A 112,782-nucleotide genomic window follows, 5' to 3' on the forward strand; every position below is an offset into this window, starting at 1 on the left:
TCGGGAGGGTGCAGTGTGGCATGCGTATCTTCGGGGCGCATGTGAACCGGGGGGTTTGAGCCAGTAGTTCAGCTATCCCCGTCGATCACCGCCCCGAGCGCGCCCTCATCGACGATTCAGCTACTGGGGGTAGCAGCTATATGACAAAGAAGACGCGGATCCGGGTCGCGCGGCTCGCGGCCGGCGCCGTGATCGCCGCGGGCGCCTCCCTGACCGTGGCGGGGGTCGCCTCGGCAACCGGCGGCGGCGACAGCAACCTCGTTTCCACGGCCGACGAGGCCGTGGCCGGCCAGCGGACGGACCCCGACCCGTGCGACCCGATCGGGGTCTGCACCACCACGGGCACCACGGGCACCACGGGTACCGACACCACGGGGACGACCGGCACCACCGGTACGGACACCACCGGCACGACCGGTACCACGGGCACGACCGGTACCACGGGCACGGACACCACGGGCACCACCGGTACCACCGGTACCACCGGTACGGACACCACGGGTACGACCGGCACGACCGGCACCACGGGTACGGACACCACGGGTACGACCGGTACGACCGGTACGACCGGTACCACGGGGACGACCGGTACGACCGGTACCACGGGGACCACCGGTACCACGGGCACGACCGGCACCACCGGCACGACGGGCACCACCGGCACGACGGGCACCACGGGTACGACCGGTTCGACCGGCACCACCGGTTCGACCGGCACCACCGGTTCGACCGGCACCACCGGTGACGAGTCCACCACCGGTGGTCCCTCCACCGACGGTGGCCCCGACACCGACGGCACCTCCACCCAGGAGGAGGGCACCTCCGCCCTGACCGACACCTCGGACAGCGCCTCCGACACCACCGCCCAGGGCGGCGGCGGGGAGCTCGCCGAGACCGGTGCCGGCCAGACCACCTTCCTGATCCTCGGCGCCGCCACCATGATCGCGGGCGGTGTCGCCTTCCGCGTCCTGCCGCGCGTGGTCGCGGGCCGCGGCGGTGCCGCTGCCTGACGGTAGCCGTACCCGCGCGTGACGTGAGGTGACGTACGCGGGAAGGGCCCGGAGCCGATCGGCTCCGGGCCCTTCCCGCGTCATGGGGTCGGCGCCGTGGTCAGCGGCTACGCGGTCTGGTGGGCCAGCAGCGCCACCGCCGCCACCAGTACCGCCAGCAGCGCGATCAGCGCCATGGGGTTCAGCCCCGAGAGGAAGTTCTCCTGCTGCAGCCGCTCGCGGTTCGCACGGCACACGGGGCACCGGCCCTCGCTCACGGGCGCCGCGCAGTTAGCGCACACCAGCCGGTCGTACGTCATGCGCCTCGCCCTCCTTGCACCGGTTCCACGGATCCCAACGCTCACGCAACCGAGAACGTTCCCCCTCCACTGTGCCAGGTTCCCGGCAGGGCCGCGCGGCCCTGCCGGAGAGGGGCCCGGACGAACTCCCCGACAAAGTCCCGTACAAAAACGCACAAGCCTGCCGCAACCCCTCCCGGCGACTGCGCCCGCGCGCCCTATTCGCGTATGGTCACGCTCATCTACCCCCGGCGACCCGTGGTGCACCCGTGATCCGATTCGACAACGTCTCCAAGGTCTACCCCAAGCAGACCCACCCCGCACTCAGGGATGTCTCCCTGGAAGTGGAGAAGGGCGAGTTCGTCTTCCTCGTGGGGTCCTCCGGCTCCGGAAAGTCCACCTTCCTGCGGCTGATCCTCCGCGAGGAGCGGTGCAGCCACGGCCAGGTGCACGTCCTCGGCAAGGACCTCGCGCGGCTCTCCAACTGGAAGGTGCCGCAGATGCGCCGCCAGCTGGGGACCGTCTTCCAGGACTTCCGGCTGCTGCCGAACAAGACGGTGGCGGAGAACGTCGCCTTCGCGCAGGAGGTCATCGGCAAGTCCAAGGGCGAGATCCGCAAGTCCGTGCCGCAGGTGCTCGACCTGGTCGGGCTCGGCGGCAAGGAGGACCGCAGGCCCGGTGAGCTCTCCGGTGGTGAGCAGCAGCGCGTCGCCATCGCGCGGGCCTTCGTCAACCGGCCCAAGCTGCTGATCGCCGACGAGCCGACCGGCAACCTCGACCCGCAGACCTCCGTCGGCATCATGAAGCTGCTCGACCGGATCAACCGGACCGGCACGACCGTCGTGATGGCCACGCACGACCAGAACATCGTGGACCAGATGCGCAAGCGCGTCATCGAGCTGGAGAAGGGCCGCCTCGTCCGTGACCAGGCGCGCGGCGTCTACGGCTACCAGCACTGACCGCCCCCGCAGACGTTCCCGGAAAGGCCTCAAGTACACGCCATGCGTGCCCAGTTCGTACTCTCCGAGATCGGCGTCGGTCTCCGTCGCAATCTGACGATGACCTTCGCCGTCATCGTGTCCGTGGCCCTGTCGCTCGCGCTGTTCGGCGGGTCGCTGCTGATGAGCGACCAGGTCAGCACCATGAAGGGCTACTGGTACGACAAGGTCAACGTCTCGATCTTCCTCTGCAACAAGAGCGACGCCGAGTCGGACCCCAACTGCGCCAAGGGCGCGGTGACCGACGACCAGAAGAAGCAGATCAAGACCGACCTCGGCAAGATGTCGGTGGTGGAGAAGGTGACGTACGAGTCGCAGGACGACGCGTACAAGCACTACAAGGAGCAGTTCGGCGACTCGCCGCTGGCCGCCTCCCTCACCCCGGACCAGATGCAGGAGTCGTACCGGATCAAGCTGAAGGACCCGGAGAAGTACCAGGTCATCGCGACCGCCTTCGACGGCCGGGACGGCGTGCAGTCGGTGCAGGACCAGAAGGGCATCCTGGACAACCTCTTCGGGCTCCTCAACGGCATGAACTGGGCCGCGCGCGCGGTGATGGCGCTGATGCTGGTGGTCGCGCTGATGCTGATCGTCAACACGGTGCGGGTCTCGGCGTTCAGCCGTCGCCGGGAGACCGGGATCATGCGCCTCGTCGGCGCCTCCGGCTTCTACATCCAGGCCCCGTTCATCGCCGAGGCCGCGGTCGCCGGGCTGATCGGCGGCACGGTCGCCTGCGGCTTCCTGGTGATCGCCCGGTACTTCATCATCGACCACGGCCTGGCCCTGTCCGAGAAGCTGAACCTGATCAACTTCATCGGCTGGGACGCGGTCCTGACGAAACTTCCGCTGATCCTCGCGACCAGCCTGCTGATGCCGGCGTTGGCGGCGTTCTTCGCGTTGCGCAAGTATCTGAAGGTGTGACGCACGCCCCGCGAGCCGTACGGTCAAGCGACCGTACGGCTCTTCGCGTTCCCCTAGACTCACCGCCATGTCAGGCCGCGACCTGTTCTGTCAGCCCCGCCGTTTCGGCCGCGGGGCCGCCCTGACATTGGTGTTCGCGAGCGTGCTCGTCGCCGGTGCCGCGACCGGGGCGCTGCCGGGCGACGGGCGGCGGAGCGCTTCGGGGCAGGCCCGGGAGGTGTCCACCGGGCGGGCCGAGGAGGTGACGCGCGCGGCCGAGGAGGCCGCGGCCGTCGGCAAGTCCCCCCTGGAGGCGGCGGAGCGCGCGGTCAGCCGCAGCGGCGACCGCTGGGCCGCCGTCTACTCCGCGGGCGAGTACGAGGAGTTCGAGGAGTCCCTCGACGGCCGCTACACGGGCGTCGGGCTGTGGGCGCGGCGCGACGCGCAGGGGCGGATCGAGGTCACCGAGGTGCGGCCCGGATCGCCCGCCGCCGGCGCCGGCATCCGCGCCGGGGACCGGCTGCGCAGCGTCGACGGACACGCGGTCGACGGCCGCCCGGTCACCGAGGTGGTCTCCTTACTGCGCGGTGACGCCACGGACGCGGCCGCCGGCACGACCGTCACCCTGGGCCTGCAGCGCGGTACGCGCGCGTGGCGCGAGACGCTGCGCCGGGCCCGGCTCTCGACGGACTCCGTCACCGTCCGCCACGCCACCGGCGGCGCCGTCGTCATCAGGATCTCCGCGTTCACCAAGGGCGTCGGCGACGCCGTCCGCTCGGCCGTCCGAGCCGCCCCGGCCGGCGCCGGGATCGTCCTGGACCTGCGCGGCAACTCCGGCGGGCTGGTCGCCGAGGCCACCGCCACCGCCTCCGTCTTCCTCGACGGCGGCCTCGTCGCCACCTACGACATGGACGGCGACCAGCGCGCCCTGCACGCCGATCCCGGCGGCGACACCGACCGGCCCCTCGTCGCCCTCGTCGACGGCGGCACCATGAGCGCGGCCGAACTGCTCACCGGCGCCCTCCAGGACCGCGGCCGCGCGGTCGTCGTGGGCTCGCGCACCTTCGGCAAGGGCTCGGTGCAGATGCCGAGCGAGCTGCCCGACGGCTCGGTCGCCGAGCTGACCGTGGGCCACTACCGCACCCCGTCCGGCCGCGCGGTCGACGGCACCGGCATCACCCCCGACCTGGAGGTCACCCACGGGGCCCTGGAGCGGGCCGAGACGGTCCTCGGCGGCCTCGGCGACGACCCCTCGTGAACGCCTGCGCGCCGCTCGCGTAATCGGCTTTCCCTCCGGCCCCCTCCGGGTGCGAAAATGGCGGCACTATGAGCAAGGGAATGTACGTACCGAAGGAGTCCCAGCCCAAGCAGGGCGGGGCGGCCGCCAAGGCCAAGGACGGCGAGAAGGGCGGCAAGCGCAAGATCGTCGCCCAGAACAAGAAGGCCCGCCACGACTACGCGATCATCGACACCTACGAGGCCGGGATCGTCCTGACCGGCACCGAGGTCAAGTCGCTGCGTCAGGGGCGGACCTCGCTGACCGACGGCTTCGTCCAGATCGACGGCGGCGAGGCGTGGCTGCACAACGCCCACATCCCCGAGTACAGCCAGGGCAGCTGGACCAACCACTCCGCGCGCCGCAAGCGCAAGCTGCTGCTGCACCGCGCGGAGATCGACAAGCTGGCGGTGACGTCCGAGGAGACCGGGCACACCATCGTGCCGCTCGCCCTGTACTTCAAGGACGGCCGGGCGAAGGCCGAGATCGCGCTGGCGCGCGGCAAGAAGGAGTACGACAAGCGGCAGACCCTGCGTGAGCAGCAGGACCGCCGGGAGACGGACCGCGCGATCGCGGCGGCAAAGCGGCGGCAGCGGGGCGTCTAGCCACCCGGAATGCAGTGGCATCCGCGGGCGTTGGTCACGTACGATGGCACCGCACCCCAACAGAGGGTGCACGCGTTGAAAACACAACATGGGGATGATCGGTTTCGACAGCGGCTGTCGAAGCAGGGGAAGCGTGTCGAGAAAGCGGCCATGATCTCGTAAACCACAGGCCGAAAAAAATAATCGCCAATTCCAAGAGCGATTCTCCCGAGCTCTACGCTCTCGCTGCCTGATCAGGTAGTGATCGTTTAGCTCCTTCATGGGAGTGTCAGCCCGGGCTCGTTCCCGACCCGGTTCCTGGCATCAGCTAGGGGACTAAACCTTGATCCCGGTCACGGGGTGAAGAGGGAAACCAAACAGTGACTGGGCCCGTCGGCGACTTGTTCGCGTGATCGCCGGGGCCGAGAAAATCGCAGCGAACTGCACACGGAGAAGCCCTGGTTCCGCACCGTTGGACGCGGGTTCGATTCCCGCCATCTCCACTCATCCCATGTGCAGAAGGCCCCGTCGCGTTGCGGCGGGGCCTTCGTGCTGCCCGGACGGACCTCGGCGGGCGCCCCACCGTCATCACGTTTCTCACAATTCTCTCAGAAACCCTTGTCCTGAACCCGTCACGTCTGCGTAAGGTGTTCGCCGCGCCCTGCGGAGCCGACCACCTCCGTCACCGTGCGCGACACAAGGCGACCGGGGGGATGTCCGTCGCCACGGGGAGAGACAGACCGTTGCGTCCTGCCGCGAGCCGGCTCTTCACGCATGCCCTGACGCGGGGCCGCCCCCCGGTGCGCCCACATGCGATGAAGGGATGCCTCTTGCGCCCCGTACGAGGGTTCATCAGGCCCGGATCACCACGGTCCGGGCCACTCACCACACTGCTGACGGCCACCGTCGCGGCCGCCGTCCTGGGCGGCCTCGCCGTCCAGCCGTCGCTGCTCGGCCGGTACGCCGCCGACGACATGGCGCCCGTGGCGGACAGCTACGACGGCTTCGACGCGAAGGCGGCCGAACAGCTCCGCCAGGACCAGTGCCTCATGACCGAGGTCCTGCGGATGGGCGGCCCGGCCATGTACGGCGTCGCCCAGACCGGACTGAACCAGCCACCGGACAAGCTGCACACGGCGGCGAACCGGGAGTACTGGAACACCACCCCGCTGAGCACCGCGTTCCAGAAGGACCGCGACGACATCGACAAGATCGACCTGTACGGGCGGCTCCAGGAATGGAAGAAGCCCCTGTCCACCCTGTCCTACCCGGGTGGCTTCAAGAGCGTCGCCGACTTCCAGGACCCGCCGGGTCTGCCCGGAGGCGGCAAGGACTACTTCGAGCAGGTCGGCATCAGCCCGTGGCTCGGCGCCCGGTGGTGGAAGCACGAGAGCGACTACTACGAGGACCCGACCCCGAAGGCCGACGACGCGACCGCGAAGGCCGTCACCGACCTCGGCACCCCGCTCTACGGCAAGGACCCGGACCCGAAGCTTCCGCGTGACGAGTGGAACCGGGCGCTGGCCGAGCAGCGGGCCTGGGAAGACCGCGTCTTCATGCACGAGCAGTGGGCCGACGACGCCCGCATCTTCCTCTCCTCCGGCGGCTTCCCGCGCACCGCGCCCGAGCCGGGCAGCGTCGAGCACCGCATCGCGGTCGAGGACCTGAAGTCCCGGTTCGCGTCCTGCGACTGGCACAGCCCCGCCGACCCGAACAAGGTCCTCGGCAAGCAGGTCGCGGACGCGTCCGCCGAGTGGCAGCAGGAGATCGCCGCCCAGGCGACCCAGCGCAACCAGATCCTGAACGCCAGCCGTGACGCCACCAAGGCCCTCGCCGACGGCTCCACCGCGCTGGGCGAGATGCTGGGCCAGTCCTGGATCGCCGACCATCTCGCCCGCTGGCAGGACTGGTGGTCGGCCGGCGGTCCCGGCTGGATCGGCGACAGCCCGTTCGTGATCCACGCGCACGGTGCCACGGACAAGTGCCTGGAGGTCGCGGGCGCCAAGAAGGACAACGGCACGCCGGTGCAGATCTACACCTGCAACGGCGGCGCCGGGCAGAAGTGGCAGATCGAGGGCGACCACCTGGTCAACGTGAACTCGGGCAAGTGCCTGACCGTCAAGGGCGGCACGAACGCGAACGGCACGGCCGTGCAGATCTCCACCTGCTCCAGCAGCACCGCGCAGAACTGGGAGTACGGCACGCACGGCACCACCCGCCTGTACAACCCGGCGACCGCGAACTGTCTCGACCTGGCCGACTACGCCAACAGCCGTGACGGGCGGATGTGGGACTGCACGGGCAAGGCTCCGCAGCAGTTCGACGTCGTGCCCTCCGGTCACAACGGCACGGACAAGCTGGACTATCCGACGAAGGCGCAGTTCGACAAGGCGAAGAAGGGTGTCACCGATGCCCAGGCCGCGTCGAAGAAGCAGCTCGATCTGCTGAAGGCGCAGGCCGCGGCGGCGAAGAAGGCCGCCACCGACACGGACACCGCGACTCAGGCGGCGTACGCGATCGCGGACAAGGCGGGTGCGCCGCGGGGGCGTGGTCTGCTCGTGGCGCAGCAGAAGGCGCAGGTGACCAAGGCGTCGGCGGCAGCGCTGGAGGCGTTGTCGAAGGCGGGGGAGACGGCGTATTCGGCGACGAAGGCCGCGGCCGGGGACAGTGAGACGATCGCGGCCCGTGCGCTGGCGCAGGCTGCGCAGTCGAAGGCGGCGTTCCGTACGGCGGCCGCGAACGAGGCGCGGGCGCAGGCGAAGGCCGCCGCCGATGCGGCTGCCGTGCAGGCGCAGGCCGCGAAGGCGGCGCGTGATCTGGCGAAGGCGAAGCTGGCCGTGACGCAGAAGGCGGAGGCCGATGCGAAGGCCGCGGCGGCCGATGCGCATGCCAAGCGGCTGGCGGCGGAGGCGGAGGAGGCCACGGCGAAGGCGGAGAAGGAGACCGCTGCCGCCAAGCAGGCCGAGGCCGCCCAGCACCGCCAGAACGCCGAGGGCTACGCGGCCACCGCGAATGAGGCCAAGGGCCGGGCGGAGAGCGCGGAGTCCACCGCCCGCGGCAAGCGTCAGGACGCGGAGGCGGCCCGTGACCGGGCCAAGGGCAAGCGTGACGACGCCTGGGACGCGGAGTCGAAGGCGAATGCGGCCCGGGCGAAGGCGGATGCGAAGGACGCCTACGCCGACGCGCATGACTCCGACGCCAGCGCCAAGGACTCGCGGGCCGCGGCCGATGCCGCCGATGCGGCGGCCGACGACGCGGAGTCCGCGGCGACTTCGGCCCGCGCGGAGGCGAACGCGGCGACCCAGGCCGCCGCCGACGCGGACGCCGCCGCCACCCGCGCGGAGGCCGCGGCGAAGCGGGCCCGTTCGGACGCGGACGCGGCCCAGGCGGCGAAGCTGCGGGCGGACGCCGCGGTCCGTACGGCGACCAGTGCCGCCGCGGACGCGATCAAGGCCTCGGAGACGGCCGCGTCGGCGGCCCGTACGGCGGTGAAGCTGGCGGACGAGGCGGACCAGCACGCGGCTGATGCGAAGGCGCAGGCCGACGCGGCGAAGGCGGAGTCGGTCAAGGCGCTCGCCTCGGCGGCGGATGCGGCCGGGCACGCGTACACCACCGCCCAGGCCGCCGCGGACGCCGGTGCTTCGGCGCAGCAGGTGGCGGCGCCGGCGAACGACGCGGTCCAGCTGGGTTCCCCTTACGTCGACACCGACGCCACGGCGGGGCTGGTGGTGCTGACGGGTCAGTCGTCGAAGACGATCGCCGAGCAGCAGAAGGCGGTCGCGGAGGCGCATGCCGCCAACGCGCAGAAGAACGCCGACCAGGCGGCGAGCCTGGCCGCGGCGGCGACGGGTGACGCGAAGGCGGCGTACACGCTGGCCGCCGAGGCCGCCGCCTTCGCCGCGACCGCCCGCAAGTCGGCGAAGGAGGCGCTGGGTTACGCGTCCGAGGCCGCGCAGTACGCGGCCGACGCGCAGGCCTCGCTGGCCCGCACCATCGAGTACGACCAGCAGGCCGGCGCCGACGCCGCGGCCGCCGACCAGGCCGCCGGGCGTGCCGAGGGCTACGCCACCGACGCCCGCGCGTCGGCCGACCAGGCCGCCCTGGACGCGGAGGCCGCCCGCACGGCGGCCGCGCAGGCCGAGCAGGCCGCCAAGGACGCCCGCGCGGCGGCCGACCGCGCCGACGCCGAGGCCACCCTCGCCGAGCAGGCCGCCAAGGACGCCCAGAAGTACGCCGACTCCGCCCAGCAGGCGGCGGACTCCGCCGAGCGCAAGGAGGCCAACGACCAGGTCCAGGCGGGCGCCGGTACCGGCGAGAACGGTGTCTTCTACGTCATCGAGAAGATGACCGACGCGGCCCCGGCCAAGCAGCTCAACAAGTGCGACTACACCCTCCAGGGCTGCACGGTGACGTACGAGCTGCACCTCGACCTCACGGTCAGCTACTACATGTGCATCAACCCGGACGTCCCGGCCACCGAGTCCGGCTGCCCGGCGGAGGACACCCTCTTCCTCAAGACGGTGGTCCTCAAGAACCAGCAGCAGGAGTGGACCCACCACTTCTCCGCCGGTGACATCACCCGCCTCGGCTGGCAGGCCCTCTTCGGCGACACCCTCGGCGCGGTCCTCTACGAGGTCGTCCTCGGCGACGCCGTCCGCTGCTACCACGGCGACAAGGCGGGCTGCGCCTGGTTCGCGTCCAACTTCATCCCGGGCAAGGCCTTCACCAAGGTCGCCGAGGCGATCCGCGCCCTCGACGCCGCACTGAAGACCGGCGTCGGAGTCGCGGACGCGTACAAGTCGCTGAAGGCCCTGGACCTGTCGGCCGAGACGCTCGCCGACCTGGAGCGGACGGTCAACGCGGCCGAGGACATTGCCGCCTCCTGCAAGATCAACAGTTTCCCCGGCGACACCGCGGTGCTCATGGCGGACGGCTCCCACAAGGCCATCCGTGACGTGCGGGTCGGCGACCTCGTGCGGGCCACCGATCCCGGCACCGACCGGAGCGGCGCGCAGCGGGTCACCGCCACCTACCGGCACGACGCGCCGCACCTGAACACCGTCGAGTTCACCGACGGCACCACGCTGACCAGCACCCCGGGACACCGGGTGTACACCGAGGACCGGGGTTGGACGTTCGTGTCCGCGCTGAGCCCGGGGGTCACGGTCCGGTCCGCCGACGGAGCCCCGCGCACCGTCGCCGGGCTGCGCGTCCAGGGCGGCCGGGAGCACACGGTGTACGACCTCACCGTCGGTGAGACGCACACGTTCTACGTGGGCACCCGGGGCGCAGGCGCCGGGGACCTGCTCGTCCACAACTGCTACAACCTGGCGGACGAGGGCAAGTACCCGGAGACGGGAGCCCACACGCGCCGCGACCACATCGGCAAGACGCGCGCCGAGGCGGAGCGGATCGCGGCTTCCAAGGAGAGCGGGACCAACACGGTCTGGACCGACGAGGACGTCGCGCAGCAGGCCATCGACCGGGTGGTGGCCGACTGGTTCTACCCGGGCGGCAAGCGCAACGCCAAGGAGTTCGAGAAGCTCACCAACTGGATCAACAAGAAGGGCAAGTGGCGGGACGAGCCCTACTTCAAGATCACGGGAAGCTGGGACAAGTACCCTTCGCTGGGCACGATGTACAAGGCGGACCGGTCGGCGCCCGTCGCCGTCGGGAACGACGTGATCATCCTTCTCAAGAGGAACCCGGGCAAGAGCGGACACGGGGGCTTCATCATCTACACGGCCTACCCGGTCTAGTCTCCTGACCCTTCGCATTCCCGCGGCCCGCTCCTCCCCCGACGGGGAGGGGCGGGCCGCTCCGATCGACGGACGGAACGAGAAAAGCAACCATGAGCCCACGACGTGACCGGTACATCGAGCTGTACGACGGCGACTTCGGCCTCAGCGGGGTCACCGAGAGCCTCGCCCGGCCGGGTGCGCCGTCCGTGCTCGACGTGGTGGCGGCGCGAGCGGAGGAGGCCGAGGGGGAGTACGCGCGGGACCTGGGCCGGGAGGTCCGGGCGCTGTGCGGTTCGCCCCTGTCCGACGACCGGATCCGCGCCGTGCTGCTGGCGGCGACCCGGCGGGTCCTCGACCCCGGGCCAGGGTCCGGCCCCCGTGACTGGCTGCGCGCTGTCGCGCAGGTCTGCGACGCGCGCACCCCGCGCGGGGGACGCCCGCAGGCCCGCACCGGCCTGCCCGGCGACTCCGCCACGGGCCCGCAGGACCTCCGGGGGGCGGTCCTGGCGGAGCTGCGGACGGCCTCCGGCGACCTGGAACGGACGCTGGAGACCAGCGGTGCCCCCGTGCCCGACGTGGTGCCCGCTCTGGAGCAGGTCGTCGCCGACGTCGACGCGGACCTCGGACTCAGGCTCCTGCTCAGGGTCCTCAAGGCGTACTCCGTCCCGGTCCCGCTGGGCGGGTACGACCGTCTGTGGGCGCTCGGCGAGGAACTTGGCTACAGCTGGCCGCTCGTCATCGACGGACTGAACGTCCTGTGGCCCCCCTTCGACGACCCGGCCGCCACCCGGCGGCGGTTCCCCGACGACTTCGGGCTCTCCGAGCTGACCGCCGCAGTGGAGCGCTCCTACCCGGAGGAGGAGACCCCCGCAGACGTCCTGCGGCGCGCCGTGGCGGCCGACCCGGACGTTCCGGGCGCCCAGGCCTTCCTGCTGCTCCAGGACGTCTCCCGGTTGCGGGACTCGACGCTCTCCCGTGAGGCGATCACCGCGCTGTGGCGGGCCGCGACCGGTCAGGACCTCGGCGTGGACGGCGTCGAAGGCCGTGACCTGCTGCGCCGGATCGAGGACGCCTGCGTCGAGCGGCTGCGCACCCTGCGGCCGGGCTTCGCACCGACCCCGCCCGGCACACCCCCGACCGCGGGCACGGAGGCGGTGCTGAGGGAGCTGCACGACCTCGCACCCGCACTGGACGCCGCACTGACGGGCCGTACGTCCCGTCCCGTGCAGGGCGCCGTCTCCGCCCTGGAGGAGGTGTGCGCCCGTGTCGATCCCGATCTCGGATTCCGGCTCCTGCTCAGGACCCTGACGGTCTCCTCGGTCTCCCTCACCGGGGCCCGGTACGCCCGGTTCACCGCTCTCGGTGAGCGGCTGGGCCTCGCCGCCGGCCTCGTCGCCGAGGCCGAGCACCTCGTGCGTCACGAGTGACCCGTGCCGGGCCCGACGGCCCGCGGCGCCGTGCTCGCCCGTCGGGTCAGGGTCGGCTGGAGGAGGATCGCCCCCACGTCCTGACCCGAACAGCTAGTCGGCGGCGGCGCGGGTGGTGGTGAAGAGGTCGGCGGCGGTGGTGGCGTGGACGGCGCGCCGGGACCAGGTGGTGAGCTGGTCGAGGTCGGTGCAGGCCTCGACGCGGTCGCGTACGTCGTCGGGGACGGCGATGTCGCGCCAGCGCAGGATGTTCAGGACCATCTCGGCCCGCTCCTGGATCCGACCCTCCTCCCGTCCTTCTTCCCGTCCTTCTTCCCGGCCTTCCTCGGCCCACGGGTGGCGCCAGAAGTACTGCATCGCCGTCATCATGTCCCTCCACATCTGCCGGGCCTGGGCGTCCGCCAGGCACGAGTCGACAAACTGCGCGAGCACCACGGCGGTGTCGCGGTCCAGGGTCCGCAGGGCGGCTTCCAGCGATTCCAGTATCGCCGGGGCGTGCCGTCCACGGCCGTGTGTCATGGCCGAGAGCACCGCAAGGGGTGGATCCTGTCTGGCCTCCTGCTCGGTGGTGATGAGCGGCACGTTCTCCGGTCCGAGGACGAACGGGCGGACCGTCAGCGAGGGCATGCCGTGCACGCCGAGGTGGATGGGCTCGGCCGCCCAGCGGGCGGTGGCCCTGCTCTGGGTGACGACGATGAGGACGGGTTCGCTGCGGTACTTCTCGTGGAGGTAGCTGAGGTAGTAGGGCCAGCTGCTGCGTTTGCGCTCGTCCGGCTTGCCCTGCGACTCGACGACGAGGAGGTAGGTGCCCTCGTCGGTCTCGGCCCGCAGCAGGGTGTCGACGCGGCGCTCGACGGGCTCGATCTCGGTGAGGTCGACGTTCATGCCGGCGAAGTCACGCGGTTCCGGGAAGGGGATGTGCAGCACTTGCTGGAGCGCGCGGGTCAGGAGCGCGGGGTCCTTCTGGAAGATCCGGTGCAGCGCCTCGTGGGACGAGCTGACCATCTACGCGGCCCCCAACTCGCACCACACCAGCTTGCCGGACAGTCCGAGGCGGGAGAGGGGCTGCCATCCCCACAGGTCGGCGCAGGCCCGCACGAGGGCAAAGCCGCGGCCGTTCTCGGCATCTGCGAGTTGGGTGAAGTCACCCGGCGGCTCGGGAGGTGCCGGGTCGGCGTCCCAGGCTCCGATCTGCAGGACACCATCGCGGTGGCGTACGCGCAGGCAAGCGGGGCCCTTGGTGTGCAGTACGGCGTTGGAGACCAGCTCGGAGGCGAGGAGCTCGGCGGTCTCGGTCAGGTGGGCCAGTCCGTGCAGGGCGAGGATCAGGCGGAGGGTGCGGCGGGAGACCGTAACCGATCTGGGGTCGGTGGGGATGTACAGGGTGTACTCCCAGAACTCGGGAGTGGGGGCGGTTTCGGACATGGGGCAGCTCCGTTCGGGTGAGGGGTGCGAGAGGCGGTGGCAGTGCCGCAGCCGTCATGGCGGGACGGGGCGGTGCGCTTCCGCTGCGTGAACCATGCGTCACAGAACGTAGGCGCCAAGCTTGGCCCCGTGCAACGGGTTGTCCTAATCTGGCCCCGAACGAGTGAAGGAGGGTTTCTTGGCCCGCAGAACCGAGGTGACGGCACGTCAGGCGCGGCTGGGCACCGAACTGCGGAAACTGCGCGAGGGGGCCGGGCTCATGGGTCGCGAGGCTGCCGCGCTGCTGGGGACCGACGCGGGGCGGCTGAGTCAGATGGAGTCCGGTGTCGTGGGCGTCAGTGAGGCCCGCGTGCGGGAGCTGGCCGCTCACTGCTCCTGCACGGATGCTGAGTTGATCGACGCGCTGGTTGCCATGGCGACTGACCGGACGCGCGGCTGGTGGGAGGAGTTCAGGGGGCTGCTGCCTCCGCCGTTCCTGGACCTGGCCGAGTTGGAGCACCACGCCCTGTACCGACTCGACGTGGAGTTCCTGAACGTCCCAGGCCTGCTGCAGACAGAGGACTACGCCCGCGGGCTGTTCTCGTACCGGGTACCGGAACTTCCCTGGCCGGCAACCGAGTTGCGCGTCAAGCACCGGATGCGACGGAAGGCCGTCATCGAGGGACCCGGCGCCGTCTCGTACAAGGCGGTGATCCACGAGGCAGCGCTGCGCATCAGGGTCGGCGACAGAACCGGGGCGCGCATCCAGCTCCTCCGCATCTTGGAGCTTTCGGAAGCGGACCACATCACCGTGCGCGTCATCCCCTTCGACGTGGACGGCTTCGGCGGAGCTTGGGCGACGATGATGTACACGGGCGGCCCAGTGCCCAAGCTGGACACCGTCGTCCGCGATGTCACCGCCAACGGCACAGCCTTCGTCGACTCCGAGGCCCAACTCGAAGCGTTTCGAACGCTCTTCCGTAAGGTGGAGGCTGCGTCACTTGAGCCCGAGCGCTCGCGTGACTTCATCCACAACCTTGCGAAGGAACTGTGAGGCGAGCCGTGACCACCCCCGACATCTGGCAGAAGTCATCCTTCTCCGGTGGCGGGGACGGCTCCAACTGCCTCGAACTCGCCTCCACCCCCACCACCCTCCACCTCCGCGAATCCGACACCCCCGCCACGATCCTCACCACCACCCCCACCGCCCTCGCGAATCTCCTGGCAGGGATACGCACCCTCAGGCAACTGGGCTGACCCCGCCCCGGTTTCGCGACCGCGCGGTGGCGACGGCGACGAGCAGGGCCGTCGTCGCCGCCGTGAGCGGGACCGTGAAGGCCGTCGCGGGGGAGGCGTGTTCGGTCAGCCAGCCGGCCGTCGCGCTGCCGCAGGCGATGCCGCCGAGCAGGCCGGTGACCGCGAGGGTCATGCCTTCGTTCAGGCGGGCCACCGGGGTGCGTTGCTGGACCAGGGCCATGGTGGTGACCATCGTGGGGGCCGTCGCCGTACCCGAGAGGAGCAGCGCCGCGGCCAGCAGGGGGAGCGAGTCGAGCACGGTCGCCGCCAGCGCGGGCAGGGTGAGGAGCGCGGCCATCGCCGCCACGCACCAGGGGTGTCGTCGGGCGGCGGGGGCGGCGGGGCGTATCGCCCCGTACACCAGACCGGCCGCGCAGGAGCCTGCCGCCTGCAGGGCGAGCGCGAGTCCCGCCGCCGTACGGTGGCCGTGCTCGTCGGCGAACGCGATCGTCGCCACCTCCGTCGCCCCGAACACCGCGCCGAGGGCGAGGCAGACGGCGAGGAGAGGGGGCAGGCCGGGGCTGCGCAGCGGGGATGCGGCCGTCGGGCGGGGATGCGGGGGCGGCTCGGTCGCGCGCTGGGCGGCGAACGTCAGGATGCCCGTGACCAGCAGCACCACCCCCACCAGCGTGCCCGCCTCCGGGAAGAACGTGCCGCACAGGAAGGCCGCGACCACCGGCCCCAGCATGAAGCACAGCTCGTCGACGGCCTGTTCGAAGGAGTTCGCGGTGTGCAGGGCGGCCGGGTCGCCGTCCAGGAGGTGGTTCCAGCGGGCGCGGGACATCCCGCCGGTGTTGGGGGTCGTCGCGGTGGCGGCGTACGCGGCGAACAGGGTCCAGTTGGGGGCGTCGTAGCGCACGCAGAGCAGCAGGGCCAGGCTGCCGAGTGCGGCGAAGAGCGTCGCCGGCACCGCGACCCCGGCCTGCCCGTACCGGTCGACCAGCCGGGCGATCCAGGGTGCGAGGAGTGCGGTGGCCGCGAGGCCGGTCGCGGTGACCGACCCGGCGAGGGCGTACGAGCCGCGCGCCCCGGCGATCATCATCACCGCGCTCACGCCGAACATGCCCATGGGCAGCCGGGCGAGCAGGGTCCCGACGGTGAAGGCGCGGGCTCCGGGGAGGGCGAGGAGACGGCGGTAGGAGTGGGGTGGAGGTTCGGGGAGACGGCGGTAGGAGTGCGGCGGGGGTTCGGGGGTACGGCGGTCGAGGTCGACGATCACCAAGGCGTCGGCGGTGACCGTGAAGAGGTGCCGCGGTGGCGGGGCGAGGTGCCGCGGTGGTGGATTGCGGTGGGGTGGCTGGCTGTCCGGCATGGGGAAACGGTCCCCCGGGGGTGATCAGGGGGTCCAACACCTCTTCGGCGCCGATTCACGCATCATCGTTGTAAGTTCGCCGGATGTCCGCATCCGGCCGTTCTCCCGTCGACCCCCGTCTGCTGCGCGCCTTCCTCGCCGTCGCCGAGGAGTTGCACTTCACCCGCGCCGCCGCCCGGCTGTACGTCGCCCAGCAGGCGCTCAGCCGGGACGTACGGCGGCTGGAGCGCGAGCTCGGGGCCGAGCTGTTCGTCCGGACCACAAGGCAGGTGACGCTGACGGCGGACGGGGAGCGGCTGGTGCCGTTCGCGCGCCGGGTGCTCCAGGCGCAGGACGATCTGGTCGCCGCGTTCGGGCAGGCCCGGCCGCTGCTGGTCGACCTGAACTCGCCGAACCTGGCCACCGGGCGGCGCGTCCTGCACCGGGCCCGGGAACTCGCCCCCGAGCTGGAGCTGATGGCCCGGTACGAGAGCGGGCTCACGGGCGCGGCGGCCGAGATCGTCGCGGGCCGGCTGGACGCGTCGTTCGGCCGGTACGCCGGGCTGGACCCGGTGCTGCGGGGGAGGCTGGAGCACCGGCTCGTGCGCTACGAGCCGATGGCGGTGGTGCTGCCCGAGGGGCACCGGCTGGCGGGGCTGGCCGAGGTGCCGCTGGCCGCGCTCGCCGGGGAGACGGTGTACGCCGGGGCCGGCAACCCCCGGACGCCGGAGTGGACCGATCTCGCGGAGCGGCTGTTCGAGGGGCGCGGCATCCGTCTCGCTCCGCCCGCGCCGCTCGCCGTCGGGGAGGAGGAGTTCCGGCGCATCACGACCACGGTGGGCAGACCCGTCCTGGCCGTGGTGGGCTTTCAGGCCATGGCGGGGACCGTCTCGCGGCCCTTGACCGACCCGGTCCCGTTGTCCCCCGTGTCACTGGTGTGGCGCAAGGGGCTGGTCCATCCCGGCCTCGACGCGCTGCGGCGGGCCGCGGCCGAGATCGCCGGAGCGGAAGGCTGGCTCCAGCGGCCCGCCGGCGGATGGATTCCCGCCGAGGACAGCGGCCCGCCGGTGGATGGATTCCCACCGAGGGCACGGGTATGACGTCCGCAGGCGCATGACATATCGCCCGGCGACTCGCGCGCCCGTGCCGCCGACCTCTCATCCGGCCGCCGCCGGAGGTGAGAGCAACGTTCCCTTCCGGTCACCGACAGCCACAGGACCGGAAACGCGCCCTCCCTACCTTCGGGACTCATCACCGCTCATCCCCCCGAACCGCCCGAGCCCGGAGCACGTGGAGGCGTCATGACAGCCCCGAGCACAGCCACCGCACCCCCGTCCCCCGCCGCGTCCCCCACCAGGAAGGGGAGCCGCTGGATCGAGGAGTGGGACCCGGAGAACGAGACCTTCTGGCACGACAAGGGCGAGAAGATCGCCCGCCGCAACCTCCTGTTCTCCGTCCTCTCCGAGCACATCGGCTTCTCGATCTGGACGATGTGGTCCGTGCTGGTGCTCTTCATGGGCCCGGAGTACGGCCTCACCCCGGCCGACAAGTTCCTGCTGACGTCCCTGGTGACGCTGGTCGGCGCGGTCGTCCGGGTGCCGTACACCTTCGCCGTCGCCCTCTTCGGCGGCCGCAACTGGACGATCATCTCCGCGGCGCTGCTGCTGATCCCGACCGTCGCCGCCTTCTCGGTGATGGAGCCGGGGACCTCCTTCTCCACCTTCCTGCTGGTCGGCCTGCTCGCGGGCATCGGCGGCGGCAACTTCGCCTCCTCCATGACCAACATCAACGCCTTCTTCCCGCTGCGGAAGAAGGGCTGGGCGCTCGGTCTGAACGCGGGCGGCGGCAACATCGGCGTGCCGGTCCTCCAGCTCGTCGGCCTCGCCGTGATCGGCGCGAGCGGCGGCCCGCGTGTGCTGCTCGGGATCTACATCCCGCTGATCCTGATCGCCGCGACCCTCGCCGCGCTCTACATGGACAACCTCGCGTCCGTGAAGAACGACACCGGCGCCGCGATCGACTCCGCGAAGGACGCCCACACCTGGATCATGTCCTTCCTGTACGTCGGCACCTTCGGCTCGTTCATCGGCTACTCCTTCGCCTTCGGCCAGGTGCTGACGAACCAGTTCGGCCGTACGCCGCTGCAGGCGGCCTACCTCACCTTCATCGGCCCGCTGCTCGGCTCCCTGATCCGTCCGCTGGGCGGCTGGCTCGCCGACAAGTACGGCGGCGCCCGCATCACCCTCTACAACTACGTCGGCATGGCCGCCGCCACCGCGGTCCTGGTCCTCGCCAGCATGCAGAAGTCGCTGCCGCTGTTCGTCTCCGTCTTCGTGGTGCTGTTCGTGCTCAGCGGCCTCGGCAACGGGTCGACGTACAAGATGATCCCCGGCATCTTCCAGGCGAAGGCCGTCGCCCGGGGGCTCGAGGGCGAGGAGGCCGCCGCGTACGGCCGACGGCTCTCCGGGGCCTCCATGGGACTCATCGGCGCGGTCGGCGCGCTCGGCGGCGTCGGCATCAACCTGGCCTTCCGCCAGTCCTTCCTCTCCTACGGCTCCGGCACCGGCGCGTTCGTCGCCTTCCTCGCCTTCTACGCGGCCTGCTTCGCGGTCACCTGGGCCGTATACCTTCGCCGACCGGCGGGGAGGATCACCGCCGCAAGCCCCTCCCCGGAGGCGAAGGCACAGCTCAGCTATGCCGAGGTGTGACGTAACACCGGTGACATGAAGCCGAACCGAGCCTGTCACGCGCCGTTGACAGGCTCGGCGGCACGGAGGCGCAGGGTGACTCGAGCGCGGGACGAGAGTGATGTACGTGGAACAGCAGCGACCGGACGCCACGACGCGGGAATCCGTCGAACACGGCCCCCTCGCGGGTTTCACCGTGGGCGTGACGGCCGCGCGCCGGGCCGAGGAGCTCGGCGCGCTGCTCCAGCGGCGCGGGGCGTCGGTGCTGCACGCGCCCGCGCTGCGGATCGTGCCGCTCGCCGACGACGGTGAACTCCTCGCCGCCACCGAGGACCTCATCGACCAGGCGCCCGACGTGGTCGTGGCGACCACCGCGATCGGCTTCCGGGGCTGGGTCGAGGCCGCCGAGGGCTGGGGGCTCGGCGAGCCGCTGCTCACCCGGCTCGGCCAGGTCGAACTCCTCGCCCGCGGCCCCAAGGTGAAGGGCGCGATCCGCGCCGCCGGGCTCACCGAGGAATGGTCGCCGTCGTCGGAGTCCATGGCCGAGGTGCTCGACCGGCTCCTGGAGGAGGGCGTCGAGGGCCGCCGGGTCGCCGTCCAGCTCCACGGGGAGCCGCTGCCCGGGTTCGTGGAGGCGCTGCGGGCCGCGGGCGCGGAGGTGGTGGGCGTCCCCGTGTACCGGTGGATGCCGCCCGAGGACATCGCACCGCTCGACCGGCTCCTGGACGCGGCCCTCTCGCGCGGCCTGGACGCGATCACCTTCACCAGCGCGCCGGCCGCCGTGTCCCTGTTCTCCCGCGCCGAGCAGCGCGGCCTGCTGTCCGAGCTGCTCGCCGCGCTCCACCACGACGTGCTGCCGGCCTGCGTCGGACCCGTCACCGCGCTGCCGCTCCAGGCGCGCGGCCTGGACACCGTGCAGCCCGAACGCTTCCGGCTCGGCCCGCTGGTGCAGCTGCTCTGCCAGGAACTCCCGGGCCGCGCGCGGGCGTTGCCGGTCGCCGGGCACCGGATGGAGATCCGCGGGCACGCGGTGCTGGTCGACGGCCTCCTGCGGCCCGTGCCGCCGGCCGGGATGTCCCTGCTGAGGGCGCTGTCGCGGCGGCCCGGCTGGGTCGTCCCGCGCGCCGACCTGCTGCGCGCGCTGCCCGGCGCCGGCCGCGACGAGCACGCCGTGGAGACGGCGATGGCCCGGCTGCGCACCGCCCTCGGCACGCCCAAGCTGATCCAGACGGTGGTCAAGCGCGGCTACCGGCTGGCCCTCGACCCCGCCGCCGACGCGAAGTACGCGGACGCGTGAGCCGCGCCTGACGGGCCGGACCGGTGGTACGGGGGTTCCGGCCGGGGCGGGACTCAGGGCACTGTGAGGGGAACGCCGGAACGCTCTTCCCCTTCCTCTCTCGTTCTGCTGTTTCCCGTTCTTCTGTCGGTGCAGGCGGTGGCGCATGACACTGGGCACGGCCACGGACCCCTACGAGCTGCGGTTTGACGCCGGACGCAGTTGTCTCGACCTCCTCGCGACCAGCCATCCCCGGGAACACCTCGACGGCGTCGGCCCGTTGTGCGCCTGGATCCGCGGCGCCGGACTCGTCCCGCCGGGCACCCCGCTCGCCCACGCCGACCCCTCCTGGCCCCCCGCCTTCCGCGAACTGCGCTCCGGCGTCGACCGGTTGGTGCGGGACTGGCTGGCCCGCACCCACCCCGGCCGCTACGACGTCGACCTCGGCCGCCTCAACGACGCCGCACGCGCGGCACCGCCGGTCCCCCGTGCCGTGCGCGACGAGGACGGGACCCTCGTACGGGAGTTGGACGGTCCGCCGGAGTGCGCCGCGCTGCTGGCCGCCGTCGCGCGGGACGCCGTCGAACTGCTCACGGATCCCGTGGCGCGGGCGGGGCTGCGGCAGTGCGCGGGGGACGGCTGCCCGATCGTCTACCTCGACACCTCCCGCGGCCGGCGCAGGCGTTGGTGTTCGAGCGAGGTCTGCGGCAACCGGGAGCGGGTCGCACGGCATCGACGGCGCGCCGCCTTGGCACGCGACCAACTGCCCGGTATACGCCTTCTCTGATGACCTGACAGCAATTGCACAGCGTCACACGACAGCCTGCCGAAAAATCGACGAAGTGATTTCGGCAACATCATGTTTGCCCACGTCTGGGTAAGGGCAACCCGCGTGATTCCGCCCGTGTGGCGAAAAGGTGAAGAAGAAGCGGTGGGAATGTGCCGCCATGTCCCCCTCGTCATGACACCCCGAAGAAAACTGTCGTCTCGGTTTGAACACGCTGAACACCCCTTCCGTACCTGTCACCGAGCGACCGACTGGGGGATCCCCCGGACACCGGAGGTGGGCGTGCGCAAGGATGCGGCCGTGGCCAATGAACATGGATCGAGGGCCCGACATCGCATGTCCCAGCCCTCGGAACCCGACGAGGAGCTGATGCGTGCTCTGTATCGGGAGCACGCCGGACCCCTGCTTGCGTATGTCCTGCGCCTGGTTGCCGGAGACCGCCAGCGTGCCGAGGACGTGGTGCAGGAAACACTCATCCGTGCCTGGAAGAACGCCGGCCAGCTCAATCGAGCGACCGGATCGGTACGCCCCTGGCTGGTGACGGTCGCTCGCCGCATCGTCATCGACGGCCACCGCAGCCGGCAGGCCCGGCCGCAGGAGGTCGACCCGTCGCCGCTGGAGGTCATCCCCGCGGAGGACGAGATCGACAAGGCGCTGTGGCTGATGACGCTGTCCGACGCGCTCGACGACCTGACCCCGGCCCACCGGGAGGTGCTCGTCGAGACGTACTTCAAGGGGCGTACCGTCAACGAGGCGGCCGAGACGCTGGGCATACCCAGCGGCACCGTCCGCTCCCGGGTGTTCTACGCACTGCGGTCGATGAAGCTGGCTCTGGAGGAGCGGGGGGTGACGGCGTGATGAGCATGTACGGGGGATTCGGATCAGGTGGTGCGGGTATGTCTGGCCCCATGCAGGGATCTGTAGGATCTCCGAGCCCGAGCGAACACGAGACCGTGGGCGCCTACGCACTCGGCATCCTCGACGACGCCGAGGCGACCGCCTTCGAAGCACACCTCGCCGGCTGCGAGTGGTGCGCCCAGCAGCTCGACGAGCTCGCCGGGATGGAACCGATGCTCGCCGCGCTCGCGGACCTGCCCGGCTCCGGCACCCCGGCCATCGGCGACTCCCTGTCCGCCCGGCCCAGCCCGCGCCTCGTGGAGAAGCTGGTCGACGAGGTCTCCGAACGGCGCGCCCAGAAGCGCCGGCGCGGCTTCTACCTCGTCGCGGCCGCCGCGGCGCTGATCATCGCGGGCCCGGTCGGCGTCATCGCCGCGACCGGCGGTGACGACGGCGGCAAGGCACCGGTGGCCAGCAGCACCACCAACCCCGCCAAGTCGACCTTCGACACGCTCTCCGACAAGGTCTCCGCGACCGACTCCGGCAGCAAGGTGACGGCGACCGTTGCCATGGGCGAGAAGGCCTGGGGCACCGAGGTCGGCGTCGAGCTGAAGAACGTCTCGGGCCCCGAGAAGTGCTCGCTGATCGCCGTCGGCAAGGACGGCAAGCGCGAGACCGTCTCCTCCTGGTCCGTCCCGGAGTGGGGCTACGGCCTCCCGGGCGCCAAGACCGAACAGGCCAAGAACCCGCTCTACGTCGTCGGCGGCGCGGCCTTCAAGCCGAACGAGATCGACCACTTCGAGGTCATGACCTTCGACGGCAAGAAGCTCGTCCAGGTCGACGCCTGACGAAGACGCCGGGCCCGCCTCCGGGCGGGCTCTCGCCTCCACCGGTCCCCTTCGCGTACGGTTGACGGCTGCCCAGCACGTCAGAAGGGGGCCCGGTGGCCGCACAGGCTCAGCAGGAAACCGCGGTCAGCGCCGCACCGGACACGGTCCGGGACCGCGAGATCGGCGTCGAACAGGAACACCTCGACCGGGTGTACCGGCGCCTCGAGGAGAAGATCCACGAGGCGGAGTTCCTCATGAACGACGCGGCGAAGCGCGGCCAGGTGGGAACACCCGGCGCCCTCGCCGAGCGTGACGCCCAGGTCTTCCGGGCCGGCGTCCACCTCAACCGGCTCAACAACGAGTTCGAGGACTTCCTCTTCGGCAGGATCGACCTCCTCCTCGGCAAGGACGGCAAGAAGGGCCCCGACGGCGCCTACACCGCCGTGGAACCCGCCGAGGGCGCCGTACGCCCCGACAACACCGCGGACATCGCCGAGACCCTCCACATCGGCCGCATCGGAGTCCTGGACTCCGAGTACGCGCCCCTGGTCATCGACTGGCGCGCCCCCGCCGCCGCCCCCTTCTACCGCTCCACCCCGGTCGACCCCGGCCGGGTGGTGCGCCGCCGCGTCATCCGCTCCAAGGGCCGCCGGGTCCTCGGTGTCGAGGACGACCTGATGCGCCCCGAGCTGACGGCCTTCCTCGACGGCGGTGAACTGCCCGTCATCGGCGACGGCGCCCTGATGGCCGCGCTCGGCCAGGCCCGCGGCCACACCATGCGCGACATCGTCGCCTCCATCCAGGCCGAGCAGGACCTGGTGATCCGCGCCCCCGCCGCCTCCGTGACCTACGTCGAGGGCGGCCCCGGCACCGGCAAGACCGCCGTCGCCCTGCACCGCGCCGCCTACCTCCTCTACCAGGACCGCCGCAGATACGCCGGCGGCATCCTCATCGTCTCGCCCACCCCGCTGCTGGTGGCCTACACCGAGGGCGTCCTGCCCTCCCTCGGCGAGGAGGGCCAGGTCGCCATCCGTGCCATCGGCTCCCTCGTGGACGGCGCCGAGGCCACCCTCTACGACGCCCCGGCCGTGGCCCGCGCCAAGGGCTCCTCCCGCATGCTCCGGGTGCTGCGCAAGGCGGCCCGCGGCGCACTGGAGCTGGGGGCGGGCGGAACCCGGGCGAGCGGCGACACCGACGGCGACGGCGACGGACAGCTCGCCTTCGACGACACCCCCTCCGGCACCCCGGCCGCCACCCCCACCCGGCTCAGGGTCGTCGTCTTCGGGCGGCGGCTGGAACTGGAGGGCGCCGACCTGGAACGGATCCGGCAGAGCGCCCTCGGCGGCACCGCCCCGGTCAACCTGTTGCGCCCCCGCGCCCGCAAGCTCCTCCTGGACGCCCTGTGGGAGCGCTCCGGCGCCGCCGGCCGGCACACCGACCCCGAGCTCGCCGCCGAACTCCGTTCCTCCTTCGACGAGGACGTGACCACCGAGGATTCGTTCCTCGCGTTCCTCGACGCCTGGTGGCCCGAGCTGACCCCGGCGGCCGTCCTCGCGGCGATGGCCGACGAGCGCCGGCTCGGCCGCTGGGCCCGCCGCATCCTCAACCCCGGCGAGGTCCGCCGGGTCGCCCGCTCGCTGCGGCGGGACGGCCTGTCCGTGCACGACATCGCGATGCTCGACGAGCTCCAGGCGATCCTCGGCACCCCGGCCCGCCCCCGCAAGAAGCGCGAGTACGACCCGCTGGACCAGCTCACCGGCCTGGAGGAGCTGATGCCGGTGCGCGAGGAGTCCCAGCGCGAGCGCGCCGAGCGGCTCGCCGCCGAACGCGTCGAGTACGCCCATGTCATCGTCGACGAGGCCCAGGACCTCACGCCCATGCAGTGGCGCATGGTCGGCCGCCGCGGCCGGCACGCCACCTGGACGGTCGTCGGCGACCCCGCCCAGTCCTCCTGGTCCGACCCCGACGAGGCCGCCGAGGCCCGTGACGAGGCCCTCGGCACCCGGCCCCGCCGCCGCTTCCAGCTGACCGTCAACTACCGCAACCCCGCCGAGATCGCCGAACTGGCCGCCAAGGTGCTGGCCCTCGCCATGCCCGGCGCCGAGTCCCCCTCGGCGGTCCGCTCCACCGGGGTCGTCCCCCGTTTCACGGCCGTGCGGGACACCCTCGGCGCCACCGTCCGCGCCGAGGCCGAACGCCTCCTCGGCCAGGTCGACGGCACCGTCGGCGTCGTCGTCGCCATGCAGCGCCGCGAGGAGGCCCGCCGCTGGCTCGCCGGGCTCGGCGACCGGGTCGTCGCCCTCGGCAGCCTGGAGGCCAAGGGCCTGGAGTACGACGCCACGGTCGTCGTCTCGCCCGCCGAGATCGCCGACGAGTCCCCGGCCGGCCTGCGGGTGCTGTACGTCGCCCTGACCCGGGCCACCCAGCAGCTCACGGTGGTGTCGGGGGAGCGGGACGACGCGGACGCGCGGGGGGTGCCCGACCTGCTCAGGGACTGACCCCGCCCGGGCCCGGACGAACGTTTTCCGCGAACCGCCCCGCACGGGAATGGTGTTCAGGGATCCGTTTGTTAGCCTGGGTGTGACACCGGCTCGATCCAAGCCCCCGGGCCCAACCTTCGTCGCCACGAGCGACCACTTGCCGCGAGGCGAGCATGGCGGGTCGGTGTCATGAACGGACGGAGAGGCCCACATCCGATGTGATGTGGGCCTCTTCGCGTGGCGTTCCTGCACGAACAAAACGACCGTAACTTGAGGCGACTTTCACGTACTCATCAGTAGGTGCGACGATCGGACGGCAATCCCGCGACCCACCCAGCAGTGCAGAGGAAGTCGGCCATGGCAACGGCGCCCAGCGTCTCCTACTCGATGACGGTCCGGCTGGAGGTGCCCGCGAGCGGAACCGCGGTCTCTCAGCTCACCACGGCCGTCGAGTCCCACGGAGGCTCGGTGACCGGCCTCGACGTCACCGCCTCCGGGCACGAGAAGCTCCGCATCGACGTCACCATCGCGGCCACCTCGACCGCGCACGCCGACGAGATCGTCGAACAGCTGCGCCACATCGAGGGTGTCACGCTCGGCAAGGTCTCCGACCGTACGTTCCTCATGCACCTCGGCGGCAAGATCGAGATGCAGTCCAAGCACCCCATCCGCAACCGTGACGACCTCTCCATGGTCTACACGCCCGGTGTGGCCCGGGTCTGCATGGCGATCGCCGAGAACCCCGAGGACGCCCGCCGCCTCACCATCAAGCGCAACTCCGTTGCTGTCGTGACCGACGGCTCCGCCGTGCTGGGCCTCGGCAACATCGGCCCCAAGGCCGCACTGCCCGTCATGGAGGGCAAGGCGGCCCTGTTCAAGCGGTTCGCCGGCATCGACGCCTGGCCGCTCTGCCTGGACACCCAGGACACCGACGCGATCGTCGAGATCGTCAAGGCCATCGCCCCGGGCTTCGCCGGCATCAACCTCGAGGACATCTCCGCCCCTCGCTGCTTCGAGATCGAGGCCCGGCTGCGCGAGGCCCTCGACATCCCCGTCTTCCACGACGACCAGCACGGCACCGCGATCGTCGTCCTCGCCGCGCTGACGAACGCCCTGCGTGTGGCGGCCAAGAGCATCGAGTCGATCCGCGTCGTGATGTCCGGCGCCGGCGCCGCCGGCACCGCCATCCTCAAGCTGCTGATCGCGGCCGGAGTGAAGAACGCGGTCGTCGCCGACATCCACGGCGTGGTGCACGCCGACCGCGAGGACCTCGTCGACGCCGCCCCCGGCTCGGCGCTGCGCTGGATCGCCGACAACACCAACCCCGAGGGCCTCACCGGCACCCTCAAGGAGGCCGTGCGCGGCGCCGACGTCTTCATCGGCGTCTCCGCCCCGAACGTCCTCGACGGCGACGACGTGGCCGCCATGGCCGAGGGCGCGATCGTGTTCGCGCTCGCGAACCCGGACCCGGAGGTCGACCCGGCGGTGGCCCGCCAGACGGCCGCCGTCGTGGCCACCGGCCGCTCCGACTTCCCCAACCAGATCAACAACGTGCTGGTCTTCCCGGGTGTCTTCCGCGGCCTGCTGGACGCGCAGTCCCGCACCGTCAACACCGAGATGATGCTCGCGGCCGCGAAGGCCCTCGCGGACGTCGTCAGCGATGACGAGCTGAACGCGAACTACATCATCCCGAGCGTCTTCAACGACAAGGTCGCGGGCGCGGTCGCGGGCGCCGTCCGGGACGCCGCGAAGGCGGCCGGGGCGTCGGCCTCGTAGCGCCCCGCCGGACGCACCGGAAACCGCCGCACGGACCGTCGCGGGGACTGTGAGGATCACCACGGCCCCCGCCTCCGGCGCGTCGGGGACCCGGTCCGCCGGGCTGTGTCTATCGTGGCCAGAGCCACAGGCGCGCTTCGGGTGACTCCCAAGGGTGTTCTCCCGACTCCTGCGGGTGCCGGATTGGCTTTCCCGCCGCAGGTAGGGGCAGGATGCGTCCCTGGGCGCGAGCACATCGCACTTCGCTGTGCCCGCTATGCGGCTCCGCCGCGTGGCACGCCGCAACGGCAAGAAGAACACGGGAGTAACAACATGAACCGCAGTGAGCTGGTGGCCGCGCTGGCCGACCGCGCCGAGGTGACCCGCAAGGACGCCGACGCCGTGCTGGCCGCGTTCGCCGAGGTCGTCGGCGACATCGTCTCCAAGGGCGACGAGAAGGTCACCATCCCCGGCTTCCTGACCTTCGAGCGCACCCACCGTGCCGCTCGTACCGCGCGCAACCCGCAGACCGGTGACCCGATCCAGATCCCGGCCGGCTACAGCGTGAAGGTCTCCGCGGGCTCGAAGCTCAAGGAAGCGGCCAAGGGCAAGTAAGCCTCAGTCGTACGCAAAGGGGTGCGTACGAGACTCGGCAACGCCAATGGGGCGGCACCCGGACCGGGTGCCGCCCCATCGCCGTACCGTCGGCTAGCCGAGCGCCTTGCCCGGCAGCTCCACCTTCGCACCGAGCTCCACGAGCTTCTCCATGAAGTTCTCGTAGCCGCGGTTGATCAGGTCGATGCCGTGGACGCGGGAGGTGCCCTGGGCCGCGAGGGCGGCGATCAGGTACGAGAAGCCGCCGCGCAGGTCGGGGATGACCAGGTCGGCGCCCTGGAGCTTGGTGGGGCCGGAGACGACCGCCGAGTGCAGGAAGTTGCGCTGGCCGAAGCGGCAGTCCGAGCCGCCCAGGCACTCGCGGTACAGCTGGATGTGGGCGCCCATCTGGTTCAGCGCCGAGGTGAAGCCGAGCCGGGACTCGTAGACCGTCTCGTGGACGATCGACAGACCCGTGGCCTGGGTCAGCGCGACCACCAGGGGCTGCTGCCAGTCGGTCTGGAAGCCCGGGTGCACGTCCGTCTCCAGCGCGATGGACTTCAGCTGGCCGCCGGGGTGCCAGAAGCGGATGCCCTCGTCGTCGATCTCGAAGGCACCGCCCACCTTCCGGTAGGTGTTCAGGAACGTCATCATCGAGCGCTGCTGCGCGCCGCGGACGTAGATGTTGCCCTCGGTCGCCAGCGCCGCCGACGCCCAGGACGCGGCCTCCAGGCGGTCCGACAGCGCGCGGTGGGTGTAGCCGCCGAGCTTGTCCACACCGGTGATGCGGATCGTGCGGTCGGTGTCGATCGCGATGATCGCGCCCATCTTCTGCAGGACGCAGATCAGGTCCTCGATCTCGGGCTCGACCGCCGCGTTGGACAGCTCGGTGACGCCCTCCGCGAGGACGGCCGTCAGCAGCACCTGCTCGGTCGCGCCCACCGACGGGTACGGCAGCCGGATCTTCGTGCCGCGCAGCCGCCGCGGGGCCTCCAGGTACTGTCCGTCCGCCCGCTTCTCGATCGTCGCGCCGAACTGCCGCAGCACCTCGAAGTGGAAGTCGATGGGCCGGCCGCCGATGTCGCACCCGCCGAGACCGGGGATGAAGGCGTGGCCGAGCCGGTGCAGCAGCGGCCCGCACAGCAGGATCGGAATACGGCTCGATCCGGCGTGGGCATCGATGTCGGCGACGTTCGCGCTCTCGACGTAGGTCGGGTCGAGCACCAGCTCGCCCGGCTCCTCACCCGGACGGACCGTCACCCCGTGCAGTTGCAGCAGACCGCGTACGACCCGCACGTCACGGATGTCCGGAACGTTGCGCAGCCGGCTCGGCTCACTGCCCAGCAGGGCGGCGACCATGGCCTTCGGGACGAGGTTCTTCGCACCGCGGACCCGGATCTCGCCCTCGAGCGGGGTTCCGCCGTGGACAAGCAGTACGTCGTCAGAGCCGTTGACGGTCATGTATCTCGCGTTCCATGGGTGGTGGACTGGGGCAGGGGCCGATGGATCGGGGCAAGGGCCAGAGGAGACAGGGTAATCGCCACCGGGGCCCCTCAAGTAAGCCCGAGGGCGACCCGGGATGGTCATAGCTGTGTCACAACACGAACCGTTCCGCGGCGGGTACGTGCGGTCACCGTGGAGGCCCGTTCCCGTTCGTGTGCCCGGACCGCGTCCGTGTGCCCGCCCGTCTCCCGCCCCTCCCCTCGACCGCGGCCCTGACGGGCGGCACCTGCTGATTCCGCCGCCCGTCGCCCAGGTGTCCGCATTGCCTCCCCACTTCGCGGGAAGATGCGGGATCATGTCTGGCATGACCGAGGTGTCCTCGCTCACAGGGCGGCTGCTCGTGGCCACGCCCGCCCTGGCGGACCCGAACTTCGACCGTGCGGTGGTGCTCCTTCTCGACCACGACGAGGAGGGTTCCCTCGGTGTCGTCCTCAACCGGCCGACGCCCGTCGGCGTGGGCGACATCCTGGAGGGCTGGGCCGACCTCGCCGGGGAACCGGGCGTGGTCTTCCAGGGCGGCCCGGTGTCCCTCGACTCCGCGCTGGGCGTCGCCGTGATCCCCGGCGACTCCTCGGGCGACCGCGGCCCGCTCGGCTGGCGCCGGGTGCACGGCGCGATCGGCCTCGTCGACCTGGAGGCCCCGCCGGAACTCCTCGCCTCGGCCCTCGGCTCCCTGCGGATCTTCGCCGGGTACGCCGGCTGGGGCCCCGGCCAGCTGGAGGACGAACTGGTCGAGGGCGCCTGGTACGTCGTCGAGTCCGAACCGGGCGACGTCTCCTCCCCGGCCCCGGAAAGACTCTGGCGCGAGGTCCTGCGCCGCCAGCGCAGCGAACTCGCGATGGTGGCGACCTACCCGGACGACCCTTCGCTCAACTGATCGCTGTGACCTTCAGTACCCTTGGCCGCATGAGCACTCTCGAGCCCGAGCGCGGTACTGGTACGGGGACCCTCGTCGAGCCGACACCGCAGGTGTCGCACGGCGACGGTGACCACGAGCGCTTCGCGCACTACGTCCAGAAGGACAAGATCATGGCGAGCGCCCTCGACGGTACGCCCGTCGTGGCGCTGTGCGGCAAGGTGTGGGTGCCCGGCCGCGACCCGAAGAAGTACCCCGTGTGCCCGATGTGCAAGGAGATCTTCGAGTCGATGGGCATCGGCGGCGGCGACGACAAGGGCGGCAAGGGCGGCGGCAAGTAGCCTCCCGGTCTTCTGCACCTCCGAGGCCTCCGGGCGCGTTCTGGCGCGCCCCGGGGGCCTTTGCCGTGTCACGGAGTGGTGGAGACCACGGGGGAATGTTCATTGCGCATGGTGCAACGCGACCCGCTGCAACGCCGCGGCGGAGGCATCCCTCATGAAGCATGTCCGGGTGGCGCGAATTCGGCCGCCGCTTCCCCGACGGCACCCTCGACGACTTCCTCGGCCACTTCTGCGGCGGTCGGCTGATCGCGTTTCCTGCCCCGGTCGCCGCGACCGCCGCGACCCGATTCCGGTTTCGCTTCCGGGCCGCCTTGCCGATCATGTTCCAGGGAGTCCGGACAGCGTCCCGGAACGAGCCGCACGCGCTTTCCGCGGTGGATTCCTCACGGCCCGGAAACGGCTTTCTCCGCGCCGAGCCGACCGCATCCGCGGCTCTTACCGGGTAAAGGACTGACGTGACCTCTCCGGCGGATCTCATTCCCGCGCCCCGCGCCGTGCAAGGGCCCCTGCGCGGCGGTGTCGAGCTCGACGGCGACACCACCCTGTGGGCCGGGCCCGGCACCGGGACCACCGAGCGCTGGCTGCGCTCCACCCTGGGCGCCGCCCTCGGGCTGGGCCTGCCGCCGGGCCCCCGGGACGCCCGCGACTGCGTGCGGCTGCTCGTGGACGACACGCTGGGACCGGAGGCGTACCGGCTGAGCGTCGTCGCGCACCGGGGCGTGGAGATCCGCGGCGGAGACCCGGCCGGTGTCTTCTGGGGCGCCCAGACCCTGCGTCAGCTCCTCGGCCCGCACGCCTTCCGGCGCGCGCCCGTGCGCCCCGGTGTCCGCCACGGAATCCCGCACCGGATCATCGAGGACGCCCCCCGCCTCCGCTGGCGCGGTCTCCTGCTCGACGTCGCCCGGCACTTCCAGCCCAAGGAAGCCGTCCTGCGCTACCTGGACCTGATGGCGGCACACAAACTGAACGTCTTCCACTTCCATCTGACGGACGACCAGGGCTGGCGGATCGAGATCAAGAGGTATCCCCGGCTGACCGAGGTCGGTTCCTGGCGGCCCCGCACGAAATTCGGCCATCGCGCCTCACCCCTGTGGGAGGAGAAGCCGCACGGTGGCTTCTACAGCCAGGACGACATCCGGGAGATCGTGGCGTACGCCGCCGAACGGCATATCGCCGTCGTCCCCGAAATCGACGTACCGGGCCACTCGCAGGCCGCGATCGCCGCGTATCCGGAACTCGGCAACACCGACGTCATCGACACCACCCGCCTTGCCGTCTGGGACACCTGGGGCATCAACCCCAACGTACTCGCTCCCACCGACACCACCCTGCGCTTCTACGAAGGGGTGTTCGAGGAGGTCCTGGAGCTGTTCCCGGCGGACGCCGCCCCGCACACGGGGTTCTCGCGGTTCGTCCACATCGGCGGCGACGAGTGCCCCAAGGACCAGTGGCGCCGGTCGCCCGCCGCGCAGGCCCGGAGGGAGGAACTCGGGCTCGCCGACGAGGACGCGCTGCAGTCCTGGTTCGTACGGCACTTCGACACCTGGCTCACCGCGCGCGGGCGCCGTCTGATCGGCTGGGACGAGATCCTTCAGGGCGGGCTCGCGCCCGGCGCCGCCGTGTCGTCCTGGCGCGGGTACGCGGGCGGGACCGCCGCCGTGCGCGCGGGACACGACGTGGTCATGTGCCCCGAGCAGCAGGTCTACCTCGACCACCGGCAGGACGGCGGCCCCGACGAGCCGGTGCCCATCGGGTACGTCCGCACCCTGGAGGACGTCTACCGGTTCGAGCCCGTGCCCGAGGAGTTCACGCCCGAGGAGAGGGCACACGTCCTCGGCACCCAGGCCAACCTGTGGACCGAGGTGACGGAGGACCAGGCGCGCGTGGACTACCAGGCGTTCCCCCGGCTCGCCGCGTTCGCCGAGGTGGCCTGGAGCGCCCTGCCCGCCCCTGCGGAACGGGACTTCGCCGACTTCGCGCGGCGGATGGAGGCCCACTACGGCCGCCTCGACGCCCTCGGGGTCGGCTACCGCCCGCCCGAGGGGCCCCGGCCCTGGCAGCGGCGCCCCGGCGTCCTGGGCCGCCCGATCGACGGCCCGCCGCCGCACCGGTAGCGGCCGTGGCGGTGCCCGCGTACGGCGTCACGGAAAAACCCGGCACTGTCACCGAAGAGTGGCAATTCACTCGCACCGGAGATGCCGTGCGAAAACGGACCATCTCCTGGATGAGGTGGGCGAATGCCTCCTAGCGGACCCCCGTCTTCGGGTGTGACGAACATGTGCCAGAGTTGCCACGTCCGCCCTGTCAGCACGTACCGTACGGCGCACAGGCGGGACCACGTGGGGCAGCGGGAAGGGGCAGCCGGTTTTGAGCACGCATGCACCGCAGGCGGCGCAGGCCGTCACGCTGCCGACGACGCTGGACGAGGCGGTGGCGGCCCTCGCGGCCATGCCCGCCGCCGTGCCCGTGGCCGGCGGCACCGACCTGATGGCCGCCGTCAACTCGGGGCAGCTCCGGCCCGCCGGGCTGGTCGGCCTCGGCCGGATCAGCGAGATCCGCGGCTGGCAGTACCAGGACGGCCACGCCCTGCTCGGCGCCGGGCTCACGCACGCGCGCATGGGCCGCCCCGACTTCGCCGCCCTGATCCCGGCGCTCGCCGCCGCCGCGCGCGCCGCGGGCCCGCCGCAGATCCGCAACGCGGGCACCCTGGGCGGCAACATCGCGAGCGCCGCCCCCACCGGCGACGCGCTGCCCGTGCTGGCCGCGCTGGAGGCGACGCTGATCATCGCGGGCCCGGGCGGAGCCCGCCGCGAGATCCCGGTGTCGCACCTGCTGGCCGGCGTGGACATGCTGCGCGGCGGCGAACTGATCGCCTACGTGCGCGTGCCGCTGCTGCACGCCCCGCAGGTCTTCCTGAAGGCGACCGGCCGCACCGGCCCCGGCCGCGCCGCCGCCTCCGTCGCGGTGGTCCTCGACCCCGCCCGGCGCGGCGTGCGCTGCGCGGTGGGCGCCATAGCTCCGATGCCGCTGCGGCCCCTGGACGCCGAGCAGTGGGTCGCCCGGCTCATCGACTGGGACAACAACCGCACGATCGTCCCGGAGGCGCTGACCGCGTTCGGCGAGTACGTCGCCGCCGCCTGCATCCCGGACCCGACCCCGGGCGTGGACGGCTCCGTACCGGAGCTGCCGCCCGCCGTACTGCACCTGCGGCGCACCGTCGCCGCGCTGGCCCGACGAGCACTGGGGAGGGCGCTGTCGTGACCGACGACCAGCACGGAGAGGGCGCGCAGCCCCGTAGCGGCGGCCGCTGGGACCCGCTGCCCCAGGGCGACTACGACGACGGGGCCACCGCGTTCGTCAAGCTCCCCGAGGGCGGCATCGACGCGCTCCTGGCCGCCGACAGCCCGCTCGCCGCGCCCGGTCACGGGTACGTGCCGCCGCAGATAGCGGCCGCGCCCCCCGCGACGGACGGCACCTGGGCGGCCCCGGCCGGCGGCACCGAGTGGCCCGCGCCGCAGCTGCCGCCGGAGACCTCCGGCGGCGACCGGTTCACGTACAACCCCGGCTCGACCGGCCAGTGGAGCTTCACCGACACCTCGGCCGGCCCGGCCGACCCCGCGGCACCGCACGCGCCCGGACACGACGTGACCGGCCAGTGGTCGATCCCGGTGGCCGGCGGCGACCTGCCGGACGAATCGGGCGAGTTCACTACGTCGGCCCTCGTCGAGCAGTGGGGCGGCACCCCGCCGGCCACCCTGCCGGGCGGCGCCGCCGCGCCCTGGGCGACCGGCTCGACCAACGGCGCGGGCCAGAACTGGGCCCAGCAGGCGCAGCAGGCCGGCCTGGCCGAGGCGGCGCACACCGGCCTCCAGGAGAGCGGCCGACCGGCCCAGGACACCGCCGGGTTCGGGCACGGGACGGAGCCTGACGCCGCGCACGACACGGGCCACGGAATCGCGTACGGGCTGCCGAACGGCACCGCGCACGACAGCGGCCACACGCCCGCGTACGGCACCACCCACACACCCGTGCACGACCCCCCGCACACCCCCGCGCACGGCATCGACCACACCCCCGCGCACGGCATCGAACACACCCCCGCGCACGGCATCGAACACCGGCCCGCGCACGGGGAGGACCACGCCCCGGCGCACACCGCCGACCAGGCCCCCGCGGACTCCGCGCCGCAGGACCCCCCGGCGGCCGGGCCGGAGCCCGAGGGGTCCGCCCCCGCCGAAGAGGCGCAGCGGGCCCGAGAGGCCCTGGAGGACACCTCCGACGCCGATGGGGCCCACGCCGGCGCCCGGGACGCCCACGAGCCCGCGGAGGCCGCTCAGCGCACCGCCGAGCCCCCCGCCGGACCCGACCCGCAAGGCGGCTCGGCCGACCCGGCCGCCCCCGCGCACGGGGACGCCGAAGCCGCCGCCGACGACCCCGACGAGGCGCCCGCGGAGCTGCCCCCGCCCCCGGCGGAGGAACACCCCCTCGCCTCCTACGTCCTGCGCGTCAACGGCTCCGACCGGCCCGTCACCGATGCCTGGATCGGCGAGTCGCTGCTCTACGTCCTGCGGGAGCGCCTCGGCCTCGCGGGCGCCAAGGACGGCTGCTCCCAGGGCGAGTGCGGTGCCTGCAACGTCCAGGTCGACGGACGTCTCGTCGCCTCCTGCCTCGTGCCCGCCGTCACCACCGCCGGCAGCGAGGTCCGCACCGTCGAGGGCCTCGCCGTCGACGGGCAGCCCTCCGACGTGCAGCGGGCGCTCGCCCGGTGCGGGGCCGTGCAGTGCGGCTTCTGCGTGCCCGGCATGGCGATGACCGTGCACGACCTGCTGGAGGGCAACCCCGCGCCCACCGAGCTGGAGACCCGCCAGGCCCTGTGCGGCAACCTGTGCCGCTGCTCCGGCTACAAGGGTGTCCTGCGGGCCGTCAAGGACGTCGTCGCCGAACGCGAGGCCCAGGCCGAGGCGGACGCGGACGGCGACGAGGCACGTATCCCGCACCAGGCGGGCCCGGGCGCCGGCGGCGTCCACCCGTCCGCGTTCGAGAACCCGGCACAGCCCCACCCGCACGACCCCGTGTACGGACAGGGCCAGGACGGAGGCCAGGCGTGAGCAACGAAGCAGCCACCGCGACGACCACCGCGGAGGCCGCCCCGGCCCCCGAGCCGATCCCGCACGGCCTCGGCGCCTCCCTGCAGCCCGCCGACGCGCGCGCCAAGACGGAGGGCACCTTCCCGTACGCGGCCGACCTGTGGGCCGAGGGCCTGCTGTGGGCGGCCGTGCTGCGCTCCCCGCACCCGCGCGCGCGGATCGTGTCGATCGACACCTCCCACGCGCGCGAGATGCCCGGCGTGCGGGCCGTCGTCACCCACGAGGACGTCCCCGGCAGCCCGGTGCACGGCCGCGGCAAGGCCGACCGGCCCGTGTTCGCCTCCGAGGTCGTACGCCATCACGGCGAGCCCATCGCGGCCGTCGCCGCCGACCACCCCGACACCGCGCGGATGGCCGCCGCGGCCGTCATCGTCGAGTACGAGGTGCTCGACCCGGTGACCGACCCGGAGCTGGCGTTCGAGGCCGACGCCCTGCACCCCGACGGCAACCTGATCCGGCACATCCCGCTGCACCACGGCGACCAGAGCGCGACCGGCGAGATCGTCGTCGAGGGCCAGTACCGCATCGGCCGCGCCGACCCCGCCCCGATCGGCGCCGAGGCCGGACTCGCCGTGCCCCGCCCCGACGGCGGCGTCGAGCTCTACCTCGCCTCCACCGACCCGCACACCGACCGCGACACCGCCGCGGCCGTCTACGGCCTGGCACCCGATCGGGTGAAGATCGTCGTCACCGGGGTGCCGGGCGCCACGGCCGACCGCGAGGACCAGGGCTTCCAGCTCCCGCTCGGCCTGCTGGCCCTGAAGACCGGCTGCCCGGTGAAGCTCACGGCGACCCGCGAGGAGTCCTTCCTCGGCCACGTCCACCGCCACCCGACGCTGCTGCGCTACCGCCACCACGCCGACGCCGAGGGCCGGCTGGTCAAGGTCGAGGCCCAGATCCTGCTGGACGCGGGCGCCTACGCCGACACCTCCGCCGAGGCGCTCGCCGCCGCCGTCTCCTTCGCCTGCGGCCCCTACGTCGTCCCGAACGCCTTCATCGAGGGCTGGGCCGTGCGCACCAACAACCCCCCGTCCGGCCATGTGCGCGGCGAGGGCGCCATGCAGGTGTGCGCCGCCTACGAGGCGCAGATGGACAAGCTGGCGAAGAGACTCGGGATCGACCCGGCCGAGCTGCGGATGCGCAACGTCATGGCGACCGGCGACATCCTGCCCACCGGCCAGACCGTGACCTGCCCGGCACCGGTCGCCGAACTCCTCCAGGCGGTCCGGGAGTACCCGCTGCCGCCGCTCCCCAAGGACACCCCCGAGGAGGAGTGGCTGCTGCCCGGCGGCCCCGAGGGCGCGGGCGAACCGGGCGCGGTGCGCCGGGGCGTGGGCTACGGCCTCGGCATGGTGCACATGCTCGGCGCGGAGGGCGCCGACGAGGTCTCCACGGCCACCGTGAAGGTCCAGGACGGCGTCGCGACGGTCCTGTGCGCCGCGGTGGAGACCGGCCAGGGCTTCACCACCCTGGCCCGCCAGATCGTCCAGGAGACCCTCGGCGTCGAAGAGGTGCACGTCGCACCCGTGGACACCGACCAGCCCCCGGCCGGCGCGGGCTGCCGGGGCCGGCACACGTGGGTCTCCGGCGGCGCGGTGGAACGCGCGGCCAGGATGGTCCGCACCCAGCTCCTCCAGCCCCTCGCGCACAAGTTCGGCATGTCCACCGAGCTGCTCCAGATCACCGACGGCAAGATCACCTCGTACGACGGTGTGCTGTCGACGACGGTCGCCGAGGAACTGGTCGGCAAGGAACTGTGGGCGACGGCCCAGTGCCGCCCGCACCCCACCGAACCGCTGGACGGCGCGGGCCAGGGCGACGCGTTCGTGGGCATGGCCTTCTGCGCGGTCCGCGCGGTCGTCGACGTCGACATCGAGATCGGTTCGGTGCGGGTCGTGGAACTCGCGGTCGCCCAGGACGTCGGCCGGATCCTCAACCCGGCGCAGCTCGCGGCGCGGATCGAGGCGGGCGTCACCCAGGGCGTGGGCATTGCCCTCACCGAGAACCTGCGCACCCCGCGCGGTCTGATCCGCCACCCCGACCTCACCGGCTACGCCCTGCCGACGGCGCTCGACGCCCCGGACATCCGGATCGTCAGACTCGTCGAGGAACGGGACGTGGTCGCCCCCTTCGGGGCCAAGGCGGCCAGCGCGGTCCCGGTGGTGACGTCCCCGGCGGCCATCGCCTCCGCCGTGCGCGCCGCGACGGGCCGCCCCGTCAACCGCCTCCCGATCCGCCCGCAGGCCGCGGTGGTGACGGGCCAGTGAGCGATCCGGAGCGCTACGAACCCCCGCCGAGCGTGGGCAAACTCCTGCTGTGGATCGTGGTGTTCGCGCTTGCGGCGCTGGCCGTGGTGCTGGGCGGCGTCTACTTCACCTGAGGTCTCGCGCGGCGGAGGCGACGGACGAGGTGATGGGGGCCCGAAGGGAACGCGCCGGGGCGGTTCGACGTCTCTTCAGTGGGGGCGGCTGCCGCCACCGGGGCGCCGTCGCAGGTCAGGGCCATTGTCAGTGGGCCCGCATAGGCTGCGGAGCAGTGGGACGGCGCACGCACCTTTCACGCACGGGGGACCGATGAGCACGACCAGGAGCACCACCACGATCGTTTTCACCGATGACGAGCTGAACCCGTACGTCACGCACGCCGCGACGCGCCGCTGGCTGACCGGCCCCGGACTGCCGGGCGAGGGCGGCCTGCTGACGTTCGAGGCGCTGCGCATTGACGGCCTGCGCACGGTCGCCGACTCCACCGGCGACCCCGAGGGCCGGCTGGCGGCGGAGCTGCGCGACCGCCTGGTGATCGGCGGCATCCTGGGCACCGACGGCCGCGAGCGGGAGTCCGTCCTGCTGGACGGCGCGACGGGCGAGATCTCCACGACGTACTTCCTGCACGACCGCCCCGACCTGATGGACACCCGCCCGCTGGCGCCCTCCCTGGAGAAGCTGCTGCGCTTCGCCACGGCGGTGGACGAACTCGCCGCCCTGCGCGGCCAGTTCGCCTCCTACGCGGGCCGGCTGGGCCCGCAGGCGGTCGCCGAGGCGAGCCGACAGCTCCTCGCCGTGTTCGAGGCGGGGGCGGCCGGTGACGGAACCGGTCTGTTCTGGAAGCTGGCCGCCGTGATCCGTCCGCTCGCTCTGGTGGCCGGCCCCGGCACCGCGTCCGGACTGGCCCTGGACCTGCCGCCCCGCCTCCTGGAGGACGAGTTCGGCAGCGGCGAGGTCGCCCGTTTCGAGGACGTCGACTGCCCCAAGGCCCTCACGCACGCCCCGACCCGCCGCTTCCTGTGCGAGGTGGGCCTGCCCGAGGAGGTCGTCTGGTTCTCCCTGGAGACGGACATGCCGCTGCAGACCCTCGCCGAGTACTGCGCCGACGCCTACGAGGGCGTCCTCACCGACGAGCGGCTCCCGCTCAACGCGGACCGGCTGATCCGCCTCGGCCACCTCCTGGAGGACACCAGCCTGGTCGTCGACGGCGACTCGGGCGCCGTGCTCAGCTGGAGCGAGCCCGACCTCGCCCTGCGCCCGCTCAACGCCGATGTCTCCACCCTGGCGTTCACCCTCTGGCTGATACGCCGCGAGAAGGCCCTCGACGCGGTCCACGAACTCACCGAGGCCTACGACCAGCTCGCCGAGACGATGTGCCGCACCCTGGCCGCCGTGGACCCGGTCGCCTGCGACCCGACCCCGAACACCCCCACCGACGACGGCTGGCGCTACTGGCCGGGGATGTTCGAGGACGAGCCGGGCGGAGGGCTGTACGCCTGACGCCACCGGCCGACGACGGCCGAGGCCGGCCGACGCACCGAAAGCCGTACGGCCGGCCACTGGTGAGCGGCCGGCCGTACGGCGGTGCGGGAGGCCATGGCGGGAATTGAACCCACGTACCTCGCTTTGCAGGTTTGTCCTGGCTGGTCAGGGAGCGATACGGGCTCGTTCGCCGCTGTTCAACCCAGTACGTCAGCAGTGGTCGTCAGAGTCGTATGAACAGCTCTGGATGGTCGCGAACGCCGGTGAACGAGACGGAAATTGAGACGGTAGGGGAGCGTTCCAGGGCCCCAATGATCTCCGGTGTCAACGTGGTCAGGGCAGGTAGTGGACATGCGGCCAAGACATGGTGTTGCGGATCACGGAGGCCGCTCTTGCTCTGGATTGCCAAGGGCCACCGATGCGCAGGACACACTCCCCGCGCATTCCCCCTGGGGGGAATGTAGACCAATCAATAATGCAATGTGCAACTTCTATTTCGGTTTGCGCACTCGCGGTTTTAGTGATAAGCCGGAACTGTGCACGTGGAGTTGCACGTGGCGGGCGATTGCTCGTATCGGATCAAAGCATCACTCTATGTTTGGCTAGGGGTGCGAGATGAATGAGAGTGCGAAGACCTGTTTTGTCATATCGCCTCTGGGTGAAGAAAAGTCTGACACGAGAATTGAAGCCGACAGGTTGTTTGAATTGGTCATAGAGCCTGCGCTGGAAGTGTTTGGGTTTCAGGTGGAGCGGTCTGACAAGATTGTCGGATCGGGACTCATAACTAGCGACATCGTTCGGATGGTGCAAAACTCGGAGCTTTGCATCATTGATCTCACCGAACACAATGCCAATGTGTTCTATGAATGTGGACGGCGACATGAGGCCGCGAAGCCGTTCATTCAGCTAATTCGGTCTGGTGAGACCCTTCCCTTTGATGTGGCGGGAATCAGAACAATTCAATATGACTTGAGCAGTCCTGAGTCGGTAAGGAAGGCGATAGAAGATATCAGAAAGCCGGTCAGGCAGTTTGAGGAAAACGGCTATGCGGTCACCTCGAGCGGAGCCTCTACGGCCACTCTTGCACAATCCTTGGAAAGAGTAGAAAGGAAGATTGATAGATTGGATTCGTATGCGTCGAAGCGAGTTCGCAAGCGGGCAAGTGCAGTAGGTCTGCCCGCAGATGGCGATGGGGTTGGCCTGCTCTCAAAGGTTGAAGGCGGGGCCGGCGGCTTCCTGAATAAACCGGATGAGCTATTTATGAAGGCGATCGCGATAGGCGACATGGAGGCCGCAGAGGTTGCGCTAGAAAGAATCCTCCAGGTTTCGGATGACCCGAAGAAGATAGTGTATTTCGCTTCCTACCTTGCCGATGCGGGGGACGAGGGTGGCGCCCAGGCGGTGAAGGAAGCTCTGGAAAATAATCCCGATCTCCCCATCAGTACGTTCATCACGGGAGCTAGCGCGTTGGCGCAGTATTACGTGGTCAGGGATCGAGAGTCTGAGGGCGTCGAGGAAGTGGAGAAGTTTATACTCCCAAGGCTTGAAGCGGAGGGAGTCGGTGATCGCGATAAGGCTCGTCTAAACAATCAACTCTCACGCATGTACTATGGGGCTAGCCGGTACGAGGATGCGCAAAGGGTCGGCATTCGCGCTGTTGACCTTGCGCCGGACGTGACGGCGTATAAGTTCAACCTGTCTTTGGTTTATGAAGCAAGAGATCTCTACGACCTGGCAGAGCAAGTCGTAGACGAGTACATGACGCAAAAATCTGATGAAACAGATTCCGACCACCTCGGTCAAGCGATAGACATCTATCTAAAACGCGATCGTCACGAAGACGTTCGGGCGGCATTTTCGAGATTGATGCAGGTTGATCCAGCTGCGGCAGCGTTGAAGACGATGCTCAATGATGAGCTTCGATCGCTTGTTCAATAGCCGGGCTATTCATTGGCGGGTCGGAAAGATTTAACTTCCGCTCACGATGTAGGGACCGCCGCATGCCATGGATGACTGCCCGTTTGAGGTTGCCGTCTCATGTTGCGACCACAGAGACCATCCGCGCTCGGTGTTCCGATTCTGCCAGGTGGTAGCAGTCCATGGCGTGGTCGTCGAACTTGGTTGCGTCCGCCGCGAGTTGGGTCCGATACGAAGTGGTGACCGAAGGTTTTCGGGACGCGGCGTACCTTCTGAGAGGTGATGGCCACGATCGAGGGCCAGGCCCCCTCTATCTGTCGGCGGTTGCTGACGCGGGCCCATGCTTTGGCTTCCTGTCGAGGACTCTGCGCTTTGAGGCACCATGGAGGGCTGGAGCGTGACGACGCGAGACGGATGAGGAGGGTGAGTGTCGCAGCTGGCGAGCCCGCGTGGGACCTTTCAGAGGATCGCTGATCAGCTCAAGGCGCAGATGGATCGCGACCCGGAGATGGTGGAGCTACCACCGATCGCAGAGATCATGCACGATCACCAGGTCTCGCGCGGTGTGGTGCTTCGGGCGTTTGCGGCGCTTCAAAGGGATGGCGCTGCGGGGCCGGTTCCGGGCGGACGCTGGCGAGTGGTCAGGGAGGGACAGCAGACCGACCGCCGGCCCCTCGCCGAGCGGCTCACGGACGTCTTCGCGGATGACGGCCTTGTAGTTGGGGCAGCGTTCCCGAGTGCTTCCGCGCTGTGCGAGAGGTTCGGTGTCTCGCGCCCGACGGTCACCAAGGCGTTGGGGAAGCTGGAAGCCGCAGGATGGCTGTCCGAAGGGGGACAGGGCAAGCTACGTACCGTGCGGGCCCTGCCGAATCGAGAGGAGAGTTCCTCACTGTGACGGGACTGACAGAGTGGGCGTACCCGCTCGCTGAATCGCTGCTTTCCGACCCACTGCCCCGCCGCTGGAAGCACTCGGTTGGAGTCGCCGAGCGCGCACGCACCATCGCGCCGATCCTCGGTGCGGACGCGGAGCTGTTGGAGGCGGCGGCGGTCCTGCACGACATCGGTTACGCGCCGGACCTCGCCAAGACGGGATTTCACCCGCTCGACGGGGCCCGCTACCTTCGCGACATCGCGCACGCCGACGAGCGGGTGGTGAACCTGGTGGCTCACCACTCCTGCTCATGGATGGAGGCAGATGCCCGGGGGCTGCGCGAGGAACTTGAGGGCGAGTTTCCACGCGAGCACGCGCACCTCAATGACGCGCTGTGCTACTGCGACATGAACACGACTCCGGACGGGGTGCCCACCAACCCAGTGGACCGGATCAACGAGATTGCCGGCCGGTACGGGCCGGACAGCCTGATCGGGACGTTCATCCGCCGGGCTGAACCGGAGATCCTCGCGAGCACTTCACGCGTGCTCGAACGCGTCGCCGCCGGGAAGCGTCAGCCGACGTAAGGGGCCGTGCGGGTCCGGTCCATCGCGTGCTCGATCCGGAGCCGCATGGTTGGGTGGACGTCTAGCTTTGTCAGGTCCGATGGGGTGACCCATCGGACCTGCGTCGTCTCATTGCTTGTTCGCACCTCGCCCCCGACCGGACGCGCGCGGAAACAGATGCTGAACTGCTGCCGGACCTCGCCGTCGTCGTACTGCATCACGTGGCCGGGGTCGGTATAGATCCCGGACATGTCGACGACTTCCGCCTTGATTCCGGTCTCCTCCCAGACCTCGCGGACCACGGTGTCACTGATGGACTCGCCGACGTCGTGGCCACCGCCGGGCAGTGCCCACCGGCCGTTGTCGGACCGCTGGATCATCAGCACCTGTCCCGCGTCGTTCTGTACGAACGCAACGACGGACGGCACCACCGAGTTGGCCGGCGGGGCATCGGGGTCATGCAGGTAGTCAATGCGTCCCATGGTCAGGCTCCTGTGATGCTTGCGATGTCTTGATCTGTGAGCGGCCGGGCGTTGTCCCAGGTGTGTTCGATGCTATTCGCGTACGTGTCGAACAGCCCGCCGCCGGGCAGACGGCGCAGATGTAGGACCGGGGCCATGTACGCGCCGATGCCGTAGACGTGGGGGTTCACGAGCATCTCGTCATCGGACCGGTAGATGGAGTTGTAGAGCGTGGAATCGTGCAGCCGGACCCCGATGTCGGGATGACTCCTCATGAGCGGGCGGTAGTGCAGTAGGGCGTTCCGAATCTTGCCGCCCATGATCCGATGTCCCTCGTCTATGCCGCGCTGCTCGACTGCCGCACAGTCGGGGTCCCCGAGCAGGATGCGCACCTGGGCGCCTGCCTCAACCTTCGCCTTGGCGAGGTCATGAAAGACGGGGTCCTCAGACAGGAAGAGCCCGGAGTAGACGAGCACGTCTACGTTCCGTTGGGCCCTCCCATAGATCTCTCGCCAGAGGCCGGACGGCACCGTGTGCCGATGCGGGTAGACCGTGACGATCTCAGCTTTCGTCAGGTCCGCCGCGCTCTCAACGGCCCGGTCGTCGTCCCACAGCGTTGTGACGTCGACCTTGAGCGCTGCGGCCGTCGCGTACTGGTGTCGCCGATACGGAACCTTCCCCTTCGTGATCCAGCGTTCGACGGTCTTCGGGTTGACATCGATCTCTTCGGCCAGTGCCTGAACCGTCATGCCGCTGGCCAACAAGGCAGACCGCAAGCGTTCGTTGGACATCTGTACCCCCGGTGGGACGTCTAGGGACCTCTTGAAGGTACTCAGACGTCCTTGAGGTGTCCACGTACGGGGTGACCAAGTCCCCTGACCTGGGGCGATTCTGATGGTGCGCCAAGAAGTCCCGGCGCAAAGCCAAGAGGTTCCGACGCTGTACTTGACGGAACCCCATGCAGTACCTGTAAAACAGGTACTGCAACGTCCGGAGGAAAGCCCGAGGGGGTGAGTACGAAGGCAGCGTTTGTTCCTTGAGAACTCAACAGAGTGCTTTGAATGATCGGCCCCGGCGTCCAGCCGTGAAGGGCGCGGGATCGAATCCCGCCCGGGGCACTGGCCTGCCGCTTCCTGCGGTGACGGCCCTCAATGACCGTGCGGCGTTCTCCCGGACAAGGACAACGCGCCGCCCGGTCTCCCTCCCGACGTAGCAAGAGGAGAGATCCATCATGCGTATGCGCATGTTCGTCGCTGGCCAGGAAGCGCACGGCGACTTGGAGTTCGCGGAACTGGCGCTCGGTATCGACGTCGACCTGTTCCGGGGCCCGCTGGAGTCCGAGACGGACGACGAGCGGGCCGCCCGTGAGGACGCGGCCCGTGACGTCCTCGCCGACCTGCGGGCGGAGGCGGATGCCGGTGACGAGATCGCCGGTTGGGACGCCCTGTATGCCGACGCGCTGACCCGCACGGTGCCGTTCCTGCGGTCCGTTCGCGGCCTGCGGGCGGGGGCGGGGGAAGCGGCGTGAACGAGACCCGCAAGCCTCTGACCGGGGTTCAGATCGGTGTGCTGTCGGCCGCGTTCGTGCCCATGCTGGCCACGGGCGTGGTCGGCGGTATCGGCACCTACAGCAACATCGGTCACGCCTACGGCTCCGGGACCGCGCTCGGTGCGCTCGGTGCCGGCGAGGGCGCGACGGCCGTGCTCGCGCTGGTCCTGTTGGGGCTGACCATGCTGGGCCAGTCCTCGCCCCTGGTCGTCCGGCTGGGACTGTGGGTGCTGCCGGCCGCCGCGTCCGTCATGGCGGCGATGGCCGCGCCGGACCCGGGTCGCACGGTGGTCTACGCGCTGACCCCGCTGGGCATGTCCGTCTCGGCGGAGGGGATGGCGTTCCTCGCCCGCCGGATCGTCGTGCACACCGACGGCCGAGACGCCGAGAACGAGCGGCGCACCGCCGACCTGGTGCAGGCGCTCGCCTACCACCGGGCCCGCGCCGCCCACCACCCGACCAGCCGGGTGCGCAAGCGCTCGGATCGGGCGTCGTGGCGCCTCGCCCGCAAAGTCGGGGTCGGAGACGTCGCCCTCGGATCGAGGCTGCTGGACGTCCAGCGCACCCGGATCACCGACGGTGCGGACGCTGCCCTCGCCTCGATGTTCGGCACACTGGCTCTCGATTCCTCCCCGGTCATAAATGCGGAGGAATCCACTGGAAGTAGTCGAGAACGGTCTACCTCTGACCTGCCCGTATCGACCCCGGCCACGGTCGTCCTGACGCGGCTTTCGGTGCCCGATCCGGCGCCGGTGGACCTGGGCAAGTCGGGCGGCGGTATGAAGCCGATGCCCGCCGTCGCCCCGATCGTGCAGCCGGTCCCGATCGCCCCGCCGCCCGCCCGTTCGGTGCCTGCCGCGTCGACCGGGCCGCGTCGTGCGACGGGCCGTGTCCCGGTCGCCGCCAAGTCGACCCGCACCCGCCGCACCCCCGACCAGCTCATGGCCGAAGCGCGCAAGGCCATGGCCGGTCTTCCGGACGCTCAGGTGACGGGGGAGGGTATCCGCCGGGCCCTGCGCACCTCGCCGGCGAACGCCCGCATGCTGCGTGACGCGCTGCTCGCCGAGCGCGCCACCACGGCGGTGACGCCGTGAGCACCCTCGCCGCGCTCTTACCGGCCGTGCCGCCCGTCATCGGGTGGGCGGTACACGCCCGGTGGCTGCACAGCCGACTGACCACGGCCCGCCGTGACCCGCTCACCGGATTGTGGACGCGGGACGCGTTCACCCGGCGGGCCCGCCGCCTGCTGCGCGACCCGCGCGCCGTGGTCGTGCTGGCGGACGTCGACCACTTCAAGCAGATCAACGACCGCTTCGGCCACGCTGCCGGTGACGTGCTGCTCGCCACGGTCGCCGCCCGCCTCGCCCACGGCACCACCCCCGGCGGGGTCACGGGACGGCTCGGCGGGGACGAGTTCGCCGCCGTCGTCGTCGACCGCGACGGCACAGCCGCAGACCGGTTGCACACCCTCGCCCGCGTCCTCGCCCGGCCGGTCGACACCGCCCCTGACGTGCACACCACGGTGTCGCTGGGGTGGGTACGGGCCGCCGACCACCCGGGCGAGGACCTGTCCACGCTGCTCCGCCGGGCTGATGAGGCCATGTACGCGGCCAAGCGGTCCGGTCGATCCGGTCCTCGCCGGGCTCGTCTCGGGCGGCTGCTCGGCTCGGTGGCCGGTCGGCGTCCCGGACGGCGCGGGGCGGCATGAGCGCGCTGCCGGTCTTCCGGTGGCGTCTCGCCCCGGACGGCTACGCCACCCGCCGCCAACTGAGGGCCCGCGACCTGCGCCCCGGCGGTCAGGATGTCGCCGCCCAGCTCGAACGCCCCCGGCGGCGGGGCCGCCCGCCCCTGGTCGCCTACCTGTACCGCGTCGACCTCGCGAAACCGGTCCGGCCGATGACACCGGGCCGTTGGCGGGCCCACGCCGCGATGATGCGCGCTCGCCGCACCTGTCCCGAGTGCCGCCGGGATGCCGGGTACGTCATCCCGCCCACGCTCGGAACCTGCGTGACCTGCGCATACCCCGAAGAACAGCGCACTGCCTGAATCGCACATCTGCACGGGGACCGGAATCCGGTCATCGGCTTCCCTCTGCCGCATCGACGATCGCAACCCGGGTCCGGCCGCCCGACCTTCCACAGCAAGCCGGCCGGACCCTTCGACTCCCGAAGGAGTAGGTACATCGTGACCGAGACGACGACGTTCACGCCCGCCGGGGACCCGGAGGGCACCGAGCGGCCGGCGGCCGACGTGCTGCCGTTCCCGCTGAAGAAGACCACCGCCCCCGCCGTGCTCGGTGAGGGCGAGGCCAAGCCGGGGGAGTGGGACGCTGAACTCCCCGACACCGACGACCCGGAGGCCGACGGCCTGAGCGAGGGCGCCCCGGTCGACCCGCCGCGCGAGGTCTACCCGCCGTCCGTGGCGGAGTGGATGGAGGCCAAGGACAAGGCCCGTCTGCCGGTCCTGCCGGACTGGGTGAAGCTGCCGGACCAGCGCGCGGCCGTCCGCAAGTGGGCCGTCCGGCACTACTCGGCTGTGGCGGGCTATCACGCGCTCCGTCTGCCGCTGGTCTATACGCCGAAGATCTGCATGTACTCCCCGCGGGGCGCGTGGCGGTGGTCGACGGCAATCGGCCGGTGGGTGTCCGACGCGGAGGGCAAGCCCTTGCGCCTGGCCGCCGTGGCGGAGGAGAACGCGGCGGACTACCTGAAGCTTTCCCGGCAGCGCAACGACCGCGTGAGGCTGCGGGGGATCGTCGCGACCGTGGGCGGGTTCGTCGGTCTCGCCGCCGCGCTGACCCTGTACGTCATGGCGCCGTCGTGGCTGCTCATGCTGGCCGTGGCCACCCTGACCACGACCCTCGGTGTGGTCGGGGCGCCGGCGGACCGGCCGCTGATCGACCTGGCCAAGGTGACGTTCCGCAAGCGCAAGCTGTCCTCGGACATCGTCATCCGCGCGCACGAGGTGGCCGGGCTGACCAGCAAGGACCAGACGATCGCGTTCCCGCGCCCGATCGGGCGGGACGGCGACGGGTGGCGGGTGGTCGTCGACCTGCCGTACGGCAAGACGTTCGAGGACGCGATGAAGGCTCACGCCCGCCTCGCGTCCGGAATGGACATCGCTCCTACTCAGCTCTTCCTGGACAAGGACGAGACGAGCGGGCGGCGGGTGTCGTACTGGATTGCCGACCGTGACCCGCTCGCCGTGCCGTCGGGCAAGTCGCCGCTGCTGGGGGCGACGCGGGTGGACTTCTGGAAGCCGTTCCCGTGGGGTGTCGACGAGCGCGGCAACCCGGTCATGGCAACCATGCTGTGGCTGTCGCTGCTGGTCGGCGCCGTGCCCCGGCAGGGCAAGACGTTCTCCGCCCGCACCATCGCGCTGGCCGCCGCGCTGGACCCGTACGTGCGCCTGTACGTGTTCGACGGCAAGGCGTCGCCGGACTGGCGCACGTTCGCCAAGGTGGCCCACCGCATCGGGTTCGGCATCGTGCCCAAGAACGGGGTCGACCCGGTTCAGCACCTGCTGACCTCGCTGCGGGAGCTGAAGGCGGACGTCGAGGACCGCTACCACCGGCTGTCCGAACTGCCCCTGCACGTCTGCCCGGAGGGCAAGCTGACCCCGGAGATCAGCCGGGACAAGAAGCTGAACATGCCGCTCACGCTGTTCGTGGTCGACGAGGTTCAGGAGTACCTGACCCACCCCGAGCACGGCAAAGAGATCCTGTCCCTGATGGTCTACCTCGCCCGCGTCGCCCCGGCTGTCGGCGTCTCGGTGATGACGGCGACGCAGAAGCCGGACGACAAGGCGTGCCCCTCTGAGCTGCGTGACCAGCATCAGGCCCGGTTCGCGCTGCGGGTCGGTGCCTACCAGGTGTCGGACACCATCCTCGGCGCCGGTTCCTACAGCGAGGGTCTGGACGCGTCCAAGCTGTTGAAGTCCCACAAGGGCGTCGGTCTGCTCAAGGGCATGTCCGACGGCTCCGGGATCGTGCGCACCTACCTCGCCGACGGCCGCGACGCCGACCGCATCCTGACCCGCGCCGCCGCCCTGCGCGAGGCCGAAGGGACTCTGTCCGGCGACGCGGTGGGCGAGGCCCCGGCCCCGGAGACGTCCACGACGATCCTGGACGACGTCGCGGCCGTGCTCGGCAAGGGCGAGGCCAAGGTGTGGTCCGAGACGATCGTGGACCGGCTTGCCGACCTGCGCCCGGACGTCTACGGCCCGTGGGCCGCACTGGACGCCAAGCCCAAGGCCGAAGCGCTCACGGCCGCGCTCAAGCCGTACGGCATCGGCACCGTGCAGATCAGCCGGCGCATCGACGGCGAGGGACAGGTCAACAAGCGCGGCATCAAGCGCGACGACATCGCCACCGCGATTACGCAGCGCAACAACAAGCGGGACGCCGAATAGGCCTCGCAGCCCGCTACCGGTAGCGCCGGACGTCGCTACCGGTAGCGACCCCGCTAGCGACCCAAACGGCACCTGATCAGGTTGCTAGCGGGTAGCGGCCGACCTGCGGAAACCCCTCGAAACCCCTCTGAGAGGCCCCTGATGAGCTTTGCTCTGCTTGCTTCCGCCTGCCTGTTGGTCATCACGCTTGGTTACGTCGTCAAGTGCTGGCTGAGCCCGTTCGGGGACTGCCGCAAGTGCGACGGCATGGGCCACGGCTTCAAGACCGACCGCAAGGGCAAGACCCGGCGCGGCAAGGACTGCCGCCGCTGCGACGCGACCGGGAAGCGCATACGCGTCGGCCGCTGGATCTACAACCGCGCCGCGCGCACCTACCGCGCCGGCACCCGCTGACCCTCCCGGGAGACAACCCGTGACCCTCACCATCCCGCTCGTGCTGCTGCTCGCCGTTGTCGTCGCGCTGCTGCTGCGCTCCAAGGCCGTCGGCGCCGGAACGGCCGTCGCCGTCGTGCTCTTCGGCTTCTACCTCGCCGACACCGGCGCGGCCGACACCGTCACCCAGATCGTCACCGCCCTCACCGACGCCCTCAACGACGCTGGCCGCTGAACCGAAGGGAGACCCCGCCATGAACGAACCCACCCCGTACGGCCGCACGACGGGACACCAGACGACGACGGCCGTGCACGTCCACACCCCCACCCCCCTCGCCCCCACGCACACCGCCCCGCTCGTGCCCGTGCAGCCGGGCACCATCCCGGCCGTGGCGAGCGTCGTCCTCCCCGATGGCCGGGTCGTCACCGGCTACGCGGTCGCCCCCGTGCAGCCGGAACCGGTGGTCGCCAAGCCGGTCGTCTCGCGGGCGGCGGTGAACGTCGCCCTCGGAGGCGTCGGGTTCCTCGCCGTGTGCGGCGGACTGCTGCTGCTGACCACGTTCATCACCGCCCTGACCGCGCTCGTCACGCAGCTCATCACCCTCGCCGCCGTCGTTTTCGGCGGATGGATCGCCGTGCAGATCTTCAGCGGACGCGGCCATGGCGAGGGCGGGACCACGGTCAACATCCGCAAGGCCGTCATCAAGCGCAACAAGTTCTACGGCTGACAGGAGACGAAAACCCATGCTCAGGCTGCGTATCCGGCTCACCGCGCTGCCCCGCAACGCGCTGATCCTGACCGACACGCCCCGTCCCAACTGCCGCACCTGTGAGGGCTTCGGTGGCATCGAGCACGACTACGGCGACTACGAGACCGGCGAGTGGGCCGGCACCGACATCGAGTTCTGCGGGTGCTGGACGCCGTGGGCCGTAACCCTGCTGCCGCTCCCGCGCCGCCTCCGGTGGCTGCGCCGCCGCCGTGACAGCGGCCGTGACCCGTGGGGCCCCGTCGGCTACAGCGACGAACCGCCCTTCTAGCTACGCCCGAGGGCGGCGACTCCCGGACAAGGACAACCGCCGCCCTCGGTCTCCGTATCCCGACGTTGCAGAACAGGAGACCTACAGCATGACCGAACTGCGCGTTTTCGGCGAGGGGCCCTCGGTCCCGGCCACCCGATCGGGGCGGACGCCCCGGCCGCGTCTGCTGGATCTGTTCTCGTGCGCCGGTGGGGCCGCCATGGGCTACCACCGGGCCGGGTTCGCGGTGGACGGTTGCGACATCGCCGACCGCTCGAACTACCCCTTCCCCTACCGCCGGGGTGACGCCCTGGCCTACCTCGCCCACCTGATCGCGTCGGGCGAGATCCGCCGGTACGCGTTCGTCCACGCGTCCCCGCCGTGCCAGCACGGATGCGCGCTGACGGTGGGCACCAACGCCTCGCAGGGGTGGGGCCGCACGCATGTCGACCTGGTCGCCCCCACCCGTGACCTCTTGGACAGGACCGGCCTGCCGTACGTGATGGAACAGCCCAACGGCCGCGCGGAGATCCGTAAGGACCTGACGCTGTGCGGAGAGATGTTCGGTCTCGGGGTCATCCGTCACCGCAACTTCGAGTTGGGCGACTGGACGGCTGCACAGCCGGCGCACATCCCGCACCGCGGGCGGGTGCGCGGCTACCGGCACGGCCGTTTCTACGACGGTCCCTATGTCGCCGCGTACGGCAACGGCGGCGGCAAGCCCACTGTCCCCGAACTCCAGACGGCCATGGGCATCACGTGGACCGACGTGCGCGAGGAACTGACGGAGGCGATCCCGCCCGCCTACACCGAGCACATCGGCCGCGCCTACCTCGCCGCCACGACGTCCCTGGGGGCGGCGGCATGAGCGCGATGCCCGAACCCCTGCGGGTCGCCCTCGCCCTCGCGGCGGCCGGCGTCCCGGTCCTGCCCCTGCGGGCGGGAAAGGTCCCGTTCGGCAACTGCCGCACCTGCACGGGCCGCCCGCCCCGGTGCGGCGGGCGGCCGAACATGAAGGCGGCGGGCCCCTGCCGGTGCCCCGCGCCGTGCCACGCGTGGGCCGCCGGGACCACCGACCCGCACGTTCTCACCTCGCCCGTGTGGGCGCCGGTGTGGCGTGAGGCCGTGTCGGTCGCCTACCACCCCGGAGGGGCTGGGCTGACGGTCGTCGACCTGGACAACGCTGCGGCCGTCGCATGGGCCCGCGCGACCCTGCCCGCCACCCGCACCGTGCCGTCGACGCGCGGTGAGCACTGGATCTATCGGGGCGCCATGCAGTCGTCGAACGCGGTTCGGCCGGGCGTCGACATCAAATCCACCATGCAGTACGCCCGTTGGCTCGGACCCGGGACCGGCTGTATGGCCGTTCTTCCGGCGGTCGTGCGCGCCCTGCTGGTGAAGGAAGACACCACCCCCGCGCCGGGGGAGGTGGCATCTTCTCTCCCCGCCCCGTGGGGCCGGTCGGTGGCCACCGGGTGCCGCCACACCGAGCGCTACGTCCGCACCGGCTTGGAACGCGGCCTCGCCCTCGTACGGGCCCGCACCGAATCCGGCGCCGGATCACAGGCGTTCGGCGTCGCCCGGTTCCTCGCCGCCCAGCACACCGCATGCCCCGGACCGTGCGGACTCACCGCGATCGGCGAGGAGATCGTGACCGCCGCCGTCTCGGTGGGCGTCCCGGAGGCCTACGCCCGCCGCGCGGTCGCCAACGGCCTTGAGGCGGCCGTGGAGCGCGCGGCATGAACAAAGCATCCCGAACCCCCACGAACGGCGCTCAGGGCGCCGTACAGGGCCCGCCACGGCCGCCGGTGGGCGAACCGAGGGGCGTCGCCCGCAAGGGCGTCCTTTCTGCTGTTGGTTCTGACCCGCACACGGTCACCGTCACCGGCGTCGCCCCGGGGCTGCAAATCCAGTGCGAGGGCGTACCCGTCGCGGACTGGCTGTGCTCGTGCGGGCAGCACGAACGTGCCCGGGGCCGCGCCGCCGTCATCGCGCTGCAAGGCCGCGTCGTCGTCGGCGTCTGCCAGCACACCACTACCGCCGAAGGGAGGACGGCCGCATGAACACACAGCCTGTGGACAACGATCTGTGGGCCGGACTGCCCACCCTGGACGAACCGCCGGGCGAGGACGACGCGGCACCGGACGTGTGGGAGGACCCCATTCCCCTCACCGGCCGCCGTGAGCGCCCCACATTCCCCGCCCACGTCCTGCCCACCTGGTTGGGGGAGTTCGTGGCGGCCGTCGCCGAGGAGACACAGACCCCGGTCGACCTCGCCGGGTCGGTCGCCCTCGCCGTGCTCGCCACGGCGGCCGGCGGCCGGTCGGTGGTCCACGTGCGCGGCAACTGGCGTGAGCCCACCAACCTCTACACCGTGGTGGCGCTCCCGCCCGCCAACCGCAAGTCCGCCGTCTTCGCCCTGCTCACCGACCCCCTCTATGAGGCTGAGAAACAGCTCAAGACCGCCATGCAGCCCGTCATCGTGGAGGCGGAGCTGACGGCGAGGCTGGCCAAGGAAGCGGCGGACAAGGCCGCCGCCAAAGCCGCGTCTGCCGACACGGACAAGCGGCAAGAGATGGTGGCGACCGCGGTCGGCCTCGCGCAGACCGCCGACACCCTCACCGTCCCGGCCGAACCGGTGCTGCTGGCGGACGACTCGACACCGGAGACGGTGACCTCGCTCATGGCGGAACAGGGCGGGCGGCTGTCGGTGATGAGCGCGGAGGGCGGCATCTTCGACATCATCGCTGGCCGCTACTCGGGCGCCCCCAACATGGAAGTCTTCCTCAAGGGGCATGCCGGGGACCGGCTGAGGGTGAACCGGCAGACCCGCCGCGAGTACATCGACCACCCTGCCTTGACCATCGGCCTCGCCGTGCAGCCGGACGTGCTGCGCGACATCGGGAAGGTGAAGGGGTTCGAGGGGCGCGGACTGCTCGCCCGCTTCCTGTACTCCCTGCCGGTGTCCACGGTCGGCGAACGCGAGGTCATCACCGACCCGGTCCCCGAGACGACGGCCACCACCTACACCGCCCGGGTCATCGACCTGACCCTGTCGCTGGCGGAGTGGACCGACCCGGCGGTCATCCAGCTCAGCCCGGAAGCGGACGCGGCACTGATCGCCTATCAGAAGCGCATCGAACCGCAGCTCAAGGCGCGCGGCGGCAAGCTGGGCCACATCTCCAACTGGGCCGGAAAGCTTGCCGGGGCGACCGCCCGCATGGCCGCGCTGCTGCACCTCGCCGAGCACGGCGGCAACGGCTACACCCGCGCGGTCACGGAAGACACCATGCGCTCTGCGATCGAGTTGGGGGAGTACTACACCGCTCACGCCCTCGCCGTGTTCGACGTCATGGGCGCCGACCCGGTCCTGTCCCGGGCCCGCAGCGTGCTGGAAGCGGTGAGGGACAACCGGTGGGAGGACGTCAGCCGGCGGGACGTGTTCACCGTTCTGTCCCGCAGCGAGGTGCCCACCGTCGCCGACCTGGAACCCGCCCTCGCGCTGCTGGAAGACCACGGATACCTGCGGTCCTACCAGCCCGAGCGCACCGGCAAGCGAGGACGCCCACCGGCGCCCCGCCTACTCGTCCACCCCGCACTGCGGTAGGGCGGCCGATGACCCCGGCCGCGCCCTGAACCCTTCCCGCACAAACCGCAAAATCGCAGAAAACCCCGGACACCCCCGCTGACCTGTGGCGGGACCCTCGCGCCACAGCGGCGAGGGGCCCGCCGCACAATCCCGCGATATTCCGCAAAAAACCGAGCACCACCCCGGCCGCCGGGACCGCCCACCGGCCGCCCCTGATTTTTGCGGAATATCGCGGATTTCTGCGGAGCACCACCCACAGCCCCCCGCACACCACATCACCGCAGGTCAGTGACCATCCCGGGCTTTTCTGCGGATTTTGCGGTTTGTGCGGCGGCACCACCCCTTGAACTCAGCCCCACGGAGTGAGCCTTGGACGAACACGCCACCCCCGCCGACGACGACCCGACCCTCGTTTTCCTCAAGGTCGAAGAGGCCGCCCGCCGACTCCGCATCGGCCGGACCACATGCTTCGCGCTCATCCGCACCGGCGAACTGGAGTCCGTCATGGTCGGCGGTCTCCGCAGGGTCCCGGTCGACGCGCCGGCCGCGTACGCGGCCCGTCTCCGCACCGCCCACCGCGCCGCTTGACGACGCCCGGGGCGGCGGCACTCCCGGACAAGACAACCCGCCGCCCCAGTCCCCATCCCGACATCGAGAATCAGGAGTCTGCCGGTGGCAGAGGAACAGAAGCGCACTCGACAGCCCAACGGTCGTAGCTCGATCTACCTGGGCAAGGACGGCAAGTGGCACGGCCGCGTCACGGTCGGCATCCGAGACGACGGCACGCCGGACCGCCGCCACGTCGAACGCAAGACCCGCGCCGAAGTGACGGCCGCTGTACGCGAGTTGGAGAAGCAGCGCGATGCCAAGACCGTGCGGAAGCCGGGCAAGGCTTGGACGGTCAAGACGTGGCTGACGCACTGGATCGAGAACGTTGCGCCCCTCGCGGTCAACGACAACACGATGGTGGGGTACAGCGTCGCCGTGCGGAAGCACCTGATCCCCGGCTTGGGAGCTCACCGTCTCGACAGGCTGAAGCCCGAGCACATTGAGGTGTTCTACGCGAACATGCAGGCCAAGGGCAGCAAGCCCGGCACCGCCCACCAGGTGCATCGCACCTTCCGTACCGCCCTCAACGAAGCCGTACGGCGAGGGCATCTCGGCAAGAACCCGGTTCAGTTGGCCAAGGCTCCGAAGACCGGTGAATACGAGGTGGAGCCCTACAACGTCCAAGAAGTACAGCGGTTGCTCAAGGTCGCTGATCGGCATCGCAACTCCGCGCGGTGGGCCGTCGCCCTCGCCCTCGGACTGCGCCAGGGTGAGGTGTTGGGGCTGAAGTGGGAGGACGTGGACCTTGAGGGTGGGTTCCTCGTTGTCCGCCGTAGTCGCCACCGGCCGCAGTACGCCCACGGGTGCGCGGAGTCCTGCGGACGCAAGGCGGCCGGGTACTGCCCGCAAAGGCGGCGAACCAACCCGGAGTTGTCCACCACCAAGTCCCGCGCCGGCCGTCGTGCGGTCGGTCTCCCCGAACAGCTTGTTGACCTACTCGGTGCGCACCTCAAGGCGCAGGAAGCGGAGCGGCGGGCGGCGGGGAAGCGATGGGAGGAGAACAGCTTGGTGTTCCCGGACGAGCACGGCCGTAGCCCGTCCCACCGCCGAGACTGGGCAGAGTGGAAGTCTCTTCTGGCAGAGGCGAAGGTCCGGGACGGACGTCTTCACGACGCTCGCCACACGGCCGCGACGGTCCTGCTCATCCTCGGCGTTCCCGAGCGTGCCGTCATGGGCCTCATGGGGTGGTCGACCACTGCCATGGCCGCTCGCTATCAGCACATGGTGGACGCCGTGCGGACGGACATTGCGAGGCAAGTGGACGGCCTGATTTGGAAGCCCGAGACGGACCGGCCGGACGATGACGGCGCGGCTGGAGTACTTATGCCAGCCGATTGACAGCAGGCGTCAATGGCCGCGCTCTTGCACCTGGTCATCCTCAGACTGCTGGGCGATCACTTGATCCAAGAGGTAGTCCCCGTCAAGAGGAACGCTCCTGCCGCTATACCTCCGGTGAGCGGCTTGACCTGAGACTCCCAGTGCTGCGCCGATATCTGCCCATGACACGCCCGAGTCTCTGCATCGGGCAATCTCCTTCAAGACGCGGAGTTCGGCAGCGGTTCGCAACTCACCTGCCAGCGACAGTCGCTCGGTGTGCGAGGTGGCGTTCCTCTCCTCACTGATCCTTCGTACGGCTACCTGCATGAGCCTATCCGGGAAGTCGTCCTGCGAGTCGAGGGCTCTCTCATGAGGGGGCACCATCAACACATGTTGACACGCGTGGAGTTCACACTCCGCCCGGTTCGGCATAGTCGCAGGTCAACGGCATTCGTCGCCGAAGTCGCGGCCGGCTAGTGTCAGTGGCGCGGCCTACAGAGTCTTCGTCGGATACGGCGACGGCCCCCTGGTCCTAAGCAGGAGGCCGCCATCACCGTCAGTAACGTCGACACGCGGAGGTCAACATTTCTAACAACGGGGAGTCTAAGCGGCGGGCTGGAAGCCGTCCGATCTCGAAGGCCATCTGCCGCATCAGCGCCCGTTGGCGCGCCCAGTTCGCGGAGCGCTCCGCACGACGCCACTTCGGTCGCCTTCTGCGCTCTGCTGGCGATGAGCTGGTCCGGGTGGCAGTCAAGGCGAGCCTGAGCGGTATCGGGACGCTCGCGCTCTACTGGTGGCACCACCACCGTTAGCAGGTGCTCGCGACGCGGTGACAGTCCGCCTGTGTCGCACAACTGAGACGCCAACTGAGACGGACGGCCGAAAGGGCGGCACCCCTTCGAGGGTGCCGCCCTTTCGTTTTGCCTGGTCACGCAGGTGGAGGCCGTGGCGGGAATCGAACCCACGTAACTCGCTTTGCAGGCGAGTCCCTAAGCCACTCGGGCACACGGCCGGGTCGGGGGCGGGGGGTTGGAGACCCGTTCCCTCTCGGTGAGATGACCGTACGGGCGGGACGGAGGGCGGCTCAAGGGCTCCGGGCGCGCTGCAACGAGGCTGCCATGCTGCGTTCATGAAGCGCGGGAGGCGTACGACCAAAGGGGGAGACCGAGGTCCGTCCTCTGACAGGGGTCAATGTCGGTGGTGGACCTTACGCTTGCGGGCATGACAGCCCTGGAACCCCGCGACGCCGAGGTCGCGGACGACGCGTGTGCGCGTGCCGAAGCCCCCGATGGGGAGCGGGTGCTCGGACGGGACCATCGGGCGCTCACCGTCGGGATCGTCTCCGTGGTGCTGCTCATCGCCTTCGAGGCGACGGCGGTGGGGACCGCCATGCCCGTCGCGGCCCGGGAGCTCGACGGGGTGCCGTTGTACGCCTTCGCGTTCTCCGGGTACTTCACCACCAGTCTGTTCGGGATGGTCCTCGCCGGGCAGTGGTCGGACCGGCGGGGCCCGCTGGGTGCGCTGGGGAGCGGGATCACCGCCTTCGGCGCCGGACTGGTGGTGGCGGGGACCGCGTCGGGCATGTGGGCGTTCATCCTCGGCCGGGCCGTGCAGGGCCTCGGCGGCGGGCTGGTCATCGTCGCCCTGTACGTGGTCGTCGGGCGGGCGTATCCGGAGCGGCTGCGGCCGGCCATCATGGCCGCCTTCGCCGCCTGCTGGGTCGTACCGTCCATCGTCGGTCCGCTCGCGGCGGGAGCCGTGACCGAGCAGCTCGGGTGGCGGTGGGTGTTCCTCGGGATACCCGTGCTCGTCCTGCCCCCGCTGGCGCTCGCGCTGCCGCAGATACGGCGGCGGGCCGGCGGAGCCGTGGGCGAGGGACCCGCGCCCGCCTTCGACCGGCGGCGGATCCGGCTCGCCCTGATGATCTCCGTGGGCGCCGGACTGCTCCAGTACGGCGCCCAGGAACTGCGGCCCCTCTCCCTCCTCCCCGTCGCGGCCGGGCTCGCGCTGCTCGTGCCCGCCGCGCTCGGGCTGCTGCCGCGCGGGACCTGGCGGGCGGCCCGCGGCCTGCCGTCCGTGGTGCTGCTGCGCGGGCTCGCCGCCGGCGCCTTCATCTCCGCCGAGGCCTTCGTCCCGCTCATGCTTGTCACCGAGCGCGGACTGAGCCCGACCCTCGCCGGGTTCTCGCTCGCCGCGGCCGGCGGGACGTGGGCGCTGGGCTCGTGGGTGCAGACCCGGGCCTGGGCCGAGCCGTACCGGGAGCGGCTGATGACGGCCGGGATGCTGCTGGTCGCCGCGACCATCGCCACCGTGCCCAGTGTGCTCGTGCACTCCGTGCCCGCCTGGACCGTGGCGGTCGCCTGGGGGATCGGGTGCTTCGGGATGGGGCTCGTGATCGCCTCCACCAGTGTGCTGCTGCTGAAGCTGTCGGCTCCAGAGGAGGCCGGTGCCAACTCCGCCGCGCTGCAGATCTCGGACGGCCTGTCCAACGTGCTGCTGCTCGCGGCCGGCGGCGCGGCCTTCGCGGCGCTCGGCGGCGGCAGCGTGGCGCACACGGCCGCCGCGGCCGGGGGTTCCGCGGCCGGGTCCTCGCATCCGGCCGCCTTCGCCGCCGTCTTCCTGCCGATGGCCGCGGTGGCGTTGCTCGGCGGATGGGTCACCACCCGCCTGCACGAACGGCACCCCACGGCGTCGCGGGCCTGAGCGCAGGGCGCGAGCGGGGGCACGGCCGGCCCGTGGCCGGTGCCCCGGGCCCGGAGTCCCTGGTCACTTGTCCGTCAGACAGGGGCGGTCGGCCGGCCCGCGCCGAAGACCGCCGCGAGCGCCCCGGCCTCCAGCGGGTCGCCTGCCACGGTGCCGGTCGGGGAGCGGCCCGGCGGGCCGGCGCCTCCAGCTGGGGCCCGCAGCTTCTGACCACCTGCCGCGCGCCGCTTGCCGCCCGGGGCTCGGAGGCCTCGGTCAGTTGTCCTCTCGGGGCCCGCAGGTTCTGACCACCCGCCACCCGCCACCTGCCGCCCGGAGCCCCTGGCCGGTCGTCCCCTGGGGCCCGCATCCCCTGACCACCCGCCGCCCGAATCCTCGCCCCCCGGACTGCTCGCCCCCCGGACTGCTCGCCCCCCGACCTCTCGCCCCCCGAATCCCCGCCCCTGGACTCCCCCCTGGACTCCCCGCGCCCCAACTCCCCGCCCCCCCAAATCCCCTCGCCCTCCGCCCCGCCCCTGCCTACCCTCACCCCATGCAGCCCCTCACCCCAGCCCCAGCCCCAGCGCCCACCTCCGCCTCCACCCCCACCCCCGTCCCCGCCCCGGCGCGCACCACCGTGCTCGAGGTCCCCCTCGGGCCCGGGCTCCATCGTGCTCTCCTGGATCTCGCGGATGCGACCGGGTGCCCGCCGGAGGACATCGTGCTGGACGCCGTACGCGCGCGGCTGGGTGCGGAGGAGGACAGGGTGCGGGAGGTCGCCGAAGGGCTCGCCGGGGCCCACGCCGAGTTGTTGCGGAGGCTCGGGGAATGACCGCAGGGCCCACCACCCCGGCCACGCGGCACCTCACCGTGGCCGAGGTCACCGACATCGCCCGGATCGCGTTCGGCGGACGGGTCCCCGAGGCCCGCGCGCCGGGGCTGCTCGCCTCCGCCGTGCACCGCCCGCGGGCCCGGATGTTCGGCACGCCCGCCTACGAGGACCTCCACGAGAAGGCGGCCGCGCTGCTGCACGCCCTCGCCACGAACCACCCCCTCGTGGACGGCAACAAACGCGCCGCCTGGCTCGCCGCCGCGACCTTTCTCGCCCTGCACGGTGTGGACCTCGTCGGCTGCGACCAGGAGGCGGCGTACGACCTGGTCATCGATGTCGCCTCCGGCGCGGAGGCCGAGATCGGGGTGATCGCGGAGCGGCTGCGGGCACTGTGACGTGAGTCCCACCGCGTGCCGCCCCGGCCCGGTTCGAGGGCTGTCGGTCCCGGGCCGCCGGTAGGGTGGCCCGGTTGTCGTACGCCGACCCCGAACCGGAGACCGTGAGTACTACCGCCGCCACCTCCGCCTCGCACTCCCACCACCTCTCTCCCGCCTTCCCGGGCCGCGCCCCCTGGGGTACCGCCAGCAAACTGCGGGCCTGGCAGCAGGGGGCGATGGAGAAGTACATCCAGGAGCAGCCGCGCGACTTCCTCGCCGTCGCCACCCCCGGCGCCGGCAAGACGACCTTCGCGCTGACCCTCGCCTCCTGGTTGCTGCACCACCATGTCGTGCAGCAGGTGACCGTGGTCGCGCCGACCGAGCATCTGAAGAAGCAGTGGGCGGAGGCGGCCGCGCGGATAGGGATCCGGCTCGACCCCGAGTACAGCGCCGGTCCGCTCAGCAAGGACTACCACGGTGTCGCGGTGACGTACGCGGGCGTCGGCGTACGGCCGATGCTGCACCGCAACCGCAGCGAGCAGCGCAAGACCCTCGTCATCCTCGACGAGATCCATCACGCCGGTGACTCCAAGTCCTGGGGCGAGGCGTGCCTGGAGGCGTTCGAGCCGGCCACCCGACGTCTGGCGCTCACCGGTACGCCGTTCCGGTCCGACACCAACCCCATCCCCTTCGTGACGTACGAGGAGGGCGCGGACGGGATCAGGCGGTCCTCCGCCGACTACACCTACGGCTACGGCTCCGCGCTCGCCGACCACGTCGTGCGGCCGGTCATCTTCCTCTCCTACAGCGGCAACATGCGCTGGCGGACCAAGGCCGGTGACGAGATCGCGGCGCGGCTCGGCGAGCCGATGACGAAGGACGCGATCAGCCAGGCGTGGCGCACGGCCCTGGACCCGCGCGGTGAGTGGATGCCGAGCGTGCTGCGCGCCGCCGACCAGCGGCTCACCGAGGTCAGGAAGTCCATCCCGGACGCGGGCGCCCTCGTCATCGCCTCCGACCAGGACTCGGCGCGGGCGTACGCCAAGCTGATCCGGGAGATCACCGGCAGCAAGGCGACCCTGGTGCTCTCCGACGACGCCGGCGCCTCCAGCCGGATCGACGACTTCAGCGGCAGCACCGACCGGTGGATGGTCGCGGTGCGGATGGTGTCCGAGGGCGTCGACGTGCCCCGGCTCGCGGTCGGGGTGTACGCCACCACCATCTCCACCCCGCTCTTCTTCGCCCAGGCCGTGGGGCGTTTCGTGCGGTCGCGGCGGCGCGGCGAGACGGCGTCCGTGTTCCTGCCGACCGTGCCCGACCTGCTGGGTTTCGCCAACGAGATGGAGCGCGAGCGCGACCACGCCCTCGACAAGCCCAAGAAGGAGGGTGAGGAGGACCCGTACGCCGAGGAGGAGAAGCTCCTCCAGGAGGCGGAGAAGCAGCAGGACGAGGACACCGGCGAGCAGGAGCAGTTCGCCTTCGAGGCGCTGGAGTCCGAGGCCGTCTTCGACCGGGTCATGTACAACGGCGCCGAGTTCGGCATGCAGGCCCACCCGGGGAGCGAGGAGGAGCAGGACTACCTCGGCATTCCGGGTCTCCTGGAGCCCGAGCAGGTGCAGTTGCTGCTGCAGAAGCGGCAGGCGAAGCAGATCGCGCACAGCAGGAAGAAGCCGGACACCGAGGCCGATCTGCTGGAGCTGCCGGCCGAACGGCGGCCGGTCGTCTCGCACAAGGAGCTGATGGAGCTGCGGCGGCAGCTCAACACGATGGTCGGCGCGTACGTCCACCAGAGCGGCAAGCCGCACGGGGTCGTCCACACCGAGCTGCGGCGGGTGTGCGGGGGGCCGGCGAGCGCGGAGGCGACGGCGGGACAGTTGCGACAGCGCATCGCCAAGGTCCAGGAGTGGGCCACCCGCATGAAATGAGGCCCGGTGGCCCTTCTGTGGCCTTTCTTCGGGCTTTCTGTGACCTTTCTGTGCTTTTCCTTTCGACTTTTCACGGTCCGACATATCACGGCAAAAGGGCGGCAAATGTCAGTAGTCCGTACCGGCCATTGACCGGATTCTGGACGTTCTCTTCCGCTCAGCGAACCTGCTTCGCTACTGTCCCGCTACGCACACGCCCCGTGGCAGCGCCGCCGCGGAGCGCAGCCGTGAAGCGACCGGGCCCGGACCTGCCGGGCCCCTCTGCCGATCGGCGGCCTCTCAAGCGCGTCGCCGACGGGACTCGGTGACGCATCCGCCGCGACGGGGACCGCCGACCTCACCACTGAAGGAGTGGGCGTCGTGACCGCGGAGACTTCCCAGACGCTCGACCGGGGACTGAAGGTCCTCAAGCTGCTGGCCGACACCGACCACGGGCTGACCGTCACCGAGCTGTCCCAGAAACTGGGCGTGAACCGGACGGTCGTCTACCGGCTGCTCGCCACGCTGGAGCAGCACGCCCTCGTACGGCGTGATCTGGGCGGGCGGGCCCGGGTGGGCCTCGGGGTGCTGAGGCTGGGCCGTCAGGTGCATCCGCTGGTCCGGGAGGCGGCGCTGCCCGCGCTGCGGTCGCTGGCCGAGGACATCGGCGCGACCGCCCACCTGACGCTGGTGGACGGGGCGGACGCGCTGGCCGTGGCCGTCGTCGAGCCGTCGTGGACGGACTATCACGTGGCGTACCGGGCCGGGTTCCGGCATCCGCTGGACCGCGGGGCCGCGGGGCGGGCGATTCTCGCGGCGCGGCAGAGGCCGGCGGGGGAGCCGGGGTACACGCTGACGCACGGGGAGCTGGAGGCGGGAGCGAGCGGGGCCGCGGCGCCGCTGCTCGGGGTGACCGGGGTCGAGGGCAGCGTGGGTGTGGTGATGCTGACGGACGCGGTGCCGGAGCGGGTGGGCCCGCGGGTGGTGGACGCGGCCCGGGAGGTGGCGGAGGCGCTGCGCTGAGGGATCACCGCGGGATCGCCGTACGATCGCCTCCCCATGTCTCCGGATCGGCCCGGATGACCTGCGGAGCCGGGTGCACACCCGCGCCGGTTACATTGACCTCGTGCTCTCTCGTCTCACGCGTCTCCAGGCCGTCGCCCTCTGCGCTCTGCCCCTCGTGGTGCTGCTCGCGACGGCGCTGTTCGCGCCGCTGCCGTTCTCGGTGGCGCAGCCCGGGATGACGGCCAATGTGCTGGGCGAGAACCAGGGCACCGAGGTGATCACGATCTCCGGGGCGCCCACCCGGGACACCTCCGGCCAACTGCGCATGACCACGATCGAGGCGACCGGCCCCGACGCCGACGTCCGGCTCGGCGATGTGATCGACGGCTGGTTCCGCACCGACCAGGCGATCATGCCGCGCGACTCGGTCTACCCGAGCGGCCAGTCCACCAAGGAGATCGAGCAGCACAACACCCAGCAGATGCAGGAGTCCCAGGACGCGGCCACGCAGGCCGCCCTGCGCTACCTCCACCGCACGGACGACGGCATCAAGGTCACGCTGAAACTGTCCGACGTCGGCGGCCCGAGCGCGGGCCTGCTGTTCTCGCTGGGCATCGTCGACAAGCTCGACGGCAACGGCACCGGCGGCGATCTCACCGGGGGCCGCACCATCGCCGGTACCGGCACCATCGACCCGGCCGGTACGGTCGGCGCGGTCGGAGGCGTCTCCCTGAAGACCCAGGCCGCACGCCGGGACGGGGCGACCGTCTTCCTCGTGCCGAAGGACGAGTGCAGCGACGCCAAGTCCGAGCTGCCCAAGGGGCTCCGGCTGATCCCGGTGACCACCCTCAAGGGCGCGGTGAACGCGCTCACCGCCCTGGAGAGTGGCAAGGGCACCGTGCCTAGCTGCTAGGCGCCGGCGCGGCCGGCCCCGGTGTGGCCAGCCGCAGCCCCACTTCCACGAGGGTCCAGCCGAGCCGGGTGCGCAGGGCGCGGGGGCGCCCCGCGGCAGAGGTGGCCAGACGGTGGGCGGCGGCTAAGGCGTGCAGTTCGGCGGCGCGGGTGTGGTGGAGGGCGAGGTGGGTCTCGGGGGCGATCATCGGGGCGTCTCCTGGTCCGTCGTGAGCGGGAAGGCATGCGTGTGCAGGCGGACCTGTGCGGTGTCGGCGGCGTCCGCGTCGGTGCAGCGGTCGCGGTACGTCGCGATCAGCTCGTGCATCTTCTGGGTGAGTTCACGGGTGAGCTGGGGTGTCAGCCGTAGCGTCGCGCTGCTCATGTCCCAGGAGCGGTTCCAGTCCTCAGGCCAGTCGGCCCGGGTGCCGAGCCAGGTCGACAGGTCGCGGGTCTGGGTGGTGGCGACCTCGTGCAGATACAGGTGCGCCGCTCCGCGTACGGCGGGGTCGGCGTCCACGAGCAGCGAGTCGTCGAACCCCAGGCCCCGGTGGGCGGCCTTCCACCACCGCTCCCGGCCCTTGCCCCGCTCGGGATCGTCCTCGATGAAGCCGTGGGCGGCGAGCTGACGCAGGTGGTAGCTGGTGGCTCCGCTGGACTCGCCCAGTTTCTCGGCGAGTTGGGAGGCGGTGGCGGGGCCGCCGAAGCGCAGGGCGTCGAGTAGTTGCATGCGCAGGGGGTGGGCCAGCCCGCGCAAGGAGCGCGCGTCGAGTTGGCGTACCTCTGTGTCTTGGGGCTCTGGCATGCGTACAAAACTATCCTTGCAAAGGACCCTTTGCAAGGATAGTTTTGCAAGTCACCGCTCCCGATCCTCCTCAGCCGCCTGCTCCACCAGCGGGATGATCCGCAACGGCACCGCGTTCTCCATCACGATCGCCGTCGACGCCCGGACGATCCCCTCGAAGCCGACGACCCGGTCGATCACCCGCTGGAGGTCCGCGTTGGAGCGGGCCACCAGCCGGCACAGCATGTCGCCGCTGCCCGTGGTGGTGTGCAGCTCCAGGACCTCGGGGACCGTCGCGAGGTGGGCCCGTACGTCGGGTCCCTGGCCCTGGCGGATCTGGAGGGTGGCGAAGGCCGTCACCGGATAGCCGATGGCCGCCGGGTCCACCTCCGGTCCGAAGCCCCGGATGACGCCGCTCGACTGGAGCCGGTCCAGCCGGGCCTGCACGGTCCCCCGGGCCACCCCCAGCCGCCGGGACATCTCCAGCACCCCGATCCTCGGCTCCCGTGCCAGCAGCACGATGATCCGGCCGTCCAGATGATCGATCGCCACGCCCGCCTCCCAGATGGTCACCCTGTACGGAAAGTCTGCCGAAACCGTCGTACCGCTGACCGGATTGCCCGGTGAAGAGGCGAACTGTTGCGCACCTTGCGCCCCGGAGTGAGGCTTTCGCTATGACGCAGATCACGCATCCCGCTCCCGGGGTCGCCCGGCAGGCCGATCCCTTCCCGGTCGGGGGAATGGACGCGGTCGTCTTCGCCGTGGGCAACGCCCAGCAGGCGGCGCACTACTACTCCACCGCCTTCGGCATGCGACTGGTCGCCTACGCGGGCCCGGAGACCGGCAGCCGGGAGACCGCGTCGTACGTGCTCACGGGCGGTTCCGCCCGGTTCGTCCTCACCTCCGTCGTCAAGCCGGCCACCACCTGGGGCCACTTCCTCGCCCGGCACGTGGCCGAGCACGGCGACGGTGTCATCGACCTCGCCCTCGAGGTCCCGGACGCGCGCGCGGCGTACGCCTACGCGGTCGAGCACGGCGCCCGGTCCGTCGCCGAGCCGTACGAGCTGCATGACGAGCACGGCACCGTCGTCCTCGCCGCGATCGCGACCTACGGCGAGACCCGCCACACCCTCGTCGACCGCTCCCGCTACGACGGCCCCTACCTCCCGGGCTTCGTCGCCGCCGACCCGATCGTCGAGCCGCCCGCCCAGCCCACCTTCCGGGCGATCGACCACTGCGTCGGCAACGTCGAACTCGGCCGGATGGACGAATGGGTCGGCTTCTACCAGAGGGTCATGGGCTTCACGAACATGAAGGAGTTCGTGGGCGACGACATCGCCACCGAGTACAGCGCGCTGATGTCGAAGGTCGTCGCCGACGGGACGCGGAAGGTCAAGTTCCCGATCAACGAGCCCGCGATCGCCAGGAAGAAGTCGCAGATCGACGAGTACCTGGAGTTCTACGGCGGCGCGGGCGTCCAGCACATCGCGCTCGACACCGACGACATCGTGCGGACGGTCCGCACCCTGCGCGCCGCCGGGGTCCGCTTCCTCGACACCCCGGACTCCTACTACGACACGCTCGGCGACTGGGTCGGCGACACCCGGGTGCCGCTGGAGACCCTGCGCGAGCTGAAGATCCTCGCCGACCGCGACGAGGACGGATATCTGCTCCAGGTCTTCACCAAGCCGGTGCAGGACCGCCCCACGGTGTTCTTCGAGATCATCGAGCGCCACGGATCGATGGGCTTCGGCAAGGGCAACTTCAAGGCGCTGTTCGAGGCGATCGAGCGGGAGCAGGCGAAGCGCGGCAACCTGTGACACCGACGGGCGCCGGGGCGTCAGGACTCCGGCAGCGGCTCGTCCGGCACCTCGCCCAGCCCCGCCAGCGCGGCCCGGGCCGTCCGGGCGTGCAGCGGGGAGAAGTACGGGTTCAGCCGCAGCGCCTCCGCGAGATGCCGGCGGGCGTTCGCCGTCCGCTCCAGCGCGCGTTCGATCATGCCGCGGTGGTAGGAGTACGACGCGCTGAGCACCGCCCCGCCGTGCACCCGGTCGGTGGCGGTCGTCGCGTACGTCAGCGCCTCCTCGTCCCGGCCCGCCCGGTGCAGCGCCCAGCCCAGGGCGTCCGCCACCGCGATGCCCGGCTGGCGCCGCCACTCGGCCCGCAGCCGCCGTACCGCCGACGCCGGATCCCCGTGATCCGCCTCGAACAGCCCGAGCACCAGCGCCCCGTCCACCCCGCCCGCCGCGTCCCGGCGCACCCGCTCCCGCAGCAGCGCGTACTGCTCGCGCGCCGCCCCGGTGCGCCCCGACGACTCGTACAGCTCGCCCAGTTCGAGCGCGTACTGCGGCAGCGGCTGCCCCGCCAGCGCCTCGCGGTACGCGGCGAGCGCCGGCCCGGTCCGGCCCAGCGCCGCCAGCGCCCGCCCCTGCCCGGCCCGCGCGGCCCACTGGTCCGGGTCCAGCCGCAGGGCCGCCTCGAAGTGCCGCAGCGCGCTCTCGCGCTCCCCGCGCTCGAACGCCAGCCGCCCGGCCCGCTCCAGCCACGCCGCCTCCTCGGCGGGGGAGGAGGCCCCGGCCGCCGCGTCCGCCAGCGCCGCCTGCGCGTCCTCCCGCAGCCCCTGCTCCCAGTACACGCCCGCCGCCCGCGCCAGGACCGCCGGGCCCGAGCGCAGCTTTTGCAGCCGCTCCAGCGCCGCACGGGCCTTCTTGTGGTCGCCGAGACCCGTGTACGCGTCGACGAGCTGCCCGTACGTCGTCCAGCGCGCCGCGGACACCCGCTGCGCGGCCCGCGCCCACGTGAGCGCCGCGGGGAAGTCCCGGCGCGCGTTGGCCAGCGCCGCCAGCCCGTCCAGCGCCTCGGCGTTGCCCCGCGGCCGCACCGTCAGCGAGGTCCGCAGCGCCCGCTCGGCCTTCGGATACAGGACGTCGGCCCCCGCGGTACGCCGCCCCTGCTCCAGGTACGCCGTCCCGAGCACCGCCCACGCCCCCGCGTCCCGGGGATGCTCGCGCACCCTGCTCTCCCGCGCGCCGATCAGCTCCGCCAGCCCGGGCAGCGCCGCGGGCACCCCCGCCCCCACCGCCGCGGCCGCCCGCGCCCCCGCGGCCGGCGCCACCGCCCCGCGCCGCGGCCCCTGGCCGGGCACCCACAGCAGCACCGCCCCACCGGCCAGCACCAGAGCCCCCACGAGCGGGCCGGCCACCGCCCGCCGCCGATACCAGGGCACCGCCCGCGCGGTGTGCTCTTCGTTTCGTACGACGTTGTCCGTGGCGTTCTCCATGGCGCTCACTGTGCGCCGGTCCACGGGACGCGCCCGGGCAGGTGACGGCCGCCGGGGACGGGGTTCACACCGATGGCCCCGGGTGCGAACCTTGTGATCATGAGCCGTATCGAAGCGCCACGCGACGAGGTCACGGGCAACCTCCTCGATCGTCTGCTCGCCGGCCTGCCCGCCGACGCCGTCCTCACCGACCCCGACGTCACCGCCGCGTACGCCCACGACATGGCGAGCTTCTGCCCGGCCGGCGCCCCGGCCGTCGTCGTGCTGCCCCGTACCGTCGAACAGGTCCAGCACGTCATGCGCACCGCCACCGAGCTGCGCCTGCCCGTCGTCCCGCAGGGTGCCCGCACCGGCCTGTCCGGCGCCGCCAACGCCACCGACGGCTGTGTGGTGCTCTCCCTGACCAGGATGGACCGCATCCTGGAGATCAGCCCGGTCGACCGGATCGCCGTCGTCGAACCGGGTGTCGTCAACGCCGCCCTCTCGCGCGCGGTGGACGACCTCGGCCTCTGCTACCCGCCCGACCCCTCCAGCTGGGAGATGTGCACGATCGGCGGGAACATCGGCACGGCCTCGGGCGGGCTGTGCTGTGTGAAGTACGGGGTCACGGCCGAGTACGTCCTCGGCCTCGACGTCGTCCTCGCCGACGGCCGGCTGATGTCCACCGGCCGGCGCACCGCCAAGGGGGTCGCCGGGTACGACCTGACCCGGCTGTTCGTGGGCTCGGAGGGCTCCCTCGGCATCGTCGTCCGCGCCGTCCTGGCCCTCAGGCCGAAGCCGCCGCGGCAGCTCGTGCTGGCGGCGGAGTTCGCGTCGGCGGCCGCCGCCTGCGACGCGGTCTGCCGGATCATGGCCGGCGGGCATGTGCCGTCCCTGCTGGAGCTGATGGACCGCACGACCGTCAAGGCGGTCAACGCCCTCACCCGGATGGGTCTGCCCGAGACGACCGAGGCCCTCCTGCTGGCGGCCTTCGACACCACCGACCCGGCCGCCGACCTCGCCGCCGTCGGCGCGTTGTGCGAGGAGGCGGGCGCCACCCAGGTCGTCCCCGCCGACGACGCCGCGGAGTCCGAACTGCTCCTGCAGGCACGGCGTTCGTCCCTCGTCGCGCTGGAGGCGGTCAAGGGCACCACGATGATCGACGACGTGTGCGTGCCCCGCTCCCGCCTCGGCGACCTGATCGAGGGCGTCGAGCGCATCGCCGACAAGCACCGTCTGACCATCGGCGTCGTCGCCCACGCCGGGGACGGCAACACCCACCCCACCGTCTGCTTCGACGCCCAGGACCCCGACGAGTGCCGGCGCGCCCGCGAGTCCTTCGACGAGATCATGGCGCTCGGCCTGGAACTCGGCGGCACCATCACCGGCGAGCACGGCGTGGGCGTCCTGAAGAAGGAGTGGCTGGCGCGCGAGATCGGCCCGGTGGGGCTGGAGATGCAACGGGCCGTCAAGCAGGTGTTCGACCCGCTGGGGATCCTCAACCCGGGCAAGTTGTTCTGACCTCCGCCGCGATCCGCGCGCGCCGCCCCGCTCACTGCGCGAGCAGCTCGGCCAGACCCTCGTCCAGACCGAGCTGCTCGCCCTCGGTGCCCGGCGGCACCGCCCGCAGCGTCCGCTCCAGCCACGCCGACACCTGCGCCGCGGGCGCCTCCAGCAGGGCGTCGCCGTCCGGCGAACTGAGCGCCATCAGCACGACACTGCGCCCCTGCGACTTCGTCGGCCACACCCGCACGTCGCCGTTGCCGCAGGGCCGGAACACGCCCTCCACCAGCAACTCCCGTGCGAACGTCCAGTGGACGGGCTGCTCCGAGTTGATGTGGAAGATGACGTGCACGGCGAACGGGTCGTCGCTGCGGTAGCCCAGTCGGGCCGGGACGGGGATGCTGTGCTCCGGCGACAGGATGAGCCGGAGCTCCAGTTCGCGCTCCACCACGGTGTGCTGCATGGTCGTTCTCCTCTCCGTACGGATGTGTACGGAGGGAGAGAGCGCAAGGGATGCGGAGCATTACGCGGGTTCGGAGAACTTTTTCTCCGCGGGAGAACTTTTCTCCACGCGTTCGGTCGGGGAGCCGCGGCGGACGGTCCGAACGTGTGAAGCGTGTGCACGGGGTTGCCCGGAAAGGGGCGGGTACGGCGGGACTGGCGGTGGTGGTTGCGTCCGTCTGATAGATGTGGATGCCCCCATCCGACCTCCGAGCAGATACGGGACGACGGACATGAGCGCCCCAACCCCGGCCCCCGGCGACGACAGGCCCCGCGAGGGGTATTACCCGGACCCGTCCATCCCCGGATACGTGCGGTACTGGAACGGCTCCGCCTGGGTACCGGGCACCAGCCGCCCGGCCCCGTCGGACGGTATGCCGCTCACTCCTTCGGCCTCACCCGTGGAGGAGACCGGCCCGCACTTCTTCGACGAGGACCCGCACCCGGCCGACCAGGTCGGCGGCGGCCGCCCCGAGCCCGCCTCGGCCTGGGGCGCGGACCGTGCCCACCAGTCCGGCTTCGGCGGCGACCAGGACCGCAGGGTGTCCTGGGGAGCGGCGCAGGGCGCCGACCCGAGGGCCCTGGCGCAGCCGGCGGTGCCGGCCCAGCAGGGCGGTCCGGGGTCCCCGGCGCAGCCCGACGGCTGGTCCGCGAGCACCGACGGGACGGCGACCATCCCGCCGGCCGAGCCGGAGACCGGTGACGTGGCGTCGGGCGGGACGTTCGTCTTCCGCCGTCCCGGTGCGCGGGACGCGGCCGGGGGCGGCGCGGCGGGCAACGCCAAGCCCGGCTTCGGCGCGGGCAAGGCGGCCGCCGAGCGGGCCGCCGCCGCGCAGGCGGCGCAGGCGCAGGGCGCCCCCGGCCTGCCGGGCCCGGCGGCCCGGATGCCGGCCCAGCAGGGCCCCGCGATCCAGCCTCCGGCCGCACAGTCTCCGGCCGCACAGTCCCCCGCCGTACAGCCTGCTGCCGTACAGCCTGCTGCCGTACGGCCTCCCGGTGGACAGCCCTCCGCAGCGCAGCCCCCCGCCCCGCAGCAGGGCCCGGCCGCCTTCCCGCCCGCCGCCGGGCAGACCGGCGGTCCCGGCCCGGCGCCGCAGCCCGCGCCGGGCGTCCCGCAGCAGTCCGCCCCCATGGCCGCCGGCCCCGGCGGGGGGCAGTCCTCGTGGGCGCAGCAGGTGCACCGGCTGGCGGGGGCCGACGAGCAGCCCCTGCCGTGGAAGCCGCCCGTCGAGGACATCTTCCAGGCCGCCGCCCGCAGACAGGCGGCGGCCCGGCCCGCCGGCCTCGGCAAGCGGTTCGCGGCCCGGCTGGTCGACACCCTCGTCCTCGCCGCGGTCACCTCGGCCGCCGCCGTACCGCTCGGCGTGAAGGCCCTGGACCACGTCCACGAGAAGATCGACGAGGCCGAGCTGACCGGACGGACCGTCACGGTCTGGCTGCTGGACGGCACGACCTCCGTCTACCTCGGCATCGTCCTCGGTGTCCTGCTGGTCTTCGGGATCGTCTACGAGGCCCTGCCGACCGCCAAGTGGGGGCGCACGCTGGGCAAGAAGCTGTTCGGTCTGCAGGTGCGCGACATCGAGGGGCACGAGCCCCCGGCCTTCGGCGCGGCCCTGCTGCGCTGGCTCGTCTACAGCCTGCCCGGGCTGCTGGTGATCGGGGCCGTGGGCGTGGTGTGGGGCGTGTTCGACCGGCCGTGGCGCCAGTGCTGGCACGACAAGGCCGCCCACACGTTCGTGGCCGGCTGACGCCCGCGTCCCCGGCCGGACCGACACCCGTACGGCCGCTCGCCGGATGCGGTGGTCCTGGCCGCGGGTTCCACTCGGGCCATGACCACCGAACCGCCCCCCGGCTCCGGCGGCCCGCCGGAGGACGACCCGTTTCGGAAACACCCCCCACAGGAGCCGCCGCAGGAGCCGCCGGGGGAGCCCTCCCGTGAGCCCCCGCGGGGCGGATCGCCGTACGACACCCCGTACGACGGCGAACCGCCCCCGCCGTACTCGGGCGGCGGCGGGCCACACGGTGGCGGCCCCTACGGCGGCGGCCCCTATGGCGGCCGGGGCGGTGACGCCTACGGCGGCTACCCGCCGGACCCGCTCGCCGGGATGCCCCCGCTCGCCGACAGCGGCAAGCGCACACTGGCCCGGATCATCGACATGGTCCTGGTGTACATCGTGGTGGCGCTGCTGGTGTGGGCCTTCCGGGTGGACCAGTACACGGTCGACGCCGACAAGATCTCCTTCGGTAAGACCCTCGGCCGTGAGATCGTCACCGCCGTCCTCTACGTGGCGTACGACACGGTCCTGATCGCGCGGACCGGCCAGACCCTCGGCAAGAAGTGGTTCGGCATGCGGGTCGCCACCCTGGACGACGGCTCCACGCCCTCCGTGCAGACCTCGCTGGTCCGCGCCCTGGTGCTGTGGATCCCGTTCGCGTTCTGCTGCGCCTGTGTGTGGACCGCGATCGCGGGCGGCTGGAGCTACTTCGACAAGCCCTACAAGCAGGGCCTGCACGACAAGGCGGCCAAGACGGTGGTGGTCGGCCTCGGTTGAGGCGCCGAGCACGAAGGAGGGCCCGAGCCGGCAGCGGGCTCGGGCCCTTCCCGTGCGCCGTTCGGTCAGGGGGCCGGTTCTCGGACGGGCTCGGGCGCCGCGGCCACGGAGGCGGGTACGGAGGCGGGTACGGGCACCGGCACCGGCTGGGGCGCCGCCTGCGCCGCCTGCTGTTCCGGCCGCGGCTGCGGCGCGGGGGCGGGCGACGGCGACGACCGCGTCACCGGCACCGTCAGCGCGACGAGCACGCCGAGCGCGAGCGCGGCGACGGCGACGACGGCGATCCCGGGTCCCGAACTCGTCTGTGACAGCAGCAGCATGGCGAGCGTCGAGACGATGACGGTGCAGGAACCGTACGTGAGCTGTGCGACAGTCGGACGAGGCATGGCAATCGTGTCCTCGGAAGCGGGGGAGATCTCGACTCTATGGGCCTGCATGCCCGAGTGGAACGAACGGTAAGCGTGACCTAACCCACGGTGCCGGTGCACAGGGGGCGCACGGAGTCATGGCGTCCAGCAAGTGGACGGTCCCGCGCGCCCGTTCTCGTTACGGTCATGTGTCCGCAATACGAACACCGGCTCTCAATAATGCACTTGATCTGTCCAAGTCAAGGTCTGTCTTTTCTCGTAAACCAGTAGTCAAATGGCGTCACTTGACTACACGCGTATAACAGCGCGCGGACCTTCCTTGACAGGGATCCCCCCTTTTCCGCGCGTACGGTCGCGTTAGGGGAGGACATCAAGTGACCAGCAGATCCTGGACGTTCAGAACGGCCGCGACGGTCGTCGCCCTTGCGGCGGCCACGACGACGTTCACCACGTTCGCCGTGGCACAGGCCGCGGAGCGTGGCACGGGCGCGGCGGTGGACCGGCGGGACCCGCAGCCGGCCAAGGCCAAGGAGCACGACTTCGACGGCCCGCTCAGCAAGACGCAGGAGGCCCAGCGCGAGGAGGCCCTCAAGCAGGTCATATCCGGCGAGGCCACCGTCAGTGACCGCAACGGTTCCAAGGTGGTCAAGCTCGCCAGCCGCAAGGGCGACAGCAAGTACGTCGAACTGGGCCGCGAGAAGACCGACAAGATCTTCACGATCCTGGTCGAGTTCGGCGACCAGGTCGACCCCCGCTACGGCGGCACCACCGGTCCGCTGCACAACCGGATCGCCGCGCCGGACCGCGCGAAGGACAACTCCACGGCCTGGCAGGCGGACTACAACCAGGCGCACTTCCAGGAGCTGTACTTCGGCACCGGCAAGAACACCGAGTCGCTGAAGAAGTACTACGAGAAGCAGTCCTCGGGCCGCTACTCCGTCGACGGCAAGGTCACGGACTGGGTCAAGGTGCCCTACAACGAGGCCCGTTACGGCTCCAACGACGCCCCGACCGGCGCCTGGTACGCGGTCCAGGACGGCGTCAACGCCTGGGTCGCCCAGCGCGAGGCCGCCGGTGCCACGGCCGCCCAGATCAAGGCGGAGCTGGCCGAGTTCGACCAGTGGGACCGCTACGACTACGACGGCGACGGCAACTTCAACGAGCCCGACGGCTACATCGACCACTTCCAGATCGTGCACGCCGGCGAGGACGAGTCCGCGGGCGGCGGCGCGCAGGGCAAGGACGCCATCTGGGCCCACCGCTGGTACGCCTTCGGCACCGACGCCGGCTCCACCGGCCCGGACACCAACAAGCTCGGCGGCGCCCAGATCGGCGACACCGGCATCTGGGTCGGCGACTACACCATCCAGCCGGAGAACGGCGGCCTGGGAGTCTACGCCCACGAGTACGGCCACGACCTCGGCCTGCCGGACGAGTACGACACCACCGGCGGCGGCGAGAACTCCACCGGCTTCTGGACCCTGATGTCCTCCGGCTCCTGGCTCGGCACCGGCAAGGAGTCCATCGGCGACCTGCCCGGCGACATGAACGCCTGGGACAAGCTCCAGCTGGGCTGGCTGGACTACGACGTCGCGTTCGCCGGCAAGAAGTCCCGCCACAAGCTGGGCGTCGCGGAGTACAACACCAAGAACGCCCAGGCGCTCGTGGTGCAGCTGCCCGAGAAGAAGGTCACCACCGACATCGTCACCCCCGCGCAGGGCTCCACCCAGTGGTGGAGCGGCAGCGGCAACGACCTGCGCAACACGCTGACCCGCACGGTCGACCTGACCGGCAAGACCTCCGCGTCCCTCACCCTGGACGCCTGGTGGGACATCGAGCAGAACTACGACTTCCTCTACGCCGAGGTCTCCACCGACGGCGGCGCCAGCTACACCCCGATCGACGGCACCCTGGCCGACGGCACCGCCATCCCGCGTGACGGCAGCGACAAGCCCGCCCTCACCGGCACCGCGGCCGCCTACCAGAAGCTGACGTTCCCGCTGGACGCCTACGCCGGCAAGCAGATCAGCCTGCGCTTCCGCTACGCCACCGACGGCGGTGTGGCCCAGAAGGGCTTCGCGGCCGACGAGATCAAGGTGACCGCCGACGGCGCGACCCTGTTCTCCGACAACGCGGAGGCGGCGGACGCCGCTTGGACCGCGAAGGGGTTCTCCCGCATCGGCTCGACCATCACGGACGACTACGCGCAGTACTACATCGCCGAGAACCGCCAGTACGTGTCGTACGACAAGACCCTCCAGGTCGGCCCGTACAACTTCGGCTTCTCGACGACCCGTCCGGCCTGGGTGGAGCACTACGCCTACCAGAACGGTCTGTTGATCTGGAAGTGGGACACCTCCCAGGCGGACGACAACACCAGCGCCCACCCCGGTGAGGGCCTGATCCTCCCGATCGACTCGCACCCCACCCCGCTGAAGTGGGCGAACGGCACCCTGATGCGCAACCGCGTCCAGGCCTTCGACTCCACCTTCAGCCTCTACCCGACGGACGCGATCACGCTGCACAACGCGGACGTCGCGACCACGATCCCGTCGCGTCCGGGCGTCCCGGTCTTCGACGACGGCAAGTCGACCTACTACGACGCCACGAACCCGCTCGCGGGTGTCAAGGTCACTGACACCAACACCTCCATCAAGATCGTCAGTGAGGCCAAGGACGGCTCGAAGATCACCGTGAAGGTCGGCCCCTCGGCCAAGTGATCTAAGAAACCGCAGGTCAGAAGCGTATCGGCGGCAACCCCTTGGCGGGTTGCCGCCGGTCGTGTTTAGGTGCCTCCTGTGACTCCGTTATTGACACCGACCTTGATACCGACTCGCACGGGGGTATGACCGCATGGCCGCAGGAGGCTTCTGCAAGCTGCCGAACGGCAGGGTGGTGGTGGCCCTGAACCTGCCCAGCCCGAGCGCCGCGGACCCGGACGCCGCCGTCCGCGTCCTCGTCCACGCCCAGAACCGGGCGAGGGCCCTGACCAGGCTCCGCAACCTCGGCCTGCGCGCCGTCTACCTCCGCGGCAACGCGGCCCCGCCGACCCCGGACGAGATCACCGCCGTACTCCACCACCCGGACGGCCTGATCTGGCGCACCACCCCCGACAACGCTGTCCCGGCGACCGTCCCGGAACTCTGGAGACCGATCAGAGCACTGCTCCGCGGAGCGGCCGCCTAGAAGATCTTCACCGATCTCCTGGCGCCGCTCAGCTGACGACCGGCTTGCCCGTCAGTTCCACGCCGGCCGCGCGCAGCTCCTCCAGCGCGCGCTCGGTGGTCTCCCGGGCCACCCCGGCGGTCAGGTCGAGCAGGACCGTCGTACGGAAGCCCTCGCGGGCCGCGTCCAGCGCGGTGGCCCGGACGCAGTGGTCCGTGGCGATCCCGACGACGTCGACCTCGTCGATCTCCCGGGTCCGCAGCCAGTCGCCCAGCGTGACGCCGTTCTCGTCGGTGCCCTCGAACCCGCTGTAGGCGGCCGCGTAGGCCCCCTTGTCGAAGACGGCGTCGATCCCGCCGGAGGCCACCGCCGGGGCGAAGTTCGGGTGGAAGCCGACACCCTCGGTGCCGGCGACGCAGTGCGCGGGCCAGGACCGGACGAAGTCGGGGTTGTCGGCGAAGTGCCCGCCGGGCGCGATGTGGTGGTCACGGGTGGCCACGACGTGCCGGTACCCGGCGGGGGCCTGCCCGATCAGCTCGGTGATCGCGGCGGCGACATCGGCACCCCCGGCCACCGCGAGGCTGCCCCCCTCGCAGAAGTCGTTCTGCACGTCTACGACGATCAAGGCGCGGCGCATGGTCGGTGTCCTTCGACTGAGGGTGAAGTCGACTCTCGGGTGAAGTAAGCAAGCCTAGAGATTTTCCGCCCCCGGCAACAGGGCCCCGCCGTCGACGGACGGGACCCGGTGGGGGGTGCCTGGTGCGGTCACAGCACTAGCGCTCCTGGAGGTACTCCGTCGCCAGCACCGGCTCCCCCCGGGAGAGCTGGGTGGCGGACAGGGGCAGGTTGGCGCGGGCCGCCGTGTGGCGGTCGCGTACGGCGTCCAGGGGCTCGCGGCCGACCACGGTGCCGCCCCTGACCAGCTCCACCAGCAGCTGCCGGTCAGCGAGGGCGGCCGGCACCGGCCCGGTGCCGACGACCTCGGCCTCGGCGACCCCGTCCGCGTCCAGCCGCCGCGCCGCCCACTTGCGGCCGCCGATCGACGTCTTGCCGCCCGTGGACCGCTTCGCGACCGGCACCAGCGGCGCCTTCGGATCGGCCGACTCGGCGCGCGCGACCAGCTTGTAGACCATCGAGCAGGTGGGATGCCCGGATCCCGTCACCAGCTGCGTCCCCACGCCGTACGCGTCCACGGGCGCCGCCGCCAGCGAGGCGATGGCGTACTCGTCGAGGTCGGATGTGACGATGATCCGGGTGTCGGTGGCGCCCAGCGCGTCGAGCTGCTGGCGCACCCGGTGGGCGACCAGCAGCAGGTCGCCGGAGTCGATGCGGACGGCGCCCAGCCCGGGCCCGGCCACCTCCACCGCCGTACGGACGGCCTCGGTGACGTCGTAGGTGTCGACGAGCAGGGTCGTGCCGCCGCCGAGGGAGTCCACCTGGGCCCGGAAGGCGTCCCGCTCGCTGTCGTGCAGCAGGGTGAAGGCGTGGGCGCTGGTGCCCACGGTCGGGATGCCGTAGCGGAACCCGGCGGCCAGGTCGGAGGTGGAGGTGAAGCCGCCGACGTACGCGGCGCGGCTCGCGGCGACCGCGGCCAGCTCATGGGTGCGGCGGGCGCCCATCTCGATCAGCGGCCGGGCGCCGGCGGCCGAGGACATCCGGGAGGCGGCCGCCGCGATCGCCGAGTCGTGGTTGAGGATGGACAGGATCACCGTCTCCAGCAGCACGCACTCGGCGAAGGAGCCCTCCACCCGCAGGATCGGCGAGCCGGGGAAGTAGACCTCGCCCTCCGGGTAGCCCCAGATGTCACCCGAGAAGCGGTAGGCGGCCAGCCAGTCGAGCGTCTCGTCGTCGACGAGGGCGCGGCGGCGCAGGAAGCCCAGGACGTCCTGGTCGAAGCGGAAGTTCTCGACCGCGTCCAGGACCCGCCCGGTGCCCGCGACGACGCCGTAGCGCCGCCCGTCCGGCAGCCGCCGGGTGAAGACCTCGAACACGCTGCGCCGCTCGGCCGTCCCGGCCTTGAGAGCGGCCTGCAACATGGTCAGCTCGTACTGGTCAGTGAAGAGCGCCGTAGAGGGAACGTCCACCGGCAGCCCAAGGTCCGCTGTGTTCATGCCGACAGATGCTACACCCCTTTGCGTCAGTGTGACGATTTGTGGGGCCCGTGGCAGCATGGGCCTTGTGACGTCACCCGCTCCCCTTGAGATCGAACGGACCGAGTCGGCGGAGGAGGTCTACGCCGTCCCCGAGCCGGACGTCCCCTGGGTCACCATCGTCCACAACGACCCGGTCAACCTGATGAGCTACGTGACGTACGTCTTCCAGACGTACTTCGGCTACAGCAAGGACAAGGCCACCAAGCTCATGCTCGACGTCCACCACAAGGGCCGGGCGGTCGTCTCCAGCGGCTCTCGTGAGGAGATGGAACGCGACGTGCAGGCCATGCACGGCTACGGACTGTGGGCCACCCTCCAGCAGGACCGGAAGTAGCCTCCTCACTGATGCCTGGACACTTCGAACCGCTTCCCGGCGGCGGCGCGGCCGTCGCGCTCGACGACGTCGAGATCTCCATCATCCGGTCGCTGGCCGTCCAGCTGCTGGAACTGATCGGGCCCGGCCCCGCCGAGGACGCCCCCGACGACCCGCTCGCCGAGCTCTTCGCCGAGGGCCCCAGCGAGCCCCCCGCCGACCCGGTGCTCCGCCGGCTCTTCCCGGACGCCTACACCGACCCGGAGAAAACCCCGGGGCCGCGGCAGGCGGACGAGCAGAAGGCGCACTCCGCCGAGTTCCGCCGCTTTACCGAGAACGACCTCAGGGCCGGCAAGCGCGCGAACGCCCTCGTGGTGGTCCGCACCCTGGACGTGCTGGCCTCCGAGGCGGCCGGCGAGGGCGGGGCCGTGCTGAAGCTCACGCCGGGGGAGTCCCGGCAGTGGCTCGGCGCCCTCAACGATCTGCGGCTGGCGATCGGGGCCCGGCTGGAGATCACGGACGAGGACGACACCGACGTCCTGTACCGGCTGCCGGACGAGGACCCGCGCAAGCCGATGGTGATGGCGTACCTGTGGCTGGGCGGCCTCCAGGAGACCCTCGTCTCGACCCTTATGCCCTGATAAGCCCTCCTGGAGCGTTCGCTCAGAGGACGCTCAAATCCGGATAACGATCGCGTCACCGCCCCCATGGCTAATGTCCGCTCCGGGGGCAGTTCCTGTGCTTCTTCCTGTGTCGTGCGCCACACGGGAGAGCCGCGATCACTGTTACAGCCGTGATAAATCTTCACGACCGCCCGGCGAACACCACCCGAATGTTCGGCCGGGTGCGCCACCGAGCCGGCGACCGCCGGCCAGGCTCAGCGGGTTCGGGTCGGCCCGAACCCGCTCGCTCCATCATCCGGGGGGATCGAAACCCGATCCGAGGCCGACGAGAGGCCCGGGTCGGCATGGAGAAAGGCGCACCACACACATGACCTCCGCTCAGGTCGACACGGACGGCAACGGCGCCGAGACGGCGCCCGAAGAGGGGTACGAACGCGGACTCGGCAGCCGCCAGGTCCAGATGATCGCCATCGGCGGCGCCATCGGCGTCGGCCTCTTCCTGGGAGCCGGCGCGAACATCGCCAAGGCCGGTCCCAGCCTCATCCTCATGTACGCCCTCGCGGGCGCGATCGTCTTCTTCATCATGCGGGCGCTCGGCGAGCTCCTGCTCTACCGCCCGGTCTCGGGCTCCTTCGCCGAGTACTCCCGTGAGTTCCTCGGCCCGTTCTTCGGCTACTTCACCGGCTGGACCTACTGGCTGATGTGGGTCGTCACCGGCATGGCCGAGCTGACGGCCGCCGCGATCTACGTCAACTACTGGTTCCCGGACGTCCCGCGATGGGTCACCGCCCTGGTCTTCCTGGTGATCCTCTTCGGGGTCAACCTGATCTCCGTGAAGCTCTTCGGCGAGCTGGAGTTCTGGTTCTCGATGGTCAAGGTCACCGCCCTGATCGGCATGATCGTCATCGGCCTCGGCGTGCTGACCTTCGGCTTCAGCAGCGCCGGTGACACCGCGTCGGTCGCGAACCTCTACCAGTTCGACGGCTTCTTCCCCAAGGGCATCGGCTCCTCCCTGATGACCCTCCAGGGCGTGATGTTCGCCTACCTCGCGGTCGAGCTGGTCGGCGTCACCGCGGGCGAGTCCGAGGACCCGGAGAAGACGCTCCCGAAGGCCATCAACACCCTTCCGTGGCGCATCGCCCTGTTCTACGTCGGCGCGCTCACCGTCATCCTGTGCGTCGTGAAGTGGACCGAGTTCGCCCCGGGCGTCTCGCCGTTCGTCGAGGCCTTCGCGAAGATCGGCATCCCGGCCGGCGCCGGCATCGTCAACTTCGTCGTCCTCACCGCGGCCCTGTCCTCCTGCAACTCCGGCATGTACTCCACCGGCCGGATGCTGCGCACGCTGGCCGACAGCGGCGAGGCCCCGGCGGCCTTCCGCAAGCTGTCCGCCACCAAGACCCCGGCCTTCGGCATCACGGTCTCGGTCCTCTTCATGGGCATCGGCGTGGTCCTCAACTACGTCGTCCCGGAGAAGGCGTTCGGCTACGTCACCTCCGTCGCCACCGCGGCCGGCATCTGGACCTGGCTGATGATCCTGGTCAGCCACGTCCTCTACCGCCGCGCGGTCGTCGCGGGCCGCCTGCCCGCCTCGTCCTTCCCGGCGCCGGGCGGCTCGGTGTGCAGCTGGATCGCCATCGTGTTCCTGCTCTTCGTCACCGGCCTCATCGCCTACGACGCCGACTCCCGGGTCTGCCTGTACGTCATGGCCGGCTGGGCCGCCGCGCTCGGCGTCGGCTGGGCGGTCCTCAAGGGCCGTACCCCCGAGGTCACGGACCACCGCGAGCCGGAGCTCGAGAAGACCGGCTGACCGGACCCACCCCAGGACGTCCATCCGCAGGGAGCACTCGTGGCGCCCCGCTGCGGCTGCCGCTCAGGGCGTCCGCCATGTGGGCCGTTCCGTACCGCACCCCGGTACGGAACGGCCCCTCTGTCTATCCTGACGAACATGCTGACCATCACCCAGGCCCTCGTCGACCAGATCGTCGCCCACGCGCGCAAGGACCACCCCGACGAGGCGTGCGGCGTCGTCGCCGGGCCGGCCGGCTCCGACCGCCCCGAGCGCTTCATCCCCATGCTGAACGCCGCGATGTCACCCACGTTCTACGAGTTCGACTCCGGGGACCTCTTCAAGCTCTACCGCGAGATGGACGACCGCGACGAGGAGCCGGTGGTCATCTACCACTCCCACACCGCCACCGAGGCCCACCCCTCGCGCACGGACATCTCCTACGCCAACGAACCCGGCGCCCACTACGTCCTCGTCTCCACCCGCGACACCGACGGCCTCGGCGACTTCCAGTTCCGCTCCTTCCGCATCGTGGAGGGCGAGGTCACCGAGGAGGAGGTCCGGATCGTCGAGGGCTACTGACCGTCTTCCGCCGGCGACCTCCGCCCGCAGGCGTCGCATCTCACTCACCGGCCCGATTCCGTCCACCATGTGGGATCACATTCCGGAAGCCGGGACGGGAATCGATACGATGAGCCCATGGTTTCCCACGACGTGAGCGAGAAGACGCCGGGCGCACTGCTCGTGGCGCGGCTGCACGTCGACCTGTGCAGGCTAGCCAGCGCCATCTGTTGACGCGGACCCCTGCCGCCGTACGGCCGTGAGCCGCGGCGATGTCTCACCACGCACGTATCCCGCGCTGCCCACCTTCCTTCCGACAGGAGCCCTGAGCCATGGCCATCGAGGTCCGCATCCCCACCATCCTCCGCCAGTACACCGACGGTCAGAAGGCGGTGGAGGGCAGCGGTGACACCCTCGCCGACCTCTTCAACGACCTCGAGACCCGGCACACCGGCATCCACGCCCGGATCGTGGACGAGGGCAAGCTGCGCCGCTTCGTCAACGTCTACCTCAACGACGAGGACGTCCGTTTCGTCGACGGCATCAACACCAAGCTGACCGACGGCGACACCGTGACGATCCTGCCGGCCGTGGCCGGCGGCATGGCCTAGGCCGGCAGACCCGGCATGCGTTACGACTCCCCGCTGGCCGCGGTGGGCAACACCCCTCTGGTGCGCCTGCCGCGGCTGTCGCCGTCCGCCGACGTCCGTATCTGGGCCAAGCTGGAGGACCGCAACCCCACTGGCTCGGTCAAGGACCGCCCCGCCCTGCACATGGTCGAGCAGGCGGAGAAGGACGGCCGGCTCACCCCCGGCTGCACCATCCTGGAGCCGACGAGCGGCAACACCGGCATCTCCCTCGCCATGGCGGCCAAGCTCAAGGGCTACCGCATGGTCTGCGTGATGCCCGAGAACACCTCGCAGGAGCGCCGGGACCTGCTCGCGATGTGGGGGGCCGAGATCATCTCCTCCCCGGCGGCGGGCGGCTCCAACACCGCCGTGCGCGTCGCCAAGGAACTCGCCGCCGAGCACCCCGACTGGGTGATGCTCTACCAGTACGGCAACCCGGACAACGCCGGCGCCCACTACGCGACGACCGGCCCGGAGATCCTCGCCGACCTGCCCTCCGTCACCCACTTCGTGGCCGGCCTCGGCACGACCGGCACCCTGATGGGCGTCGGCCGCTATCTGCGCGAGCACAAGCCGGACGTGCGGATCGTCGCCGCCGAACCGCGCTACGACGACCTGGTGTACGGCCTGCGCAACCTCGACGAGGGCTTCGTACCGGAGCTGTACGACGCCTCCGTCCTCACCACCCGGTTCTCGGTCGGCTCGGCGGACGCCGTGACCCGCACCCGTGAACTCCTCCAGCAGGAGGGCATCTTCGCCGGTGTCTCCACGGGCGCCGCGCTGCACGCCGCGATCGGCGTCGGACGCAAGGCCGTCAAGGCGGGGGAGAGCGCGGACATCGTGTTCGTCGTCGCGGACGGCGGCTGGAAGTACCTCTCCACCGGTGTCTACACGGCGGCCACCACCGAGGAGGCCATCGAGACGCTCCAGGGCCAGCTCTGGGCCTGAGGCACCGGGCACGGCTCCGGCACGGCTCCGGCATAGCTCCGGCATAGGGCTCATCAACCACGCGCCAGCCCCCTCCTATGAGGGGGCTAAACGCTGTCCACGGGGCGGCAAAGAACGTCCGGGGGTACTGCCGGTAACCGGTGCCGCGGGGCTACGTTCTGCCCGCAGTCCCACCCCGATCCCCCGAGTGTCATGCTCATGACCGCGCCTCCGTCCGCCGCTACGCGCGTCACGTGCCTGCACCCCATACGAGATCCCCACTCCCGATGGAGGCAGTACCCATGCGCGAGCCACGCCTGCGAAGACTCCTGAGCGTCGCCGTCCCCGCCCTCACCCTCACCGTCGCCGGACTCCTCGCGGCCCCCGCGGCCGGTGCCCAGCCCGCCGCCCGCACCGCGGCGGCCACCTCCCGCACCACCCAGAACGCCAAGGCCCTCACCGCCCCCGACCGGCAGACCGTCCACTCCACCGGCACGGCGGGCGAGAAGGTCCCCACCACCCACCTCTGCGGCGAGCCGGCCCCCGGCCACGCCACCTGCTTCGCCCAGCGCCGCACCGACATCAAGCAGCGCCTCGCCACCGCCCTCGCCGCCGCGGCCGCCGCACCCTCCGGCCTCAGCCCCGCGAACCTGCACAGCGCCTACAACCTGCCCTCGACCGGCGGCTCCGGGCTGACCGTCGCCGTCGTCGACGCCTTCAACGACCCCAACGCCGAGTCCGACCTCGCCACCTACCGCTCCACCTACGGCCTGTCCGCCTGCACCAAGGCCAACGGCTGCTTCAAGCAGGTCAGCCAGACCGGCTCCACCACCTCGCTGCCCACCAACGACACCGGCTGGGCCGGCGAGGAGGCGCTCGACCTCGACATGGTCAGCGCCGTCTGCCCCAACTGCAACATCACCCTCATCGAGGCCAACTCCGCCACCGACGCCGACCTCGGCACCGCCGAGAACGAGGCCGTCGCCCTCGGCGCCAAGTTCGTCTCCAACAGCTGGGGCGGCGGCGAGTCCTCCTCCCAGACCGGCGAGGACACCTCCTACTTCAAGCACCCCGGCGTCGCCATCACCGTCAGCGCGGGCGACTCCGCCTACGGCGCCGAATACCCGGCCACCTCCCAGTACGTGACCGCCGTCGGCGGCACCGCCCTCGCCACCTCCTCCACCACCCGGGGCTGGACCGAGTCCGTCTGGCACACCTCCAGCACCGAGGGCACCGGCTCCGGCTGCTCCGCGTACGACCCCAAGCCGAGCTGGCAGACCGACACCGGCTGCGCCAAGCGCATGGAGGCGGACGTCTCCGCCGTCGCCGACCCGGCCACCGGCGTCGCCGTCTACGACACCTACGGCGGCTCCGGCTGGGCGGTCTACGGCGGCACCAGCGCCTCCGCCCCGATCATCGCGGGCGTCTACGCCCTGGCCGGCACCCCGGGCTCCGGCGACTACCCGGCGAAGTACCCCTACAGCCACACCGGCAACCTGTACGACGTCACCAGCGGCAGCAACGGCACCTGCTCCACCTCCTACTTCTGCACCGCCAGGACCGGCTACGACGGCCCGACCGGCTGGGGCACCCCCAACGGCACCACCGCCTTCACCGCCGGCACCGCCACCGGCAACACGGTGACCGTCACCAACCCCGGCAGCCGCTCCACCACCACCGGAAGCGCGGTCAGCCTCCAGATCAGCGCCACCGACAGCGCGGGCGCCACCCTCACCTACAGCGCCTCGGGCCTGCCGGCCGGCCTGTCCATCGGCAGCACCACCGGCAAGATCACCGGTACGGCGTCCACCGCCGGCACCTACCAGGTCACCGTCACCGCCACCGACTCCACCGGCGCCTTCGGCTCGGCCTCCTTCACCTGGACCGTCGGCTCCTCCGGCAGCACCTGCACCGCAGCCCAACTGCTCGGCAACCCCGGCTTCGAGTCCGGCAACACCGTCTGGACCGCCGGCTCCGGCGTCATCACCACCTCCGGCAGCGAGGCCCCCCACACCGGCTCCTCCTACGCCTGGCTGGACGGCTACGGCTCCTCGCACACCGACACCCTCTCCCAGGCGGTGACGGTCCCGAGCGGCTGCAAGGCGACCCTCACCTTCTACCTGCACATCGACACCGCCGAGACCTCCACCGGCACGCAGTACGACAAGCTCACCGTCACGGCCGGCTCGACCACCCTGGCCACCTACTCCAACCTCGACGCCGCCACCGGCTACACCCAGAAGTCCCTCGACCTCTCCGCCTACGCGGGCTCCACCGTCACCCTGAAGTTCAGCGGGGTCGAGGACTCCAGCCTCCAGACCAGCTTCGTCCTCGACGACACGGCCGTCACCACCGCCTGACCCGGCCGCACCGGTATCACCCGTATCACCCGTACGCCCGGCACGGATCCAGGCGTACGGGTGGTACGTCGAAGGGGGAGAAAGGAGGCCCCCATGCGCCGTACGACCCCTTCCACCGCCCTCGCCCTCGTGGTGCTGACGCTCGCCTTCGCCGGCTGCGGCACCGAGAGCGACGGCGCCTCGGCACCCCCGCCCTCCTCGACGACGGCCACCGACGAGGACTGCACCGCCACCCCGCCCGCCGAACTCACCGCCGCCGACACCGGCCGCACCTTCTGCCTGGCCGTCGGCGGACAGCTCCGCCTGAACCTCGACGGCACCAAGGAACGCCCCTGGTCCGCGGTCACCACCACCGGTGACGTGCTGAAACCCACCAACGCCGGCATCGTCGTGCTGCCCGGCGACGCCCTCGCCGCCTACGACGCGGTGGCCCCCGGCACCACCCGCCTCAGCGCCTCCCGCCCCCTGTGCGCCCCACCCACCGGGGCGAGCCAGGTCGCCTGCAAGGGCATCGAGGAATGGACGGTCACCGTCCGCGTGACCGGGTGAGTGGCGACCCGCGGTTCACGTCGCCAGATGCCGGACCTGGTCCCACAGCACCGGGTCCATCACGCCCACCCGGCGCCGGAAGTCCGCCACCGGGACCTGCCGCAGCTCGTCCGTCTCCAGGAAGCCGGGCCGCCCCCGCGCGTCACCCACCGCGCCCGGCGGCAGCGGGATCACCCCCGCCCGCCCGTCCCGGTACCTGCTGGTGATCTTCGCGACGGTCACCCGTTCGCCCCGCACCCCCAGCACCAGACACGGCCGGTCCTTCTGCCCGGGCCCGTCCTCGAACGGCACGTTCGCCCACCAGATCTCCGCCGGCCGCGGCCGCCCCCGGACCCCGCGCCCGCGGACAGCCCGCCCCGGCGGCCGGGTCCTGCGCCCCTCGGGACGCCGCCCGCGCCCCCAGCCGTCGACGAGCGCGGCGACCAGCGCCAGCAGTACCACCGCGGCGAGCGCGAGCCACCAGGACGTGTCCACGGGACGACGTTACCGGCGCGCGCACGGCATCGCGCGCCCCTGTTCACGCCTCACACACCCCTGGTCCAGCCGAACCGGTGACAGCACAGGTGAGTTCGCCCACAACAGCCCCTGGCGGAGGAGCGACCCGGGGTTTTGCGCCTTACGCTCGACAAACCGCACGACCCCCGTCGCCCCACATCCCTCGCACCACTTTCATATCCCGCCAGCGGAGGTTTCTGCTTTATGAAGCTCACCGTCGTCGGCTGCTCGGGGTCGTTTCCGTCCGCGGAATCGGCCTGCTCGAGCTACCTCGTCGAGGCCGACGGCTACAGGCTGCTTCTCGACATGGGCAACGGCGCCCTCGGCGAGCTGCAGCGTCACTGCGGTCTCTACGACCTCGACGCGATCTTCCTGAGCCATCTGCACGCCGACCACTGCATCGACATGTGCGCCTATTTCGTCGCGCGCTACTACCGCCACGACGGCGGGCGCTGCGACCCCATCCCGGTCTACGGCCCCGAAGGCACCGAACACCGCCTGACCACGGCCTACGCCGACACCCCCTCCGCCTCCTCGATGAGCGAGGTGTTCGACTTCCACACGGTCAAGCCGTCCACCTTCGAGATCGGCCCGTTCACCGTGCACACCGAGCGCGTGGCCCATCCCGTCGAGGCGTACGGCATCCGCGTCGAGCACGGCGGCCGGTCGCTCACCTACTCCGGCGACACCGGCCTCAGCCCGGCCCTGGAGGACCTCGCCCGCGACACCGACCTCTTCCTGTGCGAGGCCGCCTTCACCCACGGCAAGGAGAACATCCCCGACCTCCACCTCAACGGCCGCGAGGCCGGCGAGACGGCGGCCCGGGCCGGCGCGAGACGCCTCGTGCTGACCCACATCCCCCCGTGGACCGACCCCCGGGTCAACCTCGCCGACGCCCGCGAGGTCTTCGCCGGCCCGGTGGAACTGGCGGCGCCGAGGGTGTCGTACGAGATCTAGATCCGCCCCGCCGCCGTACGAGGTTCAGGCGCACGGCGGCGCAGAAGGCCCCGGAGCACGCTGCTCCGGGGCCTTCTGCGTCGACAGTCGGGCTATGCCTTCGTCAGGTCCTCGATCTCCTCCTCGGGCTCACGGCCCGGGGTGGGGAGGTTGAACCTCGTGATGGCGAAGCGGAAGACGAAGTAGTAGATCGCGCCGAAGACCAGACCGACGGGGATGATCAGCCAGGGCTTGGTGGCCAGGTTCCAGTTCAGGGCGTAGTCGATGAAGCCGGCCGAGAAGGTGAAGCCGGTGTGCACACCGAGCGCCCAGGTGACCGCCATCGACAAGGCGGTGAGCACCGCGTGGATGGCGTACAGCAGCGGGGCGATGAACATGAACGAGAACTCGATCGGCTCGGTCACACCGGTCACGAACGAGGTCAGCGCGACCGAGATCATCATGCCCAGCACGGCCTTGCGGCGCTCGGGGCGGGCGGTGTGGGCGATGGCGAGCGCGGCGGCCGGCAGACCGAACATCATGATCGGGAAGAAGCCCGTCATGAACTGGCCGGCGGTCGGGTCCCCGGCGAAGAACCGGGTGAGGTCGCCGTGGACGATGTCGCCGGAGGCCTCCTTGAAGTCACCGAGCTGGAACCAGGCGACCGAGTTCACGAACTGGTGCATGCCGACCGGGATCAGCGCGCGGTTGATCAGGCCGAACAGCCCGGCGCCGAAGGCACCGAGACCGGTGACCCACTCGCCGACGTCCGAGATGCCCTCGCCGATCGGCTTCCAGACCAGGCCGAAGAAGACACCCATGAGCGTGCCGACGAACGCCATGATGATCGGCACCAGCCGGCGGCCGTTGAAGAAGCCGAGCCAGTCGACCAGCTTCTTGCGGTGGTACCGCTGCCACAGCACCGCCGAGAGCAGACCCATCAGGATGCCGCCGAGGACACCGGGGTTGTTGTAGGTGGCGGCTATGTCGGCGCCCGCCTGGACCTTCGCCTCGGTGACCGGGAACGCCTTCAGTACGTTGCTGTAGACCAGGAAGCCCACCAGCGCGGCGAGGGCGGTCGAGCCGTCCGCCTTCTTGGCGAAACCGATGGCGACGCCGATGCAGAACAGCATCGGGAGGTTGTCGAAGATGGCGCCGCCGGCCGTGCCGAACACCGCCGTGACCTTGTCGGGCAGGTGGAGCTTGTCTTGCACGTCCGTCTGCCCGAAGCGGAGCAGGATGCCTGCCGCCGGGAGCACGGCGATGGGGAGCTGAAGGCTGCGGCCGACCTTCTGCAGGCCCTGGAGCAGGCCGGATCCCCGCTTCTTGGCGGGGGCCGCCGATGGCGCGGTGGCGGTGGTCATGGTTCCTCCATCTGGGTGATGGTCTACACCACTCAGTGGTGTAGACCATGTTGTAGCAGATGAAGAAGAGATAAGGAACCCGCTGCGCGCGGCGGAAATCGCCCACGGTGTTGGCGACCGCCTGCCGGGTGGTGTAGACCAGTTCCGGACGATTGGGTTGCTGTCGATCGGGTTGCCGTGACGTCATCCTTCGGTACGCACGACACAATCGCTCGCGAAGCTGGGCCACCTGTGCGTGAGGAGACCGACATGGCCACCAAGGCAGAGAAGATCGTCGCCGGACTCGGCGGCATCGACAACATCGAGGAGATCGAGGGCTGCATCACCCGCCTGCGGACCGAGGTCTCCGACCCCTCCCTCGTCGACGACGCCGCCCTCAAGGCCGCCGGCGCCCACGGCGTCGTCAAGATGGGCACCGCCATCCAGGTCGTCATCGGCACCGACGCCGACCCGATCGCCGCGGAGATCGAAGACATGATGTGACCGGTGACCGGTGACCGGTGACCGGTGACCGGTGACCGGCCCGGTCACGGGCAAGGGACCCCTCCCGCACGATCACCGCGCGGGAGGAGCCCCCACCCCGTCTACGGCTAGGCTCGGCGCCATGTCACGCATCGACGGCCGCACCCCCGAACAGCTCCGCCCCGTCACCATCGAACGCGGTTGGAGCAAGCACGCAGAGGGCTCGGTCCTCATCTCCTTCGGCGACACCAAGGTCTTCTGCACCGCCTCCGTCACCGAAGGCGTCCCCCGCTGGCGCAAGGGCAGCGGCGAGGGCTGGGTCACCGCCGAGTACTCCATGCTTCCCCGCGCCACCAACACCCGCGGCGACCGCGAGTCCGTGCGCGGCAAGATCGGCGGCCGCACCCACGAGATCTCCCGCCTCATCGGCCGCTCCCTGCGCGCCGTCATCGACTACAAGGCGCTCGGCGAGAACACCATCGTCCTCGACTGCGACGTCCTCCAGGCCGACGGCGGCACCCGCACCGCCGCCATCACCGGCGCGTACGTCGCCCTCGCCGACGCCGTCGCCTGGGCCCAGGGCAGGAAGCTGATCCGGGCCGGCCGCCAGCCGCTCATCGGCACGGTCTCCGCCGTCTCCGTCGGCATCGTCGGCGGCGTCCCCCTCCTCGACCTCCGCTACGAGGAGGACGTCAAGGCCGAGACCGACATGAACGTCGTCTGCACCGGCGACGGCCGCTTCGTCGAGGTCCAGGGCACCGCCGAGGCCGAGCCGTTCGCCCGCGAGGAACTCAACTCCCTGCTGGACCTGGCCGTCTCCGGATGCCGGGAACTGACCGCCCTCCAGCGCGCGGCCCTTGATACCGTCCTCGAAAAGTAAAGGGCGTACCAAGAGAAGTGGTGCGCGGTGGCAACCTCACCGCGCACCACGGCGTCTTGGGCAGTACGCACCGCAGTTCAACGGGGAGGATCACCGCAATGGCCAAGACCGCGAGCCGCCGACACCGGGGCCGAGGCCGCCGTACCGCCATCGCCGCGAGCGCCGCGGCCGTCGCCCTCACCCTGGGCTTCACGGTCACCGGCTGCGACGCCGTCAACAAGGCCCTGGACTGCGTCCAGACCGCCGACGCCATCGCCGACAGCGTCACCGACCTCCAGCAGGCCGTGGAGAACGCGTCGAACGACCCGACCCAGCTCGACGAGTCCCTCACCTCCATCGAGAACGACCTCGGCCAGATCGGCGACAAGACGGACAACACCGACGTCAACAAGGCCGTCGACGACCTGCGCACGGCCGTGAAGAACGTCCGTACGGCCGTGGACAACGGCGACGCCACCCCCGACCTCAGCCCGGTCACCGACGCGGCGGGCGAACTGACCAAGGTCTGCACGCCGTAACGACCGGTGGCGGGACCCGGTGGCGGGGCTCGGGATACTGGGGGACATGACCCGCCTGATCCTCGCCACCCGCAACGCCGGAAAGATCACCGAACTCAGGTCGATCCTCGCCGACGCAGGCCTGCCGCACGACCTCGTCGGCGCGGACGCCTACCCGGAGATCCCCGACGTCAAGGAGACCGGAGTGACGTTCGCCGAGAACGCCCTCCTCAAGGCCCACGCCCTCGCCCGGGCCACCGGCCTGCCCGCCGTCGCCGACGACTCCGGCCTCTGCGTGGACGTCCTGAACGGCGCCCCCGGCATCTTCTCCGCCCGCTGGTCCGGCACCCACGGCGACGACCGGGCCAACCTGGACCTGCTCCTCGCCCAGCTCTCCGACATCGCCGACGAACACCGGGGCGCCCACTTCGCCTGCGCGGCGGCGCTCGCGCTGCCGGACGGCACGGAGAGGGTGGTCGAGGGCCGCCTGACGGGCACCCTGCGCCACACCCCGGCCGGCACGAACGGCTTCGGCTACGACCCGATCCTCCAGCCGGCCGGCGAAACCCGCACCTGCGCGGAACTGACGGCCGAGGAGAAGAACGCGATCAGCCATCGGGGGAAGGCGTTCCGGGGGTTGGTGCCGGTGGTTCGGGAGCTGCTGGGCTGACTCAAGGAGCCAGGCCCCGCACCTTTGAATCGAAGGTGCGGGGCCTGTTTCGAAGTGCGCCCGGTCGGATTTGAACCGACAACACCAGGCTTCTAAGGCCTGTCTCTCTGCCGTTGGAGTACGAGCGCATGTACCGCGCTCTACCTTACTGGGCGAGGGGGCCCGGGACTACGAGCTTCGCCTTCGGCCCCCTCGATACCAGGTTGCGGTGACAGAGTGGCAGTTGGGGCACAACAACCGCAGGTTCTCCCGCCGGTCGTCGCTCCAGTCCCCGTTGATGTGGTCGACCTCCAGGGTCATGGGCCTGCCGAGCCACTCGGGGCCGACGCCGCAGCCCACGCACAGTTCCGGCACACCAACCTCCCGGAGCGCACGACGCAGTAGTGCGGCACTCGTCCGGCGCTTGCCCTCATGGCTGACCAGGATTTCCGCAGGATCCTTGGCGTTGTGGCTCCGCTTGCCGCGCCGGTGCCCTTGTCCGAGGAAATGGGCTGTCGAGATGCCCGCTTCGACGGTCCACCGGCGCAGCAGTGTGCGTTGCCAGTGGTTGTTGGGGCGACCCAAGTGCAGTAATGCTTCCGCGAGTGATGTCGATCCGGTGATCGCCCGACGTAGTTCGTCGCGTGTGGGCTGGGAACGCCTCACCGGGCGTCCCGGCCACGGCCCTTGCCGCGCCCTCGGTAGGTGTCCGTCGTGGAGTGGCAGTTCGGGCAGAGAAGGCGAAGGTTGGCGATGCGGTTGTCCCGCCAGTTGCCGTCGATGTGGTCGACCTCCAGAGGCAGCGGTTGCCCCTGCCACACGGCCTCGATCCCGCACAGGGCGCAGCGCTCTTCCTGGCCTTGCGCGAGCAACGCTCGCTTGAGGCGATCGCTCGGCACGCGGCGTGCGTGGGCGTCCCGCGACTCGACGAGCAGTGCTTCCGGCATCCGGCGACGCGTCGCGTCACCACCCCTGGGTGGCACGCGAAAGTGCGACGTGTCGATCCCGTACGCCTTGATCCGGCGGCTGATGTGCGTGTGGTGACCGCCGACCACCTCCAGCCCGAGATGCCGCAGCACCTCGCACATGTTTGTCGAGGCGGCGACGGCGGACTCGAGGATCTCCCTCGTCCACTTCACCTCCCGCTCGAAGTGCGAGGTATCCACGCCCAGCTTCCTCATCCGCTCCCGGATGTAGCCCCGAGTCGGGCTCCCCGGCTCCACGCCCAGCCGCTCCAGCGCCTCCGACAGCGTCCGCGCCACCCGAGCCGCCTCCTCCAGCCGCTCCTTGCTGTACGCACTCGCGCCCATCAAACCCCCTCCGTATCCGGCCACCCGTTCGTGGTCTCGTACGGAGTAACGAACCGTTTATCGGACGCGGGGGAACAGGGGGCCTCAGATCCCCAGATCCTTGATGATCTTGGCTACGTGACCCGTCGCCCGGACGTTGTAGAAGGCGTGCGCGACCTTGCCCTCCTCGTCGACGACGATCGTGGAGCGGATCACGCCCAGGTACGTCTTGCCGTAGTTCTTCTTCTCGCCGAAGGCCCCGTACGCGTCGAGGACCGTCTTCTCGGGGTCGGCCAGAAGGGTGACCTTCAGGGACTCCTTCTCGCGGAACTTGCCGAGCTTCTCGGGGCTGTCCGGGGAGATGCCGATGACGTCGTAGCCGGCGTCGGCCAGGAGGTCGAGGTTGTCCGTGAAGTCGCAGGCCTGCTTGGTGCAGCCGGGGGTCAGCGCCGCCGGGTAGAAGTACACGATGACCTTGCGGCCCTTGTGGTCCGACAGGGACACCTCGTTGCCGTCGGCGTCGGGGAGGGTGAAGGCGGGGGCCACGTCCCCGGGCTGGAGTCGCTCGCTCATCGGTCCAGCGTAACCGGGGGTCCTGACCGTGCGGTCCCGGGCAGAGCTGACAGACTGTCCAGAACAGGTATCGCAACAACGTATCGGCTGACTTCGGAGGCCTCACCGTGGCGGACACGTCGGACACCAGAACCCCGGCGCAGATCGAGGCGGACATCAAGGCCCGCCGTGCGAAGCTCGCCGAGACGCTGGACGAGATCGGGGTGCGGGTGCACCCGAAGACCATCGTCGGGGACGCCAAGGCCAAGGTCGTCGCCAACGTGGACCACACCCTCGGCAAGGCCTACGTCCAGGCCAACCGGGTGGTGACGGACGTCAGGGCGCAGTTCGTGGACGAGGACGGCGCGCCGCGGCTGGAGCGGGTCGTGCCGGTGGTGCTCGTCGTGGTCGGCGTGGTCGGGCTGCTCGCGCTGAGCGGCCGGCGACGGAAGGCGTGAGGAGCCACCCCGTGGCCCACCGGGTACCCCGGCCGGTGGCCCACCCGGTAGCCCTCCCGTACGGCGAAGGCAGGTAGGTTCGAGGCGTGAGCGGTAACAGAAGCGACCACAGCGGTCCTCAGCACGACAAGCTTCCCATCCGGATGCTCCACGACCGTGTCCTCGTACGGCAGGACACCAGTGAGGGCGAGCGCCGCTCCGGCGGCGGGATCCTGATCCCCGCCACGGCGGCGGTGGGCCGCCGCCTGGCGTGGGCGGAGGTCGTCGCGGTGGGGCAGAACGTACGCACCGTGGAGCCGGGCGACCGGGTCCTGTACGACCCGGAGGACCGGGCCGAGGTGGAGGTGCGGGGCGTGGCGTACGTCCTGATGCGCGAGCGCGACCTGCACGCGGTGGCCGCGGACCGGTTCGAGGGCTCGGAGGACACGACCGGCCTCTACCTCTGAATAAATGGCCGAAAGGGGCTGGTGACCCTCGTCACCAGCCCCTTTTGCCGTTTCTTTGCTGGCGTGGAAGTACCCGACCGGCATGGCGGTGCTGGGGGAGCCCGTCACCGCCGCCCGGATCTTCTTCGTGGCCCTGCTGCTGGTCGCCGTGATCGGTCTCAAGGCGACCGGGAAGCACTGAGGCCCCGTCCGGCTGCCCTGCGTCCGGCTGCCCCTAGTCCTAGCCGATCTCTCTGCGGGTCGTGAGCTGCGTCCCCGTCCCCGTCGTCGTGCCCTGGGGGCCGCCCGGGGTACCGGTGTCGCCGGTGCCGGCGGTGGTGCCCGCGTCCCCGGTGCCGGTGGTGGTGCCCGCGTCGCCCGTGCCGGTGGTGGTGCCGGCGTCCCCGGTGCCGCCGTCGGCGGTCCCGGTGGAGGTGCCGCCGCCAGGGGTGCCGCCGGTCGTGCCGGTGGTGGCCGAGCCGCCGTCGGTGCCGCCGCCGCCGGTCTGGCCCTGTGCCTGGCCCTGGTCGCCCTGGCCGCCGGCGGTGGTCCCGTCGCCGCTGGGGGAGGCGGCCGGGGAGGACGGGCCGGTGGGCAGACCGGTGTCCGCGGAGCCGGCCTGGAGGTCGAGGTCGAATGCGTGCACCTTGGTGTTCTTCAGGGCTTCCTTGGTGAACTGCGCCCAGATCTCGGTGGGCGCGCCGCCGCCGTTGATGCGGGCGAGGCCCATGGCGCCCTTGAGGGACTTGTGGGCGGCCGTCTCGGGGTCCTGGCCCATCACGGCGACGACGGTGGCGAGGTCGGGGGTGTACCCGGCGAACCAGGCGGCCTGGTCCTCCTCGGCGGTGCCGGTCTTGCCGGCGGCGGGGCGGCCGGCGGCGAGGGCGGCGGTGGCGGTGCCCTGGTTGACCACGCTCTGCAGGACGGAGGTGGTGGTGTCGGCGGCCTGGCGGCTGACGGCCTGGGTGGTCTTGCGCTTGGGCAGCTCGACCGTCTTGCCGTCCTTGGTGAGCTTGTCGATGATCGTGTACGTGCCGTGCTTGCCGTGGTTGGCGAGCGTGGCGTACGCCTCGGCCATGTCGAGGACGCTCGCGGTGGCGGTGCCGAGCGCGATGGACGGGTACGGCTGGAGGTCGGGGGTGTCGGTGGGCAGGCCCAGGGCGATCGCGGTCTGCTTGACCTTGGAGGGGCCGACGTCGACGGCCATCTGCGCGTACACGGAGTTCACGGACTTGTCCGTGGCCTGGCGCACGGTGATGTTGCCGTAGTTGACGTAGTCCTCGTTCTCGGGGGCGTAGCTGCCGCCGCTCCAGCCCTGCACGGGCCGCCTGTTGGTGCCGTCGTACACCGTGTTCGGCGTGATGGTGCGGCCGTCCTGGGTGGTGGAGTCGTTCTCGACGGCGGAGGTGAACACGAACGGCTTGAAGGTGGAGCCGACCTGGAAGTCCTGGCGGGTGGCGTTGTTGGTGTACTGCTTGATGTAGTCGATGCCGCCGTACAGGGCGAGGATCTTGCCGGTCTTGGGGTCGACGGCGGCGCCGCCCGCGCGGACGTAGGTGTCGACCTTGCGGTTCTTCTTGTCGAGCTTGTTCATCAGCTTGTCGTTGACGGCGTCGACGAAGGCGTTCTGCTTCTTCTTCTGGATGGTGGTGGTGATCCGGTAGCCGCCGGCGTCGAGCTTGTCCGAGGTGACGATCTTGTTGTCGAGCAGATAGTCCTTGATGGCGTTGACGAGGTAGCCGCGCTGTCCGGACATGCCGGTGGCGGCGCCCGAGGTCTCCTTCGGTGTGGGGAACTTCATGCCCTCGCGCTTGGACTTGTCGAGCCAGCCCTTGGTGACCATGCCGTCGAGGACGTAGTTCCAGCGGGCCTGGGCGGCCCTCTTGTTCTCGGGGTGGGCGATCACGTCGTACTCGCTGGGCGCGTTGACCAGCGCGGCGAGGTACGCGCCCTGTTCGGGGGTCAGGGTGGAGGCGTCGATGCCGTAGTAGGCCTTGGCGGCGGCCTCGATGCCGTACGCGTTGCGGCCGAAGTAGCTGGTGTTGAGGTAGCCCTCGAGGATCTCGTCCTTGGACTTCTCGCGGTCCAGCTTGATCGCGATGAAGAACTCCTTCACCTTGCGCTTGGCGGTCTGCTCCTGCGCGAGGTAGTAGTTCTTCACGTACTGCTGGGTGATCGTGGAACCGGACTGCTTGCCCTTGCCGGTCGCGGTGTTCCAGCCGGCCCGCAGCATGGCCTTGGGGTCGACGGCGGACTCGGTGTAGAAGTCGCGGTCCTCGGCGGCGAGGATCGCGTGCTGGGCGGCCTTGGAGATCTGCGAGAGGTCGACGCTCTCGCGGTTGATCTCGCCGTCGCGGGCGATCTCCGTGCCGTCCGCGTACAGGTAGACGTTGGACTGCTTGGTGGCGAGCGCGTTCGCCGGCGGGATCTTGACCGTGGAGTAGCCCAGGTAGAACAGGCCGATGAGGAGGAGCACACCGAGGACGAAGGTGGCGAGCACCATCCGCCAGGTGGGGATCAGCCGCCGCCAACCGGTGCGCTTGGGGCGCTTGGGCATCTTGGCCTCCCCCGGTTGTTCACTCGGTGCCCAGCCCTCGGTCGGCTGCTGCGGCTGCGGCTCGTCGCTCATGTGCTGCTCGGACTCCTGTTTCGCGTCGTACGTTCCCGTACGCCTCGTACGCCATCTGTCCCCCTGTTGGAGACTCTCGCACCAAGCGTTCCGTTCCCGGCAATCGGCACGCATCGTGCCGGAAAACGCGTGGCACGTCAGTGTGCCTGCGGGCTAGGCTCCTGCGCTTCGGTGTCGTAGAGGTGGACGAGCGGGCGAGGAGGAAGGTTGCCGTGGGTTCGGCGCGGTTGTACGCGGCCGTCGCAGCGGGGGGTTTCAGAAGGTACGCGACCTATCGGGCGGCCACGGCCGCGGGGGTGTTCACCAACACGGTTTTCGGCCTGATCCTCGTCTACACATACCTGGCGTTGTGGGACGAGCGGCCGCACCTCGGGGGCTATGACCAGGCCCAGGCGGTGACGTACGTGTGGCTGGGCCAGGCGCTGTTCGCGACGATGGCGATCCAGGGCGGCGGTTTCGAGGTCGATCTCATCGAGCGTATCCGTACGGGTGACATCGCGATCGACCTCTACCGTCCTGCGGATCTCCAGGGCTGGTGGCTGGCGAACGACGTGGGGCGGGCGGTGTTCCAGTTGCTGGGCCGCGGTGTGATCCCTTTCATCTTCGGGGTGTTGTGCTTCCCGACCGCGCTGCCGGGTGATCCGGGGACCTGGCTGGCCTTTCTGGTCACGCTGGTGCTGGCGATGATCGTCAGCTTCGGGATCCGGTTCCTGGTGGCGTTGAGCGGGTTCTGGCTGATGGACGGCCAGGGCGGGCTGCAGGTGCACATGGTCACGGGGATCTTCTGCTCGGGGATGGCCCTGCCGCTGAACGCGTTCCCGGGGGCGGTGGGCGAGGTCGTGCGGGTGCTGCCGTGGGCGGCGCAGTTGCAGATGCCCGCCGATGTGCTGATGGGGGAGGCGGATCCGCTGCCGGTGTTCGCCTTCCAGGCGGCGTGGGCGGCGGCGCTGCTGGCGGTGGGGCGGCTGGTGCAGTCGGCGGCGACCCGGCGGGTGGTGGTGCAGGGTGGCTGAGGATCTGCGGTTCGTCGAGTCCGGCCGGGTCCTGGAAGGGCTGCGGACGTATCGGATGATCGCCGGGATGTGGATCCGTTCCACGATGGCCTACCGGGCGTCGTTCGTGATGACGGCGCTCGGCGGGGCCCTGGTGACCGGGCTGGACTTTGTCGCGATCTTGCTGATGTTCTCCCGGGTGGACAGCCTGGGCGGGTACGCGCTGCCCGAGGTCGCCCTGCTGTACGGGCTGTCGGCGATCTCCTTCGGGATCGCGGACCTGGTGATGGGCTCGGCGGGCCGGCTGGGCACCCGGGTGCGGGACGGCACGCTGGACACGCTGCTGGTGCGGCCGGCGCCGGTGCTGGCGCAGGTCGCCGCGGACCGGTTCGCGTTGCGCCGGCTGGGCCGGGTCACCCAGGGCGCCGTCGTCCTCGGGTACGCCCTGTTCGCCCTGGACGTGCACTGGACGCCGGCGAAGGCGCTGCTGCTGCCGGTGACGGTGGTGTGCGGTGGGGTGATCTTCTGCGCGGTGTTCGTGGCGGGCGCGTCGTTCCAGTTCCTGGCGCAGGACGCCGCCGAGGTGCAGAACGCGTTCACGTACGGCGGTCAGACGCTGTTGCAGTACCCGCCGACGGTGTTCGGCAAGGAACTGGTGCGCGGGGTGACGTTCATGTTCCCGCTGGCCTTCGTCAACTGGGTGCCCGCCGCCTATGTGCTGGACCGGCCGTATCCGCTGGGGCTGCCGCAGTGGGCGGCGTTCGCCCCGCCGCTGGTGGCGGCGGGGTGCTGGGTACTGGCCGGACTGGCGTGGCGGACGGGGCTCAGGTCGTATCGCAGCACAGGGAGTTGAGGGTGAACAGGGAGCCAAGGGTGGACGGAGAGCCGAGGGCGGACGGGGACCTGACGCTGGACGGGGAGCTGACGGTGGACGGGGAGCTGACGGTGGACGGCGGGTCGCGGGGGGACGCCTTCATCGAGCTGGACCGGGTGGAGAAGGTCTTCGACGTGCGCAAGAAGACCGGCTTCCTGAAGCGGGAGGTGCGGCGGGTGCGGGCGGTCGACGCGATCTCGTTCACCGTGGCGCGCGGGGAGATGGTCGGCTACATCGGGCCCAACGGCGCGGGGAAGTCGACGACGATCAAGATGTTGACCGGCATCCTGGTGCCGAGCGGCGGCCGGCTGCGGGTGGCGGGCATCGACCCGTCCCGCGAACGGACCCGGCTGGCGCACCGCATCGGGGTGGTGTTCGGCCAGCGGACGACGCTCTGGTGGGACCTCCCGCTCATCGACTCCTACCGGCTGATGCACCGCATGTACCGCATCCCGGACGCCCGTTACCGCGAGAACCTCGACCGTCTGGTGCAACTCCTCCAGCTGGAAGCCCTGTTGGACGTCCCCGTGCGTCAGCTCTCGCTCGGTCAGCGGATGCGCGGCGACATCGCGGCGGCGCTGCTGCACGACCCCGACGTGCTCTACCTGGACGAGCCGACGATCGGTCTGGACGTCGTCTCCAAGGGGCGGGTGCGGGAGTTCCTGCGCGAGTTGAACGCCGAGCGCGGCACGACGGTCCTGCTCACCACCCACGACCTCCAGGACATCGAGCAGCTGTGCTCGCGGGTGATGGTCATCGACCACGGGCGACTGGTCTACGACGGCGGGCTCGCCGGGCTGCACGAGGCGGGGGAGAGCGAGCGGACCCTGGTGGTGGACCTGGAGCGGGAGCTGCCGCCGATCGAGGTGGCCGGCGCGCAGGTGGTGAAGGTGGAGGGGCCGCGGCAGTGGCTGGCGTTCCCGGCGTCGGCGTCGGCGGCCCCGCTGGTGGCGCGGATCGCGGCGGAGTACCCGCTGGTGGACCTGTCGGTGCGGGAGCCCGACATCGAGGCCGTCATCGCACGGATGTATGTCGAACGGGAGACCGTGGTGCCGGGCGGCCGGAACTCGTAGGCTGCCCGCATGACCGACGATGCGGCAGTCCCGGACCTGAGAGCATCCGACGCCGACCGTGAACGGGTCGCCGAGGTCCTGCGGGACGCCCTCGCCGAGGGCCGCCTCGACATGGCGGAGTTCGAGGAGCGGCTGGAACAGACGTACCGGGCGCGGACGTACGGCGAGTTGGCGCCGATCACCCGCGACCTGCCGGCCGCCGGGCTCGTGCCCGCCGTCTCGCTGCGCAAGGAGCCCGTGCCGGACGGGGCGTGGGCCGGGCGGACGGTCGGCGGCCAGGGGTCGTCGAGCTGGGCCGTGGCGGTGTTGTCGGGGTTCCAGCGCAAGGGGCGCTGGGTCGTGCCCCGGCGGTTCACGGCGGTCGCCTTCTGGGGCGGCGGGGAAATCGATCTGCGCGAGGCGGACTTCGCGGCCGGCGAGGTCGAGATCAGCTGCTTCGCGATCATGGGCGGCGTCCACATCGTGGTGCCGCCCGGGGTGGAGGTCGTGGTCCGGGGCATCGGGATCATGGGCGGCTTCGACCAGCGGGAGACGGGCGTGCCGGGCGAGCCGGGGGCACCCCGGGTGATCGTGAGCGGGTTCGCGTTCTGGGGCGGTGTCGGGGTGGAGCGCAAGCTGACCCGGGCGGCCCGCCGGCAGGCGAAGCTGGAGCGCAGGGCCGCCCGGGCGGACCTGCGCGAGGCCCGCCGGGACCGGCACCGGCACCTGGGGCACTGAGCCCGGCAGGCGCGACGGGCTCCGGGCTCCAGCGGCCGAGCCCTTCAGATCGGCCGAGCCCTTCAGATCGGTCAGGCCCGCCAGGCCGGTCAGGCCCCCAGGTCGGTCAGGTCCCCCACGTCCGCCAGGTCCGCCAGGTCCAGCGTCTGGGCCATCGTGCGGTAGCCGAGGTCGCTGGGGTGCAGACGGTCGCCCGAGTCGTACTCCGGGCGCAGGCTGCGGGGGTCGTACGGGTCGCGCAGGGCCTCGTCGAAGTCGACGACCGTGTCGTACACCCCGCCCTCGCGGATCGCGTCGTTGACCTGGCGGCGCACGTCCTCGCGGTCCGCGCGGTAGCCGCGGTGGCCGCGGAAGGGGGTGAGGGTGCTGCCGACGACCTTGATGCCGTGGGCGTGGGCGCGCGCGACGAGGGTGCGCAGTGCGGCCACGATCGCGTCGGGGTCGGCGCGGCCCGGGTCGCGGAGGATGTCGTTGACGCCGAGGTCGATGATCACGACCTTGACGTTCGGCCGGCCGAGGACGTCCCGTGCGAAGCGGTGCGGGCCGCTGGCGCCGCGGAGGGGGTCGTCGGCGAGGATCCGGTTGCCGCTGATGCCCTCGTTGACGACGCCGTAGCGGGGCGCGTCCGTGCCGGAGCGGGCGGCGCCGCGCAGCCGTTCGGCGAGGACGTCCGGCCAGCGCCGGTCGGCGTCGGCGGTGGCGGTCACCCCGTCGGTGATGGAGTCGCCGAGGGCGACGACGGTGCCCTCGGCCTCCGTGCCGAGGACGTCGAGCGCGGTGAGGTAGCGCCAGTGGACGGTGGTGCCGGTGTAGGCGGTGCCGGTCTCGTCCGCGGTGTGCTCGCCGTCGGCGACATAGCTGGTCTGCCGGGCGTGCGGGTGGTAGGTGACCGGGCCGGAGGAGGCGGGGGAGTAGGTGCTGACGACGACGTCGCAGTCGTGCGGGACGGCGAGGGCGACCGGGTCGCTGACGGTCTGGCCGCCGGGCGGGACGGTGACCGTGGTGGCGCCGCCGAAGGTGAGCCGGCGCAGCGTGCCGGGGGCCGTCGCGGGGCCGTGGTCGCCGGCCGCGACGGCGAGGGTGGCGTGGGTGAGGGTGAGCGGCCGGGTGCCGTAGAGGTTGGACAGGGTGACGCGGGCGCCGGTGCCGCCGACGCTGGTGTGCACGAGGTTGCGGACCGTGCGGCCCGCCATGCCGGTGGTCTCGGTGCCGGGCTCGCCGCCGACGGGGGAGGCGCCCCAGGTGCCGACCCACACCCCGGTCGAGGCGGGGACGGCGGACCCGGCGCCGCCGGGGGGTGCCGCCGGGGCGGCGAGGGCGTCGCCGGTGCGCCGGCCGGGGCCGTGGTCGGCGGCGGCGACCGCGTAGATGGCGGCGGACAGGGCCACGACGAGGGCGACGACCGCGCACAGCAGCGCATAGCCCTTGTGCCTGGTCATGCGGGTCTGGTTCTCCTCGGTGCGGGAGCGCGCGGCTCCGGCGGACAGCGCAGGAGGTCACCGTCGAACTCCCCCGTACGAATGACGTCGGGAACTCTTGTTCCGTTCCGGGAGTCGGTCAAGCAGGGACAATATTTGCGTGCGGGACACGGGGGACCGGGGAACGGGTGGAGTTGTGGAGCGAACGGATGCGGGACCGACGGGGAAGACCCCGGCGCGTGCGATGACCGTCTTCAGTGCCGCCGACGAGGAGAAGCGGCGCGGCGTACGGCGGATGAAGCTGACCGCGGCCGGGCTGCTGCTGTTCGTCGCCGTGGTGTACGGCCTCGCGGAGTGGGCGTCCCACGCGGGCGCCGGCCCCTGGGCGGGGTATGTGGCGGCGGCGGCCGAGGCGGGCATGGTGGGCGCACTGGCCGACTGGTTCGCGGTCACCGCCCTCTTCCGGCACCCCCTCGGGCTGCCCATCCCGCACACGGCGATCATCCCGAACAAGAAGGACCAGCTGGGCGTCTCCCTGGGTGAGTTCGTCGGGGAGAACTTCCTCTCCGAGGACGTCGTACGGCAGCGGCTGCGCGCCGTCGGCATCGGCACCCGGCTCGGTTCCTGGCTGGCCGAGCCGGAGCACGCGGACCGGGTCACGGCCGAGCTGGCGACCGCCCTGCGGGGCGCCCTCACCGTGCTGCGCGACACCGACGTCCAGGCGGTGGTCAGCGAGGCGATCACCCGGCGGGCCGACGCCCAGGAGCTGGCGCCGGGCATGGGCAAGATGCTGGAGAGGATCGTCGCGGACGGCGGTCACCGGCGGGCGGTGGACCTGGTCGTGGCGCGGGCCTACGAGTGGCTGGTGCTGCACGGCGACTCGGTGGTGGACGCGGTGGAGGGCGGCGCCCCCGGCTGGACGCCCCGGTTCGTCGACAAGCGGATCGGCGAGCGCGTCTACAAGGAGCTGCTGCGCTTCTGCGCCGAGATGCGGGACATGCCCTCCCACCCGGCCCGCGGCGCCCTGGACCGCTTCCTGCGCGACTTCGCCGCCGACCTCCAGTCCGACACCGACACCCGGGCGCGGGTCGAGCGGCTCAAGGGCGAGGTGCTGGGCCGCGGCGAGGTCCAGGACCTGATCGCGTCCGCCTGGACCGCCGTACGCTCCATGATCGTCGCGGCGGCCGAGGACGAGCGCAGTGAGCTGCGGCTGCGGGTGCGGGCCTCGCTGCTCACGCTGGGCGCGCGGATGGCGACCGAGCCGAAGGTGCAGGAGAAGGTCGACCGCTGGGTGGAGGGCGCGGCGGTGCACGTCGTGACGACGTACCGCAAGGAGATCACCTCCCTCATCACCGACACGGTGGCGGGCTGGGACGCGGAGCACACCACCCGCAAGATCGAGGCCCACATCGGCCGCGACCTCCAGTTCATCCGCATCAACGGCACGGTGGTGGGCTCCCTGGCGGGGCTGCTGATCTACACGGTGGCGCGGGCGCTGGGGGCGTAGGACCTCCCGGCACGCGGGCGCTGGGGGCGTAGGACCTCCCGGCCGCGCCCTCCGGCGGGCGTACGCCGTGCGTCCGGGGGCATCCGGGAGGGCATGGCCACGACTGATCAGGCGGCGACCGGCCGCACCCTCACCACGGACATCCCGGCACGTCTGGACCGGCTCCCCCGGCCTCACGCGATCGCGAAGCAGACCCTTGGCTGGACCACCCGAAACTCCGCAACTCCGCACGCCTGAAGCCGCTGACCTCCTCTGTGGAGCATTCGGGGAGATCTCTCTGGGGAGCGCTCGAACTGGGGCCATACGGGACAGAACGATCTTGACAGGCCGTCGGGCGCCTTGATGGGCTGACCCAGCCGATCGGGGGATGGCACACACTCTGCGCTTCCGAGTTGGCGCATGCATCCGACCAGCTCTCCAGGAGTAGCACGCATGAAGAAAGTCGCCCATCTCGCCCTCGCGGCGCTGACCACGGTCTCGCTCGTCGGGCTGGCTTCCCCGTCCGCGGACGCCGCCACCAAGTGGTACTGCAGCGGCAATCTGACCAAGCGCTGTATCAGCCACAGTGGCGCCAAGGTCACGGTCAAGTTCTCGAACACGACCTCCAAGTCCGCCAAGGGCCAGTTCGGCGTCACGTGCGCCGGCCCCGACGGCCAGGACGCGAAGGTCCTCAAGGACGGCACGATCCCCGGCTACGACACCTTCTCGAAGTCGTACACGTGCCCGAAGGGCTTCCGTGACCACGCCACCGGCTGGCAGATGAGCAACGGCAAGGTCTACCGCACACCGGAGCTCAAGTTCTAGACCGTTCTGGACCCGTGCGCGTAGGAGGCGGGCGCCGCCGACGGTGCCCGCCTCGGACGCCCGGCTGATCGAGCGTGGCCTGCGCACCCGCGTTCGCAGGGGTGGACCCCGCGGTGCTTCCTCATGGTCCTGGCGACAGTCCTGACGCGTGCGGGACGTCCCAGTCCGGGCCGCGCCCGTCGCGCAGCACGGCTGTCCGCCTTGGGCCAGGCGGCGAGTGAGGTGATCGTCGGGCCGAAAGCGGTCAGAGCACATGGGGGCTCGCTGTCAGCGCCGCCACCGTGGTGGTGGCCCGCGCTGTAGGAAGTGATCGGTACGGCGGAGGGACCCCACTTCACCCGGCGAGGCTGGAAGCGCTTCCGCCGCGCGGTGGGGACGAGCCCCCATGGGTACCGGAGGTCGTTCCGGACGGGCGGTGCGGGGGCGGACGCGCGGACGGCCCCGTGAGGCCGCGGCGACGCTGCGGGCCGACCGGTTCCTCCCGCTGTACGGGCCCTTCGCCCTGTCCGTCGCCACCGCGGCGTCCCTCGGGGCCGGGCGGGTACCGGGCCGGGCAGCGGACACCACCCGGACCGGGCTGGACCGGCCGGACCGGGCTGGACCGGGGCGTCAGCCCCGCCGGTCCGCCACCGCCCACGAGGCCAGCGCAACAGCCCCCGCGACACCGAAGACGGCCGGCCAGGCGCCCACCTTCTTCGCCAGCGGATGCGACCCGGCGAAGGCGGCGACATACGCGGCGCCCAGCGCCCCCGCGGCCCTCCCGCCCGCCCGCTCGCGCCACTGCTGCGCGGCGGCGGCGCCCGCGGCGGCCAGCACCACCCCGCCCAGCTGCCGCTTCTTCGTCCACCGGGCCACCCCGTACCCCCCGACGAGCCCGCCGGCCGCGATCACCGAGCTGGGAACCCTCGCCATGTCTGCCTCCTTTGCACGGTCCTTCTCCTGCGCAAGAGGCTAACCACGCGGCACCCGGACGCCCCCGCCGGTGCCCGGCCTCAGCTGCGGGAGGCGCGCCGCCGTTCGCCCGGCTCCTGGCCCCGCTGGTCGACGACCGCGCGTTCCAGCACGGCCCGGGTGTCGAACACGGTCCCCGCCCGGCCCATCGCGGACGTCCGGGTGAGCACGGACCGTTCGCCGAGGTACCCGAGGGTGCCGGGATCGAAGATCCACTCGGTGCGCAGCCCCATCCGGGTGTCCTCCCGCGCGATGGCGATGCCGTGCCGCCCCGCCGCGTCCACCGCGTCGGCGACCTCCGTCACCCCGGGAATCCGCGCGGTGGCCTGGTAGATCGCGGCGGCCGTGGCGGACGGCAGGAGCTGTTCGGCGACGAGTTCGCCGATCCGCTGGAACACGGCCTGGTCCCGGTCCTCCCCCTCGGAGACGGGCGTCTCGGCGTAGAGCTTCCTCAGCAGAGCGCCGGGATCGGTGGGCAGGGAGGCGAGCCAGGCGTAGGTGGGCCGGTCGATCCCGGCGGCTTCCCCGTCCGAGCCCTTCGGCACCAGGATCCTGATCGGGAAGTCGTCCCCGTTCTCGCGGATCAGCCCGTACTCGACCAGCGGCCCCTGCTTCTGCGAGAACCACACCTCCCGGTCGTGCAGCGCGCCGGGCTTCACCGGCTTCCCCCAGTCGGACTCGTTCTCGGAGACCCGGGTGCGCACATACACGAACTGACCGTCCCGCACCGGCCCGACGTCGGTCCGCATCGCGACGGCGGCGATCCGGTCGAGCGTGCCGACCGCACTGCGGCTCCCGCCGCCCGGCGCGCCGCTCACGGCGGCCCGGTCCGGCGCGCTGCCCGCGTCCCGGCCCGCGCCGACCCCGACGGTCAGCCCGGCGGCCAGCGCGACGGCGACGGCCCCGGCGAGGAGAGCGGGCCAGGGGAGCCGCGAAGGCACAATCCGAGGGCGGCGACTCCGCTGGTCCTGGTGGTCCTGGTGGTCCTGGTGGCTTCGGTGATCCTGGTCGATGAGCTGCATCAGTACGTCCTTGTGGTGAGAGTGACGCTCAGCAGGCAGCCCCCGCTCGACAGGAACGGCCGGCAGCAGCCGCCCCAGTTCCTCCCGCTCGTCGTGCTCGTTCATCGGGCTTCCTCCTGAAGGGGCAGGGCCACGAACGCGGCCTCACTCTCTACCTCTCCGTGACGGGAACGCGGTTCCGTATGTCCCGTACGCGTTTTATGCGCTTCCTGCTCGACGATGTCCCGCAGCCGGGCCCGCGCCCGCGACAGCCGCGACCGTACGGTCCCCACGGGCACCCCGAGCGCCTCGGCGGCCTGGGCGTAGTCGAGCCCGCCCCACACGCACAGCGCGATGACCTCGCGTTCGTGCCGCCGCAGCCGCCCCAGCACCCGCCGTACCTCCGCGAGGCGCCGGGTGTCGTCCACCCGCCCCGCGACGTCCTCGGCGAAGTCGCCGACCGCCTCTTCGGTGGACCGCCGGGCGAGGAAGGCGAGCCGGCGCCGCAGACTCCGGTCGGCGTTGCGTGCCTTGTTGGTGGCGATCCCGAACAACCAGGGCCGCAGCGACCCCCCTTCGGCCTCCACGTCCGCCCGCCCCCGCCAAGCGGCCAGGAACGTCTCGGACATGACCTCCTCGGCCGCCGACCAGTCGCCGGTCAGCCGCAGGGCATGGTGGTAGACGGCCGTGGCGTACCGCTCGTACAGCTCGGCGAACGCCTCACGTTCCCCGTCCCGCACCCGCCCGCGCAGCCGCCCGCCGTCGTCATCGTTGGACCTCACGCTTGTACCTCTCCGGACCGCCGGACCGGTTCCCGTGGCGTGGCTCACAGCGCCCCTGAGGCTCGGGCCGCCCCTCAGCCCCTCCCCGCCCATCCCGCCACCGCGCATGCCCCGGGCTGCCAGGATGGGCGCCATGACGACGACGATCGAGGGTATCCAGGGTGAGGTCGCGCCCGGTTTCGAGCCGGTGCGCGAGGCGTTCGCGGCGAACTTCGAACGGCACGACGACATCGGCGCGGCGGTGTGCGTCTACCACCGGGGCCGCCCGGTGGTGGACCTCTGGGCCGGAACCGCCGACCCGGACACCGGCCGCCCCTGGACCCGGGACACCCTCCAGCTGGTCTACTCGGCGACCAAGGGCGCCACCGCGACCGCCGCCCATCTGCTGGTCCAGCGCGGCGAACTGGACTTGGACGCGCCGGTGGCCGAGTACTGGCCGGAGTTCGCCGCGCACGGCAAGGAGCGCATCCCGGTCCGCCAGCTCCTCTCCCACCGGGCCGGCCTCCCCGCGCTGGACCACCCCGTCCCCCTGGCCGACGCCCTGACCTGGCATCCCATGGTCGCCGCCCTGGCGGCCCAGCGCCCCGCCTGGACCCCGGGCACCGCCCACGGCTACCACGGCCGCACCTACGGCTGGCTGGTCGGCGAGGTGATCCGCAGGGTGTCCGGCCGCACCCCGGGCCGCTACTTCGCCGACGAGATCGCCGGTCCCCTGGGCCTGGACTTCTTCATAGGTCTGCCGGACGGCGAACGCCCCCGCGTCAGCAGGATGGCGTACCGGCAGCCGACGGTCGACTTCTCCACCGTCCCCCCGGAGGCGATCCCGGAGGAGTACCGCGCCGCGGTGGCCGCCATGCTGGACCCGGACTCCCTCTCCAACAGGGCGTTCGCGATCACGGACCCTCCGGAGATCGACTTCAACTCCCCGGAGGTCCAGGCGGCGGAGATCCCCGCCTCCAACGGCCTCTGCACCGCCCGCGGCCTGGCCCGCATGTACGCCGCCCTGGTCGGCGAGGTCGACGGCGTACGCCTGCTCACCCCCGAGACGGTCGCCGCGGCGACGAGCGAACAGTCCTCGGGCCAGGACCGCGTCCTGATGCTCCCGATGCGCTTCGCCTCCGGCTACACGCTCCCCACCGACCAGGCCCCCCTCACCGGCCCGCACGCCTTCGGCCACCCGGGCCGCGGCGGCTCCCTGGGCTTCGCCGACCCGTCCCACGACCTCGCCTTCGGCTACGTCATGAACCACATCGTCGAGGACCCGACGGACGCGCGGGCGGCGTCCCTGGTGAAGGCGGTGGGGAGGTCGCTGGCGGGGTGATCCGTTCCTGGGGCCGCCCGCACCCGGAGCCGCCCGCGCGCGCGGGGGCGTCCAGCGCGGCGGCCTCGGCCGCCGACGCCCGCAGGCGGCCGGTCGTAGTCGGCCGGTCACGCAGGGCGGACTCCCACTGCTCCAGCCCGCTGACGGCCCGCACGTCAACTCATCGGCACTGGCCTCCCGCGGCTCGACCGGCTGCTACGGTCCCTTGCATGACGCTCCCAGAGGCCACCGTTCGCTCCGTAGATCTCCGCGTTCACCCGGTCGGCGAACTCCTCGACCGCGTCGGATGCTCCTTCCAGACGCGCTTGGACCCGAATACCGTGGTACGCAAACGTCGCTCGGTGGGAGCCCGCACGGACCGCGACACATGGATCCGAGTCGAGCGCCGCCCGCTCGACAAGATCGGCGACCAGGGCTGGAACGGAACCGAGCAAGCCGCCCGACTGCATGGCATCGCCCAGCCTTCCTGGCGTGGCTGTACGGTCTGGCGGGACCCGGTCGACCCCGTGATGTGGCGGGCGGACGAGACCGACCTTCTGCCCGGAGGCCCCGTCGGCACAGCCGTGCTGAGTGACGAGCCCGAGCTGACGGCCGCGTGGTGGCAGGCCTTCAACACCTCATTGGACTCCCTCGCCGCACAGCACACCGGCCGAGTGGCCACGCCCGACACCGTCACCATCACCCAGACCCTGGTCACGGAGACCATCCGCAGCGCGTTCCCCGGTGACTTCGACACGACAGTGGAGCGGTGGGTACCGGCGCACGCCGACCTGAACTGGGCCAACATGACTGCTCCGGTCTTCTCCGTCTTCGACTGGGAGGACTGGGGGAACGCCCCGCGGGGATTGGACTCCGCGACGCTGTGGGGAAGCTCGCTCGCCGTCCCGGCCCTGGCCGACCGCGTACTGCACGAACGGCGCCACGACTTCGAGAGCCGGGACGGCAAGCTGATGACCCTCTTCACCTGCTCGAAGATCCTCGGCCCGGGTGCCCATCCTGAGGACCCACGTCTGGAATCCGCCTGCCGCAGGGCGGAGCAGGTCGTCTCGGAGCTTCAAGCGGGCTGAACGAGCTGTCGACTTGAGAGAAGCTTCCGGTATTCACGGATCGCGCGCTCGTCGACCTCACAGGCCAGAGCACTGACGAGTTCGCTCAGATGGGCAGGCTCATCGGTTCCCACGGCAACCGCGCGTACCTGCGGGACGTGGTAAGAAGCCCGAAAGACCGCCTGTACACGCGAGGCTCCGTCACTGTCCCGCAGAAAGATCCGCGGGTCTACCCGGTCCCATACGGACGCGTTCGTGCTGCCTCCGAAGGGACTCATGCCCCACAGCATGTTGTCGTGGAGGTCCCAGGCCACAGCGAGAGCATCTGCGGCTACGAGCGTACGGACGCCGACCAACAGACCGGCCCGGACCATGAGTACGGAGGGTCTCGGTGCGCCCGAGTCGACCAGCCCCGACAGCGGTGACGGGTCCCAGGAAGCGACGCCCCAGGCACCGCACATCCCCTTGGCGGTGGCCTCCTCCAAGGCGGCGCACGCGTGGGCCAGGGCGTCCCTCGCACGACGGTCAGGGTCTCGGAGCGAGTGCTCCGGGTTGTGCAGGAACACCAGGTCCGGCTCTTTTCCGAGGTCTCGGGCGGCCTGTTCCACGGCGTTACGCAGCCGAGGGGCGTCGAGGGAGTGTTCCGCCCCGTGCGGCGTCCAGAAGTAGCCGACCTTGGTGGACACCGTGAACCTTGGCAGCAGATCCGCGGCTGTCCTCGCCAAAGTTTCGTGCGACAGAAAGTCGAGATAGTTGGAGCTCGTGTCGAGCTCGGTGACGCCCAGGTCCAGGGCGCCGGTCAGGAGTCGGCGGTCGTGACGAGACCGGTGTAACCCGAGGACAACTCGGGGGTCAGCGGCGCGCACATCTCCTCCTTCACCAGCACTTCCGCGATGTCCACGACCTCGGATCCGACGGCTGGTACCGCCTGGTCCAGACGGACCGGGCGACCGCTCAGGAGCAGCCGCAGCGAGGGCAGGGCCTTGGCCCTGAACGTGAGCTTCTTGCCGGAGGCCGACACATCGACCGTCTCGCCCTTGTCCTGGATCCGGGGAGGGAAGTGCGTAGTGCACACCACGGCGTCGAGCCTTCCGAAGACGTCCAGGAAGGGCACATGCCTCGGAAGTGGCATCGCTTGCTCGTACGAGGCCAGGAACTCGGCTGGAGGCCGCTCGACGATCAGCTGCGCGGCAGCATCGGTCAGGGGCCGGCCGTCAGCCTCGTGCCGGCGGTCGAGGTCACGTCGGAACACCTCGCTCTCGCGGCACCAGTCGCCCAACCAGGCGAGCCAACTCGCCCCCGTGCGCTTGGTGATGCCGAACGTGACGTGAAGGCTCTTGCCGGACCCGTGACCGTTCCGCGTCGCCTGGTGCCAGTGACCTCGCGGAATGTGCATCACGTCGCCGGTCTTCATGATCCCGGACCAGATGATCTCTCCGCTCGGCGTGCTGTTGGAGTCGGTGTCGCGGTACATGGGCACTGATCGGGAAGTCCCGCGCACCTCCCACTCCTTCTCGCCGGCGAGCTGGACGATCACTACGTCGTGGTCGTCCCAGTGGAGCGGGAAGCCGGATGCCTCGTTCGTGGTCAGGTAGGCGTTGACCTGCACCCGTTCACGCGACCACCACTGCAGAGCCCGGCACGCGACCTCCATCGTCGGATCGAAGACGTTGGCCTGGTCGAGGATGACGGTCGCGCCGTCCCGGAGAAGCATGCCGAGGCTGTGCATGTTGACCATTGGGATGCTCTGGCCCCTGGGACTCACGCTGTCGGTAAAATAGACGGCCGGGTGCACCTCCTCGCCCTCACGGAAGACCCGGAACTGCGGGCGGTTCAGGCTCCTGCGCATGCCGATGTCGAGCAGGCGGTTCGGGGTCAGAATGCGGGACATGAGGTCCGGGGCATCAGTGCTTCCGCGCACGAATCCCTTGCCGAGATCATCCACGCCGCTCCAACCGAGCGCCGTCTCAATGGCATCGACCAACCGATGCTTCATCACTTCCTCCTCAGCCTCGTTGTGCGTTCGACTGTGTGACGCGGTGCGGCAGGGGGTCGGCGTGACGGACCGCGCGGGCCCCCTGCCGTTCGGCGCTATTCGCTGTCGTGGAGGTTGCCGTCACCGCCCGGCCACGGCGCGTCGCCGGAACTTCCCGCGTTGTCGGACCGGAGGCTGTCGTAGCGGTCGTGGACGGCTGCCAGCTCTTCCACAGCGACCAGAAGGCCGTTTCGGGCCTGCGGCGGCGTCGTGCTCTCTGTCATCTTGTGCTCCTTCCTGATCAGGCCTCTCGAAGCCGAAGCCGAGGCCGACGACATACGAAGTACTCGGCTGGGTCGGGCGACGCAGCCGTTGGGTGGTGATGTGCTCTGATGCCATGCCGGAGACCGCCCTCGGCGGAGCGACTTGGGACGACTACGGGATCCATGGGCACCCGTATGGACGGTTGTCGTGTGCTTACGGCTGACCTGTGCTTCGCTGGAGCGCGCACGGACCCAGCAGGGCGAACTCCCCTCTCAGGCAGCCAGCTTGCCCAAACCGCGTTCTGGTTTGTCCGGCAAGAGAAAGCTTCGTTGCCTGACGGACCCCCAGCCCTGACAAACTGTCCGGGTCCGTCATCATGCCGCCTCAGAAGCCGTGCATCACGTCAGCCGACGAGGTGTGCGACGGTGTCGAGCACCGCGGTCCAAGGAAGTTCACGCCCCGCAGGCGCCTCCCGCGGCTCATACAGAGGCCAGACATCCGGGCCGTGAACCAGGTGCACGTCGGCTTCTCGCAGCGTTGCGATGTGGCGTTTCCAGGCCGGGTGGCGGACATGTGCCGCGTTGACCCTGGGAAACACCACGACGGGGAGCCCGAGAGTGCCGATCGCTTCCCCTACCTGCGTCAGTGCTTGGTTGTCGGCGATGCCGGTCGCGAGCTTGGCCACCGTGTTGGCGCTCGCGGGGGCGACGACGTAGCAGTCCACCCTCGGGTGTGGGCTCGCGTCGCCGGGCAGCCGTGCTTCGTCCCGCACGGGCAGACCGGTCAGTTGCTCCAGGAGGTCGGCCTCGCCGCTCATGCGCAGCCAGCGCCCCGCCGTCGGCGTGAGAGTCACCGCCACTCGCCAGCCCCGCGCCAGCGCCGGCTGGACGAGCCCGGTGCGCAAGCTCTCGACTCCTCCAGCGCTGGTACCCACGACCCCCAGAACTCGGCTTTTCCCCGTGCTCACTGCACCGCCCTGCACCGTTGAGCCAGCATGAACAGCTCCGACGAAGGAGCTCCGCCCGTAACCGGAGCCTGCTTGATCAGGTCGCGCAGCGTGTCACGGACACGAGGATTGTTCCGCACGAGCTGCGGCGATGTGGACTCGGCACTGCGCAGGTGCGTGAAGGCGTCGTCCACTCTGCCGGAGAGAGACAGCGCCCTGGCGTAGTCGATACGGTGGGAGACGCTCCGCTCCGCTGCCACGTGTTCCACGTCGATGTCACCGTGCTCCACCACGTACGAGACGTTGTCGAGATCCAGCTCTGCCGACAACCGGTGCAACATCACGTTCGTCGGACCGAAGCAGGTGTGCCAGTGGTTCTCGTCGGTACCGAGCCGGTCCGCCAGTCCTTCGGCGCGGCGCAGCAGGCCAATGGCGGTCGAGCGGTCCTGGTGCCGGGCTGCGGCGATCGCCGCGCGCAGATGAATCATGCCCAGCAGGCTCAGAGCAGCGGGATCACTCTCCTCGATGCGAGTGGAGAGCCACCTCGACGCCGTCAAAGCCAACTCCAGAGCATCGTCGTAGCGGCCATTGGCCAGGAGAGCATGGGTACCCGCCCGCGCGGCGGAGGCCAGGACGAGCGGGTCCTCGGACTCGTCGGCCGCTCTCATGGCCCTCTCGGCGGCGAGCCACGAGATGTCGGACTCCCCCACCTTGGCAAGCGTCGTGGCTGCGAGGTGATGCACACGCGCGGAGACCGCCCAGGAGGCCATGCGCTCTGAGGGGGAGCGGACAGCGTGATCTTCGAGCCCATGAGCGGTCTGAAGGAGGCCGGGAAGCGCAGCGATCACCTTGCCGAGTCGACCGGCCTGATAGTCGTCCCAAGCCTGTTCGACGTGGGGAGCTACGGGGCCCGGCGTCGGGAGCTGACTCTCCGCCTCAGGACCGAACAGCAGCCGGGACAGTCGGCGCGGACTCATCAAAGCGTCCCGGACAGCGGGTACGTCGTCTTGTTGCCGCTCGTCCTCCATC

The 112,782-nt window shown here is 71.0% G+C and carries 108 protein-coding genes, 2 tRNA genes and 1 other RNA gene (1 of these 111 cut by a window edge); 80 read left to right on the plus strand and 31 right to left on the minus strand.

Going from position 1 to position 112,782, the window contains the following annotated elements; all coding sequences use genetic code 11:
• The first annotated feature begins 140 nt into the window (after positions 1-140).
• Positions 141-1,010, plus strand: a complete 870-nt coding sequence (locus tag AQJ58_RS43205) for a hypothetical protein (RefSeq protein ID WP_067243638.1) — start codon at positions 141-143, stop codon at positions 1,008-1,010.
• 107 nt (positions 1,011-1,117) lie between these two features.
• Here AQJ58_RS43205 and AQJ58_RS00210 read toward each other — a convergent pair whose 3' ends face one another.
• Positions 1,118-1,309 (minus strand): hypothetical protein, encoded by a 192-nt coding sequence (locus AQJ58_RS00210; RefSeq protein WP_067243640.1) that lies wholly within the window; start codon positions 1,307-1,309, stop codon positions 1,118-1,120.
• 248 nt (positions 1,310-1,557) lie between these two features.
• Between AQJ58_RS00210 and ftsE the strand changes: the two genes are divergently transcribed.
• From ftsE to AQJ58_RS00245, 7 genes are all read left to right on the plus strand, one after another.
• The gene (gene ftsE / locus AQJ58_RS00215; RefSeq protein WP_059203505.1) at positions 1,558-2,247 is read left to right on the plus strand and encodes a cell division ATP-binding protein FtsE; all 690 of its coding nucleotides are present in this window, start codon (positions 1,558-1,560) and stop codon (positions 2,245-2,247) included.
• Between the two features lie 42 nt (positions 2,248-2,289).
• The gene (ftsX, locus tag AQJ58_RS00220; RefSeq protein ID WP_059203504.1) at positions 2,290-3,207 is read left to right on the plus strand and encodes a permease-like cell division protein FtsX; all 918 of its coding nucleotides are present in this window, start codon (positions 2,290-2,292) and stop codon (positions 3,205-3,207) included.
• A gap of 67 nt (positions 3,208-3,274) precedes the next feature.
• Positions 3,275-4,444 (plus strand): S41 family peptidase, encoded by a 1,170-nt coding sequence (locus tag AQJ58_RS00225; protein ID WP_079078613.1) that lies wholly within the window; start codon positions 3,275-3,277, stop codon positions 4,442-4,444.
• Between the two features lie 80 nt (positions 4,445-4,524).
• A complete protein-coding gene (gene smpB, locus AQJ58_RS00230; RefSeq protein WP_067243643.1) occupies positions 4,525-5,067 on the plus strand; it encodes an SsrA-binding protein SmpB in 543 nt (180 codons plus the stop codon).
• A gap of 90 nt (positions 5,068-5,157) precedes the next feature.
• Positions 5,158-5,552: a transfer-messenger RNA gene (ssrA, locus tag AQJ58_RS00235) on the plus strand.
• A 309-nt stretch (positions 5,553-5,861) separates the two neighbouring features.
• On the plus strand, positions 5,862-10,805 hold the full coding sequence (locus AQJ58_RS00240) for a ricin-type beta-trefoil lectin domain protein (protein ID WP_079078614.1): 4,944 nt from the start codon (positions 5,862-5,864) through the stop codon (positions 10,803-10,805).
• Between the two features lie 92 nt (positions 10,806-10,897).
• On the plus strand, positions 10,898-12,214 hold the full coding sequence (locus AQJ58_RS00245) for a hypothetical protein (RefSeq protein WP_067243645.1): 1,317 nt from the start codon (positions 10,898-10,900) through the stop codon (positions 12,212-12,214).
• Between the two features lie 93 nt (positions 12,215-12,307).
• On the opposite strand, the gene AQJ58_RS00250 is transcribed toward AQJ58_RS00245, so the two are convergent.
• Together AQJ58_RS00250 and AQJ58_RS00255 are read right to left on the minus strand one after the other, a co-directional pair.
• Positions 12,308-13,219: a hypothetical protein gene (locus AQJ58_RS00250; protein WP_067243647.1), complete on the minus strand. Its 912-nt coding sequence runs from the start codon at positions 13,217-13,219 to the stop codon at positions 12,308-12,310.
• Positions 13,220-13,639, minus strand: a complete 420-nt coding sequence (locus tag AQJ58_RS00255; RefSeq protein WP_067243649.1) for an ATP-binding protein — start codon at positions 13,637-13,639, stop codon at positions 13,220-13,222. It lies immediately after the preceding gene.
• A 178-nt stretch (positions 13,640-13,817) separates the two neighbouring features.
• Between AQJ58_RS00255 and AQJ58_RS00260 the strand changes: the two genes are divergently transcribed.
• Positions 13,818-14,672 (plus strand): helix-turn-helix domain-containing protein, encoded by an 855-nt coding sequence (locus tag AQJ58_RS00260; RefSeq protein ID WP_067245550.1) that lies wholly within the window; start codon positions 13,818-13,820, stop codon positions 14,670-14,672.
• Between the two features lie 8 nt (positions 14,673-14,680).
• Positions 14,681-14,875 carry a DUF397 domain-containing protein gene (locus AQJ58_RS00265; protein ID WP_067243651.1) on the plus strand — a complete coding sequence of 65 codons (195 nt, stop codon included), beginning with the start codon at positions 14,681-14,683 and terminating at the stop codon, positions 14,873-14,875.
• Here AQJ58_RS00265 and AQJ58_RS00270 read toward each other — a convergent pair.
• A complete protein-coding gene (locus tag AQJ58_RS00270) occupies positions 14,859-16,226 on the minus strand; it encodes an MFS transporter (protein ID WP_079078615.1) in 1,368 nt (455 codons plus the stop codon). The genes AQJ58_RS00265 and AQJ58_RS00270 overlap by 17 nt on opposite strands.
• 83 nt (positions 16,227-16,309) lie before the next feature.
• Between AQJ58_RS00270 and AQJ58_RS00275 the strand changes: the two genes are divergently transcribed.
• The 9 genes from AQJ58_RS00275 (at position 16,310) to AQJ58_RS00315 (ending at position 27,472) form a co-directional block, all read left to right on the plus strand.
• Positions 16,310-17,305, plus strand: coding sequence for a LysR family transcriptional regulator (locus tag AQJ58_RS00275; protein WP_067243653.1), 996 nt, complete (start codon positions 16,310-16,312; stop codon positions 17,303-17,305).
• A gap of 201 nt (positions 17,306-17,506) precedes the next feature.
• Positions 17,507-18,913 (plus strand): nitrate/nitrite transporter, encoded by a 1,407-nt coding sequence (locus AQJ58_RS00280; protein WP_067243655.1) that lies wholly within the window; start codon positions 17,507-17,509, stop codon positions 18,911-18,913.
• A gap of 100 nt (positions 18,914-19,013) precedes the next feature.
• Positions 19,014-20,189 (plus strand): uroporphyrinogen-III synthase, encoded by a 1,176-nt coding sequence (locus AQJ58_RS00285; RefSeq protein ID WP_067243657.1) that lies wholly within the window; start codon positions 19,014-19,016, stop codon positions 20,187-20,189.
• A 145-nt stretch (positions 20,190-20,334) separates the two neighbouring features.
• Complete coding sequence (locus tag AQJ58_RS00290) at positions 20,335-20,955, plus strand: CGNR zinc finger domain-containing protein (RefSeq protein ID WP_067243658.1); 621 nt, start codon at positions 20,335-20,337, stop codon at positions 20,953-20,955.
• A gap of 336 nt (positions 20,956-21,291) precedes the next feature.
• A complete protein-coding gene (locus AQJ58_RS00295; protein ID WP_010039908.1) occupies positions 21,292-21,813 on the plus strand; it encodes a sigma-70 family RNA polymerase sigma factor in 522 nt (173 codons plus the stop codon).
• A 50-nt stretch (positions 21,814-21,863) separates the two neighbouring features.
• Positions 21,864-22,640: an anti-sigma factor family protein gene (locus AQJ58_RS00300; protein WP_067243660.1), complete on the plus strand. Its 777-nt coding sequence runs from the start codon at positions 21,864-21,866 to the stop codon at positions 22,638-22,640.
• Between the two features lie 95 nt (positions 22,641-22,735).
• Positions 22,736-25,120 (plus strand): HelD family protein, encoded by a 2,385-nt coding sequence (locus AQJ58_RS00305; RefSeq protein WP_067243662.1) that lies wholly within the window; start codon positions 22,736-22,738, stop codon positions 25,118-25,120.
• A gap of 339 nt (positions 25,121-25,459) precedes the next feature.
• Positions 25,460-26,878, plus strand: coding sequence for an NAD-dependent malic enzyme (locus AQJ58_RS00310; RefSeq protein WP_067243664.1), 1,419 nt, complete (start codon positions 25,460-25,462; stop codon positions 26,876-26,878).
• 312 nt (positions 26,879-27,190) lie between these two features.
• The gene (locus AQJ58_RS00315) at positions 27,191-27,472 is read left to right on the plus strand and encodes an HU family DNA-binding protein (RefSeq protein WP_004000874.1); all 282 of its coding nucleotides are present in this window, start codon (positions 27,191-27,193) and stop codon (positions 27,470-27,472) included.
• Positions 27,473-27,565: 93 nt separating this feature from the next.
• Here the strand turns inward: AQJ58_RS00315 and murA are convergent, their stop codons facing one another.
• Complete coding sequence (murA, locus tag AQJ58_RS00320; protein WP_067243666.1) at positions 27,566-28,912, minus strand: UDP-N-acetylglucosamine 1-carboxyvinyltransferase; 1,347 nt, start codon at positions 28,910-28,912, stop codon at positions 27,566-27,568.
• 346 nt (positions 28,913-29,258) lie between these two features.
• Here murA and AQJ58_RS00325 point away from each other — a divergent pair, with 346 nt between their 5' ends.
• From AQJ58_RS00325 to AQJ58_RS00375, 10 genes are all read left to right on the plus strand, one after another.
• Positions 29,259-29,831, plus strand: a complete 573-nt coding sequence (locus AQJ58_RS00325) for a YqgE/AlgH family protein (RefSeq protein WP_067243668.1) — start codon at positions 29,259-29,261, stop codon at positions 29,829-29,831.
• Positions 29,832-29,860: 29 nt separating this feature from the next.
• Positions 29,861-30,151, plus strand: a complete 291-nt coding sequence (locus tag AQJ58_RS00330) for a DUF3039 domain-containing protein (RefSeq protein ID WP_079078617.1) — start codon at positions 29,861-29,863, stop codon at positions 30,149-30,151.
• A gap of 455 nt (positions 30,152-30,606) precedes the next feature.
• On the plus strand, positions 30,607-32,265 hold the full coding sequence (locus AQJ58_RS00340) for a beta-N-acetylhexosaminidase (RefSeq protein ID WP_067243673.1): 1,659 nt from the start codon (positions 30,607-30,609) through the stop codon (positions 32,263-32,265).
• Positions 32,266-32,518: 253 nt separating this feature from the next.
• Positions 32,519-33,412 (plus strand): FAD binding domain-containing protein, encoded by an 894-nt coding sequence (locus tag AQJ58_RS00345; RefSeq protein ID WP_067243675.1) that lies wholly within the window; start codon positions 32,519-32,521, stop codon positions 33,410-33,412.
• Positions 33,409-35,259 (plus strand): (2Fe-2S)-binding protein, encoded by a 1,851-nt coding sequence (locus AQJ58_RS00350; protein ID WP_067243677.1) that lies wholly within the window; start codon positions 33,409-33,411, stop codon positions 35,257-35,259. The genes AQJ58_RS00345 and AQJ58_RS00350 overlap by 4 nt, the downstream gene beginning before the upstream one ends.
• Positions 35,256-37,565 (plus strand): xanthine dehydrogenase family protein molybdopterin-binding subunit, encoded by a 2,310-nt coding sequence (locus AQJ58_RS00355; RefSeq protein WP_067243679.1) that lies wholly within the window; start codon positions 35,256-35,258, stop codon positions 37,563-37,565. Before AQJ58_RS00350 ends, AQJ58_RS00355 begins: the two co-directional genes overlap by 4 nt.
• 306 nt (positions 37,566-37,871) lie before the next feature.
• The gene (locus AQJ58_RS00360; RefSeq protein ID WP_067243681.1) at positions 37,872-39,062 is read left to right on the plus strand and encodes an SUKH-4 family immunity protein; all 1,191 of its coding nucleotides are present in this window, start codon (positions 37,872-37,874) and stop codon (positions 39,060-39,062) included.
• A gap of 597 nt (positions 39,063-39,659) precedes the next feature.
• The gene (locus AQJ58_RS43210) at positions 39,660-40,982 is read left to right on the plus strand and encodes a tetratricopeptide repeat protein (protein ID WP_159056201.1); all 1,323 of its coding nucleotides are present in this window, start codon (positions 39,660-39,662) and stop codon (positions 40,980-40,982) included.
• Positions 40,983-41,388: 406 nt separating this feature from the next.
• On the plus strand, positions 41,389-41,856 hold the full coding sequence (locus tag AQJ58_RS00370; protein ID WP_067243685.1) for a GntR family transcriptional regulator: 468 nt from the start codon (positions 41,389-41,391) through the stop codon (positions 41,854-41,856).
• The gene (locus AQJ58_RS00375) at positions 41,853-42,419 is read left to right on the plus strand and encodes an HD domain-containing protein (RefSeq protein ID WP_067243687.1); all 567 of its coding nucleotides are present in this window, start codon (positions 41,853-41,855) and stop codon (positions 42,417-42,419) included. The genes AQJ58_RS00370 and AQJ58_RS00375 overlap by 4 nt, the downstream gene beginning before the upstream one ends.
• On the opposite strand, the gene AQJ58_RS00380 is transcribed toward AQJ58_RS00375, so the two are convergent.
• Together AQJ58_RS00380 and AQJ58_RS00385 are read right to left on the minus strand one after the other, a co-directional pair.
• The gene (locus AQJ58_RS00380) at positions 42,407-42,880 is read right to left on the minus strand and encodes an NUDIX domain-containing protein (protein WP_067243689.1); all 474 of its coding nucleotides are present in this window, start codon (positions 42,878-42,880) and stop codon (positions 42,407-42,409) included. The two genes, AQJ58_RS00375 and AQJ58_RS00380, sit on opposite strands and share 13 nt — an antisense overlap.
• 2 nt (positions 42,881-42,882) lie before the next feature.
• Entirely contained in the window at positions 42,883-43,650 is a 768-nt protein-coding gene (locus AQJ58_RS00385; RefSeq protein ID WP_067243691.1) for a helix-turn-helix domain-containing protein, read from the minus strand.
• A 446-nt stretch (positions 43,651-44,096) separates the two neighbouring features.
• Between AQJ58_RS00385 and AQJ58_RS00390 the strand changes: the two genes are divergently transcribed.
• From AQJ58_RS00390 to AQJ58_RS00455, 15 genes are all read left to right on the plus strand, one after another.
• The gene (locus tag AQJ58_RS00390) at positions 44,097-44,387 is read left to right on the plus strand and encodes a hypothetical protein (RefSeq protein ID WP_067243693.1); all 291 of its coding nucleotides are present in this window, start codon (positions 44,097-44,099) and stop codon (positions 44,385-44,387) included.
• Positions 44,384-45,502: a conjugal transfer protein gene (locus AQJ58_RS00395; protein WP_067243695.1), complete on the plus strand. Its 1,119-nt coding sequence runs from the start codon at positions 44,384-44,386 to the stop codon at positions 45,500-45,502. Before AQJ58_RS00390 ends, AQJ58_RS00395 begins: the two co-directional genes overlap by 4 nt.
• Positions 45,499-46,116, plus strand: coding sequence for a GGDEF domain-containing protein (locus AQJ58_RS00400; RefSeq protein WP_067243697.1), 618 nt, complete (start codon positions 45,499-45,501; stop codon positions 46,114-46,116). Before AQJ58_RS00395 ends, AQJ58_RS00400 begins: the two co-directional genes overlap by 4 nt.
• Entirely contained in the window at positions 46,113-46,454 is a 342-nt protein-coding gene (locus AQJ58_RS00405; RefSeq protein WP_067243699.1) for an RRQRL motif-containing zinc-binding protein, read from the plus strand. Before AQJ58_RS00400 ends, AQJ58_RS00405 begins: the two co-directional genes overlap by 4 nt.
• A gap of 138 nt (positions 46,455-46,592) precedes the next feature.
• The gene (locus tag AQJ58_RS00410) at positions 46,593-48,818 is read left to right on the plus strand and encodes a cell division protein FtsK (RefSeq protein ID WP_067243701.1); all 2,226 of its coding nucleotides are present in this window, start codon (positions 46,593-46,595) and stop codon (positions 48,816-48,818) included.
• Between the two features lie 141 nt (positions 48,819-48,959).
• Positions 48,960-49,211, plus strand: a complete 252-nt coding sequence (locus AQJ58_RS00415; RefSeq protein WP_067243703.1) for a hypothetical protein — start codon at positions 48,960-48,962, stop codon at positions 49,209-49,211.
• Positions 49,212-49,230: 19 nt separating this feature from the next.
• Positions 49,231-49,425 (plus strand): hypothetical protein, encoded by a 195-nt coding sequence (locus tag AQJ58_RS00420; protein ID WP_067243705.1) that lies wholly within the window; start codon positions 49,231-49,233, stop codon positions 49,423-49,425.
• A 19-nt stretch (positions 49,426-49,444) separates the two neighbouring features.
• Complete coding sequence (locus tag AQJ58_RS00425) at positions 49,445-49,918, plus strand: hypothetical protein (RefSeq protein ID WP_067243706.1); 474 nt, start codon at positions 49,445-49,447, stop codon at positions 49,916-49,918.
• Positions 49,919-49,934: 16 nt separating this feature from the next.
• Complete coding sequence (locus tag AQJ58_RS00430; protein ID WP_067243708.1) at positions 49,935-50,228, plus strand: hypothetical protein; 294 nt, start codon at positions 49,935-49,937, stop codon at positions 50,226-50,228.
• Positions 50,229-50,316: 88 nt separating this feature from the next.
• Positions 50,317-51,075, plus strand: coding sequence for a DNA cytosine methyltransferase (locus AQJ58_RS00435; RefSeq protein WP_067243710.1), 759 nt, complete (start codon positions 50,317-50,319; stop codon positions 51,073-51,075).
• Complete coding sequence (locus AQJ58_RS00440; protein ID WP_067243717.1) at positions 51,072-51,950, plus strand: bifunctional DNA primase/polymerase; 879 nt, start codon at positions 51,072-51,074, stop codon at positions 51,948-51,950. The genes AQJ58_RS00435 and AQJ58_RS00440 overlap by 4 nt, the downstream gene beginning before the upstream one ends.
• Positions 51,947-52,270 (plus strand): hypothetical protein, encoded by a 324-nt coding sequence (locus AQJ58_RS40250; RefSeq protein WP_234359919.1) that lies wholly within the window; start codon positions 51,947-51,949, stop codon positions 52,268-52,270. Before AQJ58_RS00440 ends, AQJ58_RS40250 begins: the two co-directional genes overlap by 4 nt.
• Positions 52,267-53,814 carry a YfjI family protein gene (locus tag AQJ58_RS00445; protein WP_420712124.1) on the plus strand — a complete coding sequence of 516 codons (1,548 nt, stop codon included), beginning with the start codon at positions 52,267-52,269 and terminating at the stop codon, positions 53,812-53,814. Before AQJ58_RS40250 ends, AQJ58_RS00445 begins: the two co-directional genes overlap by 4 nt.
• Before the next feature lie 351 nt (positions 53,815-54,165).
• A complete protein-coding gene (locus tag AQJ58_RS00450; protein ID WP_067243720.1) occupies positions 54,166-54,384 on the plus strand; it encodes an excisionase family DNA-binding protein in 219 nt (72 codons plus the stop codon).
• A gap of 84 nt (positions 54,385-54,468) precedes the next feature.
• Positions 54,469-55,743 (plus strand): tyrosine-type recombinase/integrase, encoded by a 1,275-nt coding sequence (locus AQJ58_RS00455; protein WP_067243722.1) that lies wholly within the window; start codon positions 54,469-54,471, stop codon positions 55,741-55,743.
• A gap of 916 nt (positions 55,744-56,659) precedes the next feature.
• On the opposite strand, the gene AQJ58_RS00465 is transcribed toward AQJ58_RS00455, so the two are convergent.
• Positions 56,660-56,734 (minus strand) — tRNA-Cys (locus AQJ58_RS00465).
• A 209-nt stretch (positions 56,735-56,943) separates the two neighbouring features.
• Between AQJ58_RS00465 and AQJ58_RS00470 the strand changes: the two genes are divergently transcribed.
• The 6 genes from AQJ58_RS00470 to AQJ58_RS00495 all read left to right on the plus strand — a co-directional run bounded on the left by AQJ58_RS00470 (position 56,944) and on the right by AQJ58_RS00495 (position 63,435).
• Positions 56,944-58,425: an MFS transporter gene (locus tag AQJ58_RS00470; protein ID WP_067243725.1), complete on the plus strand. Its 1,482-nt coding sequence runs from the start codon at positions 56,944-56,946 to the stop codon at positions 58,423-58,425.
• 532 nt (positions 58,426-58,957) lie between these two features.
• Entirely contained in the window at positions 58,958-59,236 is a 279-nt protein-coding gene (locus AQJ58_RS00475) for a hypothetical protein (protein WP_159056202.1), read from the plus strand.
• Positions 59,233-59,631 (plus strand): type II toxin-antitoxin system death-on-curing family toxin, encoded by a 399-nt coding sequence (locus tag AQJ58_RS00480; RefSeq protein ID WP_067243727.1) that lies wholly within the window; start codon positions 59,233-59,235, stop codon positions 59,629-59,631. Before AQJ58_RS00475 ends, AQJ58_RS00480 begins: the two co-directional genes overlap by 4 nt.
• A 104-nt stretch (positions 59,632-59,735) precedes the next feature.
• Positions 59,736-61,538: a DEAD/DEAH box helicase gene (locus AQJ58_RS00485; RefSeq protein WP_067245555.1), complete on the plus strand. Its 1,803-nt coding sequence runs from the start codon at positions 59,736-59,738 to the stop codon at positions 61,536-61,538.
• 360 nt (positions 61,539-61,898) lie between these two features.
• A complete protein-coding gene (locus tag AQJ58_RS00490) occupies positions 61,899-62,540 on the plus strand; it encodes an IclR family transcriptional regulator (protein ID WP_067243728.1) in 642 nt (213 codons plus the stop codon).
• Positions 62,541-62,643: 103 nt separating this feature from the next.
• Positions 62,644-63,435 carry a YlbL family protein gene (locus AQJ58_RS00495; RefSeq protein ID WP_067245556.1) on the plus strand — a complete coding sequence of 264 codons (792 nt, stop codon included), beginning with the start codon at positions 62,644-62,646 and terminating at the stop codon, positions 63,433-63,435.
• On the opposite strand, the gene AQJ58_RS00500 is transcribed toward AQJ58_RS00495, so the two are convergent.
• Genes AQJ58_RS00500 through AQJ58_RS00510 form a run of 3 tightly spaced genes read right to left on the minus strand, consistent with a single transcriptional unit; the run spans position 63,425 to position 64,749 of the window.
• Positions 63,425-63,619 carry a hypothetical protein gene (locus AQJ58_RS00500; RefSeq protein ID WP_067245559.1) on the minus strand — a complete coding sequence of 65 codons (195 nt, stop codon included), beginning with the start codon at positions 63,617-63,619 and terminating at the stop codon, positions 63,425-63,427. The genes AQJ58_RS00495 and AQJ58_RS00500 overlap by 11 nt on opposite strands.
• The gene (locus AQJ58_RS00505) at positions 63,619-64,218 is read right to left on the minus strand and encodes an ArsR/SmtB family transcription factor (protein ID WP_067243729.1); all 600 of its coding nucleotides are present in this window, start codon (positions 64,216-64,218) and stop codon (positions 63,619-63,621) included. The genes AQJ58_RS00500 and AQJ58_RS00505 overlap by 1 nt, the downstream gene beginning before the upstream one ends.
• A gap of 51 nt (positions 64,219-64,269) precedes the next feature.
• Positions 64,270-64,749, minus strand: coding sequence for an Lrp/AsnC family transcriptional regulator (locus AQJ58_RS00510; RefSeq protein WP_067245560.1), 480 nt, complete (start codon positions 64,747-64,749; stop codon positions 64,270-64,272).
• Between the two features lie 122 nt (positions 64,750-64,871).
• Between AQJ58_RS00510 and hppD the strand changes: the two genes are divergently transcribed.
• Positions 64,872-66,017 (plus strand): 4-hydroxyphenylpyruvate dioxygenase, encoded by a 1,146-nt coding sequence (gene hppD, locus AQJ58_RS00515; RefSeq protein ID WP_067243730.1) that lies wholly within the window; start codon positions 64,872-64,874, stop codon positions 66,015-66,017.
• Positions 66,018-66,037: 20 nt separating this feature from the next.
• Here hppD and AQJ58_RS00520 read toward each other — a convergent pair whose 3' ends face one another.
• Positions 66,038-67,477: a tetratricopeptide repeat protein gene (locus tag AQJ58_RS00520; RefSeq protein WP_067243732.1), complete on the minus strand. Its 1,440-nt coding sequence runs from the start codon at positions 67,475-67,477 to the stop codon at positions 66,038-66,040.
• 93 nt (positions 67,478-67,570) lie between these two features.
• Between AQJ58_RS00520 and AQJ58_RS00525 the strand changes: the two genes are divergently transcribed.
• Positions 67,571-68,977: an FAD-binding oxidoreductase gene (locus AQJ58_RS00525; protein ID WP_067245563.1), complete on the plus strand. Its 1,407-nt coding sequence runs from the start codon at positions 67,571-67,573 to the stop codon at positions 68,975-68,977.
• Between the two features lie 31 nt (positions 68,978-69,008).
• On the opposite strand, the gene AQJ58_RS00530 is transcribed toward AQJ58_RS00525, so the two are convergent.
• On the minus strand, positions 69,009-69,422 hold the full coding sequence (locus AQJ58_RS00530) for an SsgA family sporulation/cell division regulator (RefSeq protein ID WP_067243734.1): 414 nt from the start codon (positions 69,420-69,422) through the stop codon (positions 69,009-69,011).
• Between the two features lie 271 nt (positions 69,423-69,693).
• Here AQJ58_RS00530 and AQJ58_RS00535 point away from each other — a divergent pair, with 271 nt between their 5' ends.
• Complete coding sequence (locus AQJ58_RS00535) at positions 69,694-71,208, plus strand: RDD family protein (RefSeq protein WP_079078620.1); 1,515 nt, start codon at positions 69,694-69,696, stop codon at positions 71,206-71,208.
• Between the two features lie 81 nt (positions 71,209-71,289).
• Positions 71,290-72,012, plus strand: a complete 723-nt coding sequence (locus tag AQJ58_RS00540) for an RDD family protein (protein WP_067243735.1) — start codon at positions 71,290-71,292, stop codon at positions 72,010-72,012.
• 65 nt (positions 72,013-72,077) lie between these two features.
• On the opposite strand, the gene AQJ58_RS00545 is transcribed toward AQJ58_RS00540, so the two are convergent.
• Positions 72,078-72,398: a hypothetical protein gene (locus AQJ58_RS00545; RefSeq protein ID WP_067243737.1), complete on the minus strand. Its 321-nt coding sequence runs from the start codon at positions 72,396-72,398 to the stop codon at positions 72,078-72,080.
• Between the two features lie 356 nt (positions 72,399-72,754).
• On the opposite strand from AQJ58_RS00545, the gene AQJ58_RS00550 reads away from it, so the two are divergent.
• Together AQJ58_RS00550 and AQJ58_RS00555 are read left to right on the plus strand one after the other, a co-directional pair.
• Positions 72,755-75,100 carry an immune inhibitor A domain-containing protein gene (locus AQJ58_RS00550; protein WP_067243739.1) on the plus strand — a complete coding sequence of 782 codons (2,346 nt, stop codon included), beginning with the start codon at positions 72,755-72,757 and terminating at the stop codon, positions 75,098-75,100.
• 133 nt (positions 75,101-75,233) lie between these two features.
• A complete protein-coding gene (locus AQJ58_RS00555) occupies positions 75,234-75,566 on the plus strand; it encodes a hypothetical protein (protein WP_067243741.1) in 333 nt (110 codons plus the stop codon).
• A 28-nt stretch (positions 75,567-75,594) separates the two neighbouring features.
• On the opposite strand, the gene AQJ58_RS00560 is transcribed toward AQJ58_RS00555, so the two are convergent.
• Both AQJ58_RS00560 and AQJ58_RS00565 read right to left on the minus strand, forming a co-directional pair.
• Positions 75,595-76,182 (minus strand): nicotinamidase, encoded by a 588-nt coding sequence (locus tag AQJ58_RS00560; protein ID WP_067243743.1) that lies wholly within the window; start codon positions 76,180-76,182, stop codon positions 75,595-75,597.
• Between the two features lie 136 nt (positions 76,183-76,318).
• The gene (locus AQJ58_RS00565) at positions 76,319-77,656 is read right to left on the minus strand and encodes a nicotinate phosphoribosyltransferase (protein WP_067243747.1); all 1,338 of its coding nucleotides are present in this window, start codon (positions 77,654-77,656) and stop codon (positions 76,319-76,321) included.
• A gap of 58 nt (positions 77,657-77,714) precedes the next feature.
• Here AQJ58_RS00565 and clpS point away from each other — a divergent pair, with 58 nt between their 5' ends.
• The 9 genes from clpS (at position 77,715) to AQJ58_RS00605 (ending at position 85,446) form a co-directional block, all read left to right on the plus strand.
• The gene (gene clpS / locus AQJ58_RS00570; RefSeq protein ID WP_055638081.1) at positions 77,715-78,032 is read left to right on the plus strand and encodes an ATP-dependent Clp protease adapter ClpS; all 318 of its coding nucleotides are present in this window, start codon (positions 77,715-77,717) and stop codon (positions 78,030-78,032) included.
• Between the two features lie 11 nt (positions 78,033-78,043).
• Positions 78,044-78,652, plus strand: coding sequence for a DUF2017 domain-containing protein (locus AQJ58_RS00575; RefSeq protein ID WP_067243749.1), 609 nt, complete (start codon positions 78,044-78,046; stop codon positions 78,650-78,652).
• Between the two features lie 349 nt (positions 78,653-79,001).
• The gene (locus AQJ58_RS00580; protein ID WP_067243751.1) at positions 79,002-80,441 is read left to right on the plus strand and encodes an amino acid permease; all 1,440 of its coding nucleotides are present in this window, start codon (positions 79,002-79,004) and stop codon (positions 80,439-80,441) included.
• A gap of 138 nt (positions 80,442-80,579) precedes the next feature.
• The gene (locus tag AQJ58_RS00585; protein WP_067243753.1) at positions 80,580-81,002 is read left to right on the plus strand and encodes a M67 family metallopeptidase; all 423 of its coding nucleotides are present in this window, start codon (positions 80,580-80,582) and stop codon (positions 81,000-81,002) included.
• 117 nt (positions 81,003-81,119) lie between these two features.
• Entirely contained in the window at positions 81,120-81,215 is a 96-nt protein-coding gene (locus AQJ58_RS45605; RefSeq protein WP_319180349.1) for a putative leader peptide, read from the plus strand.
• Between the two features lie 98 nt (positions 81,216-81,313).
• Entirely contained in the window at positions 81,314-81,592 is a 279-nt protein-coding gene (locus AQJ58_RS00590; RefSeq protein ID WP_067243754.1) for a MoaD/ThiS family protein, read from the plus strand.
• A 15-nt stretch (positions 81,593-81,607) separates the two neighbouring features.
• Entirely contained in the window at positions 81,608-82,558 is a 951-nt protein-coding gene (locus AQJ58_RS00595) for a PLP-dependent cysteine synthase family protein (protein WP_067243761.1), read from the plus strand.
• Positions 82,559-82,839: 281 nt separating this feature from the next.
• Entirely contained in the window at positions 82,840-84,897 is a 2,058-nt protein-coding gene (locus tag AQJ58_RS00600) for a putative Ig domain-containing protein (protein ID WP_067243762.1), read from the plus strand.
• A gap of 93 nt (positions 84,898-84,990) precedes the next feature.
• Positions 84,991-85,446, plus strand: a complete 456-nt coding sequence (locus AQJ58_RS00605) for a hypothetical protein (RefSeq protein WP_067243763.1) — start codon at positions 84,991-84,993, stop codon at positions 85,444-85,446.
• A gap of 15 nt (positions 85,447-85,461) precedes the next feature.
• On the opposite strand, the gene AQJ58_RS00610 is transcribed toward AQJ58_RS00605, so the two are convergent.
• Positions 85,462-85,920 (minus strand): type II toxin-antitoxin system PemK/MazF family toxin, encoded by a 459-nt coding sequence (locus AQJ58_RS00610; protein WP_067243764.1) that lies wholly within the window; start codon positions 85,918-85,920, stop codon positions 85,462-85,464.
• Positions 85,921-86,145: 225 nt separating this feature from the next.
• Here AQJ58_RS00610 and AQJ58_RS00615 point away from each other — a divergent pair, with 225 nt between their 5' ends.
• A complete protein-coding gene (locus AQJ58_RS00615) occupies positions 86,146-86,898 on the plus strand; it encodes an MBL fold metallo-hydrolase (RefSeq protein ID WP_067243772.1) in 753 nt (250 codons plus the stop codon).
• Between the two features lie 92 nt (positions 86,899-86,990).
• On the opposite strand, the gene AQJ58_RS00620 is transcribed toward AQJ58_RS00615, so the two are convergent.
• Positions 86,991-88,241, minus strand: coding sequence for a PTS transporter subunit EIIC (locus AQJ58_RS00620; protein ID WP_067243774.1), 1,251 nt, complete (start codon positions 88,239-88,241; stop codon positions 86,991-86,993).
• A 249-nt stretch (positions 88,242-88,490) separates the two neighbouring features.
• Between AQJ58_RS00620 and AQJ58_RS00625 the strand changes: the two genes are divergently transcribed.
• The 4 genes from AQJ58_RS00625 (at position 88,491) to rdgB (ending at position 90,750) form a co-directional block, all read left to right on the plus strand.
• Entirely contained in the window at positions 88,491-88,724 is a 234-nt protein-coding gene (locus AQJ58_RS00625; RefSeq protein ID WP_067243776.1) for a PTS sugar transporter subunit IIB, read from the plus strand.
• Positions 88,725-88,845: 121 nt separating this feature from the next.
• The gene (gene rph, locus AQJ58_RS00630) at positions 88,846-89,583 is read left to right on the plus strand and encodes a ribonuclease PH (protein ID WP_067243777.1); all 738 of its coding nucleotides are present in this window, start codon (positions 88,846-88,848) and stop codon (positions 89,581-89,583) included.
• Between the two features lie 98 nt (positions 89,584-89,681).
• Complete coding sequence (locus tag AQJ58_RS00635) at positions 89,682-90,101, plus strand: hypothetical protein (protein ID WP_067243779.1); 420 nt, start codon at positions 89,682-89,684, stop codon at positions 90,099-90,101.
• A gap of 46 nt (positions 90,102-90,147) precedes the next feature.
• Positions 90,148-90,750 (plus strand): RdgB/HAM1 family non-canonical purine NTP pyrophosphatase, encoded by a 603-nt coding sequence (gene rdgB, locus AQJ58_RS00640; RefSeq protein ID WP_067243780.1) that lies wholly within the window; start codon positions 90,148-90,150, stop codon positions 90,748-90,750.
• A gap of 55 nt (positions 90,751-90,805) precedes the next feature.
• Here rdgB and AQJ58_RS00645 read toward each other — a convergent pair.
• The 3 genes from AQJ58_RS00645 to bcp form a co-directional block, all read right to left on the minus strand.
• Positions 90,806-90,878, minus strand: a tRNA-Leu gene (locus AQJ58_RS00645).
• A 513-nt stretch (positions 90,879-91,391) separates the two neighbouring features.
• Positions 91,392-92,039, minus strand: a complete 648-nt coding sequence (locus tag AQJ58_RS00650) for an HNH endonuclease (RefSeq protein ID WP_067243782.1) — start codon at positions 92,037-92,039, stop codon at positions 91,392-91,394.
• Between the two features lie 84 nt (positions 92,040-92,123).
• Positions 92,124-92,591 (minus strand): thioredoxin-dependent thiol peroxidase, encoded by a 468-nt coding sequence (gene bcp / locus AQJ58_RS00655; RefSeq protein ID WP_067243783.1) that lies wholly within the window; start codon positions 92,589-92,591, stop codon positions 92,124-92,126.
• 107 nt (positions 92,592-92,698) lie between these two features.
• Between bcp and AQJ58_RS00660 the strand changes: the two genes are divergently transcribed.
• A complete protein-coding gene (locus AQJ58_RS00660; RefSeq protein ID WP_067243785.1) occupies positions 92,699-93,028 on the plus strand; it encodes a DUF3618 domain-containing protein in 330 nt (109 codons plus the stop codon).
• Between the two features lie 143 nt (positions 93,029-93,171).
• Positions 93,172-93,474 carry a GroES family chaperonin gene (locus tag AQJ58_RS00665; protein ID WP_162252535.1) on the plus strand — a complete coding sequence of 101 codons (303 nt, stop codon included), beginning with the start codon at positions 93,172-93,174 and terminating at the stop codon, positions 93,472-93,474.
• 220 nt (positions 93,475-93,694) lie between these two features.
• Here the strand turns inward: AQJ58_RS00665 and AQJ58_RS00670 are convergent, their stop codons facing one another.
• Complete coding sequence (locus AQJ58_RS00670) at positions 93,695-96,082, minus strand: transglycosylase domain-containing protein (RefSeq protein ID WP_067243787.1); 2,388 nt, start codon at positions 96,080-96,082, stop codon at positions 93,695-93,697.
• 212 nt (positions 96,083-96,294) lie between these two features.
• Here AQJ58_RS00670 and AQJ58_RS00675 point away from each other — a divergent pair, with 212 nt between their 5' ends.
• From AQJ58_RS00675 to AQJ58_RS00690, 4 genes are all read left to right on the plus strand, one after another.
• Entirely contained in the window at positions 96,295-97,095 is an 801-nt protein-coding gene (locus AQJ58_RS00675) for an ABC transporter permease (protein WP_067245569.1), read from the plus strand.
• 55 nt (positions 97,096-97,150) lie between these two features.
• Positions 97,151-97,927: an ABC transporter permease gene (locus AQJ58_RS00680; protein ID WP_067245571.1), complete on the plus strand. Its 777-nt coding sequence runs from the start codon at positions 97,151-97,153 to the stop codon at positions 97,925-97,927.
• An 86-nt stretch (positions 97,928-98,013) separates the two neighbouring features.
• Complete coding sequence (locus tag AQJ58_RS00685) at positions 98,014-99,021, plus strand: ABC transporter ATP-binding protein (protein ID WP_067245574.1); 1,008 nt, start codon at positions 98,014-98,016, stop codon at positions 99,019-99,021.
• A gap of 9 nt (positions 99,022-99,030) precedes the next feature.
• On the plus strand, positions 99,031-99,738 hold the full coding sequence (locus AQJ58_RS00690) for a DUF1707 SHOCT-like domain-containing protein (RefSeq protein ID WP_067243788.1): 708 nt from the start codon (positions 99,031-99,033) through the stop codon (positions 99,736-99,738).
• Positions 99,739-99,827: 89 nt separating this feature from the next.
• On the opposite strand, the gene AQJ58_RS00695 is transcribed toward AQJ58_RS00690, so the two are convergent.
• Entirely contained in the window at positions 99,828-101,177 is a 1,350-nt protein-coding gene (locus tag AQJ58_RS00695) for an SGNH/GDSL hydrolase family protein (RefSeq protein WP_067243790.1), read from the minus strand.
• A 223-nt stretch (positions 101,178-101,400) separates the two neighbouring features.
• Here AQJ58_RS00695 and AQJ58_RS00700 point away from each other — a divergent pair, with 223 nt between their 5' ends.
• Both AQJ58_RS00700 and AQJ58_RS00705 read left to right on the plus strand, forming a co-directional pair.
• Positions 101,401-102,663 (plus strand): DUF445 domain-containing protein, encoded by a 1,263-nt coding sequence (locus tag AQJ58_RS00700; RefSeq protein WP_067243792.1) that lies wholly within the window; start codon positions 101,401-101,403, stop codon positions 102,661-102,663.
• 432 nt (positions 102,664-103,095) lie between these two features.
• Positions 103,096-103,467, plus strand: a complete 372-nt coding sequence (locus AQJ58_RS00705; protein WP_067243794.1) for a hypothetical protein — start codon at positions 103,096-103,098, stop codon at positions 103,465-103,467.
• 609 nt (positions 103,468-104,076) lie between these two features.
• Here the strand turns inward: AQJ58_RS00705 and AQJ58_RS00710 are convergent.
• The 3 genes from AQJ58_RS00710 to AQJ58_RS00720 all read right to left on the minus strand — a co-directional run bounded on the left by AQJ58_RS00710 (position 104,077) and on the right by AQJ58_RS00720 (position 106,171).
• On the minus strand, positions 104,077-104,379 hold the full coding sequence (locus AQJ58_RS00710) for a hypothetical protein (RefSeq protein ID WP_067243795.1): 303 nt from the start codon (positions 104,377-104,379) through the stop codon (positions 104,077-104,079).
• A gap of 80 nt (positions 104,380-104,459) precedes the next feature.
• On the minus strand, positions 104,460-105,545 hold the full coding sequence (locus AQJ58_RS00715; RefSeq protein WP_067243797.1) for a CU044_5270 family protein: 1,086 nt from the start codon (positions 105,543-105,545) through the stop codon (positions 104,460-104,462).
• Complete coding sequence (locus AQJ58_RS00720) at positions 105,542-106,171, minus strand: RNA polymerase sigma factor (RefSeq protein WP_067245577.1); 630 nt, start codon at positions 106,169-106,171, stop codon at positions 105,542-105,544. The genes AQJ58_RS00715 and AQJ58_RS00720 overlap by 4 nt, the downstream gene beginning before the upstream one ends.
• Before the next feature lie 154 nt (positions 106,172-106,325).
• On the opposite strand from AQJ58_RS00720, the gene AQJ58_RS00725 reads away from it, so the two are divergent.
• Positions 106,326-107,522, plus strand: a complete 1,197-nt coding sequence (locus AQJ58_RS00725; RefSeq protein ID WP_199844500.1) for a serine hydrolase domain-containing protein — start codon at positions 106,326-106,328, stop codon at positions 107,520-107,522.
• A gap of 209 nt (positions 107,523-107,731) precedes the next feature.
• Complete coding sequence (locus AQJ58_RS00730) at positions 107,732-108,589, plus strand: hypothetical protein (protein ID WP_067243801.1); 858 nt, start codon at positions 107,732-107,734, stop codon at positions 108,587-108,589.
• Here AQJ58_RS00730 and AQJ58_RS00735 read toward each other — a convergent pair.
• The 5 genes from AQJ58_RS00735 to AQJ58_RS00750 form a co-directional block, all read right to left on the minus strand.
• Positions 108,577-109,434 carry an aldo/keto reductase gene (locus AQJ58_RS00735; RefSeq protein ID WP_067243803.1) on the minus strand — a complete coding sequence of 286 codons (858 nt, stop codon included), beginning with the start codon at positions 109,432-109,434 and terminating at the stop codon, positions 108,577-108,579. The two genes, AQJ58_RS00730 and AQJ58_RS00735, sit on opposite strands and share 13 nt — an antisense overlap.
• Positions 109,368-110,564 (minus strand): JmjC domain-containing protein, encoded by a 1,197-nt coding sequence (locus tag AQJ58_RS00740; protein ID WP_067243804.1) that lies wholly within the window; start codon positions 110,562-110,564, stop codon positions 109,368-109,370. The genes AQJ58_RS00735 and AQJ58_RS00740 overlap by 67 nt, the downstream gene beginning before the upstream one ends.
• A gap of 95 nt (positions 110,565-110,659) precedes the next feature.
• Positions 110,660-110,827, minus strand: a complete 168-nt coding sequence (locus AQJ58_RS43690; RefSeq protein ID WP_199844501.1) for a hypothetical protein — start codon at positions 110,825-110,827, stop codon at positions 110,660-110,662.
• A 383-nt stretch (positions 110,828-111,210) separates the two neighbouring features.
• Positions 111,211-111,789 (minus strand): flavoprotein, encoded by a 579-nt coding sequence (locus AQJ58_RS00745; RefSeq protein ID WP_079078624.1) that lies wholly within the window; start codon positions 111,787-111,789, stop codon positions 111,211-111,213.
• Positions 111,771-112,782, minus strand: partial view of a helix-turn-helix domain-containing protein gene (locus tag AQJ58_RS00750; protein WP_067243806.1) — the 3' portion only. 224 nt of this gene lie beyond the right edge of the window; 1,012 of the gene's 1,236 nt are visible here — the last part of the coding sequence; its start codon lies off the right edge, out of view — the gene reads right to left on this strand; the stop codon is at positions 111,771-111,773. Before AQJ58_RS00750 ends, AQJ58_RS00745 begins: the two co-directional genes overlap by 19 nt.

The organism is Streptomyces sp. DSM 15324 (assembly GCF_001514285.1).
Lineage (GTDB): Bacteria > Actinomycetota > Actinomycetes > Streptomycetales > Streptomycetaceae > Streptomyces.

Bases quoted from the DNA above. Each gene is read 5' to 3' on its own strand.
- AQJ58_RS00435 (WP_067243710.1), top strand. From the start codon at position 50,317: ATGACCGAACTGCGCGTTTTCGGCGAGGGGCCCTCGGTCCCGGCCACC.
- AQJ58_RS00325 (WP_067243668.1), top strand. From the start codon at position 29,259: ATGACCGAGGTGTCCTCGCTCACAGGGCGGCTGCTCGTGGCCACGCCC.
- AQJ58_RS43205 (WP_067243638.1), top strand. From the start codon at position 141: ATGACAAAGAAGACGCGGATCCGGGTCGCGCGGCTCGCGGCCGGCGCC.
- AQJ58_RS00240 (WP_079078614.1), top strand. From the start codon at position 5,862: ATGAAGGGATGCCTCTTGCGCCCCGTACGAGGGTTCATCAGGCCCGGA.
- rph (WP_067243777.1), top strand. From the start codon at position 88,846: ATGTCACGCATCGACGGCCGCACCCCCGAACAGCTCCGCCCCGTCACC.
- clpS (WP_055638081.1), top strand. From the start codon at position 77,715: ATGGGCCTTGTGACGTCACCCGCTCCCCTTGAGATCGAACGGACCGAG.
- AQJ58_RS00545 (WP_067243737.1), bottom strand. From the start codon at position 72,398: ATGCCTCGTCCGACTGTCGCACAGCTCACGTACGGTTCCTGCACCGTC.
- AQJ58_RS00715 (WP_067243797.1), bottom strand. From the start codon at position 105,545: ATGAACGAGCACGACGAGCGGGAGGAACTGGGGCGGCTGCTGCCGGCC.
- AQJ58_RS00535 (WP_079078620.1), top strand. From the start codon at position 69,694: ATGAGCGCCCCAACCCCGGCCCCCGGCGACGACAGGCCCCGCGAGGGG.
- AQJ58_RS43690 (WP_199844501.1), bottom strand. From the start codon at position 110,827: ATGACAGAGAGCACGACGCCGCCGCAGGCCCGAAACGGCCTTCTGGTC.
- AQJ58_RS00385 (WP_067243691.1), bottom strand. From the start codon at position 43,650: ATGTCCAACGAACGCTTGCGGTCTGCCTTGTTGGCCAGCGGCATGACG.
- AQJ58_RS00590 (WP_067243754.1), top strand. From the start codon at position 81,314: ATGGCCATCGAGGTCCGCATCCCCACCATCCTCCGCCAGTACACCGAC.
- AQJ58_RS00585 (WP_067243753.1), top strand. From the start codon at position 80,580: ATGCTGACCATCACCCAGGCCCTCGTCGACCAGATCGTCGCCCACGCG.
- AQJ58_RS00275 (WP_067243653.1), top strand. From the start codon at position 16,310: ATGTCCGCATCCGGCCGTTCTCCCGTCGACCCCCGTCTGCTGCGCGCC.
- AQJ58_RS00580 (WP_067243751.1), top strand. From the start codon at position 79,002: ATGACCTCCGCTCAGGTCGACACGGACGGCAACGGCGCCGAGACGGCG.
- AQJ58_RS00695 (WP_067243790.1), bottom strand. From the start codon at position 101,177: ATGACCAGGCACAAGGGCTATGCGCTGCTGTGCGCGGTCGTCGCCCTC.
- AQJ58_RS00300 (WP_067243660.1), top strand. From the start codon at position 21,864: ATGCAGGGATCTGTAGGATCTCCGAGCCCGAGCGAACACGAGACCGTG.
- AQJ58_RS00270 (WP_079078615.1), bottom strand. From the start codon at position 16,226: ATGCCGGACAGCCAGCCACCCCACCGCAATCCACCACCGCGGCACCTC.
- AQJ58_RS00540 (WP_067243735.1), top strand. From the start codon at position 71,290: ATGACCACCGAACCGCCCCCCGGCTCCGGCGGCCCGCCGGAGGACGAC.
- AQJ58_RS00225 (WP_079078613.1), top strand. From the start codon at position 3,275: ATGTCAGGCCGCGACCTGTTCTGTCAGCCCCGCCGTTTCGGCCGCGGG.
- AQJ58_RS00705 (WP_067243794.1), top strand. From the start codon at position 103,096: ATGAAGAAAGTCGCCCATCTCGCCCTCGCGGCGCTGACCACGGTCTCG.
- AQJ58_RS43210 (WP_159056201.1), top strand. From the start codon at position 39,660: ATGAATGAGAGTGCGAAGACCTGTTTTGTCATATCGCCTCTGGGTGAA.
- AQJ58_RS00635 (WP_067243779.1), top strand. From the start codon at position 89,682: ATGGCCAAGACCGCGAGCCGCCGACACCGGGGCCGAGGCCGCCGTACC.
- AQJ58_RS00445 (WP_420712124.1), top strand. From the start codon at position 52,267: ATGAACACACAGCCTGTGGACAACGATCTGTGGGCCGGACTGCCCACC.
- AQJ58_RS00725 (WP_199844500.1), top strand. From the start codon at position 106,326: ATGGGCGCCATGACGACGACGATCGAGGGTATCCAGGGTGAGGTCGCG.
- AQJ58_RS00565 (WP_067243747.1), bottom strand. From the start codon at position 77,656: ATGAACACAGCGGACCTTGGGCTGCCGGTGGACGTTCCCTCTACGGCG.
- AQJ58_RS00480 (WP_067243727.1), top strand. From the start codon at position 59,233: ATGACCGCAGGGCCCACCACCCCGGCCACGCGGCACCTCACCGTGGCC.
- AQJ58_RS00560 (WP_067243743.1), bottom strand. From the start codon at position 76,182: ATGCGCCGCGCCTTGATCGTCGTAGACGTGCAGAACGACTTCTGCGAG.
- AQJ58_RS00415 (WP_067243703.1), top strand. From the start codon at position 48,960: ATGAGCTTTGCTCTGCTTGCTTCCGCCTGCCTGTTGGTCATCACGCTT.
- AQJ58_RS00475 (WP_159056202.1), top strand. From the start codon at position 58,958: ATGCAGCCCCTCACCCCAGCCCCAGCCCCAGCGCCCACCTCCGCCTCC.
- AQJ58_RS00615 (WP_067243772.1), top strand. From the start codon at position 86,146: ATGAAGCTCACCGTCGTCGGCTGCTCGGGGTCGTTTCCGTCCGCGGAA.
- bcp (WP_067243783.1), bottom strand. From the start codon at position 92,591: ATGAGCGAGCGACTCCAGCCCGGGGACGTGGCCCCCGCCTTCACCCTC.
- AQJ58_RS00315 (WP_004000874.1), top strand. From the start codon at position 27,191: ATGAACCGCAGTGAGCTGGTGGCCGCGCTGGCCGACCGCGCCGAGGTG.
- AQJ58_RS00700 (WP_067243792.1), top strand. From the start codon at position 101,401: ATGACCGTCTTCAGTGCCGCCGACGAGGAGAAGCGGCGCGGCGTACGG.
- AQJ58_RS00650 (WP_067243782.1), bottom strand. From the start codon at position 92,039: ATGGGCGCGAGTGCGTACAGCAAGGAGCGGCTGGAGGAGGCGGCTCGG.
- AQJ58_RS00285 (WP_067243657.1), top strand. From the start codon at position 19,014: ATGTACGTGGAACAGCAGCGACCGGACGCCACGACGCGGGAATCCGTC.
- AQJ58_RS00430 (WP_067243708.1), top strand. From the start codon at position 49,935: ATGCTCAGGCTGCGTATCCGGCTCACCGCGCTGCCCCGCAACGCGCTG.
- AQJ58_RS00295 (WP_010039908.1), top strand. From the start codon at position 21,292: ATGTCCCAGCCCTCGGAACCCGACGAGGAGCTGATGCGTGCTCTGTAT.
- AQJ58_RS00555 (WP_067243741.1), top strand. From the start codon at position 75,234: ATGGCCGCAGGAGGCTTCTGCAAGCTGCCGAACGGCAGGGTGGTGGTG.
- AQJ58_RS00390 (WP_067243693.1), top strand. From the start codon at position 44,097: ATGCGCATGTTCGTCGCTGGCCAGGAAGCGCACGGCGACTTGGAGTTC.
- AQJ58_RS00280 (WP_067243655.1), top strand. From the start codon at position 17,507: ATGACAGCCCCGAGCACAGCCACCGCACCCCCGTCCCCCGCCGCGTCC.
- AQJ58_RS00730 (WP_067243801.1), top strand. From the start codon at position 107,732: ATGACGCTCCCAGAGGCCACCGTTCGCTCCGTAGATCTCCGCGTTCAC.
- AQJ58_RS00530 (WP_067243734.1), bottom strand. From the start codon at position 69,422: ATGCAGCACACCGTGGTGGAGCGCGAACTGGAGCTCCGGCTCATCCTG.
- AQJ58_RS00210 (WP_067243640.1), bottom strand. From the start codon at position 1,309: ATGACGTACGACCGGCTGGTGTGCGCTAACTGCGCGGCGCCCGTGAGC.
- hppD (WP_067243730.1), top strand. From the start codon at position 64,872: ATGACGCAGATCACGCATCCCGCTCCCGGGGTCGCCCGGCAGGCCGAT.
- AQJ58_RS00245 (WP_067243645.1), top strand. From the start codon at position 10,898: ATGAGCCCACGACGTGACCGGTACATCGAGCTGTACGACGGCGACTTC.
- AQJ58_RS40250 (WP_234359919.1), top strand. From the start codon at position 51,947: ATGAACAAAGCATCCCGAACCCCCACGAACGGCGCTCAGGGCGCCGTA.
- AQJ58_RS00740 (WP_067243804.1), bottom strand. From the start codon at position 110,564: ATGAAGCATCGGTTGGTCGATGCCATTGAGACGGCGCTCGGTTGGAGC.
- AQJ58_RS00620 (WP_067243774.1), bottom strand. From the start codon at position 88,241: ATGACCACCGCCACCGCGCCATCGGCGGCCCCCGCCAAGAAGCGGGGA.
- AQJ58_RS00665 (WP_162252535.1), top strand. From the start codon at position 93,172: ATGCTCCACGACCGTGTCCTCGTACGGCAGGACACCAGTGAGGGCGAG.
- AQJ58_RS00360 (WP_067243681.1), top strand. From the start codon at position 37,872: ATGAGCACGACCAGGAGCACCACCACGATCGTTTTCACCGATGACGAG.
- AQJ58_RS00680 (WP_067245571.1), top strand. From the start codon at position 97,151: ATGATCGCCGGGATGTGGATCCGTTCCACGATGGCCTACCGGGCGTCG.
- AQJ58_RS00310 (WP_067243664.1), top strand. From the start codon at position 25,460: ATGGCAACGGCGCCCAGCGTCTCCTACTCGATGACGGTCCGGCTGGAG.
- AQJ58_RS00625 (WP_067243776.1), top strand. From the start codon at position 88,491: ATGGCCACCAAGGCAGAGAAGATCGTCGCCGGACTCGGCGGCATCGAC.
- AQJ58_RS00605 (WP_067243763.1), top strand. From the start codon at position 84,991: ATGCGCCGTACGACCCCTTCCACCGCCCTCGCCCTCGTGGTGCTGACG.
- ftsX (WP_059203504.1), top strand. From the start codon at position 2,290: ATGCGTGCCCAGTTCGTACTCTCCGAGATCGGCGTCGGTCTCCGTCGC.
- AQJ58_RS45605 (WP_319180349.1), top strand. From the start codon at position 81,120: ATGGTTTCCCACGACGTGAGCGAGAAGACGCCGGGCGCACTGCTCGTG.
- murA (WP_067243666.1), bottom strand. From the start codon at position 28,912: ATGACCGTCAACGGCTCTGACGACGTACTGCTTGTCCACGGCGGAACC.
- AQJ58_RS00440 (WP_067243717.1), top strand. From the start codon at position 51,072: ATGAGCGCGATGCCCGAACCCCTGCGGGTCGCCCTCGCCCTCGCGGCG.
- AQJ58_RS00425 (WP_067243706.1), top strand. From the start codon at position 49,445: ATGAACGAACCCACCCCGTACGGCCGCACGACGGGACACCAGACGACG.
- AQJ58_RS00470 (WP_067243725.1), top strand. From the start codon at position 56,944: ATGACAGCCCTGGAACCCCGCGACGCCGAGGTCGCGGACGACGCGTGT.
- AQJ58_RS00600 (WP_067243762.1), top strand. From the start codon at position 82,840: ATGCGCGAGCCACGCCTGCGAAGACTCCTGAGCGTCGCCGTCCCCGCC.
- AQJ58_RS00670 (WP_067243787.1), bottom strand. From the start codon at position 96,082: ATGAGCGACGAGCCGCAGCCGCAGCAGCCGACCGAGGGCTGGGCACCG.
- AQJ58_RS00250 (WP_067243647.1), bottom strand. From the start codon at position 13,219: ATGGTCAGCTCGTCCCACGAGGCGCTGCACCGGATCTTCCAGAAGGAC.
- AQJ58_RS00330 (WP_079078617.1), top strand. From the start codon at position 29,861: ATGAGCACTCTCGAGCCCGAGCGCGGTACTGGTACGGGGACCCTCGTC.
- AQJ58_RS00710 (WP_067243795.1), bottom strand. From the start codon at position 104,379: ATGGCGAGGGTTCCCAGCTCGGTGATCGCGGCCGGCGGGCTCGTCGGG.
- rdgB (WP_067243780.1), top strand. From the start codon at position 90,148: ATGACCCGCCTGATCCTCGCCACCCGCAACGCCGGAAAGATCACCGAA.
- AQJ58_RS00595 (WP_067243761.1), top strand. From the start codon at position 81,608: ATGCGTTACGACTCCCCGCTGGCCGCGGTGGGCAACACCCCTCTGGTG.
- AQJ58_RS00290 (WP_067243658.1), top strand. From the start codon at position 20,335: ATGACACTGGGCACGGCCACGGACCCCTACGAGCTGCGGTTTGACGCC.
- AQJ58_RS00520 (WP_067243732.1), bottom strand. From the start codon at position 67,477: ATGGAGAACGCCACGGACAACGTCGTACGAAACGAAGAGCACACCGCG.
- AQJ58_RS00255 (WP_067243649.1), bottom strand. From the start codon at position 13,639: ATGTCCGAAACCGCCCCCACTCCCGAGTTCTGGGAGTACACCCTGTAC.
- AQJ58_RS00380 (WP_067243689.1), bottom strand. From the start codon at position 42,880: ATGGGACGCATTGACTACCTGCATGACCCCGATGCCCCGCCGGCCAAC.
- AQJ58_RS00405 (WP_067243699.1), top strand. From the start codon at position 46,113: ATGAGCGCGCTGCCGGTCTTCCGGTGGCGTCTCGCCCCGGACGGCTAC.
- AQJ58_RS00690 (WP_067243788.1), top strand. From the start codon at position 99,031: ATGACCGACGATGCGGCAGTCCCGGACCTGAGAGCATCCGACGCCGAC.
- AQJ58_RS00505 (WP_067243729.1), bottom strand. From the start codon at position 64,218: ATGCCAGAGCCCCAAGACACAGAGGTACGCCAACTCGACGCGCGCTCC.
- smpB (WP_067243643.1), top strand. From the start codon at position 4,525: ATGTACGTACCGAAGGAGTCCCAGCCCAAGCAGGGCGGGGCGGCCGCC.
- AQJ58_RS00575 (WP_067243749.1), top strand. From the start codon at position 78,044: ATGCCTGGACACTTCGAACCGCTTCCCGGCGGCGGCGCGGCCGTCGCG.